93 protein-coding genes and 1 tRNA gene (1 of these 94 cut by a window edge) are annotated in these 115,343 nt (G+C 60.5%); 49 read left to right on the forward strand and 45 right to left on the reverse strand.

Annotation, left to right across the window (positions count from 1 at the left end; all coding sequences use genetic code 11):
* Positions 1-778, reverse strand: the 5' portion of a protein-coding gene (locus AC6I7Z_RS03035; protein WP_497813094.1) for a LacI family DNA-binding transcriptional regulator. Its footprint begins 287 nt before the window's first position; 778 of the gene's 1,065 nt are visible here — the first part of the coding sequence; the start codon lies at positions 776-778; its stop codon lies off the left edge, out of view.
* Between the two features lie 238 nt (positions 779-1,016).
* On the opposite strand from AC6I7Z_RS03035, the gene AC6I7Z_RS03040 reads away from it, so the two are divergent.
* A complete protein-coding gene (locus AC6I7Z_RS03040) occupies positions 1,017-2,327 on the forward strand; it encodes an MFS transporter (protein WP_497813095.1) in 1,311 nt (436 codons plus the stop codon).
* 10 nt (positions 2,328-2,337) lie between these two features.
* The gene (locus tag AC6I7Z_RS03045) at positions 2,338-4,698 is read left to right on the forward strand and encodes a glycoside hydrolase family 31 protein (protein WP_497813096.1); all 2,361 of its coding nucleotides are present in this window, start codon (positions 2,338-2,340) and stop codon (positions 4,696-4,698) included.
* Positions 4,699-4,861: 163 nt separating this feature from the next.
* Here the strand turns inward: AC6I7Z_RS03045 and ftnA are convergent, their stop codons facing one another.
* Positions 4,862-5,374, reverse strand: a complete 513-nt coding sequence (gene ftnA, locus AC6I7Z_RS03050) for a non-heme ferritin (protein ID WP_048780956.1) — start codon at positions 5,372-5,374, stop codon at positions 4,862-4,864.
* Between the two features lie 443 nt (positions 5,375-5,817).
* Between ftnA and AC6I7Z_RS03055 the strand changes: the two genes are divergently transcribed.
* The 3 genes from AC6I7Z_RS03055 to AC6I7Z_RS03065 are packed head-to-tail and all read left to right on the forward strand — an operon-like array spanning position 5,818 to position 8,066.
* Entirely contained in the window at positions 5,818-6,489 is a 672-nt protein-coding gene (locus AC6I7Z_RS03055; protein WP_497813097.1) for a nucleoside recognition domain-containing protein, read from the forward strand.
* The gene (locus tag AC6I7Z_RS03060; RefSeq protein WP_497813098.1) at positions 6,479-6,952 is read left to right on the forward strand and encodes a YjiG family protein; all 474 of its coding nucleotides are present in this window, start codon (positions 6,479-6,481) and stop codon (positions 6,950-6,952) included. Before AC6I7Z_RS03055 ends, AC6I7Z_RS03060 begins: the two co-directional genes overlap by 11 nt.
* Before the next feature lie 10 nt (positions 6,953-6,962).
* Complete coding sequence (locus tag AC6I7Z_RS03065; protein ID WP_497813099.1) at positions 6,963-8,066, forward strand: M20 peptidase aminoacylase family protein; 1,104 nt, start codon at positions 6,963-6,965, stop codon at positions 8,064-8,066.
* A 33-nt stretch (positions 8,067-8,099) separates the two neighbouring features.
* Here the strand turns inward: AC6I7Z_RS03065 and AC6I7Z_RS03070 are convergent, their stop codons facing one another.
* The 7 genes from AC6I7Z_RS03070 to AC6I7Z_RS03100 form a co-directional block, all read right to left on the reverse strand.
* On the reverse strand, positions 8,100-8,774 hold the full coding sequence (locus tag AC6I7Z_RS03070; protein ID WP_497813100.1) for a DUF1989 domain-containing protein: 675 nt from the start codon (positions 8,772-8,774) through the stop codon (positions 8,100-8,102).
* Positions 8,775-8,787: 13 nt separating this feature from the next.
* On the reverse strand, positions 8,788-9,453 hold the full coding sequence (locus AC6I7Z_RS03075) for an amino acid ABC transporter permease (RefSeq protein WP_497813101.1): 666 nt from the start codon (positions 9,451-9,453) through the stop codon (positions 8,788-8,790).
* Positions 9,453-10,103 carry an amino acid ABC transporter permease gene (locus AC6I7Z_RS03080; RefSeq protein ID WP_497813102.1) on the reverse strand — a complete coding sequence of 217 codons (651 nt, stop codon included), beginning with the start codon at positions 10,101-10,103 and terminating at the stop codon, positions 9,453-9,455. The genes AC6I7Z_RS03075 and AC6I7Z_RS03080 overlap by 1 nt, the downstream gene beginning before the upstream one ends.
* 6 nt (positions 10,104-10,109) lie before the next feature.
* Positions 10,110-10,757 (reverse strand): urea carboxylase-associated family protein, encoded by a 648-nt coding sequence (locus AC6I7Z_RS03085; protein WP_497813103.1) that lies wholly within the window; start codon positions 10,755-10,757, stop codon positions 10,110-10,112.
* A complete protein-coding gene (locus AC6I7Z_RS03090; RefSeq protein ID WP_497813104.1) occupies positions 10,741-11,370 on the reverse strand; it encodes a DUF1989 domain-containing protein in 630 nt (209 codons plus the stop codon). The genes AC6I7Z_RS03085 and AC6I7Z_RS03090 overlap by 17 nt, the downstream gene beginning before the upstream one ends.
* 3 nt (positions 11,371-11,373) lie before the next feature.
* Positions 11,374-12,210, reverse strand: coding sequence for a transporter substrate-binding domain-containing protein (locus tag AC6I7Z_RS03095; RefSeq protein ID WP_497813105.1), 837 nt, complete (start codon positions 12,208-12,210; stop codon positions 11,374-11,376).
* 252 nt (positions 12,211-12,462) lie between these two features.
* The gene (locus AC6I7Z_RS03100) at positions 12,463-13,314 is read right to left on the reverse strand and encodes a MurR/RpiR family transcriptional regulator (protein ID WP_497813106.1); all 852 of its coding nucleotides are present in this window, start codon (positions 13,312-13,314) and stop codon (positions 12,463-12,465) included.
* A 299-nt stretch (positions 13,315-13,613) separates the two neighbouring features.
* On the opposite strand from AC6I7Z_RS03100, the gene prfC reads away from it, so the two are divergent.
* The 10 genes from prfC (at position 13,614) to mrdA (ending at position 24,943) form a co-directional block, all read left to right on the forward strand.
* Complete coding sequence (prfC, locus tag AC6I7Z_RS03105; protein ID WP_497813107.1) at positions 13,614-15,197, forward strand: peptide chain release factor 3; 1,584 nt, start codon at positions 13,614-13,616, stop codon at positions 15,195-15,197.
* A gap of 259 nt (positions 15,198-15,456) precedes the next feature.
* On the forward strand, positions 15,457-16,071 hold the full coding sequence (gene osmY / locus AC6I7Z_RS03110; protein ID WP_033752389.1) for a molecular chaperone OsmY: 615 nt from the start codon (positions 15,457-15,459) through the stop codon (positions 16,069-16,071).
* A gap of 99 nt (positions 16,072-16,170) precedes the next feature.
* Positions 16,171-16,332, forward strand: coding sequence for a DUF1328 domain-containing protein (locus AC6I7Z_RS03115; RefSeq protein ID WP_065426276.1), 162 nt, complete (start codon positions 16,171-16,173; stop codon positions 16,330-16,332).
* Between the two features lie 216 nt (positions 16,333-16,548).
* On the forward strand, positions 16,549-17,601 hold the full coding sequence (locus AC6I7Z_RS03120) for a patatin-like phospholipase family protein (RefSeq protein ID WP_084883326.1): 1,053 nt from the start codon (positions 16,549-16,551) through the stop codon (positions 17,599-17,601).
* Positions 17,598-18,374, forward strand: coding sequence for a TatD family hydrolase (locus tag AC6I7Z_RS03125; RefSeq protein WP_497813108.1), 777 nt, complete (start codon positions 17,598-17,600; stop codon positions 18,372-18,374). The genes AC6I7Z_RS03120 and AC6I7Z_RS03125 overlap by 4 nt, the downstream gene beginning before the upstream one ends.
* 171 nt (positions 18,375-18,545) lie before the next feature.
* Positions 18,546-19,325 carry a deoxyribose-phosphate aldolase gene (gene deoC, locus AC6I7Z_RS03130; protein WP_497813109.1) on the forward strand — a complete coding sequence of 260 codons (780 nt, stop codon included), beginning with the start codon at positions 18,546-18,548 and terminating at the stop codon, positions 19,323-19,325.
* 59 nt (positions 19,326-19,384) lie between these two features.
* Positions 19,385-20,722 (forward strand): thymidine phosphorylase, encoded by a 1,338-nt coding sequence (gene deoA / locus AC6I7Z_RS03135; RefSeq protein ID WP_497813110.1) that lies wholly within the window; start codon positions 19,385-19,387, stop codon positions 20,720-20,722.
* 182 nt (positions 20,723-20,904) lie between these two features.
* On the forward strand, positions 20,905-22,128 hold the full coding sequence (gene deoB / locus AC6I7Z_RS03140) for a phosphopentomutase (RefSeq protein WP_497813111.1): 1,224 nt from the start codon (positions 20,905-20,907) through the stop codon (positions 22,126-22,128).
* A 34-nt stretch (positions 22,129-22,162) separates the two neighbouring features.
* Positions 22,163-22,876 carry a purine-nucleoside phosphorylase gene (deoD, locus tag AC6I7Z_RS03145; protein ID WP_033752378.1) on the forward strand — a complete coding sequence of 238 codons (714 nt, stop codon included), beginning with the start codon at positions 22,163-22,165 and terminating at the stop codon, positions 22,874-22,876.
* Between the two features lie 189 nt (positions 22,877-23,065).
* Positions 23,066-24,943 (forward strand): penicillin-binding protein 2, encoded by a 1,878-nt coding sequence (gene mrdA / locus AC6I7Z_RS03150; protein ID WP_497813112.1) that lies wholly within the window; start codon positions 23,066-23,068, stop codon positions 24,941-24,943.
* A 58-nt stretch (positions 24,944-25,001) separates the two neighbouring features.
* Here mrdA and AC6I7Z_RS03155 read toward each other — a convergent pair whose 3' ends face one another.
* Positions 25,002-26,324: a methyl-accepting chemotaxis protein gene (locus tag AC6I7Z_RS03155; protein WP_497813113.1), complete on the reverse strand. Its 1,323-nt coding sequence runs from the start codon at positions 26,322-26,324 to the stop codon at positions 25,002-25,004.
* Between the two features lie 194 nt (positions 26,325-26,518).
* On the opposite strand from AC6I7Z_RS03155, the gene AC6I7Z_RS03160 reads away from it, so the two are divergent.
* A tRNA-Phe gene (locus AC6I7Z_RS03160) sits at positions 26,519-26,594 on the forward strand.
* A 139-nt stretch (positions 26,595-26,733) separates the two neighbouring features.
* On the opposite strand, the gene AC6I7Z_RS03165 is transcribed toward AC6I7Z_RS03160, so the two are convergent.
* The 6 genes from AC6I7Z_RS03165 to AC6I7Z_RS03190 form a co-directional block, all read right to left on the reverse strand.
* Positions 26,734-27,789 carry a type VI secretion protein ImpA gene (locus tag AC6I7Z_RS03165; protein WP_497813114.1) on the reverse strand — a complete coding sequence of 352 codons (1,056 nt, stop codon included), beginning with the start codon at positions 27,787-27,789 and terminating at the stop codon, positions 26,734-26,736.
* Between the two features lie 66 nt (positions 27,790-27,855).
* Positions 27,856-28,908, reverse strand: a complete 1,053-nt coding sequence (locus tag AC6I7Z_RS03170) for a type VI secretion protein ImpA (protein WP_497813115.1) — start codon at positions 28,906-28,908, stop codon at positions 27,856-27,858.
* Positions 28,908-30,410 (reverse strand): hypothetical protein, encoded by a 1,503-nt coding sequence (locus AC6I7Z_RS03175; protein ID WP_497813116.1) that lies wholly within the window; start codon positions 30,408-30,410, stop codon positions 28,908-28,910. Before AC6I7Z_RS03175 ends, AC6I7Z_RS03170 begins: the two co-directional genes overlap by 1 nt.
* Positions 30,362-32,839 (reverse strand): type VI secretion system Vgr family protein, encoded by a 2,478-nt coding sequence (locus AC6I7Z_RS03180; protein WP_497813117.1) that lies wholly within the window; start codon positions 32,837-32,839, stop codon positions 30,362-30,364. The genes AC6I7Z_RS03175 and AC6I7Z_RS03180 overlap by 49 nt, the downstream gene beginning before the upstream one ends.
* 123 nt (positions 32,840-32,962) lie before the next feature.
* Complete coding sequence (locus AC6I7Z_RS03185; RefSeq protein ID WP_497813118.1) at positions 32,963-34,105, reverse strand: MFS transporter; 1,143 nt, start codon at positions 34,103-34,105, stop codon at positions 32,963-32,965.
* Positions 34,102-34,626 (reverse strand): TetR/AcrR family transcriptional regulator, encoded by a 525-nt coding sequence (locus tag AC6I7Z_RS03190; protein WP_497813119.1) that lies wholly within the window; start codon positions 34,624-34,626, stop codon positions 34,102-34,104. Before AC6I7Z_RS03190 ends, AC6I7Z_RS03185 begins: the two co-directional genes overlap by 4 nt.
* Before the next feature lie 119 nt (positions 34,627-34,745).
* Here AC6I7Z_RS03190 and AC6I7Z_RS03195 point away from each other — a divergent pair, with 119 nt between their 5' ends.
* Positions 34,746-35,168: an SRPBCC family protein gene (locus AC6I7Z_RS03195; protein WP_497813120.1), complete on the forward strand. Its 423-nt coding sequence runs from the start codon at positions 34,746-34,748 to the stop codon at positions 35,166-35,168.
* Positions 35,165-35,623 (forward strand): MarR family winged helix-turn-helix transcriptional regulator, encoded by a 459-nt coding sequence (locus tag AC6I7Z_RS03200; RefSeq protein ID WP_497813121.1) that lies wholly within the window; start codon positions 35,165-35,167, stop codon positions 35,621-35,623. The genes AC6I7Z_RS03195 and AC6I7Z_RS03200 overlap by 4 nt, the downstream gene beginning before the upstream one ends.
* On the opposite strand, the gene AC6I7Z_RS03205 is transcribed toward AC6I7Z_RS03200, so the two are convergent.
* Complete coding sequence (locus AC6I7Z_RS03205) at positions 35,620-36,405, reverse strand: MBL fold metallo-hydrolase (RefSeq protein ID WP_497815387.1); 786 nt, start codon at positions 36,403-36,405, stop codon at positions 35,620-35,622. The two genes, AC6I7Z_RS03200 and AC6I7Z_RS03205, sit on opposite strands and share 4 nt — an antisense overlap.
* 238 nt (positions 36,406-36,643) lie before the next feature.
* On the opposite strand from AC6I7Z_RS03205, the gene AC6I7Z_RS03210 reads away from it, so the two are divergent.
* A complete protein-coding gene (locus tag AC6I7Z_RS03210; protein ID WP_497813122.1) occupies positions 36,644-37,588 on the forward strand; it encodes a diguanylate cyclase domain-containing protein in 945 nt (314 codons plus the stop codon).
* Positions 37,589-37,605: 17 nt separating this feature from the next.
* Here the strand turns inward: AC6I7Z_RS03210 and AC6I7Z_RS03215 are convergent, their stop codons facing one another.
* Positions 37,606-38,163: an antibiotic biosynthesis monooxygenase gene (locus AC6I7Z_RS03215; RefSeq protein ID WP_497813123.1), complete on the reverse strand. Its 558-nt coding sequence runs from the start codon at positions 38,161-38,163 to the stop codon at positions 37,606-37,608.
* Between the two features lie 132 nt (positions 38,164-38,295).
* Here AC6I7Z_RS03215 and AC6I7Z_RS03220 point away from each other — a divergent pair, with 132 nt between their 5' ends.
* Positions 38,296-39,204 (forward strand): LysR substrate-binding domain-containing protein, encoded by a 909-nt coding sequence (locus tag AC6I7Z_RS03220; protein ID WP_497813124.1) that lies wholly within the window; start codon positions 38,296-38,298, stop codon positions 39,202-39,204.
* Positions 39,205-39,240: 36 nt separating this feature from the next.
* On the opposite strand, the gene AC6I7Z_RS03225 is transcribed toward AC6I7Z_RS03220, so the two are convergent.
* A complete protein-coding gene (locus AC6I7Z_RS03225) occupies positions 39,241-40,830 on the reverse strand; it encodes an MFS transporter (RefSeq protein WP_497813125.1) in 1,590 nt (529 codons plus the stop codon).
* 238 nt (positions 40,831-41,068) lie between these two features.
* Between AC6I7Z_RS03225 and AC6I7Z_RS03230 the strand changes: the two genes are divergently transcribed.
* Both AC6I7Z_RS03230 and AC6I7Z_RS03235 read left to right on the forward strand, forming a co-directional pair.
* On the forward strand, positions 41,069-41,890 hold the full coding sequence (locus AC6I7Z_RS03230; protein ID WP_497813126.1) for an alpha/beta fold hydrolase: 822 nt from the start codon (positions 41,069-41,071) through the stop codon (positions 41,888-41,890).
* A 599-nt stretch (positions 41,891-42,489) separates the two neighbouring features.
* A complete protein-coding gene (locus AC6I7Z_RS03235; protein WP_071997459.1) occupies positions 42,490-42,654 on the forward strand; it encodes a con-10 family general stress protein in 165 nt (54 codons plus the stop codon).
* Between the two features lie 829 nt (positions 42,655-43,483).
* Here the strand turns inward: AC6I7Z_RS03235 and AC6I7Z_RS03240 are convergent.
* The 4 genes from AC6I7Z_RS03240 to AC6I7Z_RS03255 form a co-directional block, all read right to left on the reverse strand.
* Positions 43,484-44,437, reverse strand: coding sequence for an aliphatic sulfonate ABC transporter substrate-binding protein (locus tag AC6I7Z_RS03240; protein ID WP_497813127.1), 954 nt, complete (start codon positions 44,435-44,437; stop codon positions 43,484-43,486).
* A 103-nt stretch (positions 44,438-44,540) separates the two neighbouring features.
* Entirely contained in the window at positions 44,541-46,199 is a 1,659-nt protein-coding gene (locus AC6I7Z_RS03245) for an alpha,alpha-trehalase (protein ID WP_497815388.1), read from the reverse strand.
* A 406-nt stretch (positions 46,200-46,605) separates the two neighbouring features.
* Positions 46,606-47,706: an NADH:flavin oxidoreductase/NADH oxidase gene (locus AC6I7Z_RS03250; protein WP_497813128.1), complete on the reverse strand. Its 1,101-nt coding sequence runs from the start codon at positions 47,704-47,706 to the stop codon at positions 46,606-46,608.
* Between the two features lie 206 nt (positions 47,707-47,912).
* Positions 47,913-48,767: an SDR family oxidoreductase gene (locus AC6I7Z_RS03255; RefSeq protein WP_497813129.1), complete on the reverse strand. Its 855-nt coding sequence runs from the start codon at positions 48,765-48,767 to the stop codon at positions 47,913-47,915.
* Positions 48,768-48,870: 103 nt separating this feature from the next.
* Between AC6I7Z_RS03255 and AC6I7Z_RS03260 the strand changes: the two genes are divergently transcribed.
* The 8 genes from AC6I7Z_RS03260 to AC6I7Z_RS03295 all read left to right on the forward strand — a co-directional run bounded on the left by AC6I7Z_RS03260 (position 48,871) and on the right by AC6I7Z_RS03295 (position 55,932).
* Entirely contained in the window at positions 48,871-49,242 is a 372-nt protein-coding gene (locus AC6I7Z_RS03260) for a winged helix-turn-helix transcriptional regulator (protein ID WP_497813130.1), read from the forward strand.
* A 646-nt stretch (positions 49,243-49,888) separates the two neighbouring features.
* Complete coding sequence (locus AC6I7Z_RS03265; RefSeq protein WP_497813131.1) at positions 49,889-51,313, forward strand: cytochrome ubiquinol oxidase subunit I; 1,425 nt, start codon at positions 49,889-49,891, stop codon at positions 51,311-51,313.
* Between the two features lies 1 nt (position 51,314).
* Entirely contained in the window at positions 51,315-52,319 is a 1,005-nt protein-coding gene (gene cydB, locus AC6I7Z_RS03270) for a cytochrome d ubiquinol oxidase subunit II (RefSeq protein ID WP_497813132.1), read from the forward strand.
* A gap of 1 nt (position 52,320) precedes the next feature.
* Entirely contained in the window at positions 52,321-52,488 is a 168-nt protein-coding gene (locus AC6I7Z_RS03275; protein WP_497813133.1) for a DUF2474 domain-containing protein, read from the forward strand.
* Positions 52,489-53,035: 547 nt separating this feature from the next.
* Complete coding sequence (locus AC6I7Z_RS03280; RefSeq protein ID WP_497815389.1) at positions 53,036-53,902, forward strand: helix-turn-helix domain-containing protein; 867 nt, start codon at positions 53,036-53,038, stop codon at positions 53,900-53,902.
* A gap of 185 nt (positions 53,903-54,087) precedes the next feature.
* Positions 54,088-54,291, forward strand: coding sequence for a hypothetical protein (locus AC6I7Z_RS03285; protein WP_497813134.1), 204 nt, complete (start codon positions 54,088-54,090; stop codon positions 54,289-54,291).
* 230 nt (positions 54,292-54,521) lie between these two features.
* Positions 54,522-55,313, forward strand: a complete 792-nt coding sequence (locus AC6I7Z_RS03290) for a siderophore-interacting protein (protein ID WP_497813135.1) — start codon at positions 54,522-54,524, stop codon at positions 55,311-55,313.
* An 82-nt stretch (positions 55,314-55,395) separates the two neighbouring features.
* Positions 55,396-55,932 carry a PadR family transcriptional regulator gene (locus AC6I7Z_RS03295; RefSeq protein ID WP_497813136.1) on the forward strand — a complete coding sequence of 179 codons (537 nt, stop codon included), beginning with the start codon at positions 55,396-55,398 and terminating at the stop codon, positions 55,930-55,932.
* Between the two features lie 10 nt (positions 55,933-55,942).
* On the opposite strand, the gene AC6I7Z_RS03300 is transcribed toward AC6I7Z_RS03295, so the two are convergent.
* Complete coding sequence (locus AC6I7Z_RS03300) at positions 55,943-56,230, reverse strand: Rdx family protein (protein WP_497813137.1); 288 nt, start codon at positions 56,228-56,230, stop codon at positions 55,943-55,945.
* Between the two features lie 246 nt (positions 56,231-56,476).
* Between AC6I7Z_RS03300 and AC6I7Z_RS03305 the strand changes: the two genes are divergently transcribed.
* The 6 genes from AC6I7Z_RS03305 to AC6I7Z_RS03330 all read left to right on the forward strand — a co-directional run bounded on the left by AC6I7Z_RS03305 (position 56,477) and on the right by AC6I7Z_RS03330 (position 63,100).
* Positions 56,477-58,819 (forward strand): TonB-dependent receptor domain-containing protein, encoded by a 2,343-nt coding sequence (locus AC6I7Z_RS03305; protein WP_497815390.1) that lies wholly within the window; start codon positions 56,477-56,479, stop codon positions 58,817-58,819.
* A 55-nt stretch (positions 58,820-58,874) separates the two neighbouring features.
* The gene (locus tag AC6I7Z_RS03310; RefSeq protein WP_497813138.1) at positions 58,875-59,906 is read left to right on the forward strand and encodes a hemin-degrading factor; all 1,032 of its coding nucleotides are present in this window, start codon (positions 58,875-58,877) and stop codon (positions 59,904-59,906) included.
* Entirely contained in the window at positions 59,903-60,727 is an 825-nt protein-coding gene (locus AC6I7Z_RS03315) for a heme/hemin ABC transporter substrate-binding protein (protein WP_497813139.1), read from the forward strand. Before AC6I7Z_RS03310 ends, AC6I7Z_RS03315 begins: the two co-directional genes overlap by 4 nt.
* Complete coding sequence (locus tag AC6I7Z_RS03320) at positions 60,720-61,718, forward strand: FecCD family ABC transporter permease (protein WP_497813140.1); 999 nt, start codon at positions 60,720-60,722, stop codon at positions 61,716-61,718. Before AC6I7Z_RS03315 ends, AC6I7Z_RS03320 begins: the two co-directional genes overlap by 8 nt.
* Positions 61,718-62,494 (forward strand): heme ABC transporter ATP-binding protein, encoded by a 777-nt coding sequence (locus tag AC6I7Z_RS03325; RefSeq protein ID WP_497813141.1) that lies wholly within the window; start codon positions 61,718-61,720, stop codon positions 62,492-62,494. Before AC6I7Z_RS03320 ends, AC6I7Z_RS03325 begins: the two co-directional genes overlap by 1 nt.
* A gap of 96 nt (positions 62,495-62,590) precedes the next feature.
* Positions 62,591-63,100, forward strand: a complete 510-nt coding sequence (locus tag AC6I7Z_RS03330) for a CinA family protein (protein WP_497813142.1) — start codon at positions 62,591-62,593, stop codon at positions 63,098-63,100.
* On the opposite strand, the gene acuI is transcribed toward AC6I7Z_RS03330, so the two are convergent.
* Positions 63,097-64,080 (reverse strand): acrylyl-CoA reductase (NADPH), encoded by a 984-nt coding sequence (gene acuI, locus AC6I7Z_RS03335; RefSeq protein WP_497813143.1) that lies wholly within the window; start codon positions 64,078-64,080, stop codon positions 63,097-63,099. The genes AC6I7Z_RS03330 and acuI overlap by 4 nt on opposite strands.
* A gap of 575 nt (positions 64,081-64,655) precedes the next feature.
* On the opposite strand from acuI, the gene AC6I7Z_RS03340 reads away from it, so the two are divergent.
* Complete coding sequence (locus tag AC6I7Z_RS03340; protein WP_497813144.1) at positions 64,656-66,824, forward strand: ornithine decarboxylase; 2,169 nt, start codon at positions 64,656-64,658, stop codon at positions 66,822-66,824.
* Positions 66,825-67,687: 863 nt separating this feature from the next.
* On the opposite strand, the gene mltC is transcribed toward AC6I7Z_RS03340, so the two are convergent.
* From mltC to mutY, 3 genes are read right to left on the reverse strand one after another with little or no spacing between them, the layout of a single operon-like run.
* The gene (mltC, locus tag AC6I7Z_RS03345) at positions 67,688-68,767 is read right to left on the reverse strand and encodes a membrane-bound lytic murein transglycosylase MltC (protein WP_497813145.1); all 1,080 of its coding nucleotides are present in this window, start codon (positions 68,765-68,767) and stop codon (positions 67,688-67,690) included.
* 57 nt (positions 68,768-68,824) lie between these two features.
* Positions 68,825-69,097 (reverse strand): oxidative damage protection protein, encoded by a 273-nt coding sequence (locus AC6I7Z_RS03350; protein WP_033752305.1) that lies wholly within the window; start codon positions 69,095-69,097, stop codon positions 68,825-68,827.
* Positions 69,097-70,182, reverse strand: a complete 1,086-nt coding sequence (mutY, locus tag AC6I7Z_RS03355) for an A/G-specific adenine glycosylase (protein ID WP_497813146.1) — start codon at positions 70,180-70,182, stop codon at positions 69,097-69,099. The genes AC6I7Z_RS03350 and mutY overlap by 1 nt, the downstream gene beginning before the upstream one ends.
* A gap of 155 nt (positions 70,183-70,337) precedes the next feature.
* Between mutY and trmB the strand changes: the two genes are divergently transcribed.
* The 3 genes from trmB (at position 70,338) to AC6I7Z_RS03370 (ending at position 72,295) form a co-directional block, all read left to right on the forward strand.
* Complete coding sequence (gene trmB / locus AC6I7Z_RS03360; protein WP_048780873.1) at positions 70,338-71,057, forward strand: tRNA (guanosine(46)-N7)-methyltransferase TrmB; 720 nt, start codon at positions 70,338-70,340, stop codon at positions 71,055-71,057.
* Positions 71,057-71,383 carry a YggL family protein gene (locus tag AC6I7Z_RS03365; RefSeq protein ID WP_497813147.1) on the forward strand — a complete coding sequence of 109 codons (327 nt, stop codon included), beginning with the start codon at positions 71,057-71,059 and terminating at the stop codon, positions 71,381-71,383. The genes trmB and AC6I7Z_RS03365 overlap by 1 nt, the downstream gene beginning before the upstream one ends.
* 198 nt (positions 71,384-71,581) lie before the next feature.
* Positions 71,582-72,295 (forward strand): YggN family protein, encoded by a 714-nt coding sequence (locus tag AC6I7Z_RS03370; RefSeq protein WP_313591033.1) that lies wholly within the window; start codon positions 71,582-71,584, stop codon positions 72,293-72,295.
* A gap of 42 nt (positions 72,296-72,337) precedes the next feature.
* Here AC6I7Z_RS03370 and AC6I7Z_RS03375 read toward each other — a convergent pair whose 3' ends face one another.
* The 3 genes from AC6I7Z_RS03375 to cspE all read right to left on the reverse strand — a co-directional run bounded on the left by AC6I7Z_RS03375 (position 72,338) and on the right by cspE (position 73,576).
* Positions 72,338-72,583 carry a DUF2543 family protein gene (locus AC6I7Z_RS03375; protein WP_033752291.1) on the reverse strand — a complete coding sequence of 82 codons (246 nt, stop codon included), beginning with the start codon at positions 72,581-72,583 and terminating at the stop codon, positions 72,338-72,340.
* A 44-nt stretch (positions 72,584-72,627) separates the two neighbouring features.
* Complete coding sequence (locus tag AC6I7Z_RS03380; protein WP_497813148.1) at positions 72,628-73,110, reverse strand: cold-shock protein; 483 nt, start codon at positions 73,108-73,110, stop codon at positions 72,628-72,630.
* 253 nt (positions 73,111-73,363) lie between these two features.
* Complete coding sequence (gene cspE / locus AC6I7Z_RS03385) at positions 73,364-73,576, reverse strand: transcription antiterminator/RNA stability regulator CspE (RefSeq protein WP_023479762.1); 213 nt, start codon at positions 73,574-73,576, stop codon at positions 73,364-73,366.
* Between the two features lie 400 nt (positions 73,577-73,976).
* Here cspE and AC6I7Z_RS03390 point away from each other — a divergent pair, with 400 nt between their 5' ends.
* From AC6I7Z_RS03390 to AC6I7Z_RS03410, 5 genes are all read left to right on the forward strand, one after another.
* Entirely contained in the window at positions 73,977-75,635 is a 1,659-nt protein-coding gene (locus tag AC6I7Z_RS03390) for an ATP-binding protein (RefSeq protein WP_497813149.1), read from the forward strand.
* Positions 75,622-76,323 carry a response regulator gene (locus AC6I7Z_RS03395; protein ID WP_497813150.1) on the forward strand — a complete coding sequence of 234 codons (702 nt, stop codon included), beginning with the start codon at positions 75,622-75,624 and terminating at the stop codon, positions 76,321-76,323. The genes AC6I7Z_RS03390 and AC6I7Z_RS03395 overlap by 14 nt, the downstream gene beginning before the upstream one ends.
* Before the next feature lie 176 nt (positions 76,324-76,499).
* Entirely contained in the window at positions 76,500-77,588 is a 1,089-nt protein-coding gene (locus AC6I7Z_RS03400) for an ABC transporter substrate-binding protein (protein WP_497813151.1), read from the forward strand.
* Between the two features lie 71 nt (positions 77,589-77,659).
* A complete protein-coding gene (locus AC6I7Z_RS03405; RefSeq protein WP_033752272.1) occupies positions 77,660-79,429 on the forward strand; it encodes an ABC transporter permease in 1,770 nt (589 codons plus the stop codon).
* Entirely contained in the window at positions 79,422-80,492 is a 1,071-nt protein-coding gene (locus tag AC6I7Z_RS03410) for an ABC transporter ATP-binding protein (RefSeq protein ID WP_497813152.1), read from the forward strand. The genes AC6I7Z_RS03405 and AC6I7Z_RS03410 overlap by 8 nt, the downstream gene beginning before the upstream one ends.
* Before the next feature lie 42 nt (positions 80,493-80,534).
* Here the strand turns inward: AC6I7Z_RS03410 and AC6I7Z_RS03415 are convergent, their stop codons facing one another.
* The 6 genes from AC6I7Z_RS03415 to AC6I7Z_RS03440 are packed head-to-tail and all read right to left on the reverse strand — an operon-like array spanning position 80,535 to position 84,399.
* On the reverse strand, positions 80,535-80,963 hold the full coding sequence (locus AC6I7Z_RS03415; protein WP_497813153.1) for a hypothetical protein: 429 nt from the start codon (positions 80,961-80,963) through the stop codon (positions 80,535-80,537).
* Entirely contained in the window at positions 80,941-81,345 is a 405-nt protein-coding gene (locus AC6I7Z_RS03420) for a polymorphic toxin type 44 domain-containing protein (RefSeq protein WP_497813154.1), read from the reverse strand. Before AC6I7Z_RS03420 ends, AC6I7Z_RS03415 begins: the two co-directional genes overlap by 23 nt.
* Positions 81,346-81,381: 36 nt before the next feature.
* Complete coding sequence (gene hemW, locus AC6I7Z_RS03425) at positions 81,382-82,521, reverse strand: radical SAM family heme chaperone HemW (protein WP_497813155.1); 1,140 nt, start codon at positions 82,519-82,521, stop codon at positions 81,382-81,384.
* Positions 82,514-83,107, reverse strand: coding sequence for an XTP/dITP diphosphatase (locus tag AC6I7Z_RS03430; protein WP_497813156.1), 594 nt, complete (start codon positions 83,105-83,107; stop codon positions 82,514-82,516). Before AC6I7Z_RS03430 ends, hemW begins: the two co-directional genes overlap by 8 nt.
* A 17-nt stretch (positions 83,108-83,124) precedes the next feature.
* Positions 83,125-83,679 carry a YggT family protein gene (locus AC6I7Z_RS03435; protein ID WP_033752264.1) on the reverse strand — a complete coding sequence of 185 codons (555 nt, stop codon included), beginning with the start codon at positions 83,677-83,679 and terminating at the stop codon, positions 83,125-83,127.
* 12 nt (positions 83,680-83,691) lie between these two features.
* Positions 83,692-84,399, reverse strand: coding sequence for a YggS family pyridoxal phosphate-dependent enzyme (locus tag AC6I7Z_RS03440; protein WP_497813157.1), 708 nt, complete (start codon positions 84,397-84,399; stop codon positions 83,692-83,694).
* A 16-nt stretch (positions 84,400-84,415) separates the two neighbouring features.
* Here AC6I7Z_RS03440 and AC6I7Z_RS03445 point away from each other — a divergent pair, with 16 nt between their 5' ends.
* Positions 84,416-85,468, forward strand: a complete 1,053-nt coding sequence (locus AC6I7Z_RS03445) for a type IV pilus twitching motility protein PilT (protein WP_497813158.1) — start codon at positions 84,416-84,418, stop codon at positions 85,466-85,468.
* Here AC6I7Z_RS03445 and ruvX read toward each other — a convergent pair.
* From ruvX to metK, 8 genes are all read right to left on the reverse strand, one after another.
* The gene (gene ruvX / locus AC6I7Z_RS03450; RefSeq protein ID WP_033752261.1) at positions 85,437-85,853 is read right to left on the reverse strand and encodes a Holliday junction resolvase RuvX; all 417 of its coding nucleotides are present in this window, start codon (positions 85,851-85,853) and stop codon (positions 85,437-85,439) included. The genes AC6I7Z_RS03445 and ruvX overlap by 32 nt on opposite strands.
* A complete protein-coding gene (locus AC6I7Z_RS03455) occupies positions 85,853-86,416 on the reverse strand; it encodes a YqgE/AlgH family protein (protein WP_033752258.1) in 564 nt (187 codons plus the stop codon). Before AC6I7Z_RS03455 ends, ruvX begins: the two co-directional genes overlap by 1 nt.
* An 81-nt stretch (positions 86,417-86,497) precedes the next feature.
* Positions 86,498-87,442, reverse strand: coding sequence for a glutathione synthase (gene gshB, locus AC6I7Z_RS03460; protein WP_033752255.1), 945 nt, complete (start codon positions 87,440-87,442; stop codon positions 86,498-86,500).
* A 116-nt stretch (positions 87,443-87,558) separates the two neighbouring features.
* Positions 87,559-88,290, reverse strand: coding sequence for a 16S rRNA (uracil(1498)-N(3))-methyltransferase (gene rsmE, locus AC6I7Z_RS03465; RefSeq protein ID WP_033752252.1), 732 nt, complete (start codon positions 88,288-88,290; stop codon positions 87,559-87,561).
* Positions 88,291-88,363: 73 nt separating this feature from the next.
* Positions 88,364-89,071, reverse strand: coding sequence for a deoxyribonuclease I (endA, locus tag AC6I7Z_RS03470; RefSeq protein WP_497813159.1), 708 nt, complete (start codon positions 89,069-89,071; stop codon positions 88,364-88,366).
* A 78-nt stretch (positions 89,072-89,149) separates the two neighbouring features.
* Positions 89,150-89,662 (reverse strand): SprT family zinc-dependent metalloprotease, encoded by a 513-nt coding sequence (locus AC6I7Z_RS03475; protein ID WP_497813160.1) that lies wholly within the window; start codon positions 89,660-89,662, stop codon positions 89,150-89,152.
* A 329-nt stretch (positions 89,663-89,991) separates the two neighbouring features.
* Positions 89,992-91,389: a sugar porter family MFS transporter gene (locus tag AC6I7Z_RS03480; RefSeq protein ID WP_033752553.1), complete on the reverse strand. Its 1,398-nt coding sequence runs from the start codon at positions 91,387-91,389 to the stop codon at positions 89,992-89,994.
* Positions 91,390-91,822: 433 nt separating this feature from the next.
* Positions 91,823-92,974: a methionine adenosyltransferase gene (gene metK / locus AC6I7Z_RS03485; RefSeq protein WP_497813161.1), complete on the reverse strand. Its 1,152-nt coding sequence runs from the start codon at positions 92,972-92,974 to the stop codon at positions 91,823-91,825.
* A 714-nt stretch (positions 92,975-93,688) separates the two neighbouring features.
* On the opposite strand from metK, the gene speA reads away from it, so the two are divergent.
* The 3 genes from speA to AC6I7Z_RS03500 all read left to right on the forward strand — a co-directional run bounded on the left by speA (position 93,689) and on the right by AC6I7Z_RS03500 (position 115,264).
* Complete coding sequence (speA, locus tag AC6I7Z_RS03490) at positions 93,689-95,665, forward strand: biosynthetic arginine decarboxylase (protein ID WP_072010440.1); 1,977 nt, start codon at positions 93,689-93,691, stop codon at positions 95,663-95,665.
* A 704-nt stretch (positions 95,666-96,369) separates the two neighbouring features.
* Entirely contained in the window at positions 96,370-97,146 is a 777-nt protein-coding gene (locus AC6I7Z_RS03495) for an EAL domain-containing protein (RefSeq protein WP_497813162.1), read from the forward strand.
* 238 nt (positions 97,147-97,384) lie between these two features.
* Positions 97,385-115,264, forward strand: coding sequence for an Ig-like domain-containing protein (locus AC6I7Z_RS03500; RefSeq protein WP_497813163.1), 17,880 nt, complete (start codon positions 97,385-97,387; stop codon positions 115,262-115,264).
* Positions 115,265-115,343: the final 79 nt, after the last annotated feature.

A 115,343-nucleotide genomic window follows, 5' to 3' on the forward strand; every position in this document is an offset into this window, starting at 1 on the left:
CCACCGCGCCGGCGGCGATATAGTCGCCGCTGGCCAGAATCGCGGTAGGGCGTTGGGCGTGCGGGCAGTGCTTCAGATAATCGCGCAGTCTCTCCGCCGCTTCGATCCGGCTGAAGCTGGTAAGCGTCAACAGATGCTGGCGGCTGTCGAAGCGCAGATTCATGGCGTGCCAGGCGTCGCGCACGCCCTGCAGACGCTGCTCCATGGTGTAGCGGCGCAGGCAGTGCAGCGACAAAATCTGGCGGTGCCCCTGCTCAAACAGATAGCGGGCGGCGCTTTCGCCGATCAGCTGATGATGCGGCGAGACCGAAGAGAGCCGCATGCGGCGATCCATCGCATTGATCAACACGCAGGGCTTATCGATTTCGGCCGCGAGCTGGTGGATATGATCGTCGTCGATCCCTACCAGCAGCGCGGCGTCGGTTTGCTGCATCTTCTCCAGAAACAGCGCCGTGTCGCTCTCATTCTCCTCCAGCGCGCAGTAGCGTAAACGCACCTCATGCGGGGCGATCGCCTGGGCGATGCCCTGAATCACCTTGTAGTAAAAGATATCGCTGCGCACGTCGAACGCGCGGGGCGGCGCGAACACCATCAAATTATTCAGCAGCAGGCGGCCGCTGTGCAGGTTATCCAGCACGCCTTGCTGCTGCGCCACCGCCAGCACTTTATCGCGCGTGCTGGCGCGAGTATTGGCTTTGCCGGCCAGCACCCGCGACACGGTGCTGATCGAGACGCCGCTCAGCGCCGCAATTTCGCTGATTTTTAGCCTTTGTTTCATTTTGTGATCGTCCTCAAATCTGCTGATGAAAAAATTTTCATTGCGTGCTGAATCGCGTCAGATAAGGCAGAGAAGCCGCTTTAAACGCGCCAAAAAGTTTGCCATGAAAAGGTTTGCAAAAAAGAGGCTATACCGACGTTTCGCGCTTTTTTAAGGTGCCAGACAGGTTCACGCAGTACGCCGGAGGGCGGTGTGAAGGATCAAACCGGCCGTTAAAAGCCTGCACAGGAGCTGACAAATGAGCCTTGAATCAACGACTAAGCCAATCGGCGCCGCGCGAACAATACGCGCCGTTAAAAATCTCCGCTGGTGGATGCTGGGACTGTTTCTACTGGGCGTGACGGTAAACTACGTGACGCGCAATTCGCTCGGCATTCTGGCGCCGGAGCTGAAAACCAGCCTCAATATGAGCACCGAACACTACTCCTGGGTGGTGGCGGCGTTTCAGCTTGCCTATACCCTGTTTCAGCCGCTCTGCGGCTGGCTGATCGACGTGATCGGCCTGAAGATGGGCTTCCTGATCTGCGCGCTGGTCTGGTCGGTGACCTGTCTGCTGCACGCCGGCGCGGGAAGCTGGCTGCATCTGGCGCTGCTGCGCTTTGTGATGGGGGCGTCGGAGGCGGCGGCGACGCCCGCCAACGCCAAGGCGATCGGCGACTGGTTCCCGAAAAAAGAGCGTCCGGTCGCCGCAGGCTGGGCAGGCGTCGGCTTTTCGGTTGGCGCGATGCTGGCGCCGCCGATTATCTATGTGGCGCATATCACCTTCGGCTGGCAGGGCGCATTTCTGCTTACCGGCGGCCTGGGGCTGCTGTGGGTCGGCCTCTGGTGGTGGGGCTATCAGTCGCCGGAAAAGCATGCCCGGCTTTCTGACGAAGAGCGCGCCTGGATTACGCAGGACAACGAAGCCGTGGGTGAAAAGCTGCCGTTCTTTCAGGCGCTGAAAACCATCGGTAAAGAGAAGAAATTCTACGGCATTGCCATTCCGGCATTTCTCGCCGAGCCCGCCTGGGCGGTGCTGAGCTTCTGGGTGCCGCTCTATCTGGCTAACGAGCGCGGCATGGATCTTAAGCAGATCGTGATGTTCGCCTGGCTGCCGTTTCTCGCCGCCGATCTCGGCAGCGTCGCCAGCGGCTACCTGACCAAAATCTATGTGAAGTGGTTCGGCCTGACGCGCGTCAACTCTATCGTCGCCAGCTCGATCACCGGCGCGGTGCTGATGATCTCGCTGGCGCTGATGACTCTCGTTAAAGATCCTTATCTGGCGATCGCCCTGATCTCGATCGGCGGCTTCGGCCATCAGGTGATCTCCTGCATGCTCAGCGCGCTGGTGGTGGAGCGCTTCGATCGTCGCCAGATGGCAACGGTTAACGGCATGCGCGGATCCTGCGCCTGGATCGCCAGCTTTATCTTCTCTCTGATTATCGGCGTTACCGCCGACACCGTTGGTTTTAATCCGCTGTTCGTCGCCATGGGCTTTTTCGACCTGGTGGGCGCGATTTTCCTGGTGATGTTTATCGCCGAACGTCGTCAGCGCAGCGCGGAACAATAAGGACACCGTTATGAAAACCCTGAAGAACTGGACGCTGAGTCAGCACGCCGATCATTTTGTCGAGCTGAAGGTGGACAACCGCCATCTGCTGCGCCTCTATGTGCTGGAGTCAGGTCTGATGCGCGTGCTGCTGAAGCGCGACGGCGAGCTGGCCCTGAACCGAACCTGGAGCATCGCGCCAGAGGACGACGTGCCCTGGGAGGGGCGCGATCGCGAATCCCTCGACGGCTTCGGGCTGCCGGGCTTTCAGCTGGAGCACGAGGCGAACCAGCTGCGCATCAGCACCGACCGGCTGCGCGTGACGGTGCACCATCCGCTCTGCCTGAGCTGGGAGCATTATCATCAGGGGCAGTGGCAGCCGCTGGCGGCCGATCGCCACACCGGCGCCTATTTGCTGAACGCGCACGGCGACGGCGTGGAGCACTATCAGCGTCGTCAGCCGCAGGATCGCGTCTACGGCCTCGGCGAGAAGAGCGGCGATCTGAACCGCAGCGGCCGCCGCTTCGAGATGCGCAACCTCGATGCGATGGGCTATAACGCCGCCAGCACCGATCCGCTCTATAAGCATATTCCCTTTACCCTGACGCAGCGCGACGGCGTCAGCTTCGGCCTGTTCTACGACAACCTGAGCAGCAGCTGGCTCGATCTCGGCAACGAGCTGGACAACTACCATCTGCCCTATCGCCGCTACCGCGCCGAAGCGGGCGATCTCGACTATTACCTGATGCTGGGGCCAAAGCTGCTGGATGTCACTCAGGCCTTCGTGCGCCTGACCGGCCGGACTATTTTTCAGCCGAAGTGGAGCCTGGGCTACAGCGGCTCGACCATGCACTACACCGACGCCCCCGACGCGCAGCAGCAGCTGCAGGGCTTTATCCGCCTCTGCCGCGAGCATGAGATCCCCTGCGACTCGTTTCAACTCTCGTCGGGCTACACCTCGATCAACAACAAGCGCTATGTCTTTAACTGGAATTACGACAAGGTGCCGAATCCCAACGGCATGAGCGAGGCGTTCCACGCGGCGGGCATGAAGCTGGCGGCCAATATCAAACCCTGCCTGCTGCAGGATCATCCGCGCTATCAGGAAGTGGCGTCGCAGGGGCTATTTATTCGCGACTCGGAGCAGGATCGCCCCGAGCGTTCGGTGTTCTGGGACGATGAAGGATCGCACCTCGACTTTACGCATCCGCAGGCAGTGCGCTGGTGGCAGGAGAACGTCACCGCGCAGCTGCTGGAGAAGGGCATCGACGCCACCTGGAATGACAACAACGAATATGAGGTGTGGGACGGCGAAGCGCGCTGCCACGGTTTCGGGCAGAGCATCGCCATTAAACACATTCGCCCGGTGATGCCGCTGCTGATGATGCGCGCCTCGCTGGAGGCGCAGCAGCGCTTCGCGCCGGAGAAGCGGCCCTATCTGATCTCCCGCTCCGGCTGCGCCGGGATGCAGCGCTACGTGCAGACGTGGAGCGGAGATAACCGCACCAGCTGGCAGACGCTGCGCTACAACATCCGCATGGGACTGGGCATGAGCCTTTCGGGCTTGTTTAACGTCGGTCACGACGTCGGCGGCTTCTCCGGCGACAAGCCGGACGCCGAGCTGTTTGTGCGCTGGGTGCAGAACGGCGTGATGCATCCGCGCTTCACCATCCACTCCTGGAACGACGATCACACCGTGAATGAACCCTGGATGTATCCAGAGGTGACGCCGCTGATCCGCGAGGCGATCCGTCTGCGCTACCGCCTGATGCCCTATCTCTACACGCTGCTGTGGCAGGCGAGCGCGAAGGATGAGCCGATGCTGCGTCCCACTTTTCTCGATCACGAAGAGGATGACGAGACGTACCGGGAAAACGACGACTTTCTGCTGGGGCGCGATCTGCTGGTGGCCAGCGTGGTGGAGGAGGGCAGCCGCGCGCGCGAGGTCTATCTGCCGCGCAACGCCTACGGCTGGTATGACTGGCACAGCGGCCAGTGGCTGGCGGGCGGTCAGACCGTGACGCTCGACGCGCCGCTCGATCGCTTGCCGCTGCTGGCGCGCGCCGGTTCCGCCATTCCGCTGGGACGCTGCGAAAGCACCACCGATGCGCGGCTCGACCGCGTGCGCGAACTGCAGCTGTGGCCTGCGCCGGGCGAAGCGCGCAGCGAGGGCGAGTTTTTCGACGACGACGGCGAGAGCCACGGCTGGCGGCAGGGCAATGCGCTCTGGGTGCGCTGGGCGCTGCGCAGCAGCAGCGATCGGCTTGAGCTGACGCTGGAGAAGCGCGGCGACTATCAGCCGGCGTGGCGTGAGATTGAGGTGTTGCTGCCCGCCGGCGAGCGGCGCGAGCTGTGGATCAACGGCGAGAAGGGCGGGCGGTTTAGCTTGTAATCTGTAACGGCGGTGGGGCGATCATGGCAGACCGCACTGCACCTGAAGCGCGGGCAGGATGGCCCGAAGAGCAAAGCGTCCCGCGCCATGGACGGCGCGGGCCGAGCGAGCATGGATGCCTTGAGCGACTTTGCGATCGGGCCATCCTGCCCGCGCAGGCGCCTCAGCCATTAGCGCCGTGGCTTTCCGCATTCATACGCGCCAGATCTTTATCGATCAGGAACAGGCCTTCGCCTTTGTTGCCCACCAGCGCCAGCTTATCCAGTACGGTTTTAAACAGCTTCTCTTCTTCGTGCTGCTCAGCCACGTACCACTGCAGGAAATTAAAGGTGGAGTAGTCGAGAGAGGTAATGGCCGCATGCGCCAGCTCGTTGATTTTACGCGTGATCAGCTTCTCGTGCTCCAGCGCCTGCTCCAGCAGCTCCGGCAGCGAGTTATAGGCGACCGGCGGCGCGGCGATAGAGCCCAGCACCGGCATCGCGCCGGTATCGCTCAGATAGTCGAACAGGCGCTGCATATGCTCCATCTCTTCGCGGGAGTGCTCTTTCAGAAACGCCGCTGCGCCTTCCAGACCTTTATCGCTGCACCACGCGCTCATCTGCAAATAGAGATTCGCGGAGAAAAATTCGAGGTTAAGTTGATCGTTAAGACGCGCGGTCATTTCAGCAGTCAGCATGAGCAATTCCTTTATAGAAGCAGAATAAGTAAACAGGTGAGAAGTGGTGAATTATGCACCATGAGGCGTAGCGAAAGATAGTTTTTTACTTAAAAATTACAATTTATCTAATTGATTTAAATAGAATTATTCAGCTATTTGAATGCGAGCGATTATCATTCCTTGACCAGTTAGGCTTCGCACTACGTCGGTGCGCCACCGTTGCGCATTGATGGTGCAGGGCGGCTTATTTTCTGTGGCGATGCAACAAGCGCGCGATATTCGCCGCGCCACCCTGCCGCTGACAAATATAAAACGATGCAGATTTAATCGATTATTTATTTAACAGCGAAAGAGAGGAAAACTTTATTTTCAAAAGAGACGTTATGCGGCGGCTGGCATAAATCCTGCAACCGTCAGAGTTCCATATATCGCAACTGATAAACTATGCGCAGGGAATAACCATGTCTGAAGAAAAAATAACGCTGACAGGCGAACGGGTTTCAGCCAGCAAAGGAAGTTATCTGGCGCTGATTGTGGCTATCCTCTTTTTTTCAGGATTGCTCTACCAGGTCGACGGCTTCCACTGGCTGGGCGCCTTTGACTTCACCACGCTGGGCGGCAGCTTCGGCACCATGAAGGATCCCGCCAGCAACACCTTTCTCGGCGCGGGCGGACTGAGCGCCAAAGCGGGCTTTCTCTTCGCGCTCTCGCTGACGCCGACCGTCATGCTGGCGTTGGGCGTGCTGGAAATCTTTACCCACTACGGCGCGATGCGCGCGGCGCACAGGCTGCTGACGCCGCTGCTGCAGCCGCTGATGGGGCTGCCGGGGCGCTGCGGGCTGGCGCTGATCACCGATCTGCAGAGCACCGATGCGGGCGCCGCGCTGACCAAAGAGATGTATGACCGCGGTCAGGTAACGAAAAAAGATATTGTGGTGATGAGCGCCTGGCAATATTCCGGCGCGGGATTGATCAATAACTATTTTGCTATCGGGTCGGCGCTGTTCGCCTCGATGACGCTGCCGATTATTATTCCGCTCGCCTTAATGTTCGTTCTTAAATTTGTCGGTGCGGCGCTGACGCGTTGTGTGTTAAACAGTGTTTATAGAAAGGATTTCAGCGATGGAAAATAACGGCGCGGTAAAAAGCAGTCACAACCCTTTTGATATTTTTGTCGCCGGCGCGCGCAAAGGTTTCCATATTGCCATCCATAACCTGATGCCGAACGTAGTGATGGCCTATGTGCTGGCAGAAGTGCTTAATTTACTCGGCATTATGCCGTTCCTCGGCCAGCTGTTCGCGCCGGTGATGGGGCTGTTCGGCCTGCCGGGCGAAGCGATTACCGTTCTGCTGACCGCCTGGCTCTCCTCTTCAGCCGGAACCGGCGTAGCGGTAAGCCTGCTGACGAAAGGGGTGCTGACCGGCGCGGACATCACCATTCTCGCGCCCGCCATTTTCCTGATGGGATCGCAGCTGCAGTACATGGGCCGCCTGCTGGGCGTGGCCGACGTGCCGAAAAAATACTGGCCGCTGCTGATGCTGGTAAGCGTCATCAATGCGGCGATCGCGATGTTCGTTATGCGTCTTTTTGTTTAGGAGAGAAGCGGTGTCAAAGGTCTTAGAGCACTATCACTATCTGCATGAAATTCCAGAACTGGGCTTTCAGGAGTTTAAAACCTCCGCCTATATTGCCGATCAGCTTGAGAAAGCCGGGCTGAAGGTGACGCGCAATATCAATCAGACCACCGGCATCGTGGCGGAGATCGACAGCGGCGTGCCGGGTCCGGTGCTGGCGCTGCGCGCCGACATGGATGCGCTCGGCCATATCATCGACGGCGTCGCCTGCGCGCGCCATACCTGCGGCCATGACGGCCACTCTTCCGTGGTGCTGACCGCCGCGCAAGAGCTGCTGGCGGAAGGCGCGGTGAAAAAAGGGCGGCTGAAAATTCTCTTTCAGCCAGCCGAAGAGCTGGGCGCCGGCGCGCTGGCGATGGTAGAGGGCGGCGCGCTGGATGATGTGGAGATGATCTTCGGTTTCCATTTGCGGCCGCTGGAGGAGTGCGTGGTAGGCCAGGCGACGCCCGCGGTGCTCTACTCCGCCTGCTCGACGCTGGAGGCCACCATCAAAGGCGCGCCCGCGCACGCCGCGCGTCCGCATCTCGGCGTCAACGCGCTGGACGCGGCGGTGCAGGCGGTCAATGCGGTCAACGCGATTCATCTCTCGCCGGGCCTTAACTGGAGCGTGAAAGCGACCCGCTTTCTCTGCGATGCTGGCGTCACCAACTCAGTGCCCGACGAGGCGCGCGTGGTCTGGGATCTGCGTTCGCAGGAGAACGCGCCGATGGAGGTGCTGAAGGAGAAGGTCACGCAGGCGATCCAGCACAGCGTCGCGGCGCTGGGCGCATCGGCGCAGGTGGTGGTGCTGAAAGAGATGCCGGCGGCGGAGATCCATGATGAAGCGACGGCGGTGATCCGCGCGGCGATTACCGAGGTGCTGGGCGCTGAGGGATTGCTGGAGGCGAAAACCACGCCGGGCAGCGAGGATTTCTTTTTCTATCCGGTCAAGCGCCCGCAGGTCAAGGCGGGCTTCTGGGGGCTGGGCACCAACCTGACGCCGGGCCTGCACCATCCCGACATGCGCTTCGATCTCAACGCGCTGGAGATTGGGGTGAATATCTTTAAATCCTGCGTAAAAAGGGTGCTGGGATAAGCAAAAAACGCCCGCAGGCGGCGGGCGCTGTGATTATGCGCGCGGCACCCATGGCCCCTGCAGCCCTGGCTGCGGGAAGCCGTTGGTAAGGATGCGCAGCTCTGCATCACGCGGCGTATTATCGCCTTGCCCCTGGATGCTGACGATATCTTGCGGACAGGCGGAAAAGGCCACATAGCAGTCCATCTCGGCGCGCAGAATCACGTAATCGCCCGGCTGCGTTACCACGGGCAGGGTTTTCAGCGTGACGCCGTCCGGCTGAACCTGGATATTCATAAAAATGTTAAAGGAGGCCAGGTTGCCGTGCGGCAGCGTGACGCCCAGTTCCGCCATGGATTCAAACAGATTGTCGTGACAGTTGCGGTGAGGTTCGGTGCAGCCCAGCAGTTCATAGCGGCGCGCATCGCAGGCCGCCATAAAAGTGTCATGTACGCCCGGCGAGGTGTCCGCCACCAGCGTCAAAATCGGATGGCGCTGGCTGGTGATAAAGCTGTCGCCGACGCGAGGGTTGAGGCGCTGATTCCAGACGCGCGTCGCCTCCATCGACATATATTCTCCGATATCCGCTGCGTTATAAGCCCAACAATCCACCACCTGCGTACCGTGCAGATTGATCACCTGCACCGCCTCGCCCTGTTTGAGAAAAATGGCTTTGCCATGACGCGCGGGAATGCGCTGTGCGTCGCGCTGCTGAAATTCAGCCAACATAATTCGCTCCTGGTTAGTGTTGCATGCCGCGACGATAGCGCGTCATGCGGAATTCAAGACGGCGCGCCAGCCAGTCAATCAGGCTGTTGAGCGCCCAGTAACAGATCGCCACCGTGAGGTAGATCTCCAGCGGCGCATAGGTCGCGGAGATCGCCTGTTTCGCCGCATACATAAACTCCTGCACCGATACCACCGACAGCAGCGCCGAATCCTTGATCAGGCCGATAAGCAGCCCAGCCAGCGGCGACAGCATTTGCGGCAGGGTCTGCGGCAGCACCACGTCGCGCAGCTGCTCGGTGCGGCTCAGCCCCAGCACGCGGCTGGCTTCCCACTGCCCCTTCGGCAGCGCCTCAATCGCGCTGCGCGCCACCTGAGCGATATAGGGGGCGTAGTAGAGCGTCAGCGCCAGCACGCCTACCTGGGGCGAACTGAAGGTGACGTCATACTCCGGCAGCACAAAATAGAGCAGATAGATCACCACCAGCAGCGGCAGCGCCAGCGTCAGGCCGCTATAAAGCGCCAGCAGCCTGCGCAGCATAAGGGGCGCGCGCATCAGACCGGCCGCCATGATGCCGCCCCACAGCAGCGAGCAGAGGGCGGCGAGGGTGCAGAGCTGCAGCGTGGCCGCCAGCCCCTCGCCCAGCGACGGAAGCGCCGCGTAAATTGCCTGCCAGTCCATCAGGTCGATCTCCTGTGCGCTTCCAGCCAGCGCGCGGCGCCGATCAGCGGCAAGGCGATAAGCAGATAGCCCGCCGAAACCAGCAGCAGCACCTGGGTGGCTTCATAGGTACGGGCGATCACAATCTGTCCGGCATAGGTCAGCTCGGTCAGCGCCACCACCGACGCCAGCGGCGTGGTTTTCAGCAAAATAGTAAACTCGTTGACCAGCATCGGCAGGCTGGCGCGCATCACCTGCGGGTTAATCACGTACCACCAGGTGAGCCAGCGGTTAAGCCCCAGCGTTCGCGCCGCCTCACGCTGGCCGCGCGTCACCAGACTCTGGTTAACGCGCAGGATCTCCGCGACATAGGCGCCGCTGTTCAGGCCGATCGCCAGCACCGCCGCCAGCATCGGCTGGCCGCCTAAGCCGAGGCGCGGCAGGGTAAAAAAGACCACGAACAGCTGCACGATGGCGGGGGTGCCGCGCATCAGGCTGACGTAGAGGCGGCCTGATGCGCGCCACAGCCAGAAACGCCGCAGCTGGAGGAAACAGCCAAGCTGGCCGAGCGCCAGGCTAAGTATCGCCGCCTGTAGAGTCAGGAGCAGCGTCATCAGCAGGCCGCGCCCCAGTTCGGGCAGGGCGCTCAGCACCTGTTCATCCAGCCCCATCGCGCGCTACTCCTCGTTAAAATCCGACAGGTTTTCCGCCACCGACAGGCGCAGCGGCGCAGGCTTATCGTTGCCTTCAATGCCGGTATTGCAGGCGGAAACGATAAACTGCGTATCCACGGTGACGCGGCAGATAACGCTATCGCCGGCGCGCGTCTGGTTCGGCTCCGGCAGGATCTCGCCCGCGCGCGTTAGCCTGACGTGCATAAAGAGATTGATGGGATCGGGCAGCTTCGGCGCCGCTATATTGAGACGCGCCAGCTCGCGGCGCACCGCTTCGACGCAGCCTTCGCCCTGATAGCCGCGCGCCGCCAGAAACGCGCGCGTTGAGGCAGGCAGCAGCAGATCGTGGCGCTTCACGCTATCTTTGCCCAGTACCATCATCGGGCGACGGCGGTTATTCACCAGCCGCATGCCGGAGCCGAGCAGGTAGCTGTTGCTGAAGACGCGCGTATGGTGCGCCGAAAGCCATACCGCCGGATCGGCGAGGCTAAAGCCGAACAGCGACGCCACCGCGCCATCTTCCAGCGCGCTGATGCGCAGCAGCTGGCCGCGCAGCGCCCGGATCGAACCGACTTCGCCCGCCGCGACGGTGAGCGGCGCAGCCAGGCGGCGCACCTGCTCTTCAGTATCGTTTTCACGCATTAACAGCATGGGGCACCTCCGCGGCATAGCGGTCGTGTATAACGATGTCGATCGGCGTCACCTGCAGGCCGTTGCCGGGAATAATGTCCTGCGGACAGGAGGAGACGGCGCAAATCAAATCGCATAGCGCTTCGAAAACAATATGGTCGCCCGCCTTGCTGTGCGGATCGGTGACCTCCATGCGGCCGTCGGCGGTGACGGGGCCGTTCTGAAACAGGTTGAAAGGTTCCGGCAGCGTAAAGTAGGTGATGCCGTGCGCTTTCATGCCCTCCAGCAGGTTATCGACGCAGTTGCGATGGCCTTCGACGCCAAAATCGACGCTGAATCGGGTGCGATCGCACGCTGGAACATTGGCGTCGTGGATGCCGATGGTATCGGCGACGATGCGCAGCATCGGACGGTTTTCGCTCGACCAGAGCGCATCGCCCGGCTTAAAGAAGAGCGAACGCAAGTGCTGACGCGTATGCACCGGCGAGAGTTTTTCGTCAGGGTTATCAGCGTTGACCGCCACAAAATCAGCGGCCTGCTGGCCTTCGCTGTCGATAACGGTAATAAACTGGCCCTGGCGAACGCGAAAGGTGCGGCCATGGCCAGCCGGCACCGTCAGGCAGGTGTGACACATGTTCTACTCCTGGGGAATAAAGTTGCTGGCGGGTACGGTAAAGGTGGTGCCGAGATACTGTTTCTGCAGCGCGCCCAGCGCGCCGTTTTTCTGCATCGCCAGAATATGGTCACCGATCGCTTTGTTCAGGCTGAGGTCCTCTTTACGCGTCGCCCAGGCCATCCACTGCGAGGGGCCGGCTTCGCCTGCCTGCGCCACTTTGCCGGGATATTTCTTCACAATCGGCGCGAGCACCGCGATGTCGTCAAAGACAAAATCGGCGCGTTTGGTCATCAGGGTGCTGACGGTTTGATCCAGCGTGTCGACGCTGATAATGGTGATGGGCGCTTTGCCTGCTTTTTTCAGCGTTTCATTGAAGCTTTTCAGCAGCTGCTCCGGCACGCTGGTGCTTTTGACCGCGCCGCGCAGGCCGGAGAGTTTTTCCGGCGTGAGAGGGGCGCCGCTGAACTTCTGCGCATCGCTCTGACGCACCAGCACCCCGTTAACCGTTTTGCTGTAGGGCACGGTGAACAACACTTTTTTGGCGCGCTCGGCGGTGACGTTTAGCGAGGAGCCTTCGGCATTGAAGGAGCCTGAAATCAGGCCGGGTAAAATACCGCTGAAAGCGGTCTTCTGAAACTCCAGTTTCACGCCAAGCTGCTGAGCGAAAGATTGCATGATGGCGACGCTGTAGCCGGTGATCTCGCCCTTATCATCGGTAAATTCATAGGGCGGAAAAGTAGGATCGATGCCGACGGTGATCTTGCCGCTACTTTTGATATCGGCAAGCGTGTCGGCGTGCGCGGCGTTGAAGAGGCCTGCGCTAAGCAGCGCGGCAAACAGCAGTGCGTTTTTTCTCATTATGGTGCTTCCCCGGTGTTGGTGAAATGTCATCAACAGCTGAGCAGTTTCTGTGCCACTTATGTGGCGGAAGCGCGTCCGGCGCAGGCGGGGAAGCCAATTTCCCGCTTAAAATCAAAAAGAAACAGTTGTTTCTTTTTATCAATTTTATTTTTCTTTGGTTTCTTTGATGGGGAAGCCAGCATAGCGGCCGCAGACAGGGCCGCACTGTTTTAGGGCGAGAAAGGTCGGGCAGTGCGCCAGCGTGGCGCGCTATTCCAGTTCGTCGAGCTGTTGATGCAGCGCTTCAATGGCGGCGAGGCGATCGCTGCTCGCTTTACCCATGCTGCGCGCCACCAGCGAACAAAGCAGGTTGCAGACGCCGGAAAGCGCGACCGTGCTGTCAAAAATCAGGCTGCCGTCCGTGTGGCAGCGCAGCGTCCAGCATGCATGGCGCGCCGGTTTGCCCGCCAGCGCGTCGGAAAGATAGAGCACAGGCACGTTTGACGCGTTGAGGGCGGCCATCGCCGCTTCCAGCGCAGGCATACGGCGGCGCAGCCCAACGCATATGGCTACATCCTGCGGGCCAAGCACTGCAAGGTGCTCCGCCAGCGAATCGCCGGCGCGCGGCAGCAGAGAGACGTCGGGATGCACATGCACCAGATCGCGATAGATCAAGGCGGCAATGGTCTGGCTGTGGCGCCAGCCCATCACCACCACGCGACGCGCCTGCGCAATCGCCTCGACGCACGCCTGCAGCGCGTCGCCTTCCAGCGAACGGAAGGTGTTGACCAGATTGGCGATCTCTTTTTCCAGATGGCTCTGCATCAGGCTGGCAAGCGGTGAGGCGCTGGGGGCGGAGTACAGATAGAGCGGCGAGCCGCTGTTCTGCATGTCACGCGCCTGGCGCCGCGCCGCATCGTAGCTCTCATAGCCAAGATGGCGGAAAAATCGCGTGGCGGTCGCTTTAGACACCCCGGCGCTCTGCGCGAGTTCCGTCGCAGTGTTCATCGCCAGCTGACCCGGCGCGGCAAGCAGCACTTCCGCCAGCCGTTGTTCATGAAGAGAAAGTTGATCCCAGCATTGTCGGATACGGCCTTCTAACGTGGCCGGTTTAGCGCTCATGGCGATTCCCTGAAAGCGAAAACCCTCATCCTGCACAGAGCGTGCCGGGTTGTCATCTTTTTTGACCTGCGGGAATTTTGCCTTGCCCTGTTCGCCGCCGCGCGCAAAATATTGTATGCTATGCCGCCTTAACGAAGACCAGGTAACCGGAATCGCCGCCAATGTAGAACGCGCATCAACCACCGCCTTCTGACGCCGTTGCGTCACCCTGGCTCCGTTTACCTGCCGGATTTCCGGCCATCATGATTACTCTGCAGCGTCCTCCTGTGTGACGTTGCCTCGATGAGAAGAACACACTCATGTCTAATTTCATGCAAGAGGTGGCGCGCCGCCGCACCTTTGCGATCATTTCGCACCCCGATGCCGGTAAAACCACCATCACTGAAAAAGTGCTGCTGTTCGGACAGGCTATCCAGACCGCCGGTACGGTAAAAGGTCGCGGCTCGAGCCAGCACGCCAAATCGGACTGGATGGAGATGGAGAAGCAGCGCGGCATCTCTATTACTACTTCCGTTATGCAGTTCCCCTACCGCGAGAGCCTGGTCAACCTGCTCGACACGCCGGGGCACGAAGACTTCTCGGAAGATACCTACCGTACCCTGACGGCGGTGGACTGCTGCCTGATGGTGATCGACGCGGCCAAAGGGGTCGAGGATCGTACCCGTAAGCTGATGGAAGTCACCCGTCTGCGCGACACGCCGATCCTGACCTTTATGAACAAGCTCGACCGCGACATCCGCGATCCGATGGAGCTGCTGGACGAAGTGGAGAGCGAGCTGAAAATCGCCTGCGCGCCCATTACCTGGCCTATCGGCTGCGGCAAGCTGTTCAAAGGCGTTTACCACCTCTATAACGACGAAACCTATCTCTACCAGACGGGCAAGGGCCACACCATTCAGGAAGTGCGCATCGTTAAAGGGCTGGATAACCCTGAGCTGGACAGCGCGGTCGGCGAAGAGCTGGCGGCGCAGCTGCGCGAAGAGCTGGAGCTGGTTAAAGGCGCGTCGCACGAATTCGATCGCGAGCTGTTCCTGAGCGGCGAGATCACGCCGGTCTTTTTCGGCACCGCGCTGGGTAACTTCGGCGTCGATCATATGCTCGACGGTCTCGTCTCCTGGGCGCCCGCGCCGATGCCGCGCGCGACCGACGTGCGTACCGTGACCGCGCAGGAAGAGAAGTTCACCGGCTTCGTGTTCAAGATCCAGGCGAACATGGACCCGAAACACCGCGACCGCGTCGCCTTTATGCGCGTGGTGTCCGGTAAATATGAAAAGGGCATGAAGCTGCGTCAGGTGCGCACCGGCAAAGATGTGGTGATCTCCGACGCGCTGACCTTTATGGCGGGCGACCGCTCGCACGTGGAAGAGGCCTGGCCGGGCGACATCATCGGTCTGCACAACCACGGCACCATTCAGATCGGCGACACCTTTACCCAGGGCGAGAACATGAAGTTCACCGGCATTCCGAACTTCGCCCCAGAGCTGTTCCGTCGCATCCGCCTGCGCGATCCGCTCAAGCAGAAACAGCTGCTGAAAGGGCTGGTGCAGCTGTCGGAAGAGGGCGCGGTGCAGGTGTTCCGTCCGGTGCACAACAACGATCTGATCGTGGGCGCGGTGGGCGTGCTGCAGTTCGACGTCGTCGTGGCGCGTCTGAAAAGCGAATACAACGTCGAAGCGATCTACGAAGCGATCAACGTTTCGACGGCGCGCTGGGTCGAGTGCAGCGATGCGAAGAAATTCGAAGAGTTCCAGCGTAAAAATGAGGTGAACCTCGCGCTGGACGGCGGCGATAATCTGACCTACATCGCACCGACCATGGTTAACCTGAATATTACGCAAGAGCGCTATCCTGACGTGATTTTCCGTAAAACCCGCGAGCATTAATCCGCACTGCAACAGGGCTGACCAGCTTTGGCTGGCCCTGTTCTTCCCCTCCAGACTCCTCCTAAAAACTCTGTTTTTTCGCTTAACTGGCGTGCTATCAACCAGTTATTCAAGCAAAACGCCAAACACCGACTATGATTATTCTGTCGGACGGGAAAAGAGAAATTGCTTCTCGCTTACGTCCAGCGATGCAGCAGCGCCGTTTGCTGCTGTTGCGCCCACGGTTGTGGGTGAGCTCACTGACAGAAGGAAGATATCGATGAATAAGACTAAGATTGCCCAAACGCTGATGGCGGTAATGGTTGGTTCCGCCCTGTTAAGCGGCAGCGCCCTGGCTGACGACTCGCTGACGCAAAAAGCGCAGCAAAGCGCGGACAACGCCGGTGCGAAAATCAATAGTTCTATGAAAAAAGTCGATGGATTTATGGATGACAGCGCCGTCACTGCAAAAGCCAAAGCGGCTCTGGTAGATGACGAAGCAATAAAAAGTACGGATATCTCCGTGAAAACCCACGATGGCGTCGTGACCCTGAGCGGTTTTGTCACCTCGCAGGATCAGGCTGAAAAAGCCGTCGCCGTGGTGAAAAACGTAGAAGGCGTTAAATCCGTCAGCGACAAACTGCACGTTAAAGACAGCAAATCACAAAGTATGAAGGGATATGCCGGGGATGCGGCAACGACTAGCGAAATTAAAGCTAAACTGTTAGCCGACGACATTGTCCCGTCACGTAACGTCAAGGTAGAAACCACTGACGGCGTGGTCCAGCTTTCAGGAACCGTCGCCACTAAAGCGCAGTCGGACCGCGCTGAAAGTATCGCGAAAGCCATTGAAGGCGTTAAAAGCGTTAAGAATGACCTGACTGTGAAGTCTTAACGTCGTGAGCGCGGCGTCCGCGTGGCGCCGCGCTGACAAAACAAAACCCAAACTGGGAAGAAACGAGCAGTTCGATTTCACTATGGTAAGGAGAGGCTTATGTTTCGTTGGGGTATTATTTTTCTGGTAATTGCACTGATCGCGGCGGCGTTAGGATTTGGCGGCCTCGCCGGTACGGCAGCATGGGCGGCTAAAGTTGTCTTCGTTGTTGGTATTATCCTGTTCCTCGTGAGCCTGTTTACCGGCCGCAAACGACCCTGACCGGTTGTGTCATTCTGATTTTCGCAACGAGCATGCATAAAGCGGAGACCAGCCAGCCGCCGCGCCGCGTAAAGGAAAACGCACCAGGCGCGGCGGCCGCCGCCAGATTTTCCGGCGGCAGGTCAGGAGTAAAACATGGCTGGTTCTCCGGGATGCTGTCGACCTCAAGCGGATAAACGCAACGGCAAACCTCAGAACCCTTTCTGAGGAACAGAAGTGGGTATCCGGATCCCTGTAACGCTGGGCGCGATTGAGCCCTTAGCCCTTTCCCCGTTTAAAGCGCGAAAAATCGCCCTGGTATGCGAAGGCGGCGGTCAGCGCGGCATTTTCACCGCAGGCGTGCTGGATGAGTTTCAGCGGGCCAAATTCAACCCCTTCGACCTGTTTATCGGCACCTCGGCCGGCGCGCAGAATCTCTCAGCCTTTGTCTGCGGACAGCAGGGCTATGCGCGGCGCGTTATTACCCGCTACACCACCAGCAAACTCTTTTTCGATCCGCTGCGTTTCGTGCGCGGCGGCAACTTAATCGATCTCGACTGGCTGATCGACGTCACCCAACGCGAACTGCCGCTGGCGCTGGACAGCGCTAAACTGCTGTTCGACGGCGGGCGCGAGTTCTATATGTGCGCCTGCCGCAGCGACGACTACTCGCCCGGCTACTTTGCGCCGACCAGCGCCAACTGGCACGATCTGATTAAGGCGTCGAGCGCTATCCCCGGCTTTTACCGTCTTGGCGTCGATCTGGAGGGCATCAGCTATCTCGACGGCGGCATCAGCGACGCCATTCCGGTGCGCGAAGCAGCGCGGCGCGGCGCCGACACCATCGTGGTGATCCGCACCGTGCCGTCGCAGATGTTCTATACGCCAAAATGGATGAAGCGTATGGAGCGCTGGCTCAACGCCAGCGCGCTGCAGCCGATGATCAATATCCTGCATCACCATGAAGCGAGCTACCGCGAGATCCAGCAGTTTATCGAGCAGCCGCCCGACGACCTGCGTATCATCGAAATCTACCCGCCGCATGTGCTGGCGAGCATGGCGCTGGGCAGCCGCGTCGCCTCGCTGAATCAGGATTATCACCTGGGACGGCGCTGCGGCCGCTACTTCCTGGCGACGCTGGGGCAGTGGCTCAGCGACGCCGAGCCGTTTGTGCGCTATACCACCGTGACGCCGCCCGCGCCGGTCGCCAACGCGCCCGACAATCGGCCGATTATGACGCCGCCGGTCGCGGGCAACGACGCAGACTACGATGAAGGTTCGCTGGCATGAGATTTACCGATACCCACTGCCATTTCGATTTCCCGCCCTTTGTCGGCGATGAGCCTGCCAGCATCGCGCGCGCCGCCGAAGCGGGCGTGGAGCGCATTATCGTGCCGGCCGTGGAGGCCAGCCGCTTTGCGCGCATTGTTGCGCTGGCGGCGCAGCATCACGCTCTCTACGCCGCGCTCGGCCTGCATCCCATCGCCATCGAACGCCATGAGGACGCCCATCTCGAGCAGCTGGAAAGCTGGCTGCGGCAGCAACCGGCGAAGCTGACGGCGATAGGGGAGATCGGCCTCGACCTCTATATGGAGAATCCGCAGTTTGCGCGCCAGGAGTTTTTGCTCGACGCGCAGCTGCGGCTGGCGAAGCAGTATGATTTGCCGGTGATCCTGCATTCGCGCCGCACCCACGACAAGCTGGCGCTGCATTTGCGCCGCCACGATCTGCCGCGGCGCGGCGTGGTGCACGGCTTCGCCGGCAGCCTGCAGCAGGCGCAGGCGTTTATCAAGCTCGGCTACGCCATCGGCGTCGGCGGCACCATCACCTACGCGCGCGCCAGCAAAACCCGCAACACCCTGGCGCAGCTGCCGCTTGACGCGCTGCTGCTGGAGACCGACGCGCCCGATATGCCGCTGCACGGTTTTCAGGGCGAGCCGAACCGGCCGGAGCGGGCGCGTCTGGTGTGGCAAACCCTGTGCGAACTGCGCCCGGAACCGCCGCAGGTTATCGCCGAGGCGCTGTGGCGCAATACGCGCGAGCTATTCAAGCTGCCCGACTAACCTCTCCTCATGTGATAATAGTAACATCGCGCTTCTCTGCGTTATAATGACGCTATTGCTAACAGTTCCTGACGGCGGTGTGATGAAATCCACATTATCTGCCGCTTGATATTGTTAGAATTATCACATTATACCGGCGCTTCCGCGTCTGTTTGTTATCTGGAGAACAACATGACTGACATTACCGCCGCCGCGCAGCGCGCGCTGCAGCTGATGGATCTGACGACCCTGAACGAAGACGATACCGATGAGAAGGTGATCGCGCTCTGCCGCCAGGCTAAATCGCCGGCGGGCAACACCGCCGCAATCTGTATTTATCCGCGCTTTATTCCAGTGGCGCGCAAAGCGCTGCGCGAGCAGGGCACGCCTGATATCCGCATCGCCACCGTCACTAACTTCCCGCACGGCAACGACGATATCGATATCGCGCTGGCGGAAACCCGCGCCGCCATCGCCTACGGCGCAGACGAAGTCGACGTGGTGTTCCCTTACCGCGCGCTGATCGCCGGCAACGCCCAGATCGGTTTCGATCTGGTGAAAGCCTGCAAAGAGGCGTGCGCGCAGGCTGACGTGCTGCTGAAGGTCATCATCGAAAGCGGCGAGCTGAAAGAAGAGGCGCTGATCCGTCAGGCTTCGGAGATCGCCATCGACGCAGGCGCAGACTTTATCAAGACCTCTACCGGCAAGGTGCCGGTCAACGCCACGCCGGAAGTGGCGCAGATCATGATGAGCGTGATCCGCGACAAAGGCGTGAAAGAGAAGGTGGGCTTTAAGCCGGCGGGCGGCGTGCGCACGGCGGATGACGCGGCCATCTACCTTAAGCTGGCGGACGATATCCTTGGCGAAGGCTGGGCCGACGCGCGCCACTTCCGCTTCGGCGCGTCCAGCCTGTTAGCCAGCCTGCTGAACGCGCTGGGCCATCAGACCGCCACCAGCAAAACCGGCTACTGATGACGTGACGGCGGCCGCTGGCCGCCATTCTCATCTCAACCCTGATCATGGGGGCGATTGTGTTTCTGCCGCAAGAAATTATCCGTAAAAAACGCGATGGCCAGACGCTGAGTGAAGAAGAAATTCGCTTCTTCATCAACGGCGTGCGCGATAACAGCGTTTCCGAAGGTCAGATCGCCGCGCTGGCGATGACCATCTTTTTTCACGATATGTCGCTGCCGGAGCGCGTGGCGCTCACCATGGCGATGCGCGACTCCGGCACCGTGCTGAACTGGCAGGCGCTGAATCTCAACGGGCCGGTGGTCGATAAGCACTCCACCGGCGGCGTCGGCGATGTCACCTCGCTGATGCTGGGGCCGATGGTGGCCGCCTGCGGCGGCTATGTGCCGATGATCTCCGGGCGCGGCCTCGGCCATACCGGCGGCACGCTGGACAAGCTGGAGGCGATCCCTGGCTTCGATATTTTCCCGGACGACGATCGCTTCCGCCAGATCATCAAACAGGTCGGCGTGGCGATTATCGGCCAGACCAGCTCGCTGGCGCCGGCGGATAAGCGCTTTTACGCCACGCGCGATATCACCGCTACGGTGGATTCTATCCCGCTGATCACCGCCTCGATTCTGGCGAAAAAGCTGGCGGAAGGGCTGGACGCGCTGGTGATGGACGTCAAAGTCGGCTCCGGCGCCTTTATGCCGACCTTCGAGGCGTCGCTCGATTTGGCGCAGGCGATCGTCGGCGTAGCCAACGGCGCGGGCTGCACCACCACCGCGCTGCTTACCGATATGAACCAGGTGCTCGCCTCCAGCGCGGGCAACGCGCTGGAAGTGCGTGAAGCGGTACGCTTCCTGACCGGCGCGGAGCGCAACCCGCGCCTGCTGGAGGTGACGCTGGCGCTGTGCAGCGAAATGCTCATCTCCGGCAAGCTGGCGGCCAGCGAAGAAGAGGCGCGCGGCAAGCTGCAGCAGGTGCTGGATAACGGCCAGGCGGCCGAAGTATTCGCGCGTATGGTCGCCGCGCAGGGCGGCCCCGCCGATTTTGTCGAACGTCACGAGGCTTATTTGCCGCAGCCGACGCTCAGCAAGCCGGTCTACGCCGATCGTCCCGGCATCGTCAGCAGCATGGATACGCGCGCGCTGGGGATGGCGGTGGTGGCGATGGGCGGCGGACGCCAGCGCGCCAGCGACGCTATCGACTACAGCGTCGGCCTGAGCGAGACGATCGCGCTGGGCGAGCGCGCCGACGGGCAACGTCCGCTGGCTATGGTGCACGCCAGCAGCGAGGCGAGCTGGCAGCAGGCCGCCGCCGCGGTTCGTGCCGCGGTTACGCTGAGCGACAGCGCGCCCGAGGCGCTGCCCGTGGTCTACCGTCGCGTGCGCGCCGGCGACTGCCAGGCATAAAACCCCTGACAGCGGCCGAACGAGCAGAGCGTTTCTCTTTGCGGCTGGCCGCTGTCGTTCACGACGCCGTGGCAAAAAAGCCGCGAAAATGCGGCTTTATGCTGCCGCTGCGCACTCATTCGGGTATACTGATCTGATCGCTTTTTTTTGACTTGTCACGCGCGCAGGCGCAGGAGACTTGCATGAAACGTGCTTTTATTATGGTGCTCGATTCCTTTGGAATCGGCTCAAGCAAAGACGCCGACAAATTTGGCGACGCAGGATCGGACACGCTCGGCCATATCGCCGAAGCCTGCTTTAACGGCAAAGCGGATCAGGGGCGCAAAGGCCCGCTGCATCTGCCGAACCTGACCGCGCTGGGGCTGGGTAAAGCCGCTGAACTTTCTACCGGCCGCTTCCCGCTGGGCCTCGATCCCAATGCGGAAATCACCGGCGCTTACGCCTACGCCAGCGAAATCTCATCCGGCAAAGACACGCCGTCCGGCCACTGGGAAATCGCCGGCGTGCCGGTGCTGTTCGACTGGGGCTACTTCAGCGACAAAGAGAACAGCTTCCCGCAGGAATTGCTCGACAAGCTGGTTGAGCGCGCGGATCTGCCGGGCTATCTCGGCAACTGCCACTCCTCCGGCACGGTGATCCTCGACCAGCTGGGCGAAGAGCATATGAAAACCGGCAAGCCGATTTTCTACACCTCGGCGGACTCGGTGTTCCAGATCGCCTGTCATGAAGAGACTTTCGGCCTCGACCGCCTTTATGAGCTGTGCGAAATCGCCCGTGAAGAGCTGACCGAAGGCGGCTACAACATCGGCCGCGTGATCGCGCGTCCGTTTGTCGGCGACAAAGCGGGTCATTTCGAGCGTACCGGCAACCGTCACGATCTGGCGGTGGAGCCGCCTTCGCCGACCATGCTGAAAAAGCTGGTGGACGAAAAGGGCGGGGAAGTGATTTCGGTGGGGAAAATCGCCGACATCTACGCCCAGCAGGGCATTACGCAGAAGGTGAAAGCGACCGGCCTTGACGCGCTATTCGACGCCACCATCGAGCAGATGAAGAAGGCGCCCGACCAGTCGATCGTTTTTACCAACTTCGTCGATTTCGACTCGACCTGGGGACACCGCCGCGACGTCGCCGGCTACGCGGGCGGGCTGGAGCTGTTCGACCGGCGTTTGCCGGAGCTGATGGCGCTGGTGAAAGAAGATGACATTCTGATCCTCACCGCCGATCACGGCTGCGATCCGACCTGGCAGGGCACCGAGCACACGCGCGAGCATATTCCGATTCTGATCTACGGCCCGAAAGTGAAACCCGGCTCGCTGGGCTATCGTGAAACCTTCGCCGACATCGGCCAGACGATTGCGCACTATTTTGGCCTGTCCGATATGGACTACGGCAAGAGCATGCTGTAAACAGAGCCGCTGAATTTAAAAAGGACAAACAACAATGGCAACTCCTCACATTAATGCAGAAATGGGCGACTTCGCCGACGTGGTACTGATGCCGGGCGATCCGCTGCGCGCGAAGCACATTGCGGAAACCTTTCTGGAAAATCCGGTTGAAGTCAACAACGTGCGCGGCATGCTGGGCTACACCGGCACCTATAAAGGCCGCAAAATCTCCGTGATGGGTCACGGCATGGGTATCCCGTCCTGCTCCATCTACACCAAAGAGCTGATCACCGACTTTGGCGTGAAGAAGATCATCCGCGTCGGCTCCTGCGGCGCGGTACGCGCCGACGTGAAGCTGCGCGATATCGTTATCGGCATGGGCGCCTGCACCGACTCTAAAGTCAACCGCATGCGCTTCAAGGATCACGATTTCGCGGCGATTGCCGACTTCGATATGGTGCGCAACGCGGTTGACGCGGCGAAAGCGCTGGGCGTGGACGCGCGCGTCGGCAACATCTTCTCTGCCGATCTCTTCTATACCCCGGATCCGCAGATGTTCGACGTGATGGAGAAGTACGGCATCCTCGGCGTGGAGATGGAAGCGGCGGGCATCTACGGCGTGGCGGCGGAATTCGGCGCGAAAGCGCTGACCATCTGCACCGTGTCCGACCATATCCGCACCCATGAGCAGACGACCTCTGCCGAGCGTCAGACCACCTTCAACGATATGATTAAGATCGCGCTGGAGTCGGTGCTGCTGGGCGACTAAGCCTGCGCTTGCCTGTTCCCCGCTTCGCGCTTTGCCGCGTGAAGCGGGGAGTTTCGGGCAATTTTCGTAACATTCTCACTAAATGACACACTTTTCCCGACTCCTGTGCATCTTCTTGCTGGCGCTCACCTGTTAGCTCCCTATCATTAGCGCGACAACAAAAAATAACCTGTCCGCCAATGCCGCCTAATGAATTTCCGTAATTTCGAAGCTGAAGAAAAGCTCTTCGCGCGCCGCGCGCTGGTCGCCTTTGCGCTGGTCGTTATCTGTTTCACTATTCTCGGCGTCAATCTCTACCGTTTGCAGGTGCGCGATCACGGCTACTATCAGACGCGATCGAACCAGAACGACATCAAAATGATCCCCATCGCGCCGACGCGCGGGCTAATCTTCGATCGCAACGGCATTCCGCTGGTGCATAACGTTACCTGGTACGACATCACGCTGACGCCGTACAAAATCGACGATATGCAGGCGACGCTGAAGGCGCTGACGCCGATCGTCGATCTGACGCCCGACGAGATCGACGCCTTTACCCGCACGCTGAAGCAGAGCAGCCGCTACAAGCCGGTGGTGCTGAAAGAGGAGCTGACCGACGAGGAGGTGGCGCGCTTCGCGGTAAACCAGTATCGCTTCACCGGCGTCAGCGTCGAGACCTATCAGGATCGCGAATATCCCTACGGCGCCGATCTGGCGCACGTCGTCGGCTACGTCTCGAAAATCAACGATAACGACTATAAGCGTCTCAACGCGGCGGGCATCGCCGAGAATTACGCCGCCGACCACAATATCGGCAAGCAGGGCATTGAGGGTTATTACGAGTCGCTGCTGCACGGCAAGCCTGGCTATCAGGAAGTTGAGGTGGATAACCACGGCCGCATCGTGCGCGTGCTGAAAGAGGTGCCGCCGGTAGCGGGTAAAAATATTACGCTGACCATCGATCTGCATCTGCAGCAGTACGTAGAGAGCCTGCTGGCCGGGCAGCGCGCGGCGGTGCTGGTGGAGGATCCCCACGATGGCTCGGTGCTGGCGATGGTCTCCAGCCCGAGCTACGATCCCAATCCCTTCGTTAAGGGCATCAGCTATCAGGCCTATAAAACCCTGCTGCAGGACAAAAATCTGCCGCTGATTAACCGCGTTACCCAGGGACTCTATCCGCCTGCATCGACGGTAAAACCCTATATGGCGATGTCGGCGCTGCTGTCCGGCGTCATCACGCCGCAGACCAGTTTCTACGGCGCGCCGACCTGGACGCTGCCGGGCACCGATCGCCGCTATCGCGACTGGAAAAAAAGCGGCCACGGCATGCTGGACGTCACCAAAGCGATTGAGGAGTCCGCCGACACCTTCTTCTATCAGGTGGCGTTTATGATGGGCATCGACCGTATCCACAGCATGCTTAGCCAGTTCGGCTACGGCAAATCCACCGGCATCGATCTTAACGAAGAGTACAGCGGCCTGCTGCCGAGCCGCGAATGGAAGCTCAAAGTGCATAAAAAAGGGTGGTATCAGGGCGATACGGTCTCGGTTGGCATCGGGCAGGGCTACTGGATCGCCACGCCGATTCAGATGGTGAAGGCGATGGTGGCGCTGATCAACAACGGTAAAGTTATAGCGCCGCATCTGCTGGCGAAAGCCGAGCGCGGCAAAATCGTGGAGCCTTATCAGCCGACGCAGCCGCAGCCGCAGATCGGCGATGCCCGCTCGCCTTACTGGGCGCTGGTGCGCCGCGCGATGTTCGGCATGGCCAACGCGCCGAACGGCACTGGCTATAAATATTTCCACACCGCGCCTTACGGCATTGCGGCGAAGAGCGGCACCTCGCAGGTGTTTAGCCTGAAGCAGAACCAGACCTATAACGCGAAGATGATCCCGGTGCGCCTGCGCGACCACATCTTCTATACCGCGTTCGCGCCGTTTAACAACCCGAAGGTGGCGGTGGCGCTGATACTGGAGAACGGCGGCAATGAGGGCGTGACCGCCGCGCCGGTAATGCGGCAGATCCTCGACCATATCTTCCTGCCGCCGCCAACGACGGCGCCGGTCGAGATGGCGCAGCAGCCGTAAAAGCGGCTATAGCAGGGCAGTTGCTGCGAAAAAGCCGGCGCAGGGCCGGCTTTACGCGCTACTCCAGGCTTAAGGTCTGAGTAACGTGGCTGATGGCGCGCACCACCTCCGTGGAGCTGTCGCGCAGTTCGCCGATCACGCCGCCCGCCTGCTGGGCCAGCACCACACCGTGATCGGCGCGCTTCATGTTGGAAGCGATGCCTTTCAGCGCCTTAGACGCCAGTAGATGATTCTGCTGCACCCGATTTTCAATCTCGGTAGTGGCCTGGTTGATATTGGCCGCCAGCGTGCGCACCTCGTTCGCCACCACCGCGAAGCTGCGGCCGTGGGCGCCCGCGCGCGCCGCCTCTACCGCCGCGTTAAGCGCGATCAGGTTGGTCTGATCGGCGATGCGGCGAATGCTGGCGACAATCGCGCCGATGCGGTCAGAGGAGTCGCTGAGGTCGGCGATATCGTCGGAGATGCCGTGCAGCTCGCACGCCAGCGCATTGATGGTCTGCACGCTCTCTTCAATCACGCCGGCGCCGTGTCGGGTGCTCTCGCGGGTCTGTAGCGCGGTCTGATAAGCCTGCTGCGCCGCGTCGCGCTCCTGCTGGTTTTTCTCTACCTGCGCCGTGACGTCAGTGGCGAACTTCACCACCTTATAGAGCTTGCCTTCATCATCAAACACCGGGTTATAGGTGGCGCGCAGCCAGATGGTGCGGCCCTGTTTATTTACCCGCTGGAACTGACCGGAGATAAACTCGCCGCGGTTGAGCTTTTCCCAGAACGCTTTGTATTCAGCGCTCTGACGCAGCGCTTCGGAACAGAAGCGGCTGTGCGGCAGGCCGATCACCTCGTCGGCGCGGTAGCCCATGGTTTTGAGGAAGTTGGCGTTCGCCTTGAGCACTTCGCCTTTAAGGTTAAAGGCGATAACGGCCATCGACCGCTCAATGGCGGTGGTCATGGCGCGCTGCTCCTGGGCGTCGACGATACGGGCGGTGATATCGGTCGCCAGCTTGACGATTTTCACCACGCGCCCGCTGCGATCCTGCACCGGCACGTAGTTAGCCTCCAGCCAGAGCGGTCGGCTGTGTTTCGCCAGGCGCAGGAACTTGTCGCTGAAGCTTTCGCCGCGCTTCAGGCGCAGCCAGAAGTCGCGGTAGTGCGACGACTGCACGAAATCGGCGGTGCAAAACAGGCTGTGATGCTGGCCGACGATTTCGCTCAGCGCATAGCCCATGCGGTCGAGAAACAGCGGGTTAGCGCCCAGGATAATCCCTTCTGGCGTGAACTCGATCATGGCGATAGCGTCGTTCAGCGAGCTAAGCGTGGCCGAGGAGTGCGTTTTATTTTGCCACGCAAGGCGTGACAGAAGACCTGATGAAATAGTAGAAAACATGGTGCACCTTATTATGGGTATGTAGTGTCGCTATCGTTATCGGCCAGTGCGGCGAAAAAGTAAGCGGGGTGCGGCGCGAATGCGGTTTTTTTTACCAGGTGGTCTGCTGGTTGCTATAAAACGCAGCAGTCAGCAGGCAATTTAGTGAAAAGCGTTTGACGCTGTGAGGGCATTAAGGTTTAATGCGCCCCGTTGCCCGAATAGCTCAGTCGGTAGAGCAGGGGATTGAAAATCCCCGTGTCCCTGGTTCGATTCCGGGTTCGGGCACCACGAATTAAAGAACCCAGCCTTATGGCTGGGTTTTTGCTTTTGTGCGGAAGCCGTTTGTTAAGCTATGACTACGAGAAGATGTTTGCAGAGGCCTGATGCTATGTTATCGAGCAAATCCCGAGGCTGAGGTATTACCAAATCAATCAGGCATAACGAATACGCTTCCCTTGTCATCTCGTTCCAGCAGCGACCAGCAGGCAGGGTACTTTTTGCCGTGTCTGTCCTCAAACTCCGGCAGTATCTGACCTTCTTTAGTCTGAAGATACTGCGTGGTGCCGTTAACGATGGTCGCCCAGCGCCCGGCAAAGGGCGCCGGGTCGCCGTTCCAGCGGGTAATGCGCACCATTTTTTCTTGCAGAAGCAGCTGTTCCCGCTTCGGCCAGTTATAAAGCTCTTCGGGTTTGCCCTCAGGAAAGAACCCTTCATGCGGTACATCAATATATTCACCTTCGATACGCCGGATAAGCGTCCAGCCGGTTTTAGCCCATTTAGACTCATCCCAACTATAATCCCTTTCTCCCGTATTAAGGTCTATCCAGTCGCAGCGGTTTATTCCCTGTAAGGCTGATACTGGTTCATCATAGTTGGCTGCAATAAAACGAGCAGGGGCGAAATTAATATCAGGTAAATAAATTCCACTTAGGCTTGGTGTTTCATTAACTTCGATGCGTACTGAAGTATCAATTTCATAGCGAGGGATTTTTGAGGGAAGCTCGTTTTTATATTTCAAGGTAAAATCATTATAAGTTAAGGTGCCTTCCCGCCAAGTTGCATCTAGAGTAAAAGATAGCTTTTTTTCCATTTCCGTTGCGATACTATTAAGCTTAGCTATTCTCTCACTCTCCTTTTGTGTCATCCATCCATCCCAGCAATCTGTAATGCCTTTATTAATATTGCTCATAGCGTGACCGATATTATATGCCCAAATGTCATCATGAGTGCGCAAGATAAAGGCTTTCATATAACGCTCTTTTACCGGACGTATATTCGGTAATACACGGTTTCCCCACACTATATTAGCCTGTTGCCAGAGCGGAAGCTTACGGTTGTTCTGAGGCATTTCCCGCAGGTAACGGGCAAAAGCGGCTTCATGAGCGTCAATGTAGGCAATAATCGCATCACGGGTGGCAGCAAAGTGTTTAGGGGAGATAAATTTCTCCAGCAGGTAGCATTCCTGAGGGTGTAATATGCCCATTACTTTTATACTCTGGTTCGTACAACATTGCGTTTGCAGCACATCCCGAAATAGCTTCACGACAGGTTAATCAGGCATAACGAATACGCTTCCCTTGTCATCTCGTTCCAGCAGCGACCAGCAGGCAGGGTACTTTTTGCCGTGTCTGTCCTCAAACTCCGGCAGTATCTGACCTTCTTTAGTCTGAAGATACTGCGTGGTGCCGTTAACGATGGTCGCCCAGCGCCCGGCAAAGGGCGCCGGGTCGCCGTTCCAGCGGGTAATGCGCACCATTTTTTCTTGCAGAAGCAGCTGTTCCCGCTTCGGCCAGTTATAAAGCTCTTCGGGTTTGCCCTCAGGAAAGAACCCTTCATGCGGCACATCAATGTATTCACCTTCGATACGCCGGATAAGCGTCCAGCCGGTTTTAGCCCATTCGGATTCTTTCCAGCTGTAGCTGAGTTTACCCTCACTATTAACATAATCACTTCGCAGCACTCCCTGCCAGGCTTCAGGCGGTTCACCAAAATCAGCTGGAATAAACCGTGCGGGTGCAAATTCGATGTCTGGTAAATAGAGACCTGTCTGCGCAGGGTTTTCCCCAAGCTCTATACGAACCGATGGAGCAAGTTCATAGCGGGGGATTTTGTGTGGTATATCATTAAGGGTATACACACCACTTCCAGAATAAGTTAAGTCACCTTCGTCCCATGTAGCGTCCAGAGTTGTGGATAAACGTAGATCTAACCTAAATGCTATAGTCTCTAGTTCAGATATATTTTCAAGTTCCTCCGTCGTCATCCAGCCATTCCAACATTCTGTAATGCCCTTATTAATATTGCTCATGGCGTGACCAATATTAAATGCCCGGATATCATCATGTGTACGCAGGATAAAGGCTTTGATATATCGCTCTTTTATCGGGCGTATATTCGGTAACACACGATTCCCCCATACAATATCAGGCTGCTGCCAGAGCGGAAGCTTACGGTTGTTCTTAGGCATTTCTCGCAGGTAACGGGCAAAAGCGGCTTCATGAGCATCAATGTAGGCAAGAATCGCATCACGGGTGGCAGCAAAGTGTTCAGGAGAGATGAATTTCTCCAGCAGGTAACATTCCTGAGGGTGTAATACGCCCATTATTTTTTATCCTTTGTTTCGTACCAGTTATGAATGTTTTCAAGTTTTGGTAATCCTAGGTATGGGTAAACTGGATCGTCAGAGGCATCACCATATCCCCAGTCTGTTTTCTGCCGTGCTCCGGTGTACTCTTTTTTTAGTTGTGAAGGGTCAAGTACTATCTGCACGGCTCCACCTTCAAGTGAGTACTCTGGGGCCATCTCATTAATTTGCGTGCTTGCCCGGCCTTCCCATACTTTTAATGGTTGACCAGGCGGAACGGTATAGGTAACAAACTCGCCGTTTTCATTCCACTTTTTCCATACAGCAAAACGCCGTCGCCAGTGACTTTTACTGGTTAATTTCTTAAACTCATCTTCTTGCATCCAGCAAATATTATTATCACTTGATGAAGGATCAACTACGCGATAAATAATTGTGCCTGGTTTTAGTTCAGTAGCTTTCATGGATTTATCGAACGTTTTGAACTTACTTTTCAACGACAAGTTTTGACTAGTTTCACTAATGTCAGGCCAATTTTTAGCAATGGCATCCTGATGTTTAAATTTACTTAGCGCTGGATATGCTTTTTTTCTTGCACCAACATCCACCCAATCCGGCTTCTCCCGCTTAAAATAAGCCAGCTCTTCACTGGCCCGGGCACCGCCATATAGATGAGCGTTGCTACCGACGTGAGCACGGAACGCCGTGTCACCTTCGATTCTCAAACGGTTCGCCAGATGCTCAAGAATATCGTTCAGTGGTTTAAGGGCTTTTGCCAGCATGGTATTCGCCTTACTGCGTGCCGAAATCAGCGTTTCCCATAGTGCCGCGACCGGGCGCTGTAGTGATACCGGTCCCCAGTCTGTCACGGTATCAAACAAGCTTCGGGTGACCTTCATCAGTTTGTCCATCAACTCCAGCAGTTGCGACGTGCTGAGCATCTTTTTCAACTCATCGACTTTGCCCGCCAGATAATGGTACGGGTTATAAATTCTTAACGTCCGCAGTGTGCCCTGTACCGCAGGCATATCCAGAAAACGGTTAAGCTGCGTGATACTCCCTTCCAGCAGGCGACTGTAATTTCCGGCCTTGCTCAGTTGGTTAAAGTGAATCTTACGCACCGAAAGGAACATGACTTTGGCACTGCCTTTGGCCAGCGATCCCAGCGTGGGGAAGCAACCGACAAGCGTCAGGCTAAGGCAAACCCAGGGCCAGACTTCATTATCTTTCTCTTTTATTTTCTTACAGTTAGCGATAAGGTCACGAACGTCGCAGATCTGATCCACCAGAGGGATCATGGAGATCACCGTTCCGGTAACAATTTGTCCGGTCGTCTGCTGCTCGTTAAAATCGCCCTGAAGCGTCTCCCATAGCCACTCTCCGGACGCTCTGGCTTTGTCTGCCAGTTCGTCATACCAGCTTTGTGGTGGTGGCTGGTAAAATGCCAGTGCGTGCTGAAGTTCCTGATCTATCATTCTGCTACGTCCCTGTGATGATTTTTTGCCAGCAGTGAATCCCATGGATCCCACGGCTCCTCCGGCTGCGGCGATGGCAACTGGTAGGTAACGGTCGCAGCCTCAAACGGGACGTTTTTATGCAAGGCATAGCCGTTTTCATCCAGTATGCCTGCCAGTTCGCTGCCGCCTTCAAAATGAAGGGTGTAAGGGGCCAGCGGTATAACATCACTACCGTCAAAGAAATTGAGTGCGAGATCGTATTTCCCGTCGCCTGGCAGGTAGGGCATTTTCACCACTGTCGATGCGGGTCTGGTCAGATGCGTCCGCTTTACCTTGCGGGTACAGGTCGACTCCGTGCCGTACTCGATTTTCCCCTCTTCGATTGTCAGGTAGCTGCCGCCGCCGATTAAGGTCACCTTTTTCTTGCCTGCAAACAGCATGTCGCTGGCGGAAATCAGGCTCAGCTTCTGCTCTGCCGACAGATGCATGTCTCCGTTCTGGGCCTGAATCTGCACCGGGCCTTCGCCGGCCACAACGCTGACTTTTCCTGTCCGGGCGAACAGGCCGGCTTGCTCCCCGGCCAGAATGCTGGTGTTGCCCGTCGAGCCGCTGCTGACGTCGCCTCCGGCGTTTATCCCCACGTTGCCGGCGGCCGTCATCTGCATGTGCTCCCCGCTGGTAAACGCCACGCCGGCCGGGCCGTGGAAGTGGAGCACCCCGTTCAGAGGCTTCAGGCGCTTCTCAAACATCGCTGTCTGGCTGGCGATATCCGCCTCCAGCGCCTGCGCCTGCTCTGCGGCGGCGGCAAGGGCCTGAATCTGCCGCCGGCAGATGTCGATTTCCCGCAGCGCCGTCTCCATATCCAGCACCTCACCCGCAGCTTTTTGCTGTCCGTCAGCGGTGATAAACAGCCCCTTCGCCACGCGGATAACGCCGTACTCGTCGGTGCGCAGCTCAAAGCCCGTTCCTCGCGCTTTCTCCTGCCCGTCCACGATATGTCCCTGACTGAGCTGCGTCGCCCCAGAAGGCGTGGTCAGGGCGATATGCTCTTCGCCCCGCCTGTCCTCCATGCGCAGCGCGTTCCCGGCCGCCGTTCGCAGGATGTTCTGGCTGCGGTTGTCGCGGGTCACAACGTCCTGGTGTTCTGAATCATGAAACGCATGGGCGATGTACGGGCGGTCAATATCCCCGCCCTCGTACGCAATGCCCACTTCGGTGCCGTCGGTCAGCGGCATATGCCAGCCGTACTCTTCCCCGGCGTACGGTTTCGCCAGGCGGACCCATGGGGTGTTAAACCCCGGTTCGGCGTCCTCGCGGCTGAAATCCAGCTTCACCCGGTAGCGGCCCGCGCTGTCGAGGTGGGCGCAGGCGTCGCCTTTCTCCCGGCTCCCGATGCGGGCCGGAAGCGTGCCGAAAATCTGCGGGCGGGGAATGTCGGGCGGACGAAAGCAGAACCGCTCGCTGCAGGGCATGCCCCAGACCGAGACGTGCAGGCGGGTATCGCGGGAGGCCCGAAAGGAGGCGAAGGTGATGAGGACCCCGTCCCGCAGGGCGCGGAGCGGGCAGCCCGGCGTCTCCAGCACCTGTCCGGGCGTCAGGCCGGAGGCGTTGCTGAACAGGTGCAGGCGGGCGGAGGCATTCAGCTCACGCTCATGGTGGAGGCGGGCAAAGAAAGCCCCGCTTTCCGTTTCAGGCTCGCGGTCGTCACCCGCCTCCCGGAACGGGCCGCCGTAGCGGTAATGCTCCCCGGTGGTGACGGCTTCGCTGCGCACCGCAACCGCAGAGTCCATCGGCTCTGCGGCCCGGCAGTAGCGGTAGTCCCGGGTCCGTACCCGCCCGGTGACGGTATTATGCCAGGTTCGCAGGCCCCAGACGGACTCTTCCGCCCCGTCATGCAGCCCGGCGGGCTCCCGGTACGCCTGTACAACCCCATACTGATAGCCCGTCTGGCCGTCGGCGAAGGTCACCGTATCCAGCCCGGTCACGTCGCTGGCGCCGCAGCGATACCAGATACCCGTCTCAGCCAGCAGCCGCTGAATAAACTGCAGGTCGGTCTCCCGCCACTGGGTTATCAGTTCCCGCTGCGGGTAACGCCGCTCCAGCCGGAAAGCCAGGTCAGCCCCGTCAAAGCCGTGCGTCCGCAGAATATGCTCCACCAGCTCCGGTACGGAGAGGTGCTGATACACGGCGCAGCGGCGGGTCAGGTTCAGCAGGGCGAGGCGCGAGGCCAGCGTGACGGCAAAGTGCCGCTGGTCCGCGCTGGTTCCGAGCCATTCGAGGCCGGTGATAACGCCGTGAACGGTCTTGCCGCTGCGCATGAACAGACTGGCGTATTTCATCAGCACATCGCTGGCGGCGACTTCCTGGACGGTGGTGAACTCAATGCGCCAGCAAAAGGGAGCGCTGAGGGCTTCGGTGCCGCGAAAGCGCAGCACGTCCGGGGTTACCGGACTGGCGCTGATGACAAGCGTATAGGGGGAGATCGGATCCATCCGCGTAATCCCTGAGGTAGTCAGTGAACCGAAATTGTGTGTTAATTAACCAGGTGGTTCAAGAGGGATTGCGGCGCGCCTCGCTCACGGATAGTCCAGAATAGGAATGTACTGGGATAAAAACTAATCCCTTTTAACGGGCCTGCCCGGTAGCACCGCCGTCATCGCCAGCGCCAGCGCGGCAAACCCCAGCAGCGCCGTGCCCGCGCCCAGACCCGCATAAACTGCGCCGAACAGCGCCGATCCTGCCACCTGACCGGCCGCCAGCATAAAGAACGCCACGCCGACGCCTGACGCCGGCGCAGCTGGCGTGGCGGCTGCGCCATACACCAGCAGCACGCCGGAAAGCGTCACGTAGCCCGCGCCGCCCAGCGCCACGGCGGGAAACAGCCACCACGAAAAGCCCTCCAGACTCGCCAGCAGCAGCAGCGGTAGCGCCATACAGAGCAGCGACAGCCGATAGATCTGCCCCAGGCTGAGCGATCGCCGCGCCGCGCCGGTCAGCGCGCCCGCAATGCCGGCGCCGCCGCCAATCAGCCACAGCAGGCTGCTGGCGCGCGCATCGAGATGCAGATGATTACGCAGAATATCGGGGCCGAAGCTCCACCAGGCCGCGCTGGCGGATCCGCTGATAAAGGCCACCATCGCCAGTCGGAGCAGCGATCGCTGCCGCATCAGATCGCGCCAGCCCGCGCGATCGTTCTGTTCGGCGCGCCGATGCGCAGGCAGATAGCGCCGCGCCGGCAGCAAACAGAGCAACGCCAGCAGCGCAAAGGCGACGCAGGCGGCGCGCCAGCCGCCAGGCAACAGCAGCAGCACCGGCACGGAAAGCATAATGCCCGCGCTGGTGCCGGCGTTGATGGCGGTATTGGCGGAATCCTGCTGCGCAGGCGGCAGCGCCTCGCCCACCGCGCTGGCGATGGCGGGCGAGGCGACCCCCGCGCTCAGTCCGGCGATAAACAGGCCGGCGGCGAGCATCAGCGGGGAAAAGGCGCAGGCGAGCAGCAGCAGTCCGCCTGCGGCGCAGAGCGCGGCCAGACAGGCAGCGGCCCTGGCGCCGAAGCGCGCCACCAGCCAGGGCGCGGCGGCGGTGGAAAGACAGTAGGAGATATAGCTGCAGGCGGTAACGATGCCGGCGAGATGGACGCTGAACGGGATCTCTTTCATCACAGCCGGCATCATCAGGCCCCATGCGAAACGCGCCATGCCGTAGGTAACGGCTATCAGCGAAAAGCCGGTTACGCCCAGCGCAATAGCGGATCTCATGGCTGCTCCTCGCGCGGCAGCATCAGCCGCGCGGCGGCGTCGCCCGCATGCTTCGCCGCGTCCGCGCCGATCATCAGCGCCGAAATCACCGCGCCCTCAAACAGCATCCACACCGCGTTCGCCAGGCGCTCGTCCGCCACGCAGTCGCCGATATAGCGGCGCAGCGCGTAGCGATAGTCGAGCGCGTGCGCCGCCAGCATCGCGTCTTTCTCCGCATACTCGCCCCAGGCCTTGATAAAAAAGCAGCCCTGCGCGCCATACTGCTCCGTCCATTCCCCAAGCGTCTCAAATAGCCGCCGCAGCGCCTGCGGATGCCGCGCTGGCAGCAGGTCGCCGAAAAAACGCGCCCGGCGCGCCGCCATCACGCTGATAGTCAGCGCCTCGCGCGAGGGGAAGTGGTGATAGAGCGTGCGCGTCGAGACGCCCGCTTCCCGGCAAATCTGGTCGGTACTGGTGGCATGAAAGCCGTTGTTGTAGAACAGCCTTTCGGCCGCCTGCAATATATCGTCGCGTTTGTTCATCTCTTAAAAGTAAACCGATCGTTTTACTTTTGCGTAATTTTTTTGCTTTTTTTTGATAAGTGAACATATATTATGTGTACTTACTAAGTGGTTTTCATTTTGCTATATGGAGATATCAAATGTTGACGTCAAGCTTTACGTTGCCAGTGAATGCAACACCGGAAAAAATCTGGCCCTACTACGCAGATATGTCATTACGCAGCGTCTGGGAAGAGGATTTAGAAGCGATCAGCCTTGAGGGGGAGTTTGCTACCCATACCAAAGGCGTAATGAAGTTAAAAGGCATGCCGCCGCTGACGTTTACACTCACTCATGTGGAGGAAAATCGCGTTTTCTGGGACGAAACGATAGTCGCTGGGTTGGGAACCATCTGCTTTGGCCATGAAATCATTGTCGTAAATAATCAAACCTGTATCAGACAAACCGTGACCTTTCGCAGTGAGAAAGGCAAGATTGAGCAAAATGATATCGAATTCTACAAAAAGCTCATTAGCGATACGCCTGACGCCCTGTTCCTGATCAAGAGAGCCGTTGAGAAGTGACCTTTCCCTCACAATTTGCATCAAACGCCGACGCATCCGTCGGCCTGATTTTTATGAAAGTTTACAACAGCTGGCATAGCGAGGTTAAAGCTGCGCTCGAACCGGTTAATCTGACCCATCCACAGTTTGTCGTGCTGACGGTGCTGGGTTATTTGAACAAAAACGAGCCTTCACAGCATATCAGCCAGAAGAGGATAGCGACCTTTTCAGATATCGATGCCATGACCGTTTCTCAGATTGTTGCTTTGCTTGAAAAGAAAGGCCTCCTGAACAGGAGGCCTCATCCACTGGATTCGCGAGCCAGGTCATTATCAGTGACGGAAGCGGGCTGGAACACGCTAACAGCAGCCATACCTTTGGTGGAGGCGGTTGACCATAAGTTTTTTGGCGCACTGGGTGAAGGCCAGAACGCGCTGATGACGTTGCTAAAAACGTTACTTGAGAAAAACCGCTAAGTCAGACAGCGCAGATAACGCGCCCCGGATTGCATTACGATCTCTTTCGCCTGCTGCGCGACATCCTGCCCCTCAAACGCGCCGTAAAGCCGCGAAAACGCCAGCGCGTCGCAGCGGCGCAGCATCTCGCTTACCGTCGCGGCGGAGAGCGGCAGCATATTGGGATAGCTCCACATAAAGGAGACCGCATCTTTGCCTGGCGCGACCTGAATGATATCGCCCGCCAGCATCACGCCGCCGTTGGCTTTCCAGTGCAGCACGCAGCCGCCAGCGAAATGGCCGCCGAGGCGCACGATATCAACCTCGCTGTTAAGCGGCAGCGTCTCGCCCTGCCAGAAATAGATGGCGTCGCTGTCGCGCATCACCCATTGACGATCGTCGGCATGCAGATAGATCGGCGCGTTAAATTCCGCCGCCCACGCCTGCATGGTGGTGTAGTAGTGCGGATGCGAGATAGCGATAGCTGAAAGCCCGCCGATCGCATGGATCAGCTCGGCGGTGGCGGGATCCAGGTTGGCGATGCAGTCCCAGAGAATATTTCCGCCGCCGCTGCGCAGCAGCAGCGCGCGCTGGCCAATGGCGAAGTTCGGCACGGTTTTAATGCCGAGCAGGCCCGGCTCAAGCTGCTGCCATTTGTTCTGATGGCTGCGGGTCAGCGCGGCAAAATCAGTCCACTGCTGTCCAGCGGCGGGCACCCACTGTCGTTCGTCCTCGCAAATTTTACAGCGCTGCGGCAAAAGCTCAGCGTAGGCGGTGCCGCAGGTGGCGCAGAGTTGCATGATTATCGTCTCCAGAATAAAGGTTACTCTGACTATAGCCGTTGAGCGCGCAGGCGAAGGATCGCCCTGCAAGAGAAGGATTTTGCGCCCGCTGCCGCTGACTATGCGGAAAGCGTGATTTAAACCGGATAAAATCTTGCGGTTAAGCCGATAAAGCGCGGCTGATCACGTTTCCAGCGCCTCTCTTTACAGAAATATCCGCGCAGGCAAAATACATCTTATTTCTCAACGTCCGCGTGCCATGTCTGACGAAGCGCTGCGCCAGCAGATACAGATTTTGAAAAAGCATAATGCGCGACTCAAGCGTATAGCGCACGACGCCCGCAGCAAGCTCGACGCGGCGCTGGACGGCACCGGCCTTTGCCTGTGGCAGCTCGATATTCCCTCGGGCAAGCTGGTGATCTTTAACCGGCGCTGGGGCGCGATGCTGGGCTATCAGCCGAAAGAGAGCAGGGCGCTTTTCTCCGAATGGCAAGAGAGCCTGCATCCCGACGATGCTGCCGAGGTGCTGAAAGCGTTTTACGACCATATCGAAGGCAAGGCGCCTTACTATGAGGCGCTGCACCGGATGATCGCCAAAAACGGCGGCGTCACCTGGGTGCTGGATCGCGGCCGCATCAGCGAATGGGATGAGCAGGGCAGACCGCTGAAGGTCACTGGCACCCATATCGATATGACCAAAGAGAAGCAGTACGAATCGCAGCTGGCGATGCTGGCGAATCACGATCCCCTGACGCAGCTCGCCAACCGTCACGCCTTACGCAACGCCTTTAGCCAGATGCGCAAAGAGAACGCGCTCTGCGTCGCCTTTATCGATCTCGATGATTTCAAGCATGTGAACGACACCTTCGGCCATCGCAGCGGCGACCGCCTGCTGATCCAGCTCAGCCAGCGCCTGAGCGCGGTGTGCCCTGAGCCGGTACTGGCGGGGCGGCTGGGCGGCGACGAGTTTGTGCTGCTAATGCCGTACGGTCAGGACGATCCGCGGGTAGAGCAGGTAAGCCGCGCCTGTCTGCAGGCGGCGCTGACCCCGTTTGAGCTGGAGAACGGCACGGCGACGATCGGCGCCTCGATCGGCATCGTGCAGGCGCAGCCGCAGGAAGGATTCAGCGCGGCGATGAGCCGCGCCGACGAGGCGATGTATCGCATCAAGCGCAACGGGAAAAACGGCGTCGGGCTGGGCTGATCCGCCAGACTCCGCCGCTATCCTCGCGGCAGCAGCCAGTTTTTCAACCAGCGCGTCAGCAGCGGCATCCACAGCCAGACCACCATCGCGACCACGGTCGCATCCCCCAGAAAATGTCCCCACAGCGTGCCGCGGCTGGCGGGCAGCAGCGCGGCCCAGAGCGGCGGGATCAGCAGGGTCGAGGGGAAAATCACCCCTAACGTCAGCAGATACTGTTTCCACTTCGCCGGACGCGGCGTCGCCTTGCTGGCGGGCGTAAACCAGAAGGCGGCGCCGGGGCGCACGTCGATATGCTCCGGGCCGGAGAGCAGCTGCGGCAGCTCGGCGATCAGCCTTTTGCGCGCCTCGGACTGGGTCCAGTTGAACAAATTATCGAGACTGTCGAAGCGGATCAGCACGGTGTAGACGCTTTCGCCGTGCACCGGACGCAGTACGTTCACACCCAGATGACCGGGAAACTGCGCCGCCTGCGGCATGATCTGTTCCAGCCACTGCTCGTAAGCCTGTTGCTTCTCCGCCTGAACGCTATGGGTGATCACCAGCGTGACGTGGCTGGCCTGATGCGAATTGTTCATATCGCCTCCCGGCGCGTTGAAAGTGATTTACAGCAGTGGCGCTGTTGGATACAAAAATATGAGATGAGAATCTTTATTGTTAGCGGAATGATTTTGGGTTGTTGTTCAACAAATTTTGGGGAGAACTGAGGAATGCGATTAAACCTCGAGGCGCTGCTGATTCTTGATGCGCTCGACCGTCACGGCACCTTCGCGGCTGCGGCGGCGCGGCTGTTTAAAACCGCGTCGGCGCTAAGCTATACGGTGCAGAAGATGGAAAGCGACATGAAGATCACGCTGCTCGATCGCTCGGGTCACCGCGCCACCTTCACCCCAACCGGACGGCTGATGCTGGAAAAAGGACGCGCGCTGCTGCGCGCCGTCAATGAACTGGAGCAGCAGGCGCGCTACGTCGAGAGCGGCTGGGAGAGCAACCTGACCATTAGCGTCGACGCCTCGGTGCCGTTTTCCCTGCTGTCGCCGCTGATTGACGAATTCTATCAGCAGCATCCCCATACGCAGCTGCAGTTTCGTCAGGACGTGCTGGCGGGCTGCTGGGAGGCGCTGAGCTACGGCGAGGCGGATCTGGTGTTCGGCGCGGTACAGGAGCCGGCGACGCGCAAAGATATCGGCTGCCTGGCGCTGGGCTGGCTCGACTATGTTTTTGCCGTCGCCCCGTCCCATCCGCTGGCGCAGATGCCGGAGCCGCTGCTGCGCGAGCAGATCCGCCAGTATCGCGCGGTCACGGTACACGACTCCTCGCGCCACGGCGCCGGCCTGGATCTGCGCGTGCTGGACGAGCAGAAAACCCTGAGCGTGCACGACTTTCATGCCAAGCTGCAGGCGCAGCTGGCGGGCCTGGGATGCGGCTATCTGCCGCGCTATCTCGCCGCGCCGCATCTGGCGGACGGCACGCTGGTGGCGCGCCAGCTCGACAGCGAAACGCGGCGCGATATGGCTTACATGGCATGGAATGAGAGCGCCAGCGGCAATGCATCGCGCTGGTGGCGCGAAAGGCTGCAAACCCTGGAGGGACTGCGCGACATCTACGCCGCGCCCTGAGCGAAAGCGCGCGGCCGCCGCGCCGCGCGCCTGAGGCTAGAGCGAGATAAAGTGGTGCGCTTTCGGCGCGCCTTCGTCCTGATGAAACGCCAGCACCGCCGCCTGCAGCGCCGCGTCCGCTTTGGATACGCGCTGATGCTGACGCAGATGCTCCTGCCAGGACTCCACTAAAAACCACTCCTGAATCAACGCCGCGTCTTCGGTGTGCGACATGACGCCCCAGGCGTAAGCGCCATCGCGACGACGCGCCAGCGCCAGCTTATTGATGGCCGCCAGGAAGGCGGGGCGATCCTCTTCCGCCACGCGGTAGTGGATCTGCACCATCACCGGGCCGCGACGCGCATCAATGCTTTGCGCCACCGCCGGTTCCTGCCAGTGCAGCGCGGGCTGCAAATCCGCCTCGCCCTGCGGCAGCGTTTTGCGACGCAGCAGCAGCGCGCTCAGCATCAGCGCCGCCGCCGCGACCACCAGCGTCGCCACCACGCCCGCCTGCTGCGCCACCAGCCCCCACAGCAGGCTGCCGCCCGCCAGCGCGCCGTTAAACACCATCAGATAGACCGCCAGCCCGCGGCCGCGCACCCAGTCCGGCAGCACCGCCTGGGCAACGCCGTTCAGCGTGGTCAGCGCCACGATCCAGCCGCTGCCCAGCAGCAGCATCAGCATCAGCGCCAGCCACTGCGGCGGCGTCAGCGCTAAGCCGAGCATCACCAGGCCGTTGATGGCGGCGGCGAGCAGCAGCAGCGCATCGGCGCTCATGCTGGCGCGCAGATGCGGCAGCAATAGCGCGCCGGCAATCGCGCCGATGCCCACCGCGCCGAGCATCATGCCGTAAAAACCCGCCGTGCCCTGCAGCAGCTGGCGCGCCACCAGCGGCAGCAGCGCCCAGAGCGCGCTGGCGAAGATAAAGAACATCGCGGCGCGAAACAGCACGCGGTGCAGCTCGCGGCTCGCTTTGACGTAGCGCAGTCCGGCGCGAAAGGCGCCGAAGAAGTGCTCGTTCAGCGCATCCTGCGCTTTCGCCGGTCGCTTCCAGCACAGCAGGGCGGCGATAACGATAAAGTAGCTGGCGACATCCGCGCCGTAGGCCGCCATCGCGCCGAGGCTCGCCAGCAGCAGGCCGCCGGTGGCCGGACCGATGGCGCGCGCGATATTAATGCCGAGCGAGTTAAGCGCGACCGCGTTTTTCACCTCCTGACGCGGCACCAGTTCCGGCACGATCGCCTGCCAGGCCGGCCCGAACAGCGCCGCGCCGATGCCGCCGACGAAGGTCAGCCCAATCAGCCATTCCGCCGTCAGCCAGTGATTGTGGGAGAGGATCAGCAGCGCGCCGCTGACGCTGGCCATCAGAATCTGAATGGCAATCAGCAGGCGGCGACGGTCGAAAATATCGGACAGCACGCCCGCCGGCAGCGCCAGCAAAAACACCGGCAGCGTGGCGGCGGTCTGCATCAGCGCCACCGCGGCGGGGTTATCCGACAGGCCGGTAATCAGCCAGGAGCTGGCGACGTCGCGGATAAAACTGCCGGTATTGCCCAGCACCGAAGCGCTCCATATCAGGGCGAACATGGCGTAGCGAAAAGGGGAGAACGCGCCGCCCGCAGGCGTGGGGGTAATGGTCTGGCTCATCTTCAGTCTCCGTTCGCGCCGGTTAGCGCGGCGTTATTACGTGGCGATAGCTGGAACATTACGGGCGCTCTGCCAGGCTTGATAGCGGAATATCCGCGGCAACTTGCCCAGGATTTTTTCACAACCTCGGCCGCTAAAATTCTTTAACGACTTATTAAAATTTCTGCTTTAGGTTTTGCGGTACGTCCAGGTTAGCTTGATTAGCGAGACACAACCTCACTGATAACGGAGACGCGATATGAGCACCTTCACGACGAAAGATGGCGTAAGCATTTACTTCAAAGATTACGGCAAAGGGCGGCCGGTTCTGTTCAGCCACGGCTGGCCGCTGGATGCTGATATGTGGGAGAGCCAGCTGGTTCACCTGGCCGAAAACGGCTACCGTGCGATTGCTTTCGACCGTCGTGGTTTTGGTCGTTCCGATCAGCCGTGGGAAGGTTACGACTACGATACCTTTGCCGAGGATATTCACGGCCTGATTGAACATCTGGGGCTGAGCGACGTGACGCTGGTGGGCTTCTCTATGGGCGGCGGCGACGTGACGCGCTATATCGGACGCTACGGCACAGAAAAAGTGAAAAGTCTGGTGCTGCTCGGCGCGGTCACGCCGATCTTCGGCCAAACCGCCGATCACCCGGAAGGGCCGGAAAAAGCGGTGTTCGACGGCATTATCGCCGGGCTGCGCAAAGATCGCGCGCAGTTTATCAAAGAGTTCGCCACGCCGTTCTACGGCATCAACGCCGGGCAGACCGTCTCCGACGGCGTGCTGACGCAGACGTTGAATATCGCGCTGCTGGCGTCGCTGAAAGGCACTATTGACTGCGTTACCGCCTTCTCCCAAACCGATTTCCGCGGCGACGTGGCGAAAGTAGACGTGCCGACGCTGATCATTCACGGCAGCAACGACCAAATCGTGCCGTTTGAAGCGACCGGCAAGCTGGCGCACGAGCTGATCGCCGGATCGGAACTCAAGGTTTACGACAACGGCCCGCACGGTTTCGCCGCAACGCATCAGGATCGGCTTAATCAGGATCTGCTGGCGTTTTTACAGCAGCATTAATCCCCCTTTCTGTAGACCTGACGCTAAACGCCCGTAAGGGCGTTTTTTATTTACGCTTCGCTTAACGCGTGTGCGGCAAATAACGTTCAGAAAACCGCAGCGTCAATAAGCTTAAGGTCAGGTTATTTATTGATCGTTTTTAATTCTATAGCGCATGGAATAGCCTTTTATACCGCTTCGCTTTATTACTGTTTACGCCTCGCTTATTCAGTAAAGAATTATCCTATTTTTTCTGCATAAATGATCATTTTATGATCAGTCGCTTCGCTTAAATACGCTTCCCGTTTTCTTTTTCACGCTTCGCTTAAATAACGCTATTCCTCCAGACAGAAGGTTAAATAGAGTTGTTTTGCGCCTTTATAAGGCTGAATAACAGGAAGGAATCGAGTTTTTTTACAGGCTGATAACGGGAAAACATGATTTCATCAAGAAATAGTTGGCACATTGATTTGTTTGTTATTGCCGACAACTTTTTGTTATTCCCTGGCAACCAATACTTGATCCATTATTTTTAAAAGCTACATTTAACCCTGCGCCATCGACGCTGATGAAGCGTAGGCTGTGATATTTTTATTATTAATCCTTAAGAGGAACACAGTATGTCTCAATATCGTGGTGGAGCCGGGAACTTTGCGGTGGATCGTGAGCGAGCAGCAGAAGCAGGTAGAAAAGGCGGCCAGAAGAGCGGCGGCAATTTCAAAAATAACCCTGAGCGCGCAATCGAAGCCGGACGTAAAGGAGGTAAGATTAGCCGCCGTAGCTGAAATATCAGTAAGTTAGATGTATTGTCTGTCAACGTCTGACCGCGGGTGAGTCATCTTTTTTTCTTTTAGTTCTCCTTGCGAAACACAACCGACAAGAGCATGTTCCTGCCTTTCTCTGAAAATCAGGATCGCCATAATTAAGCCGGACGCGGTCTTTTCCCTGTCCGGTTTTTTTTATTTTTTTGTAAAGGTGGCGTGCCGTGAAAGTCAACTTTTACATTTACATGGCGCAGCGCGACTGAGACTGATTATTGATAACCGCTTTAATTTATACAATGATCTAAAACTTGTACAATTATGTGCGAGGAAATGGCATTTAAGTTTTGCCCCAGGAAAAAAAGTAAATTTACCTAACTCCTTGCTGTAAATGGAAAAATGCATTTTGCATGCCACTTTTGCTTAATAGCGGGTGAATTTTTTATGAAATTGCGCCGGGACAGATAACGCTTTTTTATCGCGATTTGATGAAAGACCCCGGGCGGGTGGAAACCATCCTCTTTACCTTAAAAAAAGGAATAACCGCAGCTGATAGCGGGCCTGCCTGTACAGAGAAGAGTGGTGGGCTCTTTGATTGCGCTGCGCCAGCGAGGCGTGCGCATCAACATCGTTCTGATTACAGCAGGTTAGCGCAAGGCAACGGAGTGGGCGCCAGCACCTTAAATATCGCTGGCGCGCAGTGAAAACAAATCTGGATAAGAAGCAAAGAAACAGAGTTAATAATATTTCTGTCGAAAGCCAGATATATCAGCTCTATTATTGAAAGTATGTACTTACTATTGCTTGCGAGCAACCTGCGAAACAGGCTGGCTCGGCTGAGCCAGCGAAGAGATCAGGGCGCTGCAGGCTGCCAGACGGTCGGTGCCTGCGCGTCGATGCGCGTCGGCAGCAGCTTCGCATCGTAGAAGGCGTCGGCGATGATCTGCTGCTCCCCCAGATCGCTTTTCTTCACCGGCTCAACCTGGTAGCTGCGCTGGGCATTCGCTTTCTCAATCGTCGCCGCAGGCAGTTTGCCCCACAGCGGCGAAAGCTGCGCCGCCGCGTCGGCCGGATGCGCTTTCAGCCAGGCCGCTTCCTGCTTCAGCGCCTGATAGACGCTGTTCAGCACCTGCGGATGCGAGCTGGCATAGGGGGTGGAAGCCAGATAGTAGCGCTGATAATTCGCCAGCCCGCTGCCGCTGGCGAGCACGCGCGCATGCTGTTCTACCTGCGCGCTGGTGACGTAGGGCTCCCAGGTGACCCAGGCGGCGACGCTGCCGTTCTCCAGCGCCGCGCGTCCGTCAGCGGGCGTCAGCCAGGCGGGCGAAACGTCGCTGAAGCTCAGCCCGGCTTTTTTCAGGGCGGCTATCAGCAGATAGTGGCTGCCCGCAGCTTTGGTCACGGCAATCTTTTTCCCTTTTAGATCCTGTAGCGTTTTTATCGGCGAATCGGCAGGCACCAGAATCGCCTGCGCCGCCGGCGACGGGGTCTCGCGCGCATAGTAGGTGAGGTTAGCGCCCGCCGCCTGGGCAAACAGCGGCACGGTGTCGGCGACGTCGGCCGAAAGATCGATATTGTTAAGGTTGAGCGCCTCCAGCAATGGCAGTCCGCTGGAGAATTCATGCCAGCTTACCTTCACGCCCTGCGCCGCCAGGGTTTTGTCGAGATCGCCGCGCTGCTTGATCAGCGTCAGCAGGGTAGAGGATTTCTGATAGCCGATGCGAAGGCTTTCATCAGCGTGCGTAGAGAACGAGAAAAGGGCGGTGAGCAACAGCGCACCGCCCAGTAACGGACTAAAGGGTTTCATGGGCGTTCCTGTCAGAGGGTTATCATCAGGCTGATGATAAAAGCGCGTCAGGGACGCGCTAAACGCCTTTTTCGCATAAGCTTTGCGCCAGCGCGGGAATGCGCTAGTCGGCCATCAGATGGCCATACATCGCCATCAGGCGACGCGTGACGCCATTGGTCCAGCCGAAGCCGTCCTGCAGCGGATATTCGCCGCCGCCGCCGGGACGGGCGCGGTCGCCGCTAATGTCATATTTCTCTACCAGCTTATGGTGCAGCTGATAGAAATTGTTCACCGTGGTAAGCCAGTTGACTGCGATTTCCGTCGCCAGCGTCTCTTCGCCGTACTGGTTGAGTCCGACAATCGCCATCCACTGTAGCGGCGCCCAGCCGTTGGGTTTGTCCCACTGCTCGCCGCTTTCGACCATGGAAGCGACCAGACCGCCGCTGGTAAGCAGCAGCTGACGCAGCGCGATAGCCTGCAGGTGCGCCTGCTTCGGCGTTGCCAGGCCGACAAACAGCGGCACCACGGCAGCGGCGGTAAAGGCGCCGAAGCGCTCGCGACGCCAGTCGTAGTCGCGATAGACGCCCGCCGTGCTGTCCCACAGGTAGCGGTTGATGGCGCGTTTACGCGCTTCCGCCTTCTTCTGCCACGCCAGCGCGGTAAGCTCTTCGCCTTTCACATGGGAGAGCGTGGCGATCATCAGCTCCAGCTTGTAGAGAAAGGCGTTCAGATCGATCGGGATGAACTGCGTGGTGCGAATGCTGGCCAGACGTTTGGGATCGCGCAGCCAGCGGGAAGAGTAGTCCCAGCCGGATGCCGCGCCCGCGCGCAGGTCGCGATAGACTTCGCTCGCCGGTCGGCTGGAGTGGCGCGCCGTTTCGACATCCTCAATCCAGGATTCATCGCGCGGCGTGTCGCGGTCGTCCCAGTAGCGGTTCAGCAGCGAGCCGTCAGCCATGCGCACCACGTGGCGATACGCCTGACGCGGCATCAGCGAGCCGGCGCCGTCCATCCAGAACTGATACTCTTTCATCAGCTGGTCGAGATAACGTTTCGCGCCGCGCACGCCATCTTCCTCAAACAGCTCGACCATTAGCGCAAACACCGGCGGCTGCGAGCGGCTCAGGTAATAGGTGCGGTTGCCGTTGGGAATATGGCCGTAATTGTCGATCAGCCACGCGAAATTGTCCGCCATATGGCGCAGCAAATCGTCGCGTCCGCTCTCCGCCAGGCCGAGCATGGTGAAGTAGGAGTCCCAGTAGTAGGTCTCGCCGAAGCGGCCGCCGGGCACCACATAGGGTTTCGGCAGCGGCAGCAGAGACGAATGCGGCAGATGCTGCTGCGGCATTTTAGTCAACACCGGCCACAGCGCATCAATATGCTCATTCAGCGTTTTATCTGGATTCGAAACATAAAAACTTTCGTTTATCGCCGGTAAATAAAAATGGTCCGCCACAAAGCGCGCCAGATCGAAATCGCGGCTGCGTTTCTGACGACGATAACGCATTAAAACGTCCAGCGGATCGTATTTAGGCGAGCAGTCCGGAAAGGTTTTGCTGTCTTCGAAGATGCGCGACATCTGCACATGCTCGAACAGTTCCATGTAGCGATCGGCAGGCGTGAGCGCGTCCGGCGCCGGTAAGCCTTCAATCAGCTCCGGTTCCGGCTCGGAATCCTGCATACGATCAAGCTTGAGCTCGTGGGGATCGTATTGATACTCAACTTCCGCCCCTTTGCGAACCTCATCGAATGCGTTGAGTTGCTGGCGATAAGTATTAATAGCGGCCTCCTGGAGTCTGAGGGTTCATAAAAGAAAAATTATAGACTTATCGCGGGGGCGGACAACAATGCAGAATATCTATGAACGTAATAAAAATTGTCTATCAATGGGTTATTTAGCGGAATTGCTCTGGTTATCAAGCAAATAACGCGCTGCGCTTAAAACATCTATTTAGGAGTAATCTTTCAGTAACAGAAATAAATCGCGGAGAGTTGAAAAAAAGGGGCAAAAATTGACAAAAACCGACGTTGCCGCTGCGCTGTGAATTGAGCAATTTGTGGCATTTTTACGCAGTTAACGGCGGCGCCCTCTAGCGAGGACGCCGGGATAAGCGGGAAATTACCCGCCGCACGCAAGCAATGAGCCTGTGCGGCGTCGCTTCTCACGCTTCAAAAGCGATGCAGCGTTACTCGCTGACGCGATAACGCTCCAGCCAGTGCGCGTACGGCGCAGGCAGCACCCATGACGGCTGCGGTTTATCGAGCGCCAGCGCCGCCTGATAGGGCCAGTGGGGATTCTTCAGGTGCGCGCGGCCGACCATCACCAGATCAAGCTGGCCTTTCTCAACGGTAGCGTTGGCGATGTGCGGCGCGTCGATGCCCCATGCAGAGGCGACGGCGATATCCGCCTCGCGGCGAATGCGCTCGGCAATCGGCGCCAGGAAAGCGGGCGTGCCCCACGGAATATTGGTATCCGGCGTGGAGAAGCCGACGCTGACGCTCAGCAGATCCAGACCGTTGGCGCGCCAGTAGCGCGTCAGATCGATCGCTTCCGCCAGCGTCTCTTCGTCGCGGCCGTCATACTCCAGCACGCCGAAGCGCGCGGTGAGCGGCAGGTTTTCCGGCCAGACTTCGCGCACCGCGTCAAAGGTTTCGCGCAGGAAGCGGCTGCGGCCTGCGGCGTCGCCGCCGTACTCATCGGTGCGCTGGTTGGCGTGTACGGAGAAAAAGCTCTGCGCCAGATAGCCGTGCGCGAAGTGCAGCTCCAGCCACTGATAGCCTGCGTCGCGCGCGCGGATGGCCGCCTGCACGAAGTCGTTGCGCACGCGCGCGATATCGTCCAGCGTCATGGCGCGCGGCACCTGCGGCAGGTTGTTGCCGAAGGCGACGGCGGAAGGTGAAATGGTCTCCCAGCCGCGTGCGTCGTCAGCCGCGATATGGTCGTCGCCTTCCCAGGGTTTGTTGGCGCTCGCTTTACGACCGGCGTGGCCGATCTGAATGCCAGGCACGGCGCCCGCCGCTTTGATCGCCTGCGCGACCTGCGCCAGCCCTTCGGCCTGCTCGTCATTCCATAAGCCCAGACAGCCGGGAGTGATGCGGCCTTCCGGCGAAACGGCGGTCGCTTCGACAATCACCAGGCTCGCGCCGCCGCGCGCCAGCGCCGCGTAGTGTACGCGATGCCAGTCATTGATCAGACCCTGCTCGGCGCTGTACTGGCACATAGGCGGCACCGCGATGCGGTTGCGCAGCCTAACCTCTTTCAGACGGAATTCAGAAAACAGAGACATAGCACCCTCTTGGTCATATGGTATTTCAGCCGCTGGTTTCCCGTCAGGACGCGCCGCCACAGGCGGCAGAGAGGGGAATATCAGGGCCGATTCGCCGTGCAATGTACCCTGAGACTTCTCCTGCGGCCTACGCTCCCTGTGCTGCGTCAGAGGCGCGACGCGGGCGGCCTCGATGGTCAAGCCCGCGGCGCGCGCCTGTTTTCGCCTTATTTCGCCAGCGTCGCCTTAATGACCTCCTGATAAGGCGTGGTGGCACGGCCGATCAGGGTGCTCAGGCTGCGCGAGTCGTCGAACAGGCCGCCCTGCGACGCGCCCTTGTCTGAATCCGCCAGCATCTCCGCCAGGCCGTCCGGCAGTCCGGCGCCTTTCAGCGCGGCGGCGAATTCGGCGGGCGCAAGGTTAACGTACTCAACCTGCGCGCCGGACTGGCGCGCAATCTCTGCGGTGAATTCCGCCAGCGTATAGCTGTCGTCGCCCGCCAGCTCATAAATTTTGCCCGCCTGGTCGTCGCGGCTGATTACCTCTGCTGCCGCTTCGGCGTAATCCTGGCGCGCCGCCGAGGCGATGCGTCCTTCGCCAGCCGACCCGATAAAGGCGTGATGCGTCAGCGCCGGAGCAATGCTGGCCGCGTAGTTTTCGGTGTACCAGCCGTTGCGCAGCAGCGCGAACGGGATGCCGGACGCCTGCAGCAGCGCTTCAGTGGCGCGATGTTCGACGCCGAGGCCCAGCGGCGAGCTGTCGGCGTGCAGCAGGCTGGTGTAGACGATGAATTTTACGCTGGCCGATTTCGCCGCGTTAATCACCGCTTTATGCTGCGCTTCGCGCTGACCCACTTCGCTGCCGGAGATCAGCAGCAGCTTGTCCACGCCGGAAAAGGCAGACATCAGGGTATCCGGCTGGCTGTAGTCCGCCTTACGCACCGTTACGCCTTTCGCCGCCAGATCGGCCGCTTTTTCCGGCGAGCGCACGGCGGCGACGATCTGCTCCGCCGGCACTTTTTTCAGCAGGGCTTCAATAACCAGACGGCCTAGCTGGCCGGTTGCGCCTGTCACTGCAATCATTTTTTCTCTCCTTTGCGTTTGTCGTTGTCGAAAGCAAGAGTAGGATATAAGCTAACTTTTCGTAAGTACTTACAGCTTTGTTAGTTTAGAGAAATTTAATTAAATGTCTGAAAAGATTAGTGAAAAATTTAGCCGCGGTGAACTGCTCAACGTCAACTGCCCCTCGCGCGACCTGCTTAAGCGCGTGACCAGCCGCTGGAGCGTGCTGATTTTTCTCGCGCTGCGTAACGACACGCTGCGCTTTAGCGAACTGCGCCGCGCGGTCGGCGGCGTCAGCGAGCGCATGCTGGCGCAGACGCTGCGCCATATGGAAGAAGACGGATTCGTCGAGCGCATCGCCTATAACGTCGTGCCGCCGCATGTGGAATATCGCCTGACGCCGCTTGGCCGTGAACTTGAAGGGCAGGTGGTTGGCCTGGCGGACTGGCTGGAACTCAACCTGGAGCGGATTCTGGCGCAGCGGGAAAAAGCGTGACGGCGTGCGCGCGCGACGGCAGGCGACGGTGCGCGCAATATTCATCCTGAATAAAAAATGGCGCTGATGCATTTATTCCCGCTGCGCAATCGTCGATTGTTATTAACAACTTTATTTCATGCCTGCGCGGCCAGCTAATTAAGCGTGCTGAAAACAGTGATAATAGATGGAAGCAGGAAATCGCGTTTTTTAAACGTAACGCCGTAAAATGAATTCTTAACGGCCTAAATGCTTAATTTACTTTCATTAAGCGCCGCGCCGAACCGCAAAATTGACCGCTTTTCAGCTGTGGGTATAGATAAAATAATATGCCAAAACAGCGTGTTGCCTCTCAAAAAAAGCGCTGCGCCGTCTCCTTTCCTCTTCGCCGTAATCACGCAACAATAAATAACAAAGATGTCACATTGACGCCTGTGAATTAACCTAAAGCATGGCGTTAAAATAGGTAATTGCGGACAAAAACAATGACCAAAATCAAAAAACGCTGTTATAGTTTTTGCATCCCAGACTGTTTCTGTTTGTCAGGCGCGAGTTCTTATAAATTCGCGTCAGCAATTGGCTTAAGCGCAGCGTAAATATTAACGCTGTGCTTTAGTTGTTAATTATAAGTAAATATATGGTGTTATATGTGGCAACGAGGTAAGCAATGTTCGGATTAGACGCCTTTCACCTGGCCAGGATACAGTTCGCGTTTACTGTCTCCTTTCACATCCTTTTTCCCGCCATTACCATCGGTCTCGCCAGCTTCCTGGCCGTGCTCGAAGGGATGTGGCTGAAGAGCCGTAACGAAACCTATCGCGATCTCTATCACTTCTGGTCCAAAGTCTTTGCCGTTAACTTTGGTATGGGCGTGGTCTCGGGTCTGGTGATGGCCTATCAGTTCGGCACCAACTGGAGCGGCTTCTCGCAGTTCGCGGGCAGTATTACCGGTCCGTTGCTCACTTATGAAGTCCTGACCGCTTTCTTCCTTGAAGCGGGCTTCCTCGGCGTGATGCTGTTCGGCTGGAACCGCGTCGGTCCGGGTCTGCACTTTTTCGCGACCTGTATGGTGGCGCTCGGCACCCTGATCTCCACCTTCTGGATCCTCGCCTCCAACAGCTGGATGCATACGCCGCAGGGCTATCTGATCCAGAACGGCATTGTGGTGCCGGAGGACTGGCTGAAAATCATCTTCAACCCCTCATTCCCCTATCGCCTGTTCCATATGTCGGTGGCGGCATTCCTTGCCAGCGCCTTCTTTGTCGGCGCGTCCGGCGCATGGCATCTGCTGCGCGGCAACGACAATCCGGCCATCCGTAAGATGTTCTCGATGGCGCTGTGGATGGCGCTGATCGTCGCGCCGATTCAGGCGATGATCGGCGATGCGCACGGTCTGAATACCCTTGAGCATCAGCCGGCGAAGATCGCCGCGATTGAAGGCCACTGGGAAAACCCGCCGGGCGAAGCGACGCCGCTGATCCTGTTCGGTATTCCGGATATGGATGAAGAGCGCACCAAATATGCGGTGGAAATTCCCTATCTCGGCAGTTTGATTCTGACCCACAGCCTCGATAAGCAGGTGCCGGCGCTGAAGACCTTCCCGAAAGAAGATCGCCCTAACTCGCTGATCATCTTCTGGTCGTTCCGCGTGATGGTGGCGATGGGGCTGCTAATGATTACGCTTGGCGTGGTGAGCCTGTGGCTGCGCTATAAAGGCCGTCTCTATCAGTCGCGTCCGTTCCTGTGGTTTGCTTTGCTGATGGGGCCGTCTGGCTTGATCGCGCTGCTGGCGGGCTGGTTCACCACGGAAATCGGCCGTCAGCCGTGGGTGGTGTACGGCGTGCAGCGCACAATCGACGCGGTTTCCGGTCATGGCGATCTGCATATGAGCATCAGCCTGCTGGCCTTTATCCTGGTTTACTCCGCGGTGTTTGGCGTGGGTTACGTCTATATGGTGCGCCTGATCAAGAAAGGCCCGCTTACCGGCGAAGGCAAGGATGTGCGTCACGGCGGTCCAGGCCACGGCAAGACGCCGGCTCGTCCGCTCTCTGCGGCCCATGAAAGTCTGAACGATCCGCAGGAGGGAAAATAACATGATCGACTTTTCCATTATCTGGTTCGCGATTATTGTTTTCGCCACCCTGATGTATATCGTCATGGACGGTTTCGATCTCGGTATCGGGCTGCTGTTTCCCTTTAATAAGGACGCGGTCGAGCGCGACATGATGGTGAATACCGTCGCGCCGGTCTGGGACGGCAACGAGACCTGGCTGGTGCTGGGCGGCGCGGGCCTGTATGGCGCCTTCCCGCTGGCCTATTCGGTGATTGCCGATGCGCTCTCTATTCCGCTGACGGCGATGCTGATCGGCCTGATCTTCCGCGGCGTCGCCTTCGAGTTCCGCTTTAAGGCGACCGAGACGCACCGCGCATTCTGGGACAAGTCGTTCGTTGCCGGTTCTGTGCTTGCGACCTTTAGCCAGGGCGTGGCGGTCGGCGCGATGCTCGACGGCATTCAGGTGACGGGCCGTCATTTCAGCGGCTCGGCGATGGACTGGCTGGCGCCGTTCCCGCTGTTCTGCGGCGTGGGTCTGGTTATCGCCTATGCGCTGCTGGGCTGTACCTGGCTGATTATGAAAACCGAGAACGAGCTGCATCGTAAGATGTCTGCGCTGGCGACGCCGCTGGTGATCGCGCTGCTGGTGGTGGTTGGCATTATCAGTCTCTGGACGCCGTTCAGCCATGACGCCATCGCGCAGCGCTGGTTTACCCGTCCAAACCTTTACTGGTTCCTGCCGGTTCCGGTGCTGGTGCTGCTCTGCTCGTGGGGCATTGTGCGCGCCATTAAGCGCGAGGCGCACTATTCGCCGTTCCTGCTGACGCTGGCGCTGATTTTCCTCGGCTTCTCTGGCCTGGGCATCAGCGTGTGGCCGAATATTATTCCGCCTTCGGTGACTATCTGGCAGGCGGCGTCGCCGGCGATCAGCCAGGCCTTTATGCTGGTGGGCAGTTTGTTGATTATTCCGATGATCCTGGGCTACACCTTCTGGAGCTACTACGTGTTCCGCGGGAAAGTCAAAGCAGACGAAGGATACCATTGATATGCGAACCGAGGTCGGCAGCGTGAAAAACCACAAGGAACCCAAAGCCCCGTTGTGGAAACGCATTCTGTGGCTGGTGGTGATCTATGGAGCAAGCGTGCTGGCGCTCGGCGTCGTGGCCACGCTGTTCCGGCTGATGATGACAGCAGCAGGGATGCGCAGCCACTAGTGGTTTCTGGTTGATAATGTGAAGGCTGGCTCTGCCAGCCTTTTTTATGCTGGTGTTGGAGCGGATGCGGATGGCATGGCCCTACGAGCATCCGGGGTTTTAGCCTTGTAAAAACCGCACAGAGATTGAAACGCGGATGGCATGGCCCGAAGAGCATCCGGGTTTTAGCCTTGTACAAACCGCACAGATATTGAAACGCGGATGGCATGGCCCGAAGAGCAAAGCGTCCCGCGACAGGGATGTCGCGGGCCGAGCGAGCAGGGATGCGTAAAGCGACTTTGCGATCGGGCCATGCCATCCGCGTCTGCACCAGCACCGAACCGAACCGAACCGAACCGAACCGAACCGAACCGAACCGCACCATCACAATCATCCATAATAAAAAGGCCAGCCTTGCCAGCCTGTTCTGTCTGGTTATCAGACTAAGCATTAAATGCCTTTTCCCCGCGCTTTGCTTACGCTTCCTTTACCCTTCCTTACATGCGTAAGACGTTTTTGTTATGATTATGTGACTAATCTCGCAATACTTTCTACGATCCGCACCGAAATGCTCAGCCTGAACGTTAAAAAACAGTACATCAGCGATCTGGTGGACTGGATTGAGGCGAATCTGACCGACGATCTCAATATCGATCTGATTACCCTGAAATCCGGCTACTCCAAATGGCACATGCAGCGCATGTTCAAAGAGATGACCGGCCAGACGCTGGCGGCCTACACGCGCAAGCGTCGCCTGACCATGTCCGCTATGGCGCTGCGCCTGACCCGCATGCCGCTGATCGACATCGCGGTGCGTTTTGGCTTCGATAACCAGCAGAACTTCACCCGCGTCTTCAAAAGTCACTTCTCGCTTACGCCGGGCGCCTTCCGCCGCGTGCCTGACCTGCAGCTGCAAAGCTTTCACGGGCCTATCTCCGTATATGGCGAAATGCTGCAGGCGCAGCTGGTGGAGCGCGATGAGCTGCAGCTGCGCGGCGAACTGATCGAATGGGAGTGCAAATTCGGCGACTACGTGCGCGACCATGCGCAAACTGTCGCGCAGCAGGCGCGCCACTTCGTGCAGCGGGCCGCGCCCCACGTCGAGCGCGGCTGGCTCGGCTTTCAGTACGGCCCGGGCAGCTCGGCGGCGGAGCAGCAGCATATCAGCCTGTTCCAGGCGCTGGAGAGTCAGCACGCCGACATCCTGGGATCGCACATCGTCAACTGGACCTCGGCGCGCGGCCTCTACGCCACCATTCCCTGGCAGGGCGCGCCCGAACAGCTGACGCGCTTTATCGCCGATCTCTACTACGTGCATCTGCCCGCGCTGGGCGTCGCGCGCCGTCAGGGCAAAGATCTGCTGCGGCTCGATATGAAAGCCTCGACGCCGGATACGCTGGTAGGGCTCTTCTCAATACCGGTCGCCCAAAGCTGAAACCGGCTTTTCGTGCGGTGAAATGTGATAAACCGCACGATTTTATAAAATAGATCGGTTTTCTGGCGTAAAATTCCTGCCTTAAACCGACAGCCATGCGGATATCGTGCATTTGGCCTGTCGGACTGGATATTCATCTGCCTTTCAGGTTCTTTCCGAACCAGACAGTTAAAACGACGACAATCATGAAACTTTCTACGCTGTTCCTTGTTACGGCGCTTACTGCGTTGCCGCTATTCGCCAGCGCCCAGATGGCTGAACCCTTTACGCCGCCTGCCGGCCTGCACCCGCATGCTCAGCCGGCCCAGCACGAAATCCTGGGCGACAATGCGCTGCCGCAGCAGTCGCAAAAACAGTTCAGCTCAGACGCGTTAAACGACAACGTCTGATCGCCACGCGCGCCCAGCCAGCGCGCGCCTTTGCTTAATCCCTTCTTTCACCACTGCGCAGGCGTTTGCCCGCGCAGGTTTTCGGCTGCGCGAAAACAGCACAAACGATCCTTGCGTGTAAGATATATCATGAGTAATCTGAGCGTCTCAAATGAGAATCATTTCTAAAATATCTCACCTATTGACGTTTGCAGCCGAAGGCGCTGACCAGCTGCGCAACAGGAGAACTTATGCATTCCGACAACCGAGCCTCCCGCAGCCGCGCGCCGCAGCGCGTGCGCAATGAACTGCGTTTCCGTCGCATCAGCGTCGCCAGCAAAACGCTCATCGCCGGTGAATTCTGGCGCGTGGTATTTCACGGCAGCGATCTGGCGGGCTTCGCTTCACCCGGCTTTGACGACCATATCAAACTCTTTTTCCCGCAGGAGAGCGGCGCGGAATTGCCGCTGCCGCAGATGACCGACGAAGGCGTGGTCTGGGCGGATGGCGCGCGTCCGCCGGCGCGCGACTACACGCCGCTCGCCTTCGACGGCGAATCATCGCTGACCATCGATTTCTATATTCACGAGGGCGGCGTCGCCAGCGGCTGGGCACAGCAGGCGCAAGAGGGCGATCGGTTAATCATCGGCGGCCCGCGCGGCTCGCTGGTGGTGCCAACCGACTACGCGTTTCAGCTCTACGTCTGCGACGAAACCAGCCTGCCGGCCTTTAAGCGCCGCATAGCGGCTGCCGAGGCGCAGGATCTGCACCTGTTCGCCTGCGTGGATGAGGCGACCGGCCGCGACTACCTGCCGGATCTGACTGGCGTGAATGTGCGCTGGCTCGGCAGCGGCGCCGCGCAGTCGGGTAAACTTGAGGCGCTCATCGCCGAGCTGGATAACATCAGACTGCCGCCGGAGGATTACTTTGTCTGGCTGACCGGCGAAGGGGCGTTTGCGAAAGCGCTCGGCGACTACTTTGTCGAGCGTCGCGGCCTGGATGCCGCCTTTGTGCGCGCCGTCGCTTACTGGCACGCCAAATAGGCTGCCGCCGCCGCCCGTGTTGAATTTTGCCAGGCGGCGGACTACTATCATCCTCCCGTAAAAAACTCCCTTCAGGCAGGCAATGAAACAGGACCCGGCTTTCTCGTGTCACCAGGATTCCGCTGCGCGCGGTGAATGCGGCGGTCGTCGCAAACGTCGTGAGAAGATGCTGGATGCCAGCGATATCCGCCTGTTAATGCTGCACTTTCTCGCGCAAAACGATGCGCACGGCTATGAGCTGATCAAGTCGATCGAAGAGCTTTCCAAAGGGGAATATTCTCCCAGCCCCGGCATTATTTACCCCAACCTGACGCTGCTGGAAGAGATGGACGCTATCCGCGTGGTTGACGCGCAGGCGTCGCGCAAGGCCTATACGTTGAATGCGGCAGGACGCGCGCGGCTGGCTGAACAGCAGCCGCATATCGCGCATCTTATCGAGCGTCTCTCGTCGCTGGCGGTGCTGGTGAACAACCGCAGCCTTCCCGACGTCGATCGGGCGATTCACCGCATACGCACCACGCTCAACAGCCGCCTGTCGCAGCAGGATCTCTCGGCGGACACGCTGGAAAAGGTGGTCGACGCGCTGAATGCGGCGGCGGATAAGATCGCCGCCAGCTAACGCCGCTGCCTCAGGGTTTCTTCTTATCGACATGACCCAGCGAACGCTCCGGGAAGCAGAGATCGCGCACGCGCTGCTTCAGCGCCGCCGCATCGGGAAAACCGCCGTCGCGCTTACGCTCCCAGAGCGTCTCGTTATCAATGGTAATAACGAAAATGCCGCCGGTGCCCGGCTTAAGCGTCACCGCCGCCAGGTCGTCCGCGAAAGTTTGCAGCAGCTCCTGCGCCATCCAGGCGGAGCGCAGCAGCCAGTTACACTGCGTGCAGTAGTGAATGGTGACGGACGGTTTCTCAGTCATAGGGATTTCCGTAGCGAAAAAGAGAAGGGCGCACGGCGCAGCTTGGCAATTCGTGCGGTGTAAGATACATCTTACTCTAAAGCCAGTTGATAATGATTACCACTTACATTACATTTCTGGCGAAATTATTCCTATAAAAATGACGTCTCCCTTTACGGTTTTATGTGCGAAACCGGAATTTAGCTACTGACAGCAAATAAGTGAGCAAATACTAACAATCACAAGGTATTTGCGCTTATGTCTTTAATGTTTCAGGGATTGACCCAACAGCGTCTGTGTAAAATCGCGCTGCTCGCCTCATCTGTTCACGCCGCCTGCGGCTACGCCGCCAGCGATTCGCCTCTGGTTGACTCGACCAGCGGCGATGCGGTGATGACCGTTACCGCGCCGAAGCCCAAAGCGGGCAATAAAACCACCCTGACCGTAGCGGATCTGCAAAAGCGCGGCGCGAACGACTTTGGCTCCATCATGCGCTATGAGCCGCTGATCGCCGCCACCGGCTCGGCGGGCGGCTCTTCTTCGGGCAAAAGCGGCTTCGACCGCGCAGGCTACAGCGGCTATAACATTCGCGGACTGGAGAGCAATCGCGTCGGGCTCGACGTTGACGGCATTCCGCTGCCGGACGCCACCGGCCGTCCCTACGTCAGCCGCGTCGGCAACAACACCTTCGGCATCGGCCGCGGCGACTACATCGATCCCTATATGTTCGGCAGCATCGAGATTGAGAAGGGCGCGACCGCGGTCGATCAGCCCAACGCCTCGATTGGCGGCAACGTCTCGTTTCATAACAAAAGCGCCGACGACTACCTGAGCGGCAGCAAAACCACGTACTTCGGCTATCAGAGCAACTACAACTCCGCCGACCGCAGCTGGCACAACGGCATCACGGCCGCGGCGGGCGACGAGGAACTGCGCGGCCTGTTCGTCTACAGCCGCCGCGACGGCCAGGAGACGCAAAACAACAGCGGCGTGAAAGAGGCTTATCCGGCCAACTGGCACTCCGACGCCTTTATGACCTCTGGCATCTGGCAGCCGAACGATCGGCACAAGCTGAGCGCCACCTTCGACTACTACCATAAAACCAACCACACCCACTATGACGGCTGGGACACCTCCGGCAATACCATTTGGGGCACCTCGCAGCAGCAAAGCGACACGCGCCGCTTCGGCGTCAGCCTGGCGGACGAGTGGACGCCCTACAACGATCTGCTCGATACGCTGACCACGCGCCTCTACTGGCAGAAAACCGAATCGCACGACAATACCTGGATGCCGAGCAGCGCCAGCGCGTATGAACGGGTCTATTCGGATTACAACACCGCTAGCCTGGGCTTCGACACGCGCGCCAGCAAAATCGCCGGCCGCCACGAGCTGAGCGCCGGCGTCAACACGCACATTGAGGACACCGAGCGTCCGTTCCGCCAGTCGCCCACGCCGAGCCAGTACAGCGTGATCATGCAGCCGCAGGCCGACAGCCGCAGCTACACTGTCGCCGGCTTTGTGCAGGATAAGATCAACTTCGACCTCGACAGCCACGGCTTCGCGGTGATCCCCGGCGTGCGCGTGATGTACCAGAACACCAAACCGCGCAACCTTGCCGATCTCACCGCTGGCAGCAGCGTGCTGACCGAAGAGCAGCTGGAAACGCTCTACGGCGCTGGCAACAGCGACACCGAGGTGCTGCCGTCGCTCACCTTCCAGTACGATCTGACCCCTGCGCTTATCACTTATCTGCAGTACAAGCGCGGCGTGCAATTCCCGACCGCCAGCCAGCTTTACGGCTCCTGGAACCTTGGTTCCAGCTACGCAGGGCGCGCCCAGTACGCGCTGGTCGGCAATGCGGATCTCGACACCGAAACCAGCAATAACTTCGAATGGGGCCTGAAAGGCCAGGCGGTGGAAGGCGTGACGGTCAACGCCTCGCTGTTCTACAACCAGTACAAAAACTTTATCGCCTACACGCGCTACACCCGCGCCGGCAACCCCGATAAGTTCGTCAACGTGCCGGGCAACATCTATACCACTTATCAGGCGGAGAACCGCGACAAGGCCTATATCTACGGCGCTGAGCTGGCGACCCGCATCAACTTCGGCAGCTGGTTCCAGGCGGTCGACGGACTGAGCGCCAGCTTTGCGCTGGGCTATAACGAAGGGAAGTCGAAGTCGAGCTATTCAGGCGACAAATATGTCGATCTCGACAGCGTCGCGCCGCTGAAGGCGATTGTCGGCCTGGCGTGGGACGACGTGCAGCGCGGCTATGGCGCGGCCGTAACCGCGACCTTCGTGAAAGGCAAGCGCGCCACCGAGACCAACCGCGAAAGCTACAGCAACAGCGGCGCGGCGATTACCGATGCCACCAGCGAGTATATGCGCGTGCCGGGTTATGGCATGGTGGATGCAACGGCCTACTGGCAGGTGGCGAAAAACGTCCGGCTGAGCGGCGGCGTCTATAACCTGACCGATCGCAAATACTGGGACTACACCAGCAGCCGCGAGCTGACCAGCGACACGGCGCAGGATCGCAACGACGTGGCGCTGGCGGTGATGCCGGGCCGCACCTGGCAGCTGGGCGTCAACGTCGATTTCTAATCACTGGAACGCCCTGCGCAGGCGCAGGGCGCATCTCTTAGGGGAGCAAGGCGCAATGAATTCACTGTGGCAGCACTATCAGACGCTGAAAAGCCGTCATCCGAAAAAATATGCCCGCGAGCTGGCTGCGCTGATGGGCATCAGCGAAGCGGAGCTGTGCGCAGCGCGCGTCGGCCAGGAGGCGCAGCCGCTGAAGCCGCAGTTCCGCGAGCTGCTGTCGGCGCTGGAGACGGTGGGCGAAACAAAAAGCATCACTCGTAATGGCTATGCGGTGCATGAGCATCTTGGCCATTACCAGAACCTGACGCTGGGCGATCACGCCGGGCTGGTGCTGAATCCGCGCGCGCTCGACCTGCGCTTCTTCCTCAGCCAGTGGCGCAGCGCTTTCTTTCTGCGCGAGCAGAGCGCGCGCGGCGAGCGGCAGAGCATTCAGATCTTCGATCGTCACGGCGACGCGGTGCTGAAAATCTACGCCACCGACCGCACTGATATGGCGGCCTGGCAGGCGCTGATCGCGCGCTTTGTCGACGACGCGCCCGCCGCGCTGCATGTAGAGCCTGTGGAAACCGCACGGTTCGCCGGGCATATCGACGCCGCCGCCATCGACAGCGAATGGCGCGCCATGACCGACGTGCATCAGTTTTTCGCTCTGTTGAAGCGTCATAACGTTTCGCGACCGCAGGCGTTTCGCGCGGCGGGCAGCGATCTGGCGTGGCGCGTGGATAACGACGCGCTGGCGCGGCTGCTGACGCTGGCGCAGCGGGACGGCAACGAAATCATGATTTTCGTCGGCAACCGCGGCTGCACCCAGATCTTCACCGGCGCGGTGGAAAAAGTGGCGCCGATGGAGAACTGGCTCAACATTTTCAACCCGCGCTTCACGCTGCACCTGATGGCGGATCGCATCCACGAAAGCTGGGTAACGCGCAAACCGACCGGCGACGGCTTCGTCACCAGCCTGGAGCTGTTCGCGGCCGACGGCACGCAGATCACCCAGCTCTACGGCCAGCGCAGCGAAGGCACGCCGGAGCAGGCGCGGTGGCGCGAGCAGGTGACCTCGCTGAGCGCGGTGGGAGAAGCCGTATGAAAGGGGTGATCGCTGGGCTAACGCTGCTGCTGGCGCTGCCGTCGCTGGCGGCGGAGCGCGTGATCGCCATCGGCGGCGACGTCACGCAAATTGTCTATGCGCTGGGCGCGCAGCAGGCGCTGGTGGCGCGCGACAGCACCAGCCAGCATCCGGCGCTGGCGAAGCGGCTGCCGGATATCGGCTACATGCGTCAGCTTAACGCTGAAGGCATCCTGGCGCTGAAGCCGACGCTGGTGCTGAGCAGCGAGCTGGCGAAACCGTCGCTGGCGCTGCAGCAGGTCGCTCAGGCTGGCGTTAAGGTGGTGGAGATAAGCGGCGAGAGCAGCCTGGCGGCGATCCCCAAAAAGATCGCCGCCATCGGCAAGGCGCTGCACCGCGACGAAGAGGCGCAGGCGCTGGCGCAGCAGGTTAACCGCACGCTGGCGGCGCTGCCGAAGCGGCCGCTGCCGGTGAAGGTGCTGTTTATCATGTCGCACAGCGGCATGAAGTCGCTGGCGGCGGGCAGCGATACCGCCGCCGACGGCGCTATCCGCAGCGCGGGCCTGATCAACGCCATGGCGGCAGTGCCGCACTATCAGCCGCTGTCGCAGGAGGGCGTCATCGCCGCCGCGCCGGATCTGGTGGTGATCGGCGACGACGGGCTGAAAACCCTCGGCGACGAAGAGAAGGTGTGGCAACTGCCGGGCCTGGCGCTGACCCCGGCTGGCCAGCATAAGAACCTGCTGGTGATCGACGAGATGGCGCTGCTCGGTTTCGGCCTCGATACGCCGGGCGCCATCGTTAAGCTGCGCAAAGCGGCGGAAGCGGCCCGGCATGAGTAATGCCGCCGCGCCGCGCTGGCTGGCGCTGATGCTGATGAGCATGCTGACGGCGATGGCGCTGGCGGCGAATCTCGGCGCGATGCCGCTGTCGCTGCGCGCGCTGTGGCGGGCGCCGCTCAGCGATATGGTGTGGCAGATCTGGCTGCATATCCGCCTGCCGCGCGTGCTGCTGGCGGTGCTGATCGGCATGGCGCTGGCGGTGTCCGGCGCGGTGATGCAGGGGCTGTTTCGCAACCCGCTCGCCGATCCCGGCCTGCTCGGCATCAGCAGCGGCGCAGGGCTGGCGGTGGCGACCGCCATTCTTCTGCCGCTGACGCTGCCGCCGCTGCTGGCGCTCTGGCTGCCGACCCTGGCGGCCTTTCTCGGCAGCCTGGCGGTGATGGCGCTGATCTTCAGCCTCAGCCAGCAGGCGCAGGGCAGTCTGGCGCGTCTGCTGCTGGTGGGCATCGCCATCAACGCGCTGTGCGGCGCGGCGGTGGGCGTGCTCTCCTGGCTCAGCAACGACCAGCAGCTGCGCCAGCTTTCGCTGTGGGGCATGGGCAGCCTGAGCCAGGCGCAGTGGCCGGTGCTGGCGGTCTGCGCCGCCTTTATCCTGCCCGCGCTGCTGCTGACGCAGCGACGCGCGCGCCATCTTAACCTGCTGCAGCTGGGCGAAGAGGATGCGCACTATATGGGCCTCGACGTCAGGCGCACCCAGCGGCAGCTGCTGGCGCTGAGCGCGCTGCTGGTGGGCGCGGCGGTCTCGGTCAGCGGTATTATCGGCTTTGTCGGCCTGGTGGTGCCGCACGTGATGCGCTTCTGTCTCGGCAGCGATCACCGCTGGATGCTGCCCGGTTCGGCGCTGGCGGGCGCGATCCTGCTGCTGCTGGCGGATACGCTGGCGCGCACTCTCGTCGTCCCCGCCGAGATGCCGGTAGGGCTGTTGACCAGCCTGCTGGGCGGCCCCTGGTTTCTCTGGCAGATCCTGCGCCAGCAGCGAGGAGTGGAATAATGGAGCGGTTAGAGGCGCGCAGCCTGCGCTATGCGCGCGGCGGACGGGTGCTGATCGACGCGCTGGATCTGTCGCTGGCGTCGGGCGAGCTGGTGGCGCTGATTGGCCCGAACGGCGCAGGCAAATCGACGCTGCTGCGGATGCTGACCGGCTTTCTGACGCCCGATGAGGGAGAATGTCGGCTGGGCGATCGTCCCTTAGCGGCCTGGCCGCGCGCGCGGCTGGCGCAGCGCCGCGCGGTGATGCGCCAGCAGAATCCGGTCGCCTTCGCGCTGCCCGCCGCCGACGTGGTGGCGATGGGCCGCGCGCCCTGGCCTGCCGCAGGCGCGGCGGCCATCGTTGAGGAGGTGATGGCGCTGACCGGCTGCAGCGCGCTGGCCGGGCGCGACTATCGGCAGCTTTCCGGCGGCGAACAGCAGCGCGTGCAGCTGGCGCGCGTGCTGGCGCAGCTCTGGCGCGACGGGGCGCCGCGCGGCTGGCTGTTTCTCGACGAGCCGACCTCGGCGCTCGATCTCTACTGGCAGCAGAAGACGCTGCGGCTGCTGCACCAGCTGTCGCGCCAGGGCGATTTCGGCGTTTGCGCCGTGCTGCACGATCTCAACCTGGCCGCGCTCTGGGCGGATCGCATCCTGCTGCTGCATCAGGGCAGGCTGGTGGCGCAGGGCTCGCCGCAGGCGGTGATGACCGAGGCGACGCTGACGCGCTGGTATCGGGCGGACCTGCGCGTCTCCGCTCATCACGAAAGCGGCAGGCCGACGATCCAGCTGCGCGCGTAACGCCGTTTGGCTTACTATTCATGGTGTTAGCGCTTAGCGGCGCGCCGATTTTCGACCATACTTTCTACTCTGAATCACTGAACAGGGAAGCAAGATATGAACGATGCACTAGATCAGGCCGCCGAGCAGCTTGGCGAGCGGCTTCTCTCCTCTGAGTGGCGGTTAGCGACCGCCGAGTCCTGTACCGCCGGCTTGATCAGTATGACGCTGGCGAAAGTGGAAAACAGCGGCAACTTCTATACCAGCGGCTTCGTCACCTACAGCGATAATGCGAAAAGCCAGCTGCTCGGGGTGCGGCCGGAGACGCTGGAAGCGCATACCGCGGTCAGCGAACAGACGGCGCGCGAGATGGCGATTGGCGCGCGCGAACGCTCCGGCGAGCCGGTCAGCCTGTCGATTACCGGCTATGCCGGGCCGGACGGCGGCGAAGACGGCACGCCGCCTGGCACTATCTGGTTTGGTTGGGCCTTGCCCGACGGCAGCGTGGCGGCGGAGATGCGACGCTTCGAGGGCGAGCCGAAATCGGTGATGGAGCAGGGCGTGCAGTTCGCGCTGGCGCGTCTTGCGGTGCTGCTGCGCGACGTCGCCCTGCATCAGAACGCTTAGCGGCAGTCGACGATCAGGCGGCCGCGCACCTTGCCGTCCAGCAGATCCTGCGCGCCCTGTTTCGCTTCGCTGAGCGGGATCAGCGTCGTAAGCCGGGTCAGCGTGTCGCCGTTCAGCAGTTCGCCGAGGCGCTGCCACGCCTGCTGGCGCAGCGGTTTCGGACACATCACGCTGTCGACGCCGGTCAGGGTCACGCCGCGCAGGATAAAGGGCGCGACGCTGGCGGGCAGATCCAGCCCCTGCGCCATACCGCAGGCGGCGACCACGCCGTCGCGCTGGGTAGCGGCCAGCACGTTGCTCAGCGTATGGCTGCCGACGCTGTCGATCGCCGCCGCCCAGCGCTCTTTCGCCAGCGGCTTGCCGGGCTGCGACAGCTCGCTACGGTCGATGACCGAATGCGCGCCGAGCGTATCGATCAGATAGCCTTTGTCGCTGGCGCGTCCGCTGGCGGCGATCACCTCAAAGCCCAGGCGCGCCAGCAGGCTGACGCTGAAGCTGCCGACGCCGCCGCTCGCGCCGGTAACCAGCACCGGGCCGCGATCCGGCGTTACGCCCTGTTTCTCCAGCGCCATCACGCACAGCATCGCGGTAAAGCCCGCGGTGCCGATCGCCATGGTCTGTAGCGGGCTCAGCGTGGCGGGCACTTCAACCAGCCAGTCGCCAGAGACGCTCGCCTTCTGCGCCAGGCCGCCCCACTGTTTCTCGCCGACGCCCCAGCCGGTCAGCAGCGCCACATCGTCCAGCCGCCACTCTGGATGGCGGCTGGCGGTGACGCGGCCGACGAAATCGATGCCCGGCACCATCGGGAACTGACGCACGATCGGGCCTTTATTGCAGATGGCGAGCGCGTCTTTGTAGTTCAGCGTGGAGTAGGCGACGTCGACGGTAACGTCATGGTCGGGCAGCTGGGATTCGTTGAGATCTTTCAGGTTGGTGCGGTAGCCTTGCTCATCATTTTCAATGACTAATGCTTTAAACATGCAGCCTCCGGCAATCAGGAAATGTGCCGGCCAGTCTACTCCTCCTCGGCGGCAAGGGGTAGCGCGCGCGCAGGCGCTGCCGGAAAGCGCTGATAAATGCATAACCTTTCATAAAGCAAAGATAATTAAGCATTTATTTAAGGTGTCTCTTTTTTAAAGCTTTGTTTATCATAGGGTTGTTGTTTTTGCTGTTGCGAGGTTATTAATCCGCGTGGGTTGTTCCCGCGCTAAAAAAATGACATGATTGCGCCTCTTTTCACCTGTCCGTCGAGGATGCCGCTATGGCCGGAACAATGCGCAGCCGCACCTGTCTTCGCTCGCTTTGCCCTGTGCGCGAGGCGCTCCTCTCTGCTCGCCGCTTTCAGCCGTTCCCGCGCCCCATGCGGTGAGGCCAGCTAAACGTTCGCTGTTGGGCATGCGTAAAGACAGACGCGATCTGGCTTTACTGATGTCTATCGGGTGCGGCTTTACCTTTTGCTCCGTCTCCGCTTCCGCCTGACGTTATTCGCCGGGGAATCTTCCCTATTGCCGTGCCTCTGGCACCCACTCATCCTTCACCGTTGGGGATTTGTGTTATGACACCACTGAAAATTGCCGCCAGCGTTGCTGTGGCTCCCAGCCTTACCCTCAATACCGGGCGTGACGTAGTGACGCTGGATAACACCGACTTTACCGACGTGGCGGCAGTGGTCGTCTCGCTGGCCGATACGCGCAGCGGCGTGCTGGCGCTGTTGCGCCATACCGGCTTCAATCTGCCGGTATTTGTCGCCAACGCCTGGGAAGAGGAGGTGCTGCATCTGCCGGGCGTGACCGGCGAGCTGAACGGCTCCGCGCAAGAGTGGGCGGCGCTGGAAGCGGCCGCGGCGGAGTATGAGGCCAACCTGCTGCCGCCGTTTTTCGATACCCTGACGCGCTATGTCGATATGCAGAACAGCACCTTCGCCTGTCCGGGACATCAGGGCGGAGCGTTTTTCCGTAAGCATCCGGCGGGACGGCAGTTTTACGATTTTTACGGCGAGAACGTTTTTCGCTCCGATATGTGCAACGCCGACGTCAAGCTCGGCGATCTGCTGATCCACGAAGGCTCGGCCAAAGATGCGCAGAAGTTCGCGGCAAAGGTGTTTAACGCGGATAAAACCTATTTCGTGCTGAACGGCACCTCCAGCGCCAATAAAGTGGTGACCAATGCGCTGCTGACGCGCGGCGATCTGGTGCTGTTCGACCGCAATAACCATAAGTCGAACCATCACGGCGCGCTGATCCAGGCGGGCGCGACGCCGGTCTATCTGGAGGCGGCGCGTAATCCTTTCGGGTTTATCGGCGGCATCGACGCGCACTGTTTCGACGAGGCATGGCTGCGCGAGCGGATTAAAGAGGTGGCGCCGCAGCGCGCCGGAGAAGCGCGTCCGTTCCGGCTGGCGATTATTCAGCTCGGCACCTACGACGGCACGGTTTATAACGCGCGTCAGGTAGTGGATCGCATCGGGCATCTCTGCGACTACATTCTGTTCGACTCCGCCTGGCTCGGCTATGAGCAGTTTATTCCGGTAATGGCAGGCACCTCGCCGCTGACGCTGGAACTCACCGCGCAAGACCCGGGCATCTTTGTCACCCAGTCGGTGCATAAGCAGCTGGCTGGTTTTTCGCAGACGTCGCAGATCCATAAAAAAGATAACCATATTCGTGGTCAGAAGCGCTTTTGCCCGCACAAGCGGCTGAACAACGCCTTTATGCTGCACGCTTCTACCAGCCCTTTTTATCCGCTGTTCGCCGCGCTGGACGTTAACGCCAAAATGCATCAGGGCGAAGCGGGCCGCCAGCTGTGGCAGTCGTGCGTGACGCTCGGCATCGAGGCGCGCAAGGCGATCCTCGATCGCTGTGAGATGATTTTGCCGTTTGTACCGGAGCAGGTTAACGGCATGCGCTGGCAGGATGCGCCCACGGAGATTATCGCGCGCGACAGCCGCTACTTCAGCTTCGAGCCGGAGGCAAAATGGCACGGCTTCGCCGGTTATGCCCAGCATCAGTATCTGGTCGATCCCTGCAAGCTGCTGCTGACGACGCCGGGCATCGACGCGGCGAGCGGCGAATACGCCGACTTCGGCATTCCCGCGACGATTCTGGCGAACTACCTGCGCGAAAACGGCATCGTGCCGGAGAAGTGCGACCTTAACTCTATTCTGTTTCTGCTGACGCCGGCAGAGAGCGCGGAGAAGATGGCGCATCTGGTGGCGATGCTGGCGCAGTTCGAACAGCACGTCAGAGAGGATGCGCCGCTGGCGGAGGTGCTGCCGACGATTTATCGCAAAAATCAGGCGCGCTATAAGGGCTATACCCTGCGTCAGCTCTGCCAGGAGATGCACGACCTCTACGTCAGCTTCGACGTGAAGGATCTGCAGAAGGCGATGTTCCGCCAGCAGAGTTTCCCGGCGGTGAAGGTGAACCCGCAGGACGCGCATCAGGCTTATATTCGCGGCGACGTCGAGCTGGTGCCGATCGCGCAGGCCGAAGGGCGCATCGCCGCTGAAGGCGCGCTGCCTTATCCGCCAGGCGTGCTCTGCGTGGTGCCGGGCGAGGTGTGGGGCGGCGCGGTGCAGCGCTATTTTCTGGCGCTGGAAGAGGGCGTCAACCAGCTGCCGGGCTTCTCGCCGGAGCTGCAGGGGGTTTATACCGAGGATGACGGGCAGGGGCGTCTGCAGCTGGTGGCGAATATGATGGTGGAGGGGCGCCTGGCCGGGCGGTAGCGGCGGCGGCGGCCGTCCCGCCTGACGGGAGGTTTGCCTGCTGCGCAGGCGGCTCTGAGCAGGTTTCGTTCGCCCGGCAGCGAGGCAGTTTCATTTCGCCCGCTGCGGGCGACCGAGCAGGGCCGCCAGGCGCCGGCCCTGCACCCGCGCCTCGGGCCAGCTCAGCCGCCCGCTGCGCGGGTCCCTTCGCTTCGTCAGGATTTCTGACGGACCGCGCAGGACAGGCCATCCATGGCCTGGCCCGCGCTTTCGGCGACGTCCTGTCGCCTCATCCTGAAATCCTTCCTCCGCTCAGCGGCTGCGATGGCCCCTACAACCCCCGCTGCAAATCTCGTAAGTTTCATGACGACCTTCGTCGCTGAAAGCATGAGTCATGCGCTCAGACGACGCTGTCGTTAATGAAAAATAAGGAATCACAGGCGGGGCAGTGTCAGAGGCATCCGACACGCTGAGGCGCGCACGGCGGCCAGGACGAGCCGACAGGACGTCGGCGAGAGCGCGGCATGAGACAGGATGTCGAATCCGCGCGGTCCGTGCGGCCGACGTAAGCAACGAAGGGACCGCGCGGAGCGCGGCGTGGAGGCTGCCGGAAGCCGGGATTGTTAAGGGGCTGGCGAGCCCCTTAACACGCACGCCAGCAGCGGCGCTGCTGAAACTCCCTGCCGCCTGGCGGGCGGAACCCGCTCAGAGCCACCTGCGCAGCAGGCCAACCCGCCTGGCGGGCGGAACCCTCTCAGAGCCTGTTCGCGCAGCGAACCTGAGTCGTCAGCGGGCGGAACCCGCTCAGAGCCTGTTCGCGCAGCGAACCTGAGCCGTCAGCGGGCGGAACCCGCTCAGAGCCACCTGGCGCAGCAGCCACCCCGTCAATAACGTCGATAGCTGCGCTGCGCCGTGCTCACCTTATACAAATAGCGCCGCGACTCCGCCGACGGATGCTGCGTCGTCAGCGTGTTATAAACCTCGCTCGGCGACATATTATTAATGGCGTTAAAGGCGCGATCCTTATCGCTGGAGAAGACGCGCAGCACGCTGCCCGCGCCGCCGTTGTAGGCGGTGATCACCGCATAGCGACGCGACACCGGATCCTGAATCCCGCCCAGATAGCTCTTCTGCAACAGCGAAAGATAGGCGGTGCCCGCGTCGATGTTGTTCTCGGGATCGAGCAGATAGCTGCGGCTCGGCTTGCCCCACTTGCCCTTCATGCGGAACACGTCGACGCCTGCGGTATGCTGCACCACCTGCATCAGCCCCAGCGCGTCGGAATGGCTGACAGCATAGGGGTTGAAGCTCGACTCGGTCTGCATAATCGCCAGAATCAGCGACGCGTCGACGCCATACTGCTCGGCGGCCTTACGCACCATCGGCAGATATTTGTGCGCACGCTTGTCGAGATGGTTAGGCACCATCGGAATGGTGACCGAGTAGATGACATGCAGGCCGGAAACGCGACGCTGCAGTTTATTTTGCAGCAGGTAATCGGCGAAGTTGCCCGCGCGGCCCTGCCAGCGAATCGGCTGGCCGGTGTTGTCCAGCACCTGGCCGTAGAGCAGCGGCTCTTTGCTGATGACGATATCGTTGGCGTCGGAATAGAGATCGACATTGCCTGGATCGTCGCCGATCAGCAGCGTGGTCACGATCGCCTGGCGCAGGCTGGCCATCGGATCGGTACCGGAAATGGTTTCGATAGTGATGTTGCCGCTTTCGAAGTTGATATGGCTGCGGGTGTAATAGTTGTCGCTGTATTTGACGTAATCTTTCGGTCCGGCGATCAGGACTTCATTGATACCCCAAATGTTCTCGATGTTATGCGCAAACTGGCCCATTAATATATCGAAGCCGTTGGTGTCCTTTACCCACTCTTCGTGATACTGCGAAGACTTCTTTCCTGAACAGGAGACCAAAAGGGGCGCGATCACCAGCAGTGCGAGTAATTTCTTATTCATTGTAAATACGTGCCTGACCCGGAAAAGAGAGGGGCCTCAACGCTGAGGCCCTAAAATTTATGCTTCTGGCGGCGTATAGCCTTCGATGTGGACCTCTTTGCCTTCAAACAGGAAATTCACCATCTCCTTCTCCAGCACCTTGCGGTCTTCCGGATTCATCATGTTGAGCTTTTTCTCGTTGATCAACATGGTCTGTTTGGCCATCCACTTCTGCCAGGCTTCTTTCGAGATCTCATTGTAGATGCGCTTGCCGATTTCGCCCGGGTAAAGCTGGAAATCCTGCCCTTCGGCGTCGCGCTGTAGAAACGTACAAAAAATCGTGCGGCTCATTACTCTTCCTCTCTAATCTCATGCCGGTGCAGGGCCAGCTGTTGCGGGTGGCGCAGCTCGTGCAGAAGCCGCTCTACCGGCGCCGCAAGCCCCACTGACGGCGGCTGGGCTAAGTTATACCAGAGACCGCCGGGTTCATCCATCGCCGCCCCGACAGATGACCACGATAGCCACATTGGCACGATATCCAGATGGAAATGGCTGAAGGTATGACGAAACGCGGTGAGCTGCTGCGGCTTCGCAGCGATGCCGCGCGCCTGCAGCCAGTCGTGCAGCGCGTCCTCTGTAGTGAACTGCGGGAAGCAGAACAGACCGCCCCATAATCCCACCGGCGGACGCTGCTCCAGCCAGACATCGTCGCCATCCTGCAGCAGCAAAAACCAGCCGCTGCGCTCCGGCAGGATCTGCTTCGGCTTTTTGCCGGGATAGCTCGCCTGGCTGTTATTGGCGTAGGCGATACAGCCGTTGTTAAGCGGACAGATGTCGCATTTGGGCTTTGAACGGGTGCAGACCAGCGCGCCGAGATCCATCATCGCCTGATTAAACTGGCTGACGCCCTCCGCCGGCGTAACGGTTTCGCTGATTTCCCACAGCCGCTTCTCGACATCCTTTTTACCCGGCCAGCCGCCGACCGCATAGCAGCGGGCCAGCACGCGCTTTACGTTGCCGTCGAGAATAGGGAAGTGCTGGCCGAGCGACAGCGACAGCACTGCGCCTGCGGTGGAGCGTCCGACGCCAGGCAGCGCCGCAACCTCGTCGAAGTTGCGCGGGAACTCGCCCTGATGCTGGTCGGCGATCTGCTTCGCCGCCTTATGCAGGTTGCGCGCGCGGGCGTAGTAGCCGAGCCCGGTCCAGAGGTGCAGCACCTCGTCGAGCGGCGCGGCGGCCAGATCGGTGACGGTGGGAAAGCGCGCCATAAAGCGTTCGAAATAGGGAATAACGGTGGCGACCTGGGTCTGCTGCAGCATCACTTCAGAGAGCCACACCTTATAAGGCGTTTTCTCCTGCTGCCACGGCAGGGTCTTGCGGCCAAAGCGCTGATACCAGTCCAGCACCTGTTGCGCGAACTGCGGCGCTTGCATCATAAGAAGGAAATTTTCCGTGATTACTCTACACTCAGGCAGGCATTCCAGCACAGGCGCGGCCCCGGTGTAAACCTGAAGATCGCAAGGGCTTGCTTCTGCTAATTAACTTTGCATAATGCGCCTTTCCCCAAACAGGCTACTCAGCAGGCTACAACATGATTAATGACGTCATCACTCCGGAATTTGATGAGAACGGGCGGCCGCTGCGCCGTATACGCAGTTTTGTGCGCCGCCAGGGGCGTCTGACCAAAGGGCAGCAGCTGGCGCTCGATCAATACTGGCCGGAGATGGGCGTTGAGTTTCAACCCGAGCCGCTGGATCTGACGCGCCTGTTTGGCCGCGACGCGCCGGTGGTGCTGGAGATCGGCTTTGGCATGGGCGCGTCGCTGGTGACCATGGCGCAGAATAATCCGCAGCAGAACTTCCTCGGCATTGAAGTGCACGCGCCGGGCGTGGGCGCCTGTCTCGCCTCCGCGAAAGAGGCGAACGTCGAGAATCTGCGCGTGATGTGCCACGACGCGGTGGAAGTGCTGGAGAAGATGATCCCGGATAATTCGCTGCGCATGGTGCAGCTTTTCTTCCCCGATCCCTGGCATAAAGCGCGCCACAATAAGCGCCGCATCGTGCAGACGCCTTTCGCCGAACTGGTGATGCGCAAGCTGAAGCTGGGCGGGGTGTTTCATATGGCGACCGACTGGGAAGCCTACGCCGAACATATGCTGGAAGTGATGAACGGCATCGACGGCTATAAAAATCAGTCGGAAACCCAGGATTACGTGCCGCGTCCGGAGACGCGTCCACTGACCAAATTTGAGCAGCGCGGGCAGCGACTGGGCCACGGCGTTTGGGACTTAATGTTTGAGAGGATTAAATAATGGCCACACATCGCAGCCGCCGTTTACGTAAAAAACTGCATATCGACGAATTCCAGGAGCTGGGTTTTTCGGTCGCCTGGCGCTTCGCCGACGGCACCACGGAACAGCAAATTGATAAAACCGTCGACGATTTTATCAACGAAGTGATCGCGCCGAACGGCCTGGCCTATGACGGCAGCGGCTATCTGGTGTGGGAAGGATTGATTTGCCTGCAGAAGACCGGCAAGTGCACCGACGAGCACCGCGAGCTGGTGCGCAAGTGGCTGGAAAATCGTCAGCTGAGCGATGTGCAGGTTACCGAACTTTTCGACGTCTGGTGGGACTAATATTTTTATCCGGCGTTGAGTCCGCTTCAGGCTGGCTTACTTGCGCTACCGACGCCGGGCAGTGCTCGCCTTCCTCACGTACTGCAGTACGCTCCGGAGGCTGTGCGCTGGCCGTCGCCAGTATCGCTGCGCCGCCGACGCCTGACCCTTCAACAGCGGAAAGGCGATTACACGGAATAAGTTTCGTTGGGAGAGATTATGGTTCGTAAAACGCTTATCGCCGCGCTGCTGCTGGCAGCGACGCAGGCGCAGGCTGCCTGGGAGTGCAGCGTTAAACCGCAGGATGACGTGGTGATTAAGCCGCAAAGCGTGCAGGTGGTCGGCGCAAACGGCAACCTGGAGATCTCCCCGCAGGGCGATGTGCAGCTTAACGGCCAGAAGGTGGCGGTGAACAACGCGCAGCGTCAGCAGGCTATCGACTACCAAAATGCGCTGCGTCGCGATCTGCCGTGGATCGATACCGGCGCCTCGTCGCGCCTGGAGAAGGGCCGCATCGCGCTGGATAAGGTGATTGTCGAGAAGCTCGGCGCCGACAGCAACGTGCGTAACCGCCTTACCACGCTCAACGGTCAGCTGAAGCAGCAGATGAACCGTATTATCGAGCATCGCGACGACGGCCTGACCTTCCATCATCAGGCGATCGACCAGGTGCGCGCCGACGGCGAACGTCTGGTGCAGAGCACCATGGGCGGCGTGCTGCAGGACAGCCTGAACGAGATGGGCAGCAAGCAGGCGAGCGGCAGCAATCCGCTACAGGCGATCATGGGCAACCTGGGCGGGCTACAGCAGTCGATTCAGGCGGAGTGGAGCAATCAGGAGCAGGATTTCAAAAACTTCGGACAGGAAGTCTGTAACCGCGTGATTAGCCTTGAAGATCAGCGCAAAAAGCTGGTCGGCAGCGTGAAGTCGTAAAGAAGGGGGCGCGCTTGTCGATGTCAGGCGCGCCTTGCGGGGTTACTCGTTGCCCCACTGGTTAAGAAACTCAGCGATCTCGTCAATACGCTGCGCGTCGATGCCCGCTTCCACCGCCATCTCCTGCTGCGCTTCTTCGCTGATTTCCTCGTTGTTCATCAGGCGCGTAATCAGCAGCTGGAAATAGCGCGCCAGCGAATCGCGTTCCGAGTCGCTAACCGGCTTGTCGCTCTCCGTCGCATACTCATCCGCAACGTCGTAGTATCTGATTGGTATTTCATCGTTCATAAAGCGTCTCCAGGGTCATAAACTTTCGGGACTGTCTGCCAATCTCAGACTTTGAGCATTTTCGCCGTGGCATCGACGTCAATCTCATCTTCCGAGAAGATCAGCGTCGTTCCCTGGAAAGTGGTGATCGCCAGCTTTCTCACCGTGCGCATTTCGCCAGGCTTAGCGTCGGTTTTCGGCCGGATGTTATTCAGCAGCGAACCCACAGAGAGCACGGTATTCTCTTTATCGATGCGGCTATCCGCCGGCACCTCTTCGCTGAAGACCACGAAAGATTTGATCGCGGTGAGCTTGATGCGCTCGCCAGCGATAAAGATATATTTGCTCTCCGGGAGCACCTTTACAGCATAGGCTGACAGCCCCTTGCTGTTGGTGGTGGGTTCGAAGGTCACTGCCGCATTCTTTTTGATCAGCTCAGGGTTGGCGACCTTGATCACATGAAAATAGCGGTTGTCGCCGTTCTCATCTTTGATAAATCCAAAACCTTTGTCCTGAAACCAGGTTGTGATCGTTCCGTTCATCGCCATTACCGCCTGTTTAATCGTTAATCTACTCAGTTTTTGCAGCGCGCAGTGTAAAGCACAATGGCAGTGCCGACTACGGCTTTGGGTAAGTGTGGATGATAAATTTAACGGGTGCGAGAGGAGAGCGGGTCGCTCAAGGGGAAACAGATATGAAAAAACCCGCACGAGGCGGGTTTTTTTCATTATCAGCGGCAGCTTAGCCGCTCAGGCTTACGCCTTCATCGCTGTTGTAAGCGTCGCTGATAACAGGCGCGACTTACAGCGCGGTGACGTTGCCGGCAGCAGGGCCTTTAGCACCATTTTCGATGGTGAAAGAGACTTTCTGGCCTTCGTCGAGGGTTTTGTAGCTGTCGCTCTGGATTGCAGAGAAGTGTACGAATACATCTTTGCTGCCGTCGTCCGGAGTGATGAAGCCGAAACCTTTGTCAGAGTTGAACCATTTTACTAAACCAGTCATTTTGTTAGACATAGATATTTCCTTAATTTATGAGCCACTTAAAGCGGCGAAGATGGCCTGAGAATTACTTATGGGCGCTTAGGAGGAGCTCACGAAGAAGGGTATCTTTGGATAACACTTGAACTGAGGACTGCTTTACTAAAACTGCTTTCATAAGGTCTGTATTCCAAACCGAGAAGGCTATTAAGCCACAGCGCATAAGGTCTGGCAACATTTATATTAATTTATTTTAACCACTTATACACCTGGACGGCTGCATGGATAGAAGCTTCGGCTCACTTACCCGCCAATACAGCCGTCTCGCTGAGATGGTAGCCAGTTCACAACTCTGGGCTTAGCCAGCCGCTGGCCGCCTGCGCGCATGATAGTCTTGCCTGATGCCGCGCACTTGCTCCTCTATATAACAGGTTGTATGAAACGCAGATTGCCTTTTCAGGTAAAACTTTTCCTCTCGCTGGTGCTGTTTTCCTGCCTGCTGCTGACGCTGCAGGGCGCGATCCTGTTTCATTTTATCGACCGGCAGCTGCATCACGATCTGGGACAGCGCGCGCGCGTGCAGGCGAGCGAAATTGCGCTGATGCCCGGCCTGGCGGAGAAGGTGGCGAGCCGCGACATCGCGGCCATTGCCCGTTTGATCCAGCCGCTGCGCGAGCAAAGCGACGCCAGCTATATCGTGATCGGCGACGCGCGCGAACAGCATCTCTATCACTCTGAATCGCCTGAGCGCCTTAACTTGCCGCTGATTGGCGGCGATAATGCCGAGGTGCTGCAGGGGAAAACCATTATTTCCGTGCGTAAGGGCGGCATCGGCGTGTCGCTGCGCAGCAAAGCCCCCATCTTTGATGACCGCCATCAGGTGATCGGCATCGTCTCGGTCGGTTATCTCACCTCCTATATCGCCAATATCAACGTCAGCCTGCTGTGGCAGGCGAGCCTGTACGGCCTGGCGCTGCTGATTTTGCTATTTATTTTTTCATGGGCCTTTAGCCGCAACCTCAAGAAGCAGATGTTCTGGCTGGAGCCGAAAGATATCGCGCTGCTGGTGCTGCAGCAAAAAGCGCTGCTCGAGGCGATGTATGAAGGGGTGTTCGCCGTTAACGCCGAAAAGCAGCTGATTTTAATCAATCGCGCCGCCAGGGAGCTGCTGGAGATCGATCGCAGCGAGAGCGAACTGCTGGGCAAGCCGCTGTATGAGGTGATGCAGATCCATCCCGCTTTTCTCAGCCAGGACGGCGAACAAGAGAGCGGACGCCAGCACGATCAGATCACCGTCCTGAATCAGCGTCAGGTGATCGTCAACCGGGTTGCTATCGATCTTGAACCCGGCGTGCCGGGCGGCTGGGTCTGCAGCTTCCGCGATAAAAACGACATCAATACCCTGAGCAGCCAGCTGAGCCAGGTAAAGCGCTATGCGGATAATTTGCGCATTATGCGCCATGAACAGCTCAACTGGACCGCCACGCTGGTGGGGCTGCTGCAGATGCAGCGCTACGACGATGCGATGCGCTATATTCAGGCGCAGTCCGCCGGCGCGCAGCAGGTGCTCGATTTCGTCTCGGCGCGTTTTACCTCGCCGGCGCTGTGCGGACTGCTGCTGGGGAAATATGTCAGCGCGCGGGAAAAAGGCGTCGAGCTAAAGTTCGATCCCGCCTGCCAGCTGATGCGCATCCCCGCGACCATTAGCGAAACCGCGCTGATGTCGGTGGTGGGCAACGTGCTGGATAACGCCGTAGACGCGACGCTCAATGTGAAAAAACCCGCTCCGCCGGTGGAACTCTATATTTCTGACCGCAATCAGGAGCTGTTGATTGAAGTGGCCGATCAGGGCTGCGGCGTGGACGAACAGCTGAAACCGCATCTGTTCGAGCAGGGCGTGACCAGCAAGCCCTCCAGCGGCGACGATCCGTTCGGCTCGGAGCACGGCATCGGCCTCTATCTGGCGGCGGGATATGTTCATCAGGCGGGCGGCAGCATCGAAATCAACGACAATGCGCCGCAGGGAACGATTTTCACCATTTTTATCCCGTTCCCCTCTGCCGTTTCGACAGGAATTTCTCATGAACAACGCTGAGCCGCTTAAGGTAGTGATTGTGGAAGATGAGCCGCATCTCGCCGATTTGCACCGCGAGTTTATCGAGCAGCATTTCCATCTTCGCGTGGCGGGCATTGCGGCCACGCTGGAACAGGGGCGCCAGCTGATCGAGCAGCATCAGCCGCGGCTGGTGCTGCTCGACAACTATCTGCCGGACGGGCAGGGCGTCACGCTGATCGACGACCCGCTGCTGAAGCGTTTTGACTGTTCGGTGATCTTTATTACCGCCGCCAGCGACATGCAGACCTGTAGCCATGCGATGCGCAGCGGCGCGCTGGACTATCTGCTCAAACCGGTCTTTTTTCACCGCCTGCGCGCCTCGCTGGAACGCTTTATGCTGCTGGTGCAGACGATGCGCCAGATGACCAATGTAGACCAGCATGCGCTGGACAAACTGTTCAACCTGCCGGCCAGCGACGCGCCGCCCGCGCCGTCGACTAAAGGCATCGAGTCCCTGACCCTGACGCGGGTTCAACGCTTTTTCAGCGATGCGCCTGACCGCAGCTGGTCGGTGGAGCAGGTGGTGGAGAGCGTCGGGATCAGCAAAACTACCGGCCGCCGCTATCTGGAATATTGCGTGGAGATCGGCTTTATCGGCGTCGAAATGCAGTATGGCAATATCGGCCATCCGCGCCGGCTCTATCGCAAAATTAGCGGCCTGCAATAGTGTGATCGCGCGCAATAAGGGCGCGCGGCGTCTACGTGGTTTTAATGGTGTTAATTGCCGAAAAAACGCCAATAATCACACTTCGCGAAGATAACGCCTGGGCACCTCTTGTCTGGCGGACCCGATCGGCTATGTTGACCCTTAGTTCCTAAAGTGTAACTAAAAGGTTAAATATAATGTCGAACAAATATCCTCTTACTCTGGTTGCCGCTACCGTATTTGTCTCCTGTTCCGCTTTCTCCGCGCCGCCGCAGGGCTATCCGGCGGACTACCAGGGCGTTATCGATGCCGCGACCAAAGAAGGTAAAGTGGTGATCTATTCCACCACCGATACCAAAGCCGCAGGGCCGCTGATCAAGGGGTTCGAGGCCACCTATCCCGGCATCAAAGTCGAATATAACGACATGAACAGCACCGAGCTGTACAACCGTTTTATCAGCGAGCAGGCCTCCGGCGGCACCAGCGGCGACGTGGTCTGGAGCTCCTCTATGGATACCGGCCTGAAGCTGGCCACCGACTACGCCCAGGAGTATCAGTCGCCGGAGCTGCCTCAGCTGCCGAAGTGGGCGGTGTGGAAAAACCGCGCGTACGGCACCACCTACGAGCCGGTGGTGATCATCTATAACAAGCGGCTGATCCCGGCTGGCGAGGTACCCGATTCGCACGCCGCGCTGGCGAAGCTGATCGCCAGTCAGACCGACAAATTCAAGAGCAAAGTCACCACCTACGATATTGAAAAGTCGGGACTGGGTTTTATGCTGTCGGTGCAGGATTCCAAAGCCGATCCGCAATATTTCAAGACCTTGTCTGAAGTGGCGAAGGGCGGCTTAGCGGTGCAGTCCTCTACCGGCACCATGATGGAGAGGGTCTCCTCCGGCGAAAACCTGATCGGCTTCAATATTCTCGGCTCCTACGCTGAAGCCCGCGCCAAAACTGATCCTTCGCTGGGCATCTCTTATCCGAAGGATTACACGCTGGTGCTGTCGCGCGTCTCCTTTATCAGCCAGCAGGCGCAGAACAGCCATGCGGCGAAGCTGTGGCTCGATTACGTTCTCTCTGAAAAAGGGCAAACCATTCTGGCGAACCAGGCCGACATTCCCTCGCTGCGTAACGATATCGAAGGCAAAAACGATATCGACGGCCTGACCAAAATGTTAGGCAATGCGCTGAAGCCTATCCCGGTAGACGAAAGCCTGCTGGAGTACCTGCAGCCGAAAAAACGTCTGGATTACATCAAGCAGTGGCGCGCAGCCGCCGGTAAATAACGGCAGTCTGGAAGCGCGGCCCGCTGCGTCGCGCTTCTCTTTTCTAAGATTTCGCCATTCAGGGTCTCAATATGAATGCATTGCGCAGAAAGTGGCAAAGCCTGCCGCGCGGCGTCGTGGTGCTGTTAACCGCGCTGGTTATCTATGTTCCGCTGTCGTTTATCGTTATCCAGAGTTTTTTATCCGCCCCCTTTTTTGCGCCGTCAAAAGAGTGGAGCCTGGAATCGTTTGAATTTATTTTCACCGACCCCGACTTCTACAAGGCGCTGAAAAGCGGCTTTATTCTCGCCTTTGGGCTGGTGATCATCGCCATTCCGCTGGGCGGTATCCTGGCGTTTCTGATGGTGCGCACCGACCTGCCGGGCAGACGCATTATCGAGCCGCTGATCCTGGTGCCGATCTTCGTCTCGCCGATGGTGCTGGGATTCGGCTATGTGGTGGCCGCCGGGCCGGTCGGCTTCTTCTCGCTGTGGGCGCAGTCCCTGCTCGGCTTTGTGCCGTGGAATATCTACGATATGTCGAGCATCGTGGTGATTGCCGGGCTGACGCACGTTCCCCATGCCTACCTCTATATCTCCTCGGCGCTGCGCAGCGTGGGATCGGATGTTGAGGAGGCGGCGCGCATCGCCGGCGCCTCGCCGCTGCAGGTGATGACGGCGGTGAGCCTGCCGATGGTGCGCCCCTCGATCCTCTATGCCGTGGTGCTGCTGTTCTTTCTCGGACTGGAAGTCTTCGGCCTGATGCTGGTGCTGGGCGATCCTGAAGGCAATATGGTGCTGGCGACCTATCTCTACCAGCTCACCAATAAGCTCGGCACGCCGTCGTATCACCTGATGGCCGCGGTGGCCGTGGTGCTGATCTGCATCACCATTCCGCTGGTGATGCTGCAGCGCCGCCTGATGCGCACCGCCAACCGTTTCGTGACCGTTAAGGGCAAAGCTTCCCAGGCGCGCGCCTTGCCGCTGGGGAAATGGCGCTGGGTGGCGGGCGCGGTGGTGGCGTTCTGGCTGACCGTGACCATTGGCGTGCCGCTGCTGGGCGTGGTGCTGCGCGCCTTTATCTCTAACTGGGGCGTCGGCGTCTCGCTGTGGGACGAACTGTCGATCAAAACCTTCCAGACTATCTGGGCGCAGCCAAATCTGCTGCGCGCCATCGTCAACTCCATGGCGATCGGCGTGATCGGCGGCGCGCTGGCGGTGGGATGCTATCTGTTCATCGGTATCGCCATGCACCGCAAGCCTGACAACACCACGCGCTTCCTCGACTACAGCGTGCTGGTGCCGCGCGCCGTGCCGGGGCTGCTGGCGGGCCTGGCGTTTCTCTGGGTGTTTTTGTTCCTGCCGCTGTGGCTGGACAACTCGCTTAAATCGGGCTGGCTTTCCGATTTCGCCTGGTCGCAGTGGCTGCGCGATAACCTTATCGTCTGGCTGCGTTCGCTGCGCAGCACCATTTTCAGCGTCTGGCTGGCCTACACCGTGGTGTGGATGGCCTATGGCCTGCGGCTGATCTCGTCGACGCTGCTTCAGGTGGGGCCAGAGCTGGAGGAAGCGGCGCGCAGCACCGGCGCCACGCGCGGGCAGATTACGCGCCACGTGACGATCCCGCTCTCGCGCTACGGCCTGATCGGCTCATGGCTGCTGATGTTCCTGATTTTTGAACGCGAATACTCCACCGGCGTTTATCTGCTGTCGCCCGGCACGGAAACCATCGGCTCGATGCTGGTTTCCCTGTGGGCCGCGGGCGCGATCGATATCGTCGCCGCGCTCTCCTTTATCAACATCCTGCTGGTGGTAGTAGGCCTGGGTATCGCCCTGCGATTTGGAGTTAAATTACATGATTGAATTATCAGTAGAAAATCTGCATTTAACCTATGGCGACAACCCGGTTTTGAAAGGGGTCTCCATGAATTTACAGCGCGGCGAAGTGGTGTCGCTGCTTGGCCCCTCCGGCAGCGGCAAAACGACGCTGCTGCGCGCCGTCGCCGGGCTGGAAAAGCCGACGCAGGGCAAGATTGTCATCGGCAAAAACCAGGTGTATGCCGGGACGCCGCGCAGCGAGATCCCGGCGGAAGAGCGCAACCTCGGGCTGGTGTTTCAGTCCTACGCGCTGTGGCCGCATAAGACGGTGTTTGAGAACGTGGCCTATCCGTTAAAGCTGCGTAAGGTCGCCTCTGCGGAGATCAATCAGCGGGTGCAGGACGTGCTCAACCAGCTGGGGCTGGGCCATCTGGGCAAGCGTCATCCGCACCAGCTTTCCGGCGGACAGCAGCAGCGCGTCGCCATTGGCCGCGCGCTGGTGTATAACCCGCCGGTGATCCTGCTGGATGAGCCGCTGTCGAACCTCGACGCCAAACTGCGCGAAGAGGCGCGCGTCTTCCTGCGTGAGCTGATCATCAAGCTGGGCCTGTCGGCGCTGATGGTGACGCACGACCAAAACGAGGCGATGGCGATTTCCGACCGCATCCTGCTGCTGAATAACGGCAAGATCGAGCAGCAGGGCACGCCGCAGGAGATGTACGGCTCGCCGAAAACCCTGTTTACCGCCGAGTTCATGGGCAGCAACAACCGGCTGCACGGGAAAATCGCTGAGCTGCGCGACGGTAAAGCGCGTATCGAGGGCAAAGGCTGGAGCCTGTGGGGCAGAGCGGGAGAAGGGGTGCAGCAGGGCCAGGAGGCCACGGCGGTGATCCGCGTAGAGCGCGTGAGGCTGGTGGAAGGGCCGGGCGAGAACCAGCTGGAACTGCCGCTGGTCACCAGCATGTATCTCGGCGACCGCTGGGAGTACCTGTTCCGCACCGCGGGCGACGATTTCGCTATTCGCGCCTACGGCAATGAGGTGCGCGACCCGCAGCACTGCTATCTGGCGCTGCCGGAAAACCATTTGTGGATCTTTCCGAAGGCATAACAACGAGGGCGGCCTGCGCCGCCCTTATTATTAAAGGTTTTGCTAGTACGGCTCAGCCGTCAGGTAAACCGGAACTGAAAACAGCGCCCCCTTTATCTGGTAGACCGGAGCGTTGTGGAAAGCAAAAACATCTCCTTTGACGGATAGGTAGATAGCGTTGTTTTCGACCTTTTGGAACGCATTAGGGTCGGCGGTAATTAAAAACGGCTGTCTGTCAGCTGTCAGGCTATTTATGAAGTCCTTATCACTTTTACTGGCGTCAAACAGATAATAGCGATACGAGAAATCTGTAGTTGCGCCTGCATCCGCTTCGGTAATATAGAGAGTCGCGTGAGTATTAATGTTTACTTTTCTAAGGATTTTTTGTTCAAGAGGGGACAGTTGAGTGAGTTTATAAATGCCATAGCTCAGCGTTATTGCCAGAATAGCTATGACCACATATCTCTTTTTAAAACCCTGCGCGCTTCGCATATTCAATCCCAGCTCTTATCCAGTATTGATCGTCCGGATCATCCCCGTATGGACTAGCGCCATACCAGTCGCCATATTCAGGCCTGCTGGTCCCAGCCCGACTTTGCGCCCAGCCTGCTCCGCGCAACAATACGGAATCTGCGATCCCAGCGGCATGGCCAGTAGCACCATAGTTGAAATTACCAAAATTAGCATACTGCCGACCACATTGATTTTTATAATCCCAGGGTCCATGGCTTCTTACCTGGAAATAAAACCATGCGTAAGTTAATGCAGAGGGGCCTTTATGGAATCTTGCCATCATCATGTTATTTATTACTGAAACGCCAGTCGGTGAAAAAGAAGCGCTATGATATTGAGCTCGAACTTTTGCGGCACTCATTCATAAAAAAAGCCGACTCAGGGTCGGCCTTTCCACTTACTCCTCCGCCAGAAACAGCTCCAGCAGCGAGTTCAAAAACAGCTTACCTTTTTCCGTTATCTGCCAGTGCGTGGCGCTCTCCGCCACGTAGCCCGCTGCGATCGCCGCATCCATCTGCAGTCGGATGGTCTGCTCGCTCAGGCCGGTATAGCGCGCAAACTCCTCGCGCGGCGCCGCTTCCAGCAGGCGGAAACGGTTCATAAAGTACTCGAACGGCTTCTCTGCGTCGGCGACCTCATATTGCTTCTCCTGATAGCGGCCCTGCATAAAGCCGCGCGGGTGACGCGTCTTCACGGTGCGCACGATGCGCCCGTCAGGCTGGGTCAGCTTGCCGTGCGCGCCGCAGCCGATGCCGAGGTAGTCGCCGAAGCGCCAGTAGTTGAGGTTGTGCTCGCAGCGATAGCCCGGCTTCGCGTAGGCGGAGGTCTCATACTGCTGATAGCCAGCGGCGGTCAGCAGGCGATCCCCTTGCTCGAAGATCTCCCACAGCGCGTCGTCGTCCGGCAGCGTCGGCGGACGCGAGCCGAACAGCGTATTCGGCTCAATAGTCAGCTGATACCAGGAGAGATGCGGTGGGTTAAGCGCGATCGCCTGTTTCAGGTCGCTCAGCGCCTCTTCCAGCGACTGATCGGGCAGGCCGTGCATCAGGTCGAGGTTAAAGCTGCGCAGATGCAGCCCCTCGGCCAGCTGCGCGGCGCGCTTCGCCTCGTCCGGGCCGTGAATGCGTCCCAGCCGCTCCAGCTTCTGCGGGTCGAAGCTCTGCACGCCGATAGAGATACGGTTGATGCCTGCCCGCTGATAGGCGCTGAAGCGATCCGCCTCAACGGTGCCGGGATTGGCCTCCATGGTGATCTCCGCATCCGCCGCCAGCGGCAGCCGCGCGCGCACGCCGTCCATCAGCATCTGCATCGCCTCGCCGCTCAGCAGGCTCGGCGTGCCGCCGCCGATAAAAATGGTGCGCACGGCGCGCCCGTGGGTGAGCGGCAGGTCGTTTTCCAGATCGCGCAGCAGGTGCTGCACATACTCGACGTGCGGCACCTCGCCTTTTAACGCATGGGAGTTGAAGTCGCAGTAGGGGCACTTCTGCACGCACCACGGAATATGGATATAGAGGCTTAACGGCGGTAAATCAGGCATTGCGCATCGCTTCCAGCAGCAGCGTCAATGCTTTGCCTCGATGAGAAACCGCGCCTTTTTCCGTTTTGCTTAGCTCGGCGGCGGTTTTGCCCAGTTCGGGCACGTAGAAAATCGGATCGTAGCCGAAGCCGCCTTCGCCAGCGGCTGAGCGGGTGATTTCGCCCGCCCAGCTGCCGTGGAACACCAGCGGCGTCGGATCTTCCGCATGGCGCAGATAGACCAGCACGCAGTGGAACTGCGCCTGACGATCGCCGTCCGGCACCGCGTCCAGCGCCTGCAGCAGCTTCTCGAGGTTCTCCCGATCGCTGGCCGCCTCTCCGGCATAGCGCGCCGAATAAATGCCGGGCGCGCCGCCCAGCGCATCCACCGCCAGGCCCGAATCGTCGGCGATAGCGGGCAGGCCGGTGATCTGCGCGGCGTGACGCGCTTTCAGAATGGCGTTCTCGATAAAGGTCAGGCCGGTCTCTTCCGCCGACTCCACGCCCAGATCGGTTTGCGCCACGATATCCAGGCCAAAGGCGGAGAGGAGATCCGCCAGTTCACGTACCTTGCCGGGATTGCCGGTGGCGAGCACAACTTTTTGCATAGCAGTTCCAGTCATATTTACAGCAGAAACCAGAGGCCAGGAAACAGGTCCATGCCGAGGAAGTTCAGGGCGTAGAGCACCAGGATCACAATCATCGCCGAGAAGTCGATGCCGCCCATCGCAGGCAGAATACGGCGAATCGGCGACATCAGCGGTTCAGTCAGCTGCACCAGCACATAGTCCAGCGGGCCGCGTCCCTGGCTGATCCAGCTCATCAGCGAGCGAATGATGATCACCCAGAACACCAGATAGCCGGCGGATTTCACCAGCGACAGCAGGCCGACCAGCAGGTTGGCCGGATCGACCGAGAAGGCGCCGACCTGGATCAGCAGCAAAATGGGGTATTTCAGCGTCGTCAGCACAAACGCCAGCAGCAGCGAGGCGGTATCGATCGGACCGATAGCCGGAATAATGCGGCGCAGCGGCTTGATGATCGGCTGGGTGATCTTCACCACGAACTGCGACAGCGGATTATAAAAGTCGCAGCGCGACCACTGCATCCAGATGCGCAGCAGCAGCACCATCACATACAGGTCGATCAGCGTTTTGACTAAAAACGTCAGTGTTAACATGAGGTTCCTCAATTATTGTTGTGGGTTGCGCGCATAATCCCGCGCGCCGAAAATCGCGGTGCCGATGCGCACCATGGTGCTGCCTGCGGCAATAGCCGCTTCCAAGTCGTCGCTCATTCCCAGAGAAAGCGTATCGACGTCGGGATAGCGCTGCTTCAGCTGACGGAAGGCGTCGGCCATCCGCTGACACACCGCCAGCTGGCGCGCATAGTCGCTCTCCGGCGCCGGTATCGCCATCAGGCCGCGCAGCCGCAGCCGCGGCAGCGTGGCAACCTGCTGCGCCAGTTCGGGCAAAGCCTCCAGCATGATGCCAGATTTGCTGTTTTCGTCACTGATATTTACCTGAATCAACACATTCAGCGGCGGCAGCGAGTCGGGACGCTGATCGTTCAGGCGCTGGGCGATCTTCAGACGATCCACCGTATGGCACCAGGCGAAATGCTCCGCTACCAGGCGGCTCTTATTCGACTGCAACGGGCCGATGAAGTGCCACTCCACCTGTGGATGTGCGGCCAGCGCCTCAATCTTTTCAACCCCTTCCTGCACGTAATTTTCGCCGAAGGCGAGCTGGCCGGCTTCGATGGCTTCCTCGACCGCGCTCGCAGGTTTGGTTTTGCTGACGGCAAGCAGCGTAACTTCTTCTGGATCGCGCCCGCATTGCGTTGCGGCAGCGCGGATTCGCTGACGCAGTTGCTGTAGGTTGTGCTGGATTGAGGTCATCGTCAGGAGGCTATCTATGGAGTTGGAAGAAATGGTGGCGCTTAGTGTAAAGCATAATGCCGCCGATCTGCACCTGTGCAGCGGAGATTCGCCGCGCTGGCGGCGCCACGGCCGGCTGGAGCCGCTCCCCGATCTCGCGCCGCTGACGGCCGAGTGGCTGGAGCAGGCTATCGGACGCTATCTCGAGCCGCGGCAGCGCGAAGAGCTGGCGGCGCAGGGGCAAACCGACTTCGCTTTCTCGCTGGCCGACGGTCAGCGGCTGCGCGCCAGTCTGTTTCGCCAGCGGCAGGGGCTTTCGCTGGCGCTGCGAACGCTGGCGACCCGCTGTCCGACGCTGGAGAGCCTGCGTCTGCCAGCGGCGGCGTCGCGCTGGCTGCTGCTGGAGGATGGGCTGATATTAGTGACCGGCGCGACCGGCAGCGGCAAATCGACCACGCTTGCCGCGATGGTCGACGCCATTAACCGCCAGCAGGCGAAGCACATTATTACGCTGGAAGATCCCATCGAGTTTATTCACCAGAGCCGACAGTCGCTGATCCAGCAGCGCGAAATCGGCGCGCACTGCGCCTCGTTCAGCCTCGGGCTGCGCGCCGCGCTGCGTGAAGATCCCGACGTCATCCTGCTGGGCGAGCTGCGCGACGGCGACACGATCCGCCAGGCGCTCACCGCCGCCGAAACCGGCCATCTGGTGCTGGCTACGCTGCACACGCGCGGCGCGGCGCAGGCGATCGATCGCCTGGTGGATGTCTTTCCGGCGCAGGAGAAAAACCTGGTGCGCGCCCAGCTGGCGGGCAGCCTGAAAGCGGTAATGGCGCAGAAGCTGACGGCGGCGCGCGACGGCGGACGCATTGGGCTGTTTGAGGTATTAATCGCCACGCCCGCCATCGCCAATCTGATCCGCGACGGCAAGATGCATCAGATCGGCGCGCTGCTGCAAACCGGCGCGCAGGTCGGCATGCAAACCTTCGAGCAGAGCCTGCTGGCGCGGCAGCGGGAAGGGCTGGTCGCCCCTGAATCAGGCGAGAGCGAGGCGGGCCTTAGTGGGTTTCGAACCAGTCCTGAAGAATAATCGCCGCCGACTGCGAGTCCACCGAGCCTTTATTCAGCGCGCGATAGCCGCCGCGTTCGAACAGGCCGGCACGCGCTTCTACCGTGCTGAGGCGCTCGTCCTGTAGCTCGACGCGCACGCCGAAGCGGCCGTGCAGGCGGTTGGCGAACTTGCGCGCGCGCGCGGTCAACGGCTGCTCGGTGCCGTCCATATTCAGCGGCAGGCCGACCACCACGAAATCAGGCTGCCACTCTTTCAGCAGGCGCTCGATCTGCAACCAGTCCGGCGTGCCGTCCTGCGCTTTCAGCGCGGCGAGCGGGCGGGCGCTGCCGGTCAGCTGCTGGCCGACCGCGACGCCGATGCTTTTGGTGCCGAAGTCGAAACCCAGCAGCGTTTGCGTCGTCATCAGGCGTGTCCCGCATCGCTGGCGATGCTGTGAATATCGATGCCGATGCTGCGCGCCGCTTCGCGCCAGCGATCGGCGATCGGCGTCTGAAACAGAATATTGCTGTTGGCGGGCGTGGTGAGCCAGGCGTTCTCCATCAGCTCGTTTTCCAGCTGATCTTTCTCCCAGGCGCAGTAGCCCAGCGCCACCAGCACATGCTCCGGCTGGGAAGCGGTGCCGAGCGATTCCAGCACGTCGCGCGAGGTGGTGATCACCGTGGTGTCGGAAATGCGGATGCTGGAAGAGAAGATGCGCTGCGCGGAGTGAAGAATAAAGCCGCGATCCTCAGCCAGCGGGCCGCCGCTGAAAACCGGCTTGTCCAGACGAATCGCGGGATCGCGCTCGCCTGACGTGATTTTCAGCTTCTTTAAAATGCCTTCGACCGTCAGATTTTCCATCGGCTTGTTAATAATCAAACCCATTGCGCCTTCTTCATTGTGCTCGCAGATATAGACCACGGAGCGTTTGAAAAAGGGATCCTGTAGGGAAGGCATGGCAATCAAAAAATGATGCTGTAAATTCATTCTCACTCGATGTACCAAAAATAGCCGGCGCGGGTATGCGCCGGTTTGGGTTGATCACGGAGCCTGGCTCCAGGGTCATGCTCAGCCCAGACGCTTCTCGATAGCGTCCATCAACATACCGGTGATGGAGATCGGGAATGCGGCTTCGATTTCACGCACGCAGGTCGGGCTGGTGACGTTCACTTCAGTGAGTTTATCACCAATGATATCCAGTCCGACAAAAATCAATCCTTTTGCTTTCAGCGTCGGGCCGACGCGGCGGGCAATTTCCCAGTCGCTTTCGCTCAGCGGGCGCGCTTCGCCGCGGCCGCCTGCCGCCAGGTTGCCGCGCGTTTCGCCGCCCTGCGGGATGCGCGCCAGGCAGTAAGGCACCGGCTCGCCGTCCACCACCAGCACGCGCTTGTCGCCTTCTTTAATGGCCGGCAGATAGTTCTGCGCCATACAGAAGAACTGCCCGTGATTGGTCAGCGTCTCGGTGATCACGCCGAAGTTCGGATCGTCCTGCTTCACGCGGAAGATCGACGCGCCGCCCATGCCGTCCAGCGGCTTCATGATAATGTCGCCGTGCTCCTGCCAGAAGGCGCGCAGTTTCTCTTTGCTGCGCGTCACCAGCGTATCCGGCGTGAACTCCGAGAACCAGGCGGTGTAGAGCTTCTCGTTACAGTCGCGCAGGCTCTGCGGCTTGTTGACGATCAGCGTGCCTTGCTCTTCGGCGCGCTCCAGAATATAGGTGGCGTAGATAAACTCGGTATCGAACGGCGGATCCTTACGCATCAGGACCACGTTGAGGTCGGCCAGCTTGATCTCCTGCTCGCTGCCGAACTCATACCATTTATCATAGTTCTGATCGACGCTCAGCAGGCGGGTGCGGGCGTAAGAGACGCCGCCGCGCAGCGAGAGATCGGCCATCTCCATATAGTGAATTTCGTAACCGCGGCGCTGTGCTTCCAGCAACATGGCGAAGCTGGTGTCTTTTTTAATGTTAATGGACGCGATGGGGTCCATAACGATGCCAAGTTTAATCATTATTCTCTCCTCAGAGAGGCGGTGTTTTCCGCCTCGTTCTGTGCGGTCAGCGCAGGCTGACCAGTCAGGACGCCAGTAAGTGCTGCGCGCGTCTTAATATAAACCCTGATTATTCCCTAGCCGAGATCGCCAAACCTCACCTGGAGTGCCGTAATCGCGGTTAGCGCGGTGGTTTCCGTGCGTAACACGCGCGGGCCGAGCAAAATATCGGTAAAACCGCGCTCGCCGGTCATGGCGATCTCCTCGGCGCTTAGTCCGCCTTCCGGGCCGATCAGCAGGCGAACCCGCTCTACCGGCTGCGGCAGCGTGTTGATGCTCTGCTGCGCGCGCGGATGCAGGTTGAGCTTCAGGCCGTCGTCGGCCTCGGCGCACCAGGCCTCCAGCGTCATCGCCGGGCGAATTTCCGGCACGCGATTACGGCCGCACTGTTCGCAGGCGGCGATAGCGATTTTTTGCCACTGCTGGCGTTTTTTCGCCAGCCGTTCGGCATCCAGCTTTACGCCGCAGCGTTCGGAAAAAAGTGGAGTAATCACGCTCACGCCCAGCTCAATCGATTTCTGGATAGTGAACTCCATCTTTTCGCCGCGCGACATCACCTGGCCGAGATGCAGAAACAGGGGAGACTCACGATCGTCGGGCTGGCCTTCAAGGACTCTTACTTTTACACGCTTTTTATCGACAAGAGTGATCTCTGCCGCAAAAGTCAGATTAGTGCCATCAAAGAGTTCCAGACGCTGGCCGCTGGTCATGCGCAGAACGCGTCCAACGTGGTTAGAGGCGTCTTCGTCCAGCGCGATCTCGCTGCCGCTGGTTAAAGGTTCGGAATGATAAATGCGAGGTATGCGCATACAGGCCCTGAAAGCTGAGCGCCGCGCACCCGGCGCGGCAATATCGAGAAGACGTTAGTGTAGGGCAGTGATTTTAACGCTGGCAAGCCTGCTGCACATAAGGATTGTGATTGCCCTGCGCGCGCGCGATGCGTTGGTCGCGTTCGCACTCCCAGCTGGAGACCGGATAGAGCTTGTTCCAGACGGTGAAAAGCTGGGTCTGCTGGCGCGACAGGCGCAGATGATACTGGTCGCGCATATAGAAGTAGGTGCGCGCGATGGCGCCGCGGGCGCGGGCGGGCGGCTCGGCCTGCTTGTTCTTGAAGTCCACCTTCATAGCGCACTGGCCATACTGCTGTTCGCCGCCGTTCCACTGGCTGTAGGCGAAGTTGCCGCGGTCGCCGTTGACCTCGCCGACGGCAGGCTGCAGGTTATGCAGATCGCTTTCGATGCGGCGATAGTCGGCGTCTTTGCTGCAGTTTTTGCGGCCGCCGTTCTGCCAGCACTGACGCTGGTGGCCAAACTCCCAGGCGGGCATAACATGCTCCCACTCGATACGACCGGCGCGGTTGGCGTTTTTACGCACCTGATAGCCGCAGCTGTTGAGATCGGGTACGCCTTTTTTACCCTGCCAGCTGATTTTACAGCCGCAGTAGAAGGAGCCGGGTGCGTCGGCGTTGATCGCCGCCGCGAAGGTTTTCGCCTGCTGAAAGTTGTTCTGATGGTAGTTGTTCAGCGCGATCGCCTGAGCAGCGAGAGGGGAGAGCAGCAGCGCGACGGCGCAGATAATTTTACGAGACATGTTGCGGAATTATTCTCAGTCGGAAAAAAAGTGCGGCAGGGTAGCAGAATGAGGTCGCGAGCGGAATGGGAATTGCGCTCAGGCTGGCGAATAGTCGCCCGGCGTTAACAGGCTCTTGCAGCGCACGCAGCGGTATTCGCTTTCGCCGCGCAGCACGCGGTTGTGGCGGCGTACCGTGAGGTGATGCTGCTGGCATCCGCAGCGATAGGGGAAAGTGGCGGCGCGCACCGAGGCGATTTCAAACTGATGGGTGCGACGCGCGGGTACGCCAAGCACCTCCTGCATCATCCATTTCCACTCTTTGCCGTGCGGCGGCACGCGGCCAAAGACTTTCCATACCAGCAGATGCGCCAGCTCGTGCGGCACCACCTCATCGACGAACGCCTGCTGGTTTTCCAGCAGCAGCACCGGATTGAGGCGAATTTCCCACTTTTCCAGCCAGGCGGTGCCTGCCGCCGTGCCGCGCTGCTGATAGACCAGCGCCGGTTCGGCAAACGGACGCTCCAGCCTGTCGCTGGCAAGCTGTAAAAAATGGCGCAGCGAGCGCATAACGGCCTGCTGGAGGGCGATGGGAAGTCGGGGCGTTTTCATGCCGGAAGCATAGGCGGGGCGGGCGAAGAACTCAATCAAATAAAAAAGGCGGGCCGCAAGGCCCACCTTCAAACGGCTAACAAACTCAAAACACGGGTGACAAGGACCGAAGAGCAAAGCGTCCCGCGCAAGGGACAAAAACGCTGGAAGCGTTTTTGAACAACGCAAAGCGTTGGCCCGTTTACGGGCGCACTTCAGGGAAGAAGTGCGTATCTGCGCGGGCCGAGCCGCCATGGATGGCGCTTTTGCGTCTTTGCGATCGGGCCTTGTCACCCGTGTCCGCACATTGCTAACCGCTTCAGGCGGGCCTTGTGGCCCGCCTGAGTAACTTAGTTGTTTGAACCGATGTCGCGCAGTTTCTTGCCGGACATCAGGTTACGCTCGATGTGCTCCAGCGAGACGTTTTTGGTCTCTGGAATCAGCATTAGCGTCAGCACAATGAAGAAGACGTTCAGCAGCGCATAAACCCAGAAGGTGTTCGCGTTGCCCAGCGTATTCAGCATGGTGAGGAAGGTCGCGCCGACAATCATATTGGCGATCCAGTTGGTCGCGGTCGAAACGGTAATACCGAAGTCGCGGCCTTTCAGCGGCTGGATTTCTGAACAGAGCACCCAAATCAGCGGACCGGCGCTCATGGCGAAGCCGACGATAAACATCAGCAGCATGGCGATAGCGAAGTACTGCGCGCCCTGCGAATGGATGCCCATATGCAGCATGGTGCCCAGCACGCCCATACCCGCCGCCATCACCAGGAAGCCCAGGATCAGCGTCGGTTTACGGCCCCAGCGGTCCACCAGGCCGATAGCGATAAAGGTTGCCAGCACGTTGACCAGGCCAACGATAACGGTGCCCCACATCTGCTCGGTGGTATTGGTGAAGCCGGCGATTTCAAAAATCTTCGGCGCGTAGTACATGATTACGTTCATACCGGTGAACTGCTGCATCACCTGCAACAGCACGCCGAGGAACACCGCGCGGCGGAAATTGCTGTTGCTCTGGAACAGCTGCCAGCCGGACTGCTTGATCTTCAGGCTCTCGCGGATCTCTTCCAGCTCGCGTTTCGCCTGCTCGCTGGTGTCGCGCAGACGATCCAGCACGCGCTGGGCGTCGCGGAAGTCGCCTCTGGCCGCCAGCCAGCGCGGACTGTTGGGCAGGAAGAAGACGCCCACCAGCAGCAGCACCGCCGGAATAGTGATGATGCCCAGCATCCAGCGCCAGTCGCCGGACGCGCTAAAGGCGGTGTCGGAGAGGTAGGCGCCGAGAATACCGATGGTAATCATCAGCTGATAGAGCGAAATCATCGAGCCGCGAATTTTTTCCGGCGCGATTTCAGACAGGTAGAGCGGCGCGGTGTAAGAGGCAACGCCGACGGCGAGACCCAGCACGACGCGTGCGACGATCAGCATTTCCGGGTTCGGCGCCATGGCGGACCAGAGCGAACCGATAACGAACAGAATGGCGCCGGCCATCAGGCTCTTTTTACGACCGAGACGTGACGACATCCAGCCGGAGCCGACCGCGCCGACCGCCGCGCCGAACATCATAGAGCTAACGATCCACTCCTGCTGATGTGCGGTAACGTTAAAGTCTTTGGCGATAAACGGCAGCGCGCCTGCGATAACGCCGATATCCAGTCCAAATAGCAGCCCTGCGAGAGCCGCAAGAAAGCAGACAAACAAGGTCATCGCCTTGTTTGAGGTTCTGCTTTTGTGAGTATTGCCAGGCATGTTGCCTCCGAGTTTATCCATCATTGTTGTTATCTAATGTTAAAAAACCTTTTCCGGGTAAAAAGTGAGAGCGATCACGCTAATGTAATCGCTTACACACGCTGAAACCCTGAAATTCAGCATATTCAGCCCGAAAAGGTTAAGTAACCAGTAAGGTATAGCACTTGTTAAGTTTCCGACATGGCGTCAATTACCGGCTATCAGAGGACGCTGAAAATAACGCATTTTCAGTCGAATAACCACGCAGGTTAAATCCTAAATAGCAGATTAATAAAGCGTTTCAATTTGTAATCGGTAACACGCCAGGGCTTGACGAGTGTGAAAAGTGTAGTAGAGAAAAGAGAATGTGCTGGGCAGGGCGGAAAGCAGAGATAAAACAGGCTAAAAAACAAGGCTCTCCCCTGCGACAGGAGAGAGCCTTGAGAGAAAAACCTTACAGGCCGGCCGCGTCGCGCAGCTGAGCAGCCTTGTCGGTTTTTTCCCACGGGAAATGTTCGCGGCCGAAGTGACCGTAAGCGGCGGTCTCTTTGTAGATCGGCTGCAGCAGGTCCAGCATCTGAATCAGACCGTAAGGACGCAGATCGAAGAACTCGCGCACCAGCAGCGTCAGCTGTTCGGTCGAGATCTTCTCGGTGCCGAAGGTTTCCACCATGATGGAGGTCGGCTCTGCTACGCCGATAGCGTAGGAGACCTGAATCTCGCAGCGGTCGGCCAGGCCGGCGGCAACGATGTTTTTCGCCACGTAGCGCGCCGCATAGGCCGCAGAACGGTCAACCTTCGACGGATCCTTACCGGAGAAAGCGCCGCCGCCGTGACGCGCCATGCCGCCGTAGGTATCGACGATGATTTTACGTCCGGTCAGGCCGCAGTCGCCCATCGGGCCGCCGATAACGAAGCGGCCGGTCGGGTTGATGTGGTACTTGGTGCTGGCGTTGATCCACTCGGTCGGCAGCACTGGCTTGATGATCTCTTCCATCACCGCTTCGCGCAGCGTGGCCTGATCGATATCTTCGGCATGCTGGGTAGAGAGCACTACCGCGTCGATGCCGACAATTTTGCCGCCATCGTACTGGAAGGTGATCTGGCTTTTCGCGTCAGGACGCAGCCACGGCAGCGCGCCGTTTTTACGCACTTCAGACTGACGCTGCACCAGACGGTGCGCATAGGTCACCGGCGCCGGCATCAGCACGTCGGTTTCATTGGTGGCGTAGCCGAACATCAGGCCCTGGTCGCCAGCGCCTTGCTCCAGCGGATCGGTGCGGTCAACACCCTGGTTGATGTCGGGCGACTGCTTGCCGATGGCGCTCAGAACGGCACAGGAGTTGGCGTCAAAGCCCATATCGGAATGGACATAACCGATTTCACGTACGGTATTGCGGGTAATCTCTTCGATATCGACCCATGCGCTGGTGGTGATCTCACCGCCGACCAGCACCATACCGGTTTTAACGTAGGTTTCGCAGGCCACGCGCGCTTTGGGATCCTGCTCGAGGATGGCATCCAGCACGGCGTCAGAAATCTGGTCGGCGATTTTATCAGGATGTCCTTCTGATACGGACTCGGACGTAAAAAGGTGTTTAGCCATTCTGTTCTTTACCTTACAAATGGTTTGAATTCGACTGCATAGCGTAAGTGAGATGAACTTACTTGACGCCCCTTCAGGCAAAGCCGCGAGCAGTTTTAGAAGTGTCGGTATGTCAGACGTAAAACGCCTGGATGTTAACCAGTTTAGATGGAAAACCATCTGGACGGCTATTTTAGGTTAAGGGGTGAACGAAATGCCAGCCCTTTTTCTGTTTCCGCATTTTTCACAAAAGCGGTCGCTGGCAAAAAAACGTGACGCGGGACGGCGGCAAACCAGCGAAACGCTTTGCAATTTCGCCCGTCAGGCGGTATAAAACGCCGCTGCTGCCTGCAGCCATAAGGATGACGCCGCTGCGCGTAAGCCACTGTCAGAGCCTCTCTGACGTTCGCCCAGATTATTTCCACATGCGAAAACATGTGTGGAGGTGACAGAAGTAATGAACCACGCTCTTCTCTCTTGCGGTTCTCTGCGCTCAACGGGCGCGCTGGCGTACTCCTTTCCTGCCTTTTCTCCTCTTTTCCGACGAATCGCCTGTTGCGGTCATTCTCCCGACACGCGCGCCGGTTAACCTGTTTTTCCTTATTTACGCTACTGGCGGTCGCACGCCGGTGAACGTCGTGATGCATTCGGGGTCCATTTACACGTAACGGGCCAGGGTGTTTTACACTTAGTTTTGTGCTTTTTTCACATTCCAACAGAAATTCGAGGTTCGTGATGTCTGGCGACATGAAGACTATTAAGGGTTCGTCAGCCGGCGAACAGGGTGTGCTCCGCTCAATGCAGGAGGTTGCAATGAACGACCAGGATGCCAGCAAAATGCTGCGTACCTATAACGTTGCCTGGTGGGGCAATAACTACTACGACGTTAACGAACTTGGTCACGTCAGCGTCTGTCCGAACCCGGACGAACCGACGCTGCGCGTCGATCTGGCGAATCTGGTGAAAGAGCGCGAGGCCCAGGGCCAGCGTCTGCCTGCGCTGTTCTGCTTTCCGCAAATCCTGCAGCATCGCCTGCGTTCGATTAACGCGGCGTTTAAGCGCGCGCGCGAATCCTACGGCTATCGCGGCGACTACTTCCTGGTCTACCCGATTAAGGTCAACCAGCATAAACGCGTGATCGAATCGCTGGTCAACTCCGGCGAACCGCTGGGGCTGGAAGCGGGCTCCAAAGCGGAGCTGATGGCGGTGCTGGCCCACGCCGGCAAAACTCGCACGGTGATCGTCTGCAACGGCTACAAAGATCGCGAATATATTCGTCTGGCGCTGATTGGCGAAAAGCTCGGCCACAAAGTCTATCTGGTGATCGAGAAGATGACGGAAGTGCGCCTGGTGCTGGAAGAGGCCGAACGCCTGAACGTGGTGCCGCGCCTCGGCATCCGCGCGCGTCTGGCGTCGCAGGGCTCCGGCAAATGGCAGTCGAGCGGCGGCGAAAAATCGAAGTTCGGCCTCTCGGCGTCGCAGGTGCTGCAGCTGGTGGAGATCATGCGCAACGCAGGCCGTCTCGACAGCCTGCAGCTGCTGCACTTCCACCTCGGCTCGCAGATGGCCAATATTCGCGATATCGCTACCGGCGTGCGTGAGTCGGCGCGTTTCTATGTCGAACTGGCGAAGCTGGGCGTCAACATCAAATGCTTCGACGTCGGCGGCGGTCTGGGCGTCGACTATGAAGGCACCCGATCGCAGTCCGACTGCTCGGTTAACTACGGTCTGAACGAGTACGCCAACAACGTTATCTGGGCGATCGGCGACGCCTGCGAAGAGCACGGGCTGGATCACCCGACGGTGATCACCGAGTCGGGCCGCGCCGTGACCGCGCACCATACCGTGCTGGTCTCCAACATTATCGGCGTGGAGCGTAACGAGTTCATTACGCCGCAGGCGCCGGAAGAGGATGCGCCGCGCCCGATCCTCAGCATGTGGGAAACCTGGCAGGAGATGCACGAACCTGACGTGCGCCGTTCGCTGCGCGAGTGGCTGCACGACAGCCAGATGGATCTGCACGATATCCACACCGGCTACGCCTCCGGCACCTACGATCTGACGCAGCGCGCCTGGGCGGAACAGCTTTACCTGAGCATCTGCCACTATATTCAGCAGCATCTCGACCCGAGCAACCGCGCGCACCGTCCGATTATCGACGAGCTGCAGGAGCGTATGGCGGACAAGATGTACGTCAACTTCTCGCTGTTCCAGTCGATGCCGGATGCCTGGGGCATCGATCAGCTCTTCCCGGTACTGCCGCTGGAAGGGCTGCATAAAAAGCCGGAGCGCCGCGCGGTGCTGCTGGACATCACCTGCGACTCCGACGGCACCATCGATCACTACGTCGACGGCGACGGCATCGCTGCCACCATGCCGATGCCGGAATACGATCCAGAGAATCCGCCGATGCTCGGCTTCTTTATGGTCGGCGCCTATCAGGAGATCCTCGGCAATATGCATAACCTGTTCGGCGATACCGAGGCGGTCAACGTCTACGCGCGCGCCGGCGGCGAAGTCGAGGTCGAGCTGTCGGATGAGGGCGATACCGTTGCGGATATGCTGGAGTATGTGCAGCTAAATCCCGACGAGCTGATGACGCTGTTCCGCAATCAGGTCAAAGAGACCGATCTCGACGATGAGCTGCGCGCGCAGTTCCTGGAAGAGTTTGAAAGCGGCCTGTACGGCTACACCTATCTTGAAGATGAGTAAGTAACGCCGCACGCCGGGCCTTGTCAGAGGCCCGGCATGTTCGTCTCCCGCCTGAAATCCTCTTTTTACCTGTTTTGTGAGCACCATCACCGTTTCACGCCTGATTAAGCTTCGTCAACCCTGCGCTCCCGATCGGCGCTCAGTGTGCCGCTGAATTTTTTAGAAAAAACGAGGCGTTAGCGTTGGCTCCCATTCAGACCGTCTCGATTGTTAAATTTACAGCGTGTATAGCCTCGGATTTTTAAGCTTATATATTATAAAAGTTAAACATTATGCCTAAAGCTGAATTTGCAAAGCGCCTTTTTATTTGACGCTTTCTGGAAACCCCATCGATTTTTGTTTCAAATAAAAATCATCAGTTATTGTGATGTTTAATATTCTTACTTCATTTAATTTTGTAGAAAAATCAAAAGAGTATAATATTTTGATTTCGTCAAGCCTGCCATGGCAATTAATTTATAAAATGTTTTATGATTTTTTATTTCTTAAAACCTTTTTCAATCACCGAAATTGATTGGTTTTGGCTATTGAATTTTCCGCCGTGTTTGACTTAAATCTATTTTTCAAAGTGTAAGTTGTACGTTAGCATCAGGTTAAGGTGTTAAGAATCTTCTGGGTTTTCTTAACGTTCATATGAGTTTTCCTGACATTTTGGCTGCTGCTTTTAAGCAGCTGACTTATCGGGTAGAGCGGGTAGCAGCAGAATGGGTCGCCAACTACATCTTCGTCAGCATTACGTCTTTCTGCTCGACCCGATTCATGCTTCCTCAGGGAAAGTGACGGCGTGGGAGCTGTTGACGCGCTTCGCGCCGGATCGCGACATCGCCAGCCTGGCCGATGACGACAGCGGACATCGACTCGTTGACTGCCTGCTCGAAGCAGAAAAATGGCAGCTGTTTCAGCAACAGCTAACACAGCTCGAGACGATCTATAAAAGCGGATTTACCCAACTTATTAGCCTTAACGTCGAGGGCGATATTATTCGCGGCATTTTAAATGACGCCGCGACGCAGCAAAGGCTGGATCGGTTACCGTTATTGCGTCTCGAAATTTCCGCCTTTTTCACTCAGCGCTATTGCGCTGCCGATCGTCTGCTGCTGCAAAAGCTGGCGGGTATTACCCCAGCATTATTATGGCTGGATGATTTCGCGGCGGGTGGTTCAACGCTTTCGATGCTGACCAGCGGCCTGTTTGAATATGTTAAAACCAGCCGGGACTTCTTCTGGAAATATGGCGAGGGCTATGCCTTCGACACGCTGCTTAATCATGTAAACGATTTCTGCGATGGCGTTATCGTTCAGGGCGTAGAGACAGAACAGCATCTCCAGCTGCTGGCGCGCAAACCGATTGTCGGCCTGCAGGGCCGTCGATGGTCAGCGCAATATGTGGCTGATGTTATTGATCAGAAAGAAAAAGTATTGCCATCCAGAGCGATAAAAAAACAACAGGCCGCCATAGTTAATTACCCTAACTTTTTATGATATGCCGCCTGTTTCCGTTATTGCGGAAGCGGGCTAGCCCATTGTGGTTATTAGAAAAATAAAAGTGATTCCCTCACCAGGATAAAGATTCAGCATGGCTCAGTGCGATTTCGTCAAGCAGATGGGATCGACAAAGAGGGGAGTGAATAGCACACAGCGTTATTCACGGAAAAAACCGGCATCAATGGGTGCCGGGCATTTTTATGAATATTAATAACCTCAATGGGATATACATAACATGAATAATATCTCAGTAACGCCTAAAGGCGGTACTATCGCCTCGCAGCTGAGTGGCAGCGACGTCAATTTGTCCACTCCAAGTGTGGTTAAACTCAACCTCAATCGATCTGACATCAAATCTTTCGCACGTAACGGCAACGATCTTGTTGTTACCACGAAATCTGGCGAAACGGTTGTTATTCATAATTTTTACGGCCCGGCAGGTGAAAGCGACCTGGTACTGCAGGATGACAAAGGTGCGCTCTGGTGGGTAGAAAATCCCGGTGAAGAGGGGTTCCAGTACGTCTCTATCGACAGCACCGAAGGACTGCTGGCGGATAACCTGACCAGCGACAACACTATCGCCGCCTTTGGTATCGGCGGCGCGGCGCTGGCGGGTATCGGCGCGCTGTTCGCCGCGAATAACGGCGGCGGCGGTGGCGGCGGCGGAGATAACACCGGCGGCGGTGACAACGGCGGCGGCACGGGCGGCGGCGATAATGGCGGCAACCCCGGCGGTGGCACGGGCGGCGGCGGAACAGGCGGCGGCGACAACGGCGGCGGCACAGGCGGCGGCGATACCACCGCGCCCGGCGCGGCGACCAATATCGTGATTAACGACAGCGTCGGCAGCATTCAGGGCGCCATTGCCGCAGGCGGCATCACCGATGACAATTCCCCGGTTTTAAGCGGAACCGCTGAAGCGGGCGCGACCGTCAGCGTTTACGACAACGGCACGCTGCTGGGCACCGTAACCGTTAATGCCGATGGCAGCTGGAGCTTTACCACGCCGACGCTGGCGGATGGCCAGCATAGCCTGACGGTGACGGTCACTGACGCCGCAGGCAACACCAGCAGCGCCACCGATCCGCTGAACTTTACTGTCGATACCCTCGCGCCGGCGTTAACCGACGTGAGCGCCATCAGCGATAACGGCACCATCCTGACGCCCATCGCCGCAAACGGCGCGACCAGCGACACAACGCCGACGCTGCAGGGCACGGCTGAAGCGGGCAGCACCGTCACTATTTCCGATAACGGCACCCTGCTGGGCACGGTTATCGTCGGCAGCGATGGGCGCTGGTCTTTCACTCCCTCCGCGCTGGGCGAAGGCAGCCATACGCTGAGCATTACCGCCGCCGACGCGGCAGGCAACGTTAGCCCGGCAACTACGCTGACTTTCACCGTTGATACCCTTGCGCCGGACGCAGCCAGCAACCTGCAGCTGACCGATAACGTCGGCGACAACCAGGGCCCGCTCGCTTCCGGCAGCTCGACCGACGACAATACGCCAGCGTTGAGCGGCCAGGCAGAAGCGGGCACCACCGTCAGCGTATATGACGGCGATACTTTACTTGGCACGGTCACGGTCGGCGCCGACGGTCTCTGGAGCTTTATCACGCCCGCCCTGAGCAACGGCAGCCATAGCCTGACGGCGACCGTAACCGATGCCGCAGGCAACGTCAGCGCGCCGACGGCGGCGATTGTGGTTAACGTCGCGGCGGATCTGCCGCCAGCGACCAGCTCGCTGGAAATTACCGACGACAGCGGCAGTACGCTGGTGCAGCTGGCCAATGGCGCCTCGACCGCCGACAGCACGCCGACCCTGAGCGGCCTGACGACGGCGGGCGCGCTGGTGACGCTCTACAACGGCGACACGGTCATCGGCAGCGTCACCGCCGACGCCAGCGGCCAGTGGAATTTCACCCCTGCCGCGCTGGCGGACGGAACCTACGCCTTCCGCGCCGATACCACTAACGCCGACGGCAGCATTACGCCGTCGCCGGTATTGACCATCACTATCGACACGCTGGCGCCAACCACGCCAGCCGATCTGCAGCTGACTAACGACGACGGCGCAGCGGTGTCCGCCGGCAGCGCGACAAACGACAATAGCCTGACGCTGAGCGGCAGCGCGGAACCCGGCAGCACAGTCACCGTGCGGGACGGCGACACGCTGCTGGGCACCGTTACCGCAGGCGGAGACGGCAGCTGGAGCTTTACCACGCCGGTACTGACGGACGGCAGCCATAGCCTGACGGCAACGGTAACGGATGCGGCGGGCAACGCTAGCGCGGCTTCCGCGCCGCTCAACTTTACCGTCGATACGCAGGCGCCGGAACCGGTCAGCGGTCTGGTGGTCACTGACGACGTCGGCGACAGCACGGGGCCGCTGGCGTCAGGCGCCACGACCGACGACGCCACGCCCATTCTGAGCGGACAGGCGGAGCCCGATTCGCTGCTGACGATTTATGATAACGGCGTCGCCATCGGCAGCCTGACGGTCGGCACCGACGGCAACTGGAGCTTTACCACGCCGACGCTGAGCAACGGCGCGCACAGCCTGACGCTGACGCTGACCGATGCGGCAGGCAACGTCAGCGCGCCGACCGCGCCGTTCGATTTCACCGTCGCTGCAGGCGAACCGCCGGCGGCCAGCACGCTGGTGATCACCGACGACAGCGGCAGCGCGCCGGTGGATCTGGCCGATGGCGCCAGCACCCGCGACACCACGCCGACACTGAGCGGACAGACCTTCGCCAACGCGCTGGTGACGCTCTATAACGGCGATACCGCAATCGGTAGCGTCACTGCCGACATCAACGGCCAGTGGAGCTTTACGCCCGCCGCGCTGGCGGACGGCAGCTACGATTTTCGTGCGGCTGTCACCGACGCCGCAGGCAACATCATCAATTCCGCCACCCTGGCGATTACCATCGACACCGTCGCGCCGACAGCGGCGGCGGACGTCACGCTGGCGGACGCCAGTGGCAATCCGATTGGCGACCTCACCAACACCAGCGCGCCGGTGCTGAGCGGCACGGCGGAGCCGGGCAGCATCGTTACCGTCTCTGACGGCGGCACGGTGCTGGGCAGCGCCACGGTTGGTCAGGACGGCAGCTGGAGCTTCACCTCGCCGACGCTTGCCGACGGCAGCCACAGCCTGACGGCGGTAGTGACCGACGCGGCGGGCAACGCCAGCGCGCCGACTGCGCCGGCGAACTTTACCCTGGACACGCAGGCGCCGACTGCCGCGGCCGATCTGGCGCTCAGCAGCGACAGCAGCGGCGTCTCGGTGCCGGTCGCCGCTGGCTCTGCCACGGGCGACGCCTCCCCGGTATTGAGCGGCAGCGCCGAACCGGGCAGCACCGTCACCATTTCTGACGGCGACACCGTACTGGGCACGGCGACCGTCGGCGGAGACGGGCGCTGGAGCTTTACCGCAGCCGGCCTTGCTGACGGCAGCCATAGCCTGACCACCACCGTGACCGATGCGGCGGGCAACACCGGCCCGGCTTCGGCGCCGATCTCCTTTACCGTGGATACCCTCGCCCCGGAGGCGGCCACCGGCCTGGTGATCACTGACGACGTGGGTGACGCGCAGGGCGATCTCGCCTCTGGCGACACCACCGACGACAGCACGCCGACTCTGAGCGGCACGGCGGAGGCCAACGGCCTGATTAGCGTCTACGACGGCGACGTGCTGCTCGGCACCGCCACGGCTGACGCAAACGGCAGCTGGAGCTTCACCACGCCAGCGCTGAGCAACGGCCTGCACAGCCTGATCGTCACCGTGACCGATGCGGCCGGCAACGTCAGCGCGCCGACGGCAGCGTTCGACCTCACCGTTGACGCCGGCGTGCCGCCGGCCACCGCCTCGCTGGAGGTGACCGACGACAGCGGCAGCACCCTTGTGGCGCTGGCCGATGGCGCCAGCACGCGCGACACCACGCCGGTGCTGAGCGGCCTGACCACCGCGGGCGCGCTGGTGACGCTCTATAACGGCGATGCGGTTATCGGCAGCGTCACCGCCGACGCGGCCGGTCAGTGGAGCTTTACGCCCGCGGCGCTCGAGGATGGCAGCTACGCCTTCCGCGCCGACACCGCCAACGCGGACGGCAGCGTGACGCCCTCGCCGGTGCTGACCGTCACTATCGATACCGTCGCGCCTGCGGCGGTCACGGACGCGGCTCTGACCGATGCCAACGGCGTGCCGGTCACGGCCGACGGCGCCACCAATAGCCCTACGCCGGTACTGAGCGGCACGGCGGAACCGGGCAGTATCGTCACCGTTTCCGATGGCGACAATGTGCTGGGCACGACCACCGTCGCCCAGGACGGCAGCTGGAGCTTTACCACGCCGACGCTGGCCGAAGGCAGCCACAGCCTGACCGCCACCGTGACCGATGCGGCGGGCAACGTTAGCGCAGCCTCTGCGCCGCTGACCTTTACTCTCGATACCACCGCGCCGCAGACAGCGTCAGGCGTCACCGTAACGGATGACGTCGGCGATCGTCAGGGCGCGCTGGCGTTCGGCGACACCACCGACGACAGCACGCCGACCCTGAGCGGCACGGCGGAAGCCAACAGCGTCGTCAGCGTCTATGACGGCGACCAGCTGCTGGGGACGGCCAACGCCGACGGCAGCGGCAGCTGGAGCTTTACCACGCCTGAACTGGCCGACGGCCCGCACAGCCTGAGCGTGACCGTGACCGATGCGGCAGGCAACGTCAGCGCGCCGACGACGCCATTCGATCTGACCGTGGCGGCCAGCCAGCCGCCTGTGACCCTGACGCTGGCGGTCGCTGACGACAGCAGCGGCGCGCCAGTGGATCTCGCTGACGGCGCCAGCACGCGCGACGCGACGCCGACCCTGAGCGGCCAGACCGCCGCCGGGCTGCTGGTCACGCTTTACAACGGCGATACCGTTATCGGCAGCGTCACCGCCGATGCGGCAGGCCTGTGGAGCTTTACGCCGCAGGCGCTGCCGGACGGCACCTACGATTTCCGCGCCAGCGTCACCGACGCCGCGGGCAATATCACCGATTCCGCCACCCTGACGATCGCCATCGACACCGCGGCGCCGACAACCGCCACCGGCATTACGCTGGCGGATGAGAACGGCGATCCCATCGGCGGCCTCACCAACATCAGCGCGCCGGTGCTGAGCGGCACGGCGGAGGCGGGCAGCATCGTCACCGTCTCGGACGGCGATACGGTGCTGGGCAGCGTTACGGCCGCTCAGGATGGCAGCTGGAGCTTCACCTCGCCGGTTCTCGCCGACGGCAGCCACAGCCTGACGGCGGTGGTGACCGACGCGGCGGGCAACGCCAGCGCGCCGACCGCGCCGGTGACCTTTACCCTGGATACGCAGGCGCCGGTCGCCGCAGCCGATCTGGCGCTCAGCAGCGACAGCAGCGGCGTCTCCGTGCCGGTCGCCGCTGGCGACACCACGAGCGACACGACGCCTGTGCTGAGCGGCAGCGCCGAACCCGGCAGCATTGTGACCATTTCTGACGGCGACGCGGTGCTCGGCAGCGCTACGGTCGCGCAGGATGGCAGCTGGAGCTTTACCTTGCCGACGCTTGCCGACGGCAGCCACAGCCTGACGACCACGGTAACCGATGCGGCGGGCAACACCGGCCCCGCTTCGGCGCCGCTCACCTTTACCGTTGATGCCACTGCGCCAGAGGCGGCTACCGACCTGGTGGTCACCGACGACGTGGGCGCCTCGCAGGGCGATCTCGCCTCCGGCGACACCACCGACGACAGTACGCCGACCCTGAGCGGTACGGCGGAGGCCAACGGCATCGTCAGCGTCTACGACGGCGACGTGCTGCTCGGCACCGCCACGGCTGACGTCAACGGCAGCTGGAGTTTCACCACGCCAGCGCTGAGCGACGGCCTGCACAGCCTGACCGTCACCGTGACCGATGCGGCCGGCAACGTCAGCGCGCCGACGGCACCGTTCGATCTCACCGTTGACGCCGGCGTGCCGCCAGCCACCGCCTCGCTGGTGGTGACCGACGACAGCGGCAGCATCCTTGTAGAACTGGGCGACGGCGACACCACGCGCGACACCACGCCGGTGCTGAGCGGCCTGACCACCGCGGGCGCGCTGGTGACGCTCTATAACGGCGACGCGGTCATCGGCAGCGTCACCGCCGACGCGGCCGGTCAGTGGAGCTTTACCCCGACGACGCTGGAAGAGGGCAGCTACGCCTTCCGCGCCGACACCACTAACGCAGACGGCAGCGTAACGCCTTCCCCAGTGCTGAATATCACTATCGACAGCGTCGTGCCGGATGCGGTGAGCGGGCTGCAGCTGAGCAGCGACGCCAGCGGCACGCTGGTGCCGGTCACCACGGGCGCGACTAATGATACGACGCCGGTACTGAGCGGCACGGCGGAGCCGGGCGGCATCGTCACCGTTTCCGACGGCGGCAACGTACTCGGTAGCGTCGTCGTCGGTTCAGACGGCAGCTGGAGCTTTACGACGCCCGCGCTGAGCGAGGGCGCGCACAGCCTGAGCGCCACCGTGACCGATGCGGCGGGCAACGTCAGCGGCGCCTCCGCGCCGATAACCTTCGACGTCGACAGCACGCCGCCAGCGGCGATCCTCGATCTGGTGCTGAGCGACAGCCGCGGCGGCACGCTACAGCCGATAGGGGCTGGCGGATCCACCAGCAGCACCACGCCGACCCTGAGCGGCAGCGCTGAACCGGGCAGCATCGTTACCGTTACCGACGGCGACCAGGTGCTGGGCAGCGCGACGGTCAACGCCGACGGCAGCTGGAGCTTTATCAGCCCCGCGCTGGGCGAGGGCGACCACAGTCTGACCGCCACGGTAACCGATTTGGCGGGCAACAGCGGCCCGGCTTCCGCGCCGCTGGCCTTTAACGTTGATACCCTCGCGCCGGCGGCGGCGAGCAACCTGGTGGTCACCGACAACTACGGCGATGCCACAGGCCAGCTCGCCTCGGGCGACACCACGGACGATCGTACTCCGACCCTCAGCGGTCAGGGCGAGCCAAACGCGCTGGTGACGATTTATGACGGTCAGGTCGTACTGGGTTACACCACCGTCAATACTGACGGCAGCTGGAGCTTCACCACGCCGACCCTGAGCAGCGGCGCGCACAGCCTGACGACCACCCTCACCGATGCAGCAGGCAACATCGGCCCGGCCTCTGACGCCTTCGCGCTCACCGTTGACGGCGCGCTGCCGCCAGCGAGCACGACGCTGGAGGCGGTCAGCGAAACCGGCTCCACCGTCGCGCCGCTGATCGACGGCGCCACGACCAATAACGACAGCCCGGTGCTGAGCGGCCTCGCCGATCCGAACAGCGTGGTTACGCTCTATGACGGCCAGACGCTGATAGGCAGCACCACGGCAGACGGCAGCGGCCAGTGGTCTTTCCGGCTCTTCTCGCTGTCGAACGGCCTGCACGCTTTCTATGCCACCATCGTCAGGCCGGACGGCGCGACCGCCAACGCCGGGCCGCTGAATCTCACCGTCGACACCATTGCGCCGGATGCGGCCGATAACCTGCAGCTTACCGGCGATAACGGCAGCACCAGCACGCCGATCGGCGACGGCAGCGCCACCCGCGACGTCTCGCCGGTACTGAGCGGCACGGGCGAGCCGGGCAGCACCGTCTCTGTCTCCGACAACGGCAACCTGCTGGGCACCGCGACGGTGGACGCCAGCGGCAACTGGCAATTTACCTCGCCTGCGCTGGCGGAAGGCCCGCATAGCCTGACCACCACTCAGACCGACCTCGCGGGCAACGTCGGCCCGGCCTCCGCGCCGCTGACCTTTACCGTCGATACCACGCCGCCAGCCGCCGCCAGCGGCCTGGTGGTAAGCGATGACGTCGGCGGCAGCCAGGGGCCACTCACCTCCGGCGACACCACCGACGACAACACGCCGACCCTCAGCGGCCAGGCGGAAGCGGGCGCGCTGGTCAACGTTTACGAAGGTGACGTGCTGCTCGGCAGCGCCGTCGCTGACGGCAGCGGCAACTGGAGCGTCACCACCATCGCGCTGAGCAACGGCAACCACAGCATAACGGTGACTGTTACCGACGCAGCGGGTAACGTCAGCCTGGCGACGCCAGCCTTTAGCCTGAACATCCAGGCGGGTCTGCCGCCGGCCACCGCCTCGCTGGAGGCGATCGACGACAGCGGCAGTCCGCTGCTGCCGCTGGCCAACGGCGCCAGCACGCAAGACACCACGCCGATCCTCAGCGGTCTGGCGACGGCAGGCGCGCTGGTAACCCTCTTCAGCAACGGTGACGCGCTGGGCAGCGTCACCGCCGACGCCAACGGGCAATGGAACTTCACGCCTGCGGCGCTGGCGGATGGCACTTATACCTTCCTCGCCAGCTACAGCGACGCGACCGGCAACCTGATTGAATCCACGCCGCTGACGCTCACCATCGACACCGTTGCGCCGACCGCGGCGGCAGACATCGCGCTGACCGACGCCAACGGCGATCCGGTGGGCACGGATACGCCGACCAGCAACAATACGCCGACGCTGAGCGGCAGCGCGGAGCCGGGCAGCATCGTGACGGTTTCCGACGGCGACCAGGTGCTGGGCACGACCACGGCAGGCAGCGACGGCAGCTGGAGCTTCACCACGCCGACCCTGTCCGATGGCGATCACAGCCTCACCGCCGTGGTCACCGATGCGGCTGGCAACGCGAGTCCCGCGTCTGAACCTGTCGCCATCACCGTCGACACATTACCGCCATCCTTGCCGGTGGATGTGGTGCTGAGCAATGACGGCGCGCCGATCGCGTCCGGTAGCCTGATTAACAACGCGACGCCGGTATTGAGCGGCAGCGCCGAGCCGGGCAGCATCGTTACCGTTTCCGACGGCGACACGCCGCTGGGCAGCGTAACGGTGGGCAATGACGGCAACTGGAGCTTCACTACGCCGACGCTGGGCGAGGGCGACCACAGCCTGAGCGCGGTGGTAACCGACGCGGCGGGCAACAGCAGCAGCGCCACTACGCCAGTGCTGGTGAGCGTCGATACGATCGCGCCGACCGCAGCCGCGGATCTGTTGCTCAGCAGCGACCAGAGCGGCACCCCTGTACCAATCGCCGGCACCGTCACCAACGATCCGACGCCGGTATTGAGCGGCACCGCGGAAGCAGGCGGCTTTGTCACCGTTTACGACGGCGACACGGCGCTTGGCTCTGCGACGGTAGGCAGTGACGGCAGCTGGAGCTTTATCGCACCTGCCCTGAGCGAAGGGGATCACAGCCTGACGGCCGTGGTGACCGACGCGGCGGGCAATGCCGGTCCGGCATCGGAAGCGGTCGCCATCACCGTTGATACCACGCCGCCAGCCGTGGCGGCCGACCTGCTGCTCACTAATGAAGGCGGCACGGCGATCGCCGCAGACGGTCTGACCAACAGCGCCGCGCCGGTGTTAAGCGGTACTGCCGAAGCGGGCAGCCTGATTATCGTCTCTGACGGTGACCAGGTGCTCGGCTCGACCACCGCCGCTGATGACGGCAGCTGGAGCTTTACTTCGCCGCAGCTTGACGACGGCCCGCACAGCCTGAGCGCTACCGTGACCGACTCGGTGGGCAACGCCAGCGCGCCAACCACGCCGCTGAACTTTACGGTAGACACGCTGCCGCCAGCGGCGGCGCTCGGCCTGACGCTGAACAACGATCAGAGCGGCGCGGCGATCCCGGCGAACGGCACCACCAGCGATACCACGCCGGTGCTGAGCGGCACCGCCGAACCGGGGGGCACTGTTACTCTGTATGACGGCGACGTCGCGCTCGGCTCCGTGGCGGTGAACAGCGACGGCAGCTGGAGCTTTACCTCCCCGACGCTGGCGGCGGGCGATCACAGCCTGACCGCCACCGTCACCGATGCCGCCGGCAATACCGGTCCGGCGTCGGCGGCCTATGCCTTTACCGTGGATCTGACGCCGCCAGCGGCGGCGGCGGATCTGGCGCTCACCAACGACGCCAGCGGCACGGCGATTGCAGCGGGCGGCCAGACCAATGACACCACGCCGGTGCTGAGCGGCACCGCTGAGGCGGGCAGCACGGTTACCGTTTCCGACGGCACCACGGTGCTGGGCACCGCCACGGTCGGCGGCGACGGCAGCTGGAGCTTCACCGCGCCGACCCTGAGCGAAGGGGCGCACAGCCTGAGCGTGGTGGTGACGAACGCCACCGGCAACAGCAGCGCGCCGTCTGAGGCGATCGGCTTTACCGTCGACACCGCCGCGCCTGCGGCAGCCACCGCGCTGCTGCTGACCAACGATGCCAGCGGCGTCGTCATTGCGGCAGGCGGCGCGACCAACGACGACACGCCGGTGCTGAGCGGGACAGCGGAGCCGGGCGGCACGGTCACTGTCTCTGACGGAGCGGTAGTGCTGGGCACGGCCACCGTCGGCGCTGACGGCAGCTGGAGCTTTACGTCGCCCGCGCTGGGCGAAGGCGCGCACAGCTTCACCACCGTCGTGACCGATGCGGCGGGCAACGTCGGACCCACGTCGGAAGCCCTGGGCTTCAGCGTGGATACCACCGCTCCTGCGCTGGCCGACAACGTGCTGGTTAACAACAACAACGGCCTGACGCTGGTGCCGATTGTGGACGGCAGCGCCACCAACGACGCCACGCCGGAGCTGACCGGCACGGCCGAGGCGGGCAGCATCGTCACGGTTTATGACGGCGACGTGGCGATCGGCTCCGTCTCGGCAGGACCGGAGGGCAGCTGGAGCTTTACCACGCCGACGCTGGCGAGCGGGCCGCACAGCCTGAGCGTGAGCGTTACTGATGCGGCGGGCAACAGCAGCGGCACGACTTCGCCTGTCGACTTTACCGTCGATACCGCCGCGCCTGAGGCCGTTACCGGGCTGACGCTCACCAACGATCTTACCGGCGCGATCATCCCAGACGGCGGCCTGAGCAACGACAACACGCCGGTGCTGAGCGGCAGCGCCGAAGCGGGCAGCATCGTTACCGTGCTGGACGGCACGGCGGTGCTCGGCAGCGCCACCGTGAATGACGACGGCAGCTGGAGCTTTACCGCGCCGACGCTCAACGACGGCGCGCATAGCCTGAGCGCCGTGGTAACGGATGCAGCCGGCAACGCTAGCCCGGCCAGCAGCGCCATCGCGCTGAACGTCGATACCCAGCCGCCTGCGGCCGTGACCAGCCTGGCGCTGAGCAACGACAGCGGCGCAACGCCAACGGCTATTCCGGACGGCGGCCTGACCAATGACAACACGCCGGTGCTGAGCGGCTTCTCCGAGGCGGGCGGCACGGTCGCCATCTATAATGGCGCCACGCTGCTGGACAGCGTAGCGGTCAACGCCGACGGCAGCTGGAGCTATACCCCGCCTGCGCTTGACGACGGCACCTATACCTTTACCCTGACCCCTGTCGATGCGGCAGGCAATGTCGGCGCCTCCGCCGCTATCAGCGTGGTTATCGACGCCACCGCGCCGGCAACGGCGGCGGATATCGCCCTCAACAGCGATAACGGCGCGACGGCGACGGCGATCGTCGACGGCGGCATCACCAGCGACAGCACGCCTGTGCTGAGCGGCAGCGGCGAAGCGGGCAGCATCGTCACCGTTTATGACGGCGCCCTTGCTCTCGGCACCACCACGGTCGGCGCCAACGGCCTGTGGAGTTTCGCGCTGCCGACGCTGAGCGACGCGGCGCATAGCCTGACGGTGACCCTCACCGATGCGGCGGGCAATACCAGCGCGCCTACAGCGGCGATCCGTTTTACCGTCGACACCCTGGCGCCGGAGGCGTCTGCGCTGACGGTCAGCAGCGACAACGGCCCGGAAACGGTGCTGCTGACGCCGAACGCCGCCACCAACGACAACACGCCGGTGCTGGCGGGAACGGCGGAGGCCAACAGCCTGGTCACCCTTTATGACGGCGACGTGGTAATCGGATCGGTCACCGCAGACGGCCAGGGCGCATGGAGCATTAACTCGCTGACGCTGGCGGACGGCAGCCATACGCTGAGCACCACGGTGACCGACGAGATCGGCAACGTCAGCGCGCGTTCTGAAGCCTTTACCTTTGTGGTCGACGTGACGCCGCCGGAACCGGCAGGCGCGCTGACGGTGCGCAACGACGGCGGCGCGATTATCGCCGACGGCGGCATCACCAACGACAGCACGCCAGCCATCAGCGGCACGGCAGAGGCGGGCACGCTGGTTACCCTCTACGACGGCACCACGGCGGTCGGCTCGGCGACGGCGGACGGCAGCGGCGCATGGAGCATTACGCCAGCGCCGGCGCTCTCCGACGCCGCGCATACGCTGAACGTCACGGTAACGGATGCGGCGGGCAATATTAGCTCCACCTCATCTGTCACCCTGACCGTGGACACCACGCCGCCGCAGCCGGTGGCGACCTTCGATATCTACGATACCAACGGCGCGACGCCGGTGTTGATCGCCAGCGACGGCTATACCAACGACGATACGCCGGTGCTGCGCGGCACCGCCGAGGCGGGCGCTACGGTCAATATCTATGAAGGTGAGACGCTGCTCGGCACCGCTACGGTGAACCAGAACGGCGTCTGGCGCTTTGAGACCGGCACGCTGACCGACGGGCAGTATACCTTTACCGTATCGGTCACCGACGCGGCGGGCAACGTCAGCAGCGAGGCGCAGCCCTACACCATCAACGTCGATCTCACGCCGCCTGCGGTCATCGCCGATCTGGCGGTGAGCGACGATGCGGGCGCCACCACCGGCCCGCTGGCCAACGGCGCGGTTACCGACGACAACACCCCGACCCTGAGCGGCACGGCGGAGGTGGGCAGCGTCGTCAGCGTCTATGACGGCGACACGCTGCTGGGATCGGTAACGGCGGGCGCCGGTGGCGCATGGAGCTTTACCACCGGCGCGCTGAGCAACGGTCCGCACAGCTTTATCGTTACGCAGACCGATGTAGCGGGCAACGTCGGCGCGGCGAGTACGCCTTTCGCTATCACCATTGAGAATGGCCTGCCGCCGACCAGCAGTACGCTGCAGCTTACCGACGACAGCGGCAGCACGCTGGTTAATCTGGCCAACGGCGCCTCTACCCGCGACACCACGCCGGTATTGAGCGGCACGGCGAGCGCTGGCACCGTGATTACCATTGCTGACGGCGGAACCACGCTGGGCAGCGTCACCGTCGGCGCGGGCGGCGTGTGGACCTTTACGCCAGCGGCGCTGGCGGAGGGGGCGCACAGCTTCACCATCACCACGGTAGATGCGACAGGCAACCCTGGCGCGTCGGCTGGCCCGATCGCCATTACCGTCGATATCACGGCGCCGACCCCCGTCACCGATCTGCTGCTGAGCAACAACAACGGCACCACGGCGGTGGAGATCGCCAACGGCACCGCCACCAACGACAACACGCCGCAGCTGAGCGGCACCACCGAAACTGGCGCGCTGATCACCGTCTATGACGGCGACACCGTCATCGGTTCGACGACGGCGGGAGCAGGCGGCGCATGGAGCTTCGTTTCGCCGCTGCTGACCAACGGGGCGCACGCGCTGAGCGTGACGGTAACCGATGCGGCAGGCAACCTGAGCGATCGCTCCGCCGCTATCGCCTTCACCGTGGATACCATCGCGCCAGCGACGGCCGCGAATCTGACGATCACCAACGACGCCACCAATACGGCGATACCGAACGGCGGCTACACCAATGACGACACGCCGGTGGTCAGCGGTACTGCCGAAGCGGGCAGCCTGGTGACGATTTATGACGGCGCCACGGCGCTCGGATCCGTCACAGCGGACGCTGGCGGCAGCTGGCGCTTCGTCTCCGCTGCGCTGGCCCAGGGCACCCATACGCTGAGCGCTCGCGTCACCGACGCGGCGGGCAACGTCAGCGTGCCGTCCGGCACCGCGACGGTGGTGGTCGATACCGTGGCACCTGCACCTGTGACGCTGACCGCCAGCAACAACAACGGCGCGACGGCGACGCCGATCGCCAGTAACGGCACCACTAACGACAACACGCCAGTGCTGACGGGGACGGCGGAGGCGGGCAGCCGCATCCTTATCTCCGACGGCAACACGGTGCTGGGCAGCGTCACGGCGGGCAGCAACGGTCAGTGGAGCTTCACCACCCCGACGCTGGCCGACGGCCCGCATACCCTGAGCGTGACCGCCACCGATGCGGCAGGCAACACCAGCGAAGCCGCGCTGCTGACGCTGACGGTCGCTACCGCCGCGCCAGCACCGGTCGCCGATCTGACGGTTAACGATAACGTCGGGGCGACGCAGGGCAACCTGGTGAACGGCGCGGTTACCGACGACAACACGCCGACGCTCAGCGGCACTACTGGCGCGGGCAATATCGTGACCGTTTACGACGGCGCGACGCTGCTCGGCACGGTAACGGCTGGCGCGAATGGCGCATGGAGCTTCACCACCGGCGCGCTGAGCAACGGCGCGCATACCCTCAACGTCACGGTGACTAACGCGGCTGGCAACACCAGCGCCGCGACGCCGTTTACCCTGACGGTGGATACCGTCGCACCAGCCGCATCGACGCTGGTGGTCACCAACGACGCTGCCAACGTGACGGTGCCGAATGGCGGCTCGACCAACGACAACACGCCGGTACTGAGCGGTACGGCGGAAGCGGGCAGCACCGTCACGGTGTATGACGGCGCAACGGCGCTGGGCACCGCGACCGTCGGCACGGGCGGCGCGTGGAGCTTTACCTCGAGCCTGCTCGCCGAAGGCGCGCATACGCTGCGCGTGACGGTGACGGATCCGGCAGGCAACGTGAGCGGCGCCACCACGGCGAGCATTGTGGTGGACACCACACCGCCAGCGGCTGTTACCCTGACGGCAAGCAACAATAACGGCACCACGCCGGTGCCGATCGCCAGCAACGGCAGCACCAACGACAGCACGCCGGCGCTGACCGGTAGCGCCGAGGCGGGCAGCCGCATCGTTATCACCGACGGCACCACGGTGCTGGGCAGCACGACGGCAGGCAGCAACGGTCAGTGGAGCTTCGTCACGCCGACGCTGGCGGATGGCGCCCATACCCTGAGCGTCACCGCCACCGATGCGGTCGGCAACACCAGCTCGCCGACCACGCTGACGCTGACCGTAGATACCACGGCGCCAGCGGCGGTCACCGATCTGACGGTGAGCGACAACGTTGGGACGATTCAGGGCATCCTGACGAACGGCGCCGTCACTGACGACAATACGCCTACGCTGAGCGGCACGGCGGAAGCGGGCGCTATCGTGGTGATTTTCGACGGCACCACGGCGCTCGGTTCCACCACGGCGGGCGCCAACGGCGCGTGGAGCTTCACCACCGCCGCGCTGAGCAACGGCGTCCATCCGCTGAGCGTGACGGTGCGTGACGCGCTGGGCAACACCAGCGCCGCCTCCGCCACGGTTTCCGTTACCGTGGATACGGTGGCGCCAGCCGCCTCGACGCTGCAGGTCGTCAACGACATCACCGGCACGGTGGTGGCGAACGGCGGGTCGACTAACGACAACACGCCGACCCTGAACGGCACGGCGGAAGCGGGCAGCCGCGTCAGCATTTTCGACGGCGGCACGCTGCTGGGCACGACAACGGCGGGCGCCAGCGGCGCATGGAGCTTCACCACCAGCGCGCTGACGCAGGGCACCCATCCGCTCAGCGTCACGGTGACCGATCTGGCGGGCAACGTCAGCGGTTCGACGGCGGCCACAGTAATCGTCGATACCACGGCGCCAGCGGCAGTCACGGCGCTGACGGTGAGCAACAACAACGGCAGCACGCCGGTGACCATTCCTAACGGCGGCGTGACCAACGACAACACTCCTCTGCTGAGCGGCAGCGGCGAAGTCGGCGCGCGGATTAGCGTCTATGAGGGCGCCACGCTGTTGGGCACCGCTACGGTGGGCAGCAACGGCCAGTGGAGCCTGATTAGCCCGACGCTGGCCAGCGGTCCGCACACGCTGACCGTCACCGCCACCGATGCGGCGGGCAACGTCAGCCCGAGCGTTAACGCCACCCTGACCATCGACACCACGGCGCCGGCGGCCAGTACGCTGGTGATCACCAACGACTCGGTGACGCCGACAGTCACGGTACCGAGCGGCGGCGCGACGCGCGACACCACGCCGGTACTGAGCGGCACGGCGGAAGCGGGCGCGCTGGTCAGGATCTATGACGGCACAGCGCTGCTGGGCAGCGTGACCGCCAGCAACGGCGGCGCCTGGAGCTTCACTACCCCCACGCTGACGCAGGGCGCCCATGCGCTGAACGTCACCGTTACCGACCCGGCGGGCAACGTCAGCGGCACCACGACGGCGAACGTGACGATCGATAACGTGGCGCCGACGGCGGTTACCGGCCTGGCGATCAACACGGCAGGCACCACGCTGACCGGTAGCGGCGAGGCGGGCGCGACGGTGACGGTACGCGACGCGGGCGGCAACGCCATCGGCAGCGGCACCGTGGCGGCCAACGGCAGCTTCTCGCTGACGCTGACCACCGCCCAGACCACCGGCGCGACGCTGTCGGTCACTCAGGCCGATCAGGCAGGCAACGTCTCGCCCGCCGCAACGGTGCTGGGCGCTATCCGCGTGGTGGCGGCCAACGACGTGACCGAAGTGGATTACGCCACGCAGACAGGCACGATTACCAACGCGAATACCAGCCATACCGGTGTTTCGCTGCTGAACGTTAACCTGGGCGGCGCGGTCACGCTCGACGTGCTGCAAAGCGCGAACGCCTATCAGTTTACCGTGGGCGCGGGCGATACCCGGACCATCACGCTGCACGCCTCGGCGACCAGCCTGGTGGCGCTGACGTCGACCTATACGCTCTACCTCTATCAGCAGCAGGCGAACGGCACCTGGGTGGTGAAATCGAGCAACGCCAACTACATCTCGACCTTCCTGACGGTCGGGACGCAGACGGGCGGCAACGTCACCTATAGCAACCTCGGCACCGGCAACTACGCGGTGCTGCTGGGCACCAGCAGCGGCGTCGGCGTCCTGCCGTCCACCAATGTGACCACCACCTCCGACATCACCACCCTGGCGGTGACGGTGGCGGCGACCGTGACGGGCAACCTGCTGGCGAACGACACCAGCTCGGTGGCCGGCACGATACCCGCAGGCACGCTGGTGACCACGGTAGGCAGCAGCGCGATTGCGGCGACCGGCAACACGGTGATCAACACCACCTACGGCACCCTGACCGTCGACGCCAGAGGTAACTACACCTATGCGCTGAAAGCGGGGCTGGATGTCGACACGGTGCCGGCCACGGATGTGTTCACCTACTCGGTGCGCGACGCCAGCGGCGCGGTGACGTCGGCCGCCCTGACTGTGAACCTGCATAACGGCCCGGCCGCGACGCTCTTCTCGGTAAACAGCCTGTTTGCCGAAGCGCACGTCGATGACGGCACCACGGCGAGCGGCAGCATCTATGGCGACAGCAGCGCGGCCCATACCGGCGCGCTGAGCATCACTAACGAGGCGGGTCTGACCACCGCCGTCAGCAGCACGGGCATCACGCTGGTGGCGGGCGACTACGGCACCCTGAGCATCTCTGCTGATGGTCACTACACCTACACCCTGAACTCAGCGGTTAACGTGCAGGATATCGCGCATAAAGAGGTGTTCAGCTATAGCCTGGCGGCAGCCGACGGCACCATTACCACCAACAGCTTCACCATCGACCTGCATCCGCTCATTACCGGAACCGCAGGGGCGGACGCGCTGACCAGCAGCGCCTACGACGACACCATCACTGCCGGAGCGGGCGCCGATACCCTGGTGTATCACCTGCTCAACAGCGCGGATGCCGTCGGCGGCAACGGGCATGACACCTGGACCGATTTCTCTGTCGCCAGCGGCGACAAGATCGATATCAGCAGTCTGCTCGTCGGCTGGAACGACGCGACCAGCAACGTCAACGACTTCGTGAAGGTAGACCATACCGCCGACGGCAATACCGTTCTGTCGATCGACCGCGACGGCACCGGCACCGCCTACAGCAGTACGCAGCTGGTCACGCTGGAAGGGGTTAACGTTTCACTGGAGGAGCTACTGCAACAGCCGCACCAGAATCACACGGTCTGATCGCCGTGATGTCTGGCAGGGAAGCATTATCGGGCGCAGGGATGCGCCCCTTTCTCTAACTGACGAGTGGAAAACGATG

This window comes from Pantoea sp. X-Soil-MYKO-1289, assembly GCF_059730625.1.

Excerpts from the sequence above, each read along its gene's own strand:
- AC6I7Z_RS03040 (WP_497813095.1), top strand. The coding sequence starts at position 1,017 with ATGAGCCTTGAATCAACGACTAAGCCAATCGGCGCCGCGCGAACAATA.
- AC6I7Z_RS03045 (WP_497813096.1), top strand. The coding sequence starts at position 2,338 with ATGAAAACCCTGAAGAACTGGACGCTGAGTCAGCACGCCGATCATTTT.
- ftnA (WP_048780956.1), bottom strand. The coding sequence starts at position 5,374 with ATGCTGACTGCTGAAATGACCGCGCGTCTTAACGATCAACTTAACCTC.
- AC6I7Z_RS03055 (WP_497813097.1), top strand. The coding sequence starts at position 5,818 with ATGTCTGAAGAAAAAATAACGCTGACAGGCGAACGGGTTTCAGCCAGC.
- AC6I7Z_RS03060 (WP_497813098.1), top strand. The coding sequence starts at position 6,479 with ATGGAAAATAACGGCGCGGTAAAAAGCAGTCACAACCCTTTTGATATT.
- AC6I7Z_RS03070 (WP_497813100.1), bottom strand. The coding sequence starts at position 8,774 with ATGTTGGCTGAATTTCAGCAGCGCGACGCACAGCGCATTCCCGCGCGT.
- AC6I7Z_RS03075 (WP_497813101.1), bottom strand. The coding sequence starts at position 9,453 with ATGGACTGGCAGGCAATTTACGCGGCGCTTCCGTCGCTGGGCGAGGGG.
- AC6I7Z_RS03080 (WP_497813102.1), bottom strand. The coding sequence starts at position 10,103 with ATGGGGCTGGATGAACAGGTGCTGAGCGCCCTGCCCGAACTGGGGCGC.
- AC6I7Z_RS03085 (WP_497813103.1), bottom strand. The coding sequence starts at position 10,757 with ATGCTGTTAATGCGTGAAAACGATACTGAAGAGCAGGTGCGCCGCCTG.
- AC6I7Z_RS03090 (WP_497813104.1), bottom strand. The coding sequence starts at position 11,370 with ATGTGTCACACCTGCCTGACGGTGCCGGCTGGCCATGGCCGCACCTTT.
- AC6I7Z_RS03095 (WP_497813105.1), bottom strand. The coding sequence starts at position 12,210 with ATGAGAAAAAACGCACTGCTGTTTGCCGCGCTGCTTAGCGCAGGCCTC.
- AC6I7Z_RS03100 (WP_497813106.1), bottom strand. The coding sequence starts at position 13,314 with ATGAGCGCTAAACCGGCCACGTTAGAAGGCCGTATCCGACAATGCTGG.
- prfC (WP_497813107.1), top strand. The coding sequence starts at position 13,614 with ATGTCTAATTTCATGCAAGAGGTGGCGCGCCGCCGCACCTTTGCGATC.
- osmY (WP_033752389.1), top strand. The coding sequence starts at position 15,457 with ATGAATAAGACTAAGATTGCCCAAACGCTGATGGCGGTAATGGTTGGT.
- AC6I7Z_RS03115 (WP_065426276.1), top strand. The coding sequence starts at position 16,171 with ATGTTTCGTTGGGGTATTATTTTTCTGGTAATTGCACTGATCGCGGCG.
- AC6I7Z_RS03125 (WP_497813108.1), top strand. The coding sequence starts at position 17,598 with ATGAGATTTACCGATACCCACTGCCATTTCGATTTCCCGCCCTTTGTC.
- deoC (WP_497813109.1), top strand. The coding sequence starts at position 18,546 with ATGACTGACATTACCGCCGCCGCGCAGCGCGCGCTGCAGCTGATGGAT.
- deoB (WP_497813111.1), top strand. The coding sequence starts at position 20,905 with ATGAAACGTGCTTTTATTATGGTGCTCGATTCCTTTGGAATCGGCTCA.
- deoD (WP_033752378.1), top strand. The coding sequence starts at position 22,163 with ATGGCAACTCCTCACATTAATGCAGAAATGGGCGACTTCGCCGACGTG.
- mrdA (WP_497813112.1), top strand. The coding sequence starts at position 23,066 with ATGAATTTCCGTAATTTCGAAGCTGAAGAAAAGCTCTTCGCGCGCCGC.
- AC6I7Z_RS03155 (WP_497813113.1), bottom strand. The coding sequence starts at position 26,324 with ATGTTTTCTACTATTTCATCAGGTCTTCTGTCACGCCTTGCGTGGCAA.
- AC6I7Z_RS03165 (WP_497813114.1), bottom strand. The coding sequence starts at position 27,789 with ATGGGCATATTACACCCTCAGGAATGCTACCTGCTGGAGAAATTTATC.
- AC6I7Z_RS03170 (WP_497813115.1), bottom strand. The coding sequence starts at position 28,908 with ATGGGCGTATTACACCCTCAGGAATGTTACCTGCTGGAGAAATTCATC.
- AC6I7Z_RS03175 (WP_497813116.1), bottom strand. The coding sequence starts at position 30,410 with ATGGGATTCACTGCTGGCAAAAAATCATCACAGGGACGTAGCAGAATG.
- AC6I7Z_RS03180 (WP_497813117.1), bottom strand. The coding sequence starts at position 32,839 with ATGGATCCGATCTCCCCCTATACGCTTGTCATCAGCGCCAGTCCGGTA.
- AC6I7Z_RS03185 (WP_497813118.1), bottom strand. The coding sequence starts at position 34,105 with ATGAGATCCGCTATTGCGCTGGGCGTAACCGGCTTTTCGCTGATAGCC.
- AC6I7Z_RS03190 (WP_497813119.1), bottom strand. The coding sequence starts at position 34,626 with ATGAACAAACGCGACGATATATTGCAGGCGGCCGAAAGGCTGTTCTAC.
- AC6I7Z_RS03195 (WP_497813120.1), top strand. The coding sequence starts at position 34,746 with ATGTTGACGTCAAGCTTTACGTTGCCAGTGAATGCAACACCGGAAAAA.
- AC6I7Z_RS03210 (WP_497813122.1), top strand. The coding sequence starts at position 36,644 with ATGTCTGACGAAGCGCTGCGCCAGCAGATACAGATTTTGAAAAAGCAT.
- AC6I7Z_RS03215 (WP_497813123.1), bottom strand. The coding sequence starts at position 38,163 with ATGAACAATTCGCATCAGGCCAGCCACGTCACGCTGGTGATCACCCAT.
- AC6I7Z_RS03220 (WP_497813124.1), top strand. The coding sequence starts at position 38,296 with ATGCGATTAAACCTCGAGGCGCTGCTGATTCTTGATGCGCTCGACCGT.
- AC6I7Z_RS03225 (WP_497813125.1), bottom strand. The coding sequence starts at position 40,830 with ATGAGCCAGACCATTACCCCCACGCCTGCGGGCGGCGCGTTCTCCCCT.
- AC6I7Z_RS03230 (WP_497813126.1), top strand. The coding sequence starts at position 41,069 with ATGAGCACCTTCACGACGAAAGATGGCGTAAGCATTTACTTCAAAGAT.
- AC6I7Z_RS03235 (WP_071997459.1), top strand. The coding sequence starts at position 42,490 with ATGTCTCAATATCGTGGTGGAGCCGGGAACTTTGCGGTGGATCGTGAG.
- AC6I7Z_RS03240 (WP_497813127.1), bottom strand. The coding sequence starts at position 44,437 with ATGAAACCCTTTAGTCCGTTACTGGGCGGTGCGCTGTTGCTCACCGCC.
- AC6I7Z_RS03250 (WP_497813128.1), bottom strand. The coding sequence starts at position 47,706 with ATGTCTCTGTTTTCTGAATTCCGTCTGAAAGAGGTTAGGCTGCGCAAC.
- AC6I7Z_RS03255 (WP_497813129.1), bottom strand. The coding sequence starts at position 48,767 with ATGATTGCAGTGACAGGCGCAACCGGCCAGCTAGGCCGTCTGGTTATT.
- AC6I7Z_RS03260 (WP_497813130.1), top strand. The coding sequence starts at position 48,871 with ATGTCTGAAAAGATTAGTGAAAAATTTAGCCGCGGTGAACTGCTCAAC.
- AC6I7Z_RS03265 (WP_497813131.1), top strand. The coding sequence starts at position 49,889 with ATGTTCGGATTAGACGCCTTTCACCTGGCCAGGATACAGTTCGCGTTT.
- cydB (WP_497813132.1), top strand. The coding sequence starts at position 51,315 with ATGATCGACTTTTCCATTATCTGGTTCGCGATTATTGTTTTCGCCACC.
- AC6I7Z_RS03275 (WP_497813133.1), top strand. The coding sequence starts at position 52,321 with ATGCGAACCGAGGTCGGCAGCGTGAAAAACCACAAGGAACCCAAAGCC.
- AC6I7Z_RS03280 (WP_497815389.1), top strand. The coding sequence starts at position 53,036 with ATGCTCAGCCTGAACGTTAAAAAACAGTACATCAGCGATCTGGTGGAC.
- AC6I7Z_RS03285 (WP_497813134.1), top strand. The coding sequence starts at position 54,088 with ATGAAACTTTCTACGCTGTTCCTTGTTACGGCGCTTACTGCGTTGCCG.
- AC6I7Z_RS03290 (WP_497813135.1), top strand. The coding sequence starts at position 54,522 with ATGCATTCCGACAACCGAGCCTCCCGCAGCCGCGCGCCGCAGCGCGTG.
- AC6I7Z_RS03295 (WP_497813136.1), top strand. The coding sequence starts at position 55,396 with ATGAAACAGGACCCGGCTTTCTCGTGTCACCAGGATTCCGCTGCGCGC.
- AC6I7Z_RS03300 (WP_497813137.1), bottom strand. The coding sequence starts at position 56,230 with ATGACTGAGAAACCGTCCGTCACCATTCACTACTGCACGCAGTGTAAC.
- AC6I7Z_RS03305 (WP_497815390.1), top strand. The coding sequence starts at position 56,477 with ATGTTTCAGGGATTGACCCAACAGCGTCTGTGTAAAATCGCGCTGCTC.
- AC6I7Z_RS03310 (WP_497813138.1), top strand. The coding sequence starts at position 58,875 with ATGAATTCACTGTGGCAGCACTATCAGACGCTGAAAAGCCGTCATCCG.
- AC6I7Z_RS03315 (WP_497813139.1), top strand. The coding sequence starts at position 59,903 with ATGAAAGGGGTGATCGCTGGGCTAACGCTGCTGCTGGCGCTGCCGTCG.
- AC6I7Z_RS03320 (WP_497813140.1), top strand. The coding sequence starts at position 60,720 with ATGAGTAATGCCGCCGCGCCGCGCTGGCTGGCGCTGATGCTGATGAGC.
- AC6I7Z_RS03325 (WP_497813141.1), top strand. The coding sequence starts at position 61,718 with ATGGAGCGGTTAGAGGCGCGCAGCCTGCGCTATGCGCGCGGCGGACGG.
- AC6I7Z_RS03330 (WP_497813142.1), top strand. The coding sequence starts at position 62,591 with ATGAACGATGCACTAGATCAGGCCGCCGAGCAGCTTGGCGAGCGGCTT.
- acuI (WP_497813143.1), bottom strand. The coding sequence starts at position 64,080 with ATGTTTAAAGCATTAGTCATTGAAAATGATGAGCAAGGCTACCGCACC.
- AC6I7Z_RS03340 (WP_497813144.1), top strand. The coding sequence starts at position 64,656 with ATGACACCACTGAAAATTGCCGCCAGCGTTGCTGTGGCTCCCAGCCTT.
- mltC (WP_497813145.1), bottom strand. The coding sequence starts at position 68,767 with ATGAATAAGAAATTACTCGCACTGCTGGTGATCGCGCCCCTTTTGGTC.
- AC6I7Z_RS03350 (WP_033752305.1), bottom strand. The coding sequence starts at position 69,097 with ATGAGCCGCACGATTTTTTGTACGTTTCTACAGCGCGACGCCGAAGGG.
- mutY (WP_497813146.1), bottom strand. The coding sequence starts at position 70,182 with ATGATGCAAGCGCCGCAGTTCGCGCAACAGGTGCTGGACTGGTATCAG.
- trmB (WP_048780873.1), top strand. The coding sequence starts at position 70,338 with ATGATTAATGACGTCATCACTCCGGAATTTGATGAGAACGGGCGGCCG.
- AC6I7Z_RS03365 (WP_497813147.1), top strand. The coding sequence starts at position 71,057 with ATGGCCACACATCGCAGCCGCCGTTTACGTAAAAAACTGCATATCGAC.
- AC6I7Z_RS03370 (WP_313591033.1), top strand. The coding sequence starts at position 71,582 with ATGGTTCGTAAAACGCTTATCGCCGCGCTGCTGCTGGCAGCGACGCAG.
- AC6I7Z_RS03375 (WP_033752291.1), bottom strand. The coding sequence starts at position 72,583 with ATGAACGATGAAATACCAATCAGATACTACGACGTTGCGGATGAGTAT.
- AC6I7Z_RS03380 (WP_497813148.1), bottom strand. The coding sequence starts at position 73,110 with ATGGCGATGAACGGAACGATCACAACCTGGTTTCAGGACAAAGGTTTT.
- cspE (WP_023479762.1), bottom strand. The coding sequence starts at position 73,576 with ATGTCTAACAAAATGACTGGTTTAGTAAAATGGTTCAACTCTGACAAA.
- AC6I7Z_RS03390 (WP_497813149.1), top strand. The coding sequence starts at position 73,977 with ATGAAACGCAGATTGCCTTTTCAGGTAAAACTTTTCCTCTCGCTGGTG.
- AC6I7Z_RS03395 (WP_497813150.1), top strand. The coding sequence starts at position 75,622 with ATGAACAACGCTGAGCCGCTTAAGGTAGTGATTGTGGAAGATGAGCCG.
- AC6I7Z_RS03400 (WP_497813151.1), top strand. The coding sequence starts at position 76,500 with ATGTCGAACAAATATCCTCTTACTCTGGTTGCCGCTACCGTATTTGTC.
- AC6I7Z_RS03405 (WP_033752272.1), top strand. The coding sequence starts at position 77,660 with ATGAATGCATTGCGCAGAAAGTGGCAAAGCCTGCCGCGCGGCGTCGTG.
- AC6I7Z_RS03410 (WP_497813152.1), top strand. The coding sequence starts at position 79,422 with ATGATTGAATTATCAGTAGAAAATCTGCATTTAACCTATGGCGACAAC.
- AC6I7Z_RS03415 (WP_497813153.1), bottom strand. The coding sequence starts at position 80,963 with ATGCGAAGCGCGCAGGGTTTTAAAAAGAGATATGTGGTCATAGCTATT.
- AC6I7Z_RS03420 (WP_497813154.1), bottom strand. The coding sequence starts at position 81,345 with ATGAGTGCCGCAAAAGTTCGAGCTCAATATCATAGCGCTTCTTTTTCA.
- hemW (WP_497813155.1), bottom strand. The coding sequence starts at position 82,521 with ATGCCTGATTTACCGCCGTTAAGCCTCTATATCCATATTCCGTGGTGC.
- AC6I7Z_RS03430 (WP_497813156.1), bottom strand. The coding sequence starts at position 83,107 with ATGCAAAAAGTTGTGCTCGCCACCGGCAATCCCGGCAAGGTACGTGAA.
- AC6I7Z_RS03435 (WP_033752264.1), bottom strand. The coding sequence starts at position 83,679 with ATGTTAACACTGACGTTTTTAGTCAAAACGCTGATCGACCTGTATGTG.
- AC6I7Z_RS03440 (WP_497813157.1), bottom strand. The coding sequence starts at position 84,399 with ATGACCTCAATCCAGCACAACCTACAGCAACTGCGTCAGCGAATCCGC.
- AC6I7Z_RS03445 (WP_497813158.1), top strand. The coding sequence starts at position 84,416 with ATGGAGTTGGAAGAAATGGTGGCGCTTAGTGTAAAGCATAATGCCGCC.
- ruvX (WP_033752261.1), bottom strand. The coding sequence starts at position 85,853 with ATGACGACGCAAACGCTGCTGGGTTTCGACTTCGGCACCAAAAGCATC.
- AC6I7Z_RS03455 (WP_033752258.1), bottom strand. The coding sequence starts at position 86,416 with ATGAATTTACAGCATCATTTTTTGATTGCCATGCCTTCCCTACAGGAT.
- gshB (WP_033752255.1), bottom strand. The coding sequence starts at position 87,442 with ATGATTAAACTTGGCATCGTTATGGACCCCATCGCGTCCATTAACATT.
- rsmE (WP_033752252.1), bottom strand. The coding sequence starts at position 88,290 with ATGCGCATACCTCGCATTTATCATTCCGAACCTTTAACCAGCGGCAGC.
- endA (WP_497813159.1), bottom strand. The coding sequence starts at position 89,071 with ATGTCTCGTAAAATTATCTGCGCCGTCGCGCTGCTGCTCTCCCCTCTC.
- AC6I7Z_RS03475 (WP_497813160.1), bottom strand. The coding sequence starts at position 89,662 with ATGAAAACGCCCCGACTTCCCATCGCCCTCCAGCAGGCCGTTATGCGC.
- AC6I7Z_RS03480 (WP_033752553.1), bottom strand. The coding sequence starts at position 91,389 with ATGCCTGGCAATACTCACAAAAGCAGAACCTCAAACAAGGCGATGACC.
- metK (WP_497813161.1), bottom strand. The coding sequence starts at position 92,974 with ATGGCTAAACACCTTTTTACGTCCGAGTCCGTATCAGAAGGACATCCT.
- speA (WP_072010440.1), top strand. The coding sequence starts at position 93,689 with ATGTCTGGCGACATGAAGACTATTAAGGGTTCGTCAGCCGGCGAACAG.
- AC6I7Z_RS03495 (WP_497813162.1), top strand. The coding sequence starts at position 96,370 with ATGGGTCGCCAACTACATCTTCGTCAGCATTACGTCTTTCTGCTCGAC.
- AC6I7Z_RS03500 (WP_497813163.1), top strand. The coding sequence starts at position 97,385 with ATGAATAATATCTCAGTAACGCCTAAAGGCGGTACTATCGCCTCGCAG.